We start from the raw sequence: 82,999 nt of genomic DNA on the forward strand, positions 1-82,999 counted from the left end.
AGACTCATTTATAAAGCTATTTCAGGCTGAATTTAAACATTATTACGCTTTATATAAAATAGAATGCTTTGCCTTTCTTATGGTTTCCACACTAGATAAAAAGTGTGAACATACATGGTTTGATGTACTCAAACGATGTGATGATGACCTGTCTCTAGGTACGCTCCGTAGGTAGGTCTTAAAGCTGTTATCGAATGGCGTAAAATGAGATATTTTTTAGAGAGAAGGTTAAAGTGACAGACTATTTCTTCTTTGTAAGGCCGACAAAATCATGCACTCAGGCTAAATTGATCATAAAAGATGAGATCATTTGTAACAGGGTCGTGAATCAACCGATCTGTACAAAAAAGACTGCAACTGCAGTCTTTTTAATTGAATATTATTGATCTACTGAACTTCAGCTAAAAGTGCCTGAGCAGCCATTTTCCCCAAAGTATTAGAAGCCAAAGGACTGTCTCCCGTAATTAACTTACGATCTTGAATACACTGTCCTGACATCTCTTTATTGACGACATCTACACCCAATTGCTCAAGTCGTTCTGCCAACAACCAAGGTAACTCTCCTGGCATATAACCAATCTCTAAATTGGCTCCCTGATCAAGGGCATCCGGGAAGACACACATTTTATAGCCCTTGAAAAGGTAGTTTTCTGGCGCTTCCTTAACCGCAGCAGCCAATAAGCCTGCTGGTCCATGACACAAAGAAATAACGAATTTATCTTTGGCTACCGCCCACTTCAGTAAAGTTTTTAGGTCTTCACTTTCAGGCAGCCCAATTAAAGCCCCATGCCCACCGGGAATAAGAATAGCCAAATAAGGCGAGTCGTCACCTAAACTGCTTTTCAATACCTCTGCAAGTTTTAAAGGCTTCTTAAACTGAGCAAGATACTTCTTAAAAGTTGCTGGAACAACGGGGTCTTCGTGTGGCATTGCCCACATTTCCAATTTGACAGGATTACCCGATAAAGTGGCGATATCAATTTCAAAACCAGCACGGTCTAAATGATACATCGGTAGCAATGTTTCCACAGGATGATTCCCTGTAGAGAAGAACTTACCGTTCTTCATCAGTAAATAACGCTCATCACTGGCAACCATCAGGATTTTTTTATGCCCGATATAAGGATTGGGATAATCTGTGCCATCAAAGTCAGTTTTACTGGCGGTATACTGGGAAAGTGAATAAGGTGAAGGGAAAAAAGCATTGTCTTCAGCTAAATCAGGGGTTGGATTACGATCTTGATGTGTCTGGGCCATTCTATTTCTCCTTGTTATTACTTTTTCATTTTCGATTTTTCTCAGTCTCAAACCCTGTATTTCAGGTCATTTATTCAGCATAGCAAAGTTTACACAGGTCTCTGTTTTTAACATGTAAATATTCATTTTCATGGCAAGTATATAAAATTAAAGCAATAAAAAACCCCGGTATCCTGTCGGGGTTTTTCGTATTAATTGCTGAGGCATGACTCCTGTCTTACCTTCGTCCCTGTGCTGATCTTTATTGTTATTCTATTGGAGCATCCTGCTCTCTATGGTTCTATAGTAGAAAAATCACATGCAGACGTATAGGCGCAAAAAGCGGGAATAGATGTAAGCCAATTCGTACAAAATAATGAACATATTTCCACATAGAAGCAGTGATCATTTTTGATGAAAGGAACTCAAAGAAACAACTCATGTGAATATGTGAAAAATAACGTTCACTAAACTCATGATTGTTTGATATCTTCAAAACTCGGATTTTAGCGAGTATAGATGATGATTGACCTATCTCAGATGATTGCTTTTGCAGGTGTCGCGCTGCTCATGGTACTCACGCCCGGTCCAAATATGATTTACTTGATTTCTCGCTCCATTTCTCAAGGAAAATCGGCAGGCTTAATTTCATTGGCCGGTATCATTTTAGGCTTTATTTTCTATATGGCTTGTGCCTCACTCGGCATTACTGCCTTCTTATTTGCCGTGCCTTTTGCCTATGACACCATCAAAATATTAGGTGCGTTGTACTTACTTTGGCTGGCGTGGAATGCAGTGAAACCCAATAGGGTTTCTGCCTTTCAAACGGTGGATTTAAAACCCGATCGTCCGATGAAACTTTTTATGATGGGATTTCTCACCAATCTGTTAAATCCTAAAATTGCGATTATGTATCTATCCTTACTTCCTCAGTTTATTCAGCCCAATCACGGCAGTGTTTTTGTACAGTCGATGACTTTAGGCCTAATTCAAATTGTGGTCAGCGTTTTTGTGAATGTATTGATTGTCTACTCTGCGGGTTCATTAGCAGCCTTAATGAACCGCAAGCCGATTTGGGCACAAGTTCAAAAGTGGATGATGGGGACGGTTTTATCGGTCTTAGCTGTTCGTCTTTTGATGGATGAGCGAAAATAAGCATGTCGATTCAGAGATTTGGCCTGTATTGTAATGAAGCTTTATGATGCGAAAGAAACGCTAGATAAGAAGTTTCTTTTTGAGTAAAGCATCCAACCAATCCACAAAGTCCTGAAAATACTTTGGCCGATACTGCCTGTCAGTCAACAAAATATTGATGGGCAATTCAAGACTTGGAATATCTAGAAATAAACGCTTTAACTGACTTTGTTCTACATATTGCACAGCATCAAATTCAGGTATTTGGATTATTCCCATACCTGCAAGGCTGGCTTGAATATATGCTTCAGTATTGTCAATGAGTAAACGATAAGGCATCTTCATTCGATGATCACGAAAGACTAATTCACTCCATTCCCGATAATATTTCCCAACATGATAATCAACGGCAAAATGTTGATTCAACTCAGCCAAGGTTTTAGGTTCTCCAAACTGTGCTAAATACTCAGGTGAAGCTAATGTCCAAATTTTTGTTTGGCAAATTGGTTTCATGAGCAAATATTTATCCTGCACCTCTCCCACACGCACCACACAATCTAATTGTTGCTCAATCAAATTAGAAAAATCATCACTGCCGTTCACCAACACTTTTACTTTTGGAAACTGCGCATAGAACTCTGCCAAATGAGGGATCAGGATTTGTGTTGCTAATCGTTTCGACATGCCAATACTAATTGTTCCCTCTTGGCTTCTTACATGGGTTTTAAAGCGATTAAGCTCTTTTAACTGTGCAACCAGACGGACTGCTTCGTCATAAAACAGAATGCCTTCATTGGTCAAAGAGACTTTGCGAGTGGTTCTATAAAACAATAGCACTTCATATTCTTTTTCAAGAGATTGAATCGCATAAGTTACATTCGATCGAGGCAAACCTAATTGTACAGCAGCCTGCGCAAAAGACTTCTTCTCTGCCACTAAACAAAAAATTCTTAGTCGATCAATCTTATCCATTTTATTGTGCAACTTTTTCAGACAATCAGTGCAATTTTAACAACTATTTCATACAAATAAATTCTTTTAAGATCACTTCAAACAACTACATACAAACCGAGGCTAGGCCCATGTCACAACACGACCTGAAAGGAAAAACTGTATTAATTACTGGCGGTGCTAAGAATTTAGGTGGATTGATTTCACGTAAGTTTGCAGAACACGGCGCAAATTTAGTCATTCATTATAATAGTACAGCAACACAAGCAGATGCCGAAGACACATTCAATCTAGTGCAAGCATTTGGTGTCAACGCCATCTTGGTACAAGCTGATTTAACAAATATTCAAAACATTGAAGCACTATTCGTTCAAGCTAAAACTGAGTTTGGTGGAATTGATATCGCAATTAATACCGTTGGTCGCGTCCTTAAAAAGCCCTATCTAGATACGACTGAACAAGAGTTTGATGACATGAATGACATCAACAATAAAATTGCATATTTCTTTATTCAATCAGCAGGACGTCATCTGAATGAAGGTGGGAAAATATGCAATATCGTAACGAGTTTACTCGCAGCATATACGGGTCTTTATTCAACGTATGAAGGACTAAAAGCACCAGTAGAACACTATACACGTGCAGCATCTAAGGAATTTGGAAGTCGTGGTATTTCTGTTACTGCTGTTGCACCAGGTCCAATGGATACGCCTTTTTTCTATGCTCAGGAAGCCCCCGAAGCAGTTGCATATCATCAATCTGCCTCAGCACTGGGCGGACTCACCAAAATTGAAGATATAGAGCCATTGGTACGCTTCTTGGTTACAGATGGCTGGTGGATTACAGGACAAACTATTTTTGCCAATGGCGGGTATACAACACGTTAATCGTGTAAGCAAAATGAACAGCTGTTTTGATTCCATCATGCACAGCCGATATCCCCTTTCGTTTAAATTTAGAACCATGATTGCCCACGCAATCATGGTTCTAAAACTCAGAGAAATGATTCCAGCACTGAATTTAAAAACACATGCCCCTGCTCGGTACACGCTAAACGCGTCGCATCATCCACCATTAATTTTCGACTGCGTAATGAGTCCAAAGTTTCAGCCAAACTCTCCAGATTCAAACCTGTACGCTGTGCATAATATTCAACTGCAACCCCATCATTTAAACGCAAAGCATTCATCATAAACTCAAATGGAAGTTCGTCGGCTTCAATCCGCTTAAACTGTACATGCTCCGCAGGGACTTTAGCCAAATAATCTTTCGGTAAACGAGTTTTCTGGAAACGATAGACCCCATCTAGCTGGGTCACTTTGGCATGTGCACCTGCCCCAATCGCCAAATAGTCGCCAAACTGCCAGTAATTCAGATTATGTGCAGAAGATAATTCCTTACGCCATGCCGAAACTTCATAGTTGATAAATCCCTGCGCTTTTAAATAAGCTTCTCCCTGCGCCTGAATCTCTTCAAGCACATCATCCACTGGTAAAATCGGCTGGGTTCTAAAAAACACCGTATTCGGCTCAATGGTCAGTTGATACCATGAAATATGCGTGGCACCATTTTCCACAGCGAGTTTTAAATCCAATAAGGCTTGTTCCAAAGTCTGCTCAGGTAAGCCATGCATCAGGTCGACATTAATGCGTTTAAAACCTGCATCACGTGCCAAACCAATGGCTGAAATAGCATCACTATTGCTATGAATACGCCCCAGTTTTTTTAGATGTTCCGTGTTAAAACTTTGCACCCCAATCGAAAGCCGATTAATGCCTGCTGCCAAATAATCGGCAAAAGGGTCATGTTCCACTGTACCCGGATTGGCTTCTAAGGTAATTTCACAGTTCGTCTCAAACGGTAGTAATGCTTTGAGCTGAGCAAATAACCATTGATATCCCTGCGCTGAAATGAGGGACGGTGTTCCACCGCCAATGAACACACTATGAATGTGACGCCCTTGAGCAAACTCAAGCTGAGTTTTAAAGTCCTCAACCAAAGCATGTAAATATTCTTGCTCTAAATCTAGGGACAGTTTGCCATCTGGCACTGCGTGCGAGTTAAAGTCGCAATAAGGACACTTACGCACACACCACGGCATGTGGATATATAAAGACAACGGAATATTTGCAGGATGTAAATCGGTCAAGGACGAGACTCTAAAGCACAGCGATAATCTTGCACATTTTAACATGACTGCATCAAGACACTTATGAAATCTGTGGCTATTTGGATTAGACTGATAAAAAGACAAGAAGAATGAATGGTTTAAAATGATGAAAATATCGAGCCAATTGCTGTTTATGTTACCGCTTGCTTTCGGTATTGGTATTGCTATGACCTTTCAAACTGCCCTGAATACACAACTCCGAGAATATCTATACTCACCCCTGCAAGCTGCACTGTTATCCTTTTTCGTTGGAACCTGTGTGTTAGCGCTTTTAGTTTTGTTTCAGCCTGTCGACAAACCACAGTTACATGCTTTTTCCAATATTCCGTGGTACTTATGGCTCGGCGGATGCCTAGGGGTTTATGCCATCAGTATAAGCATCTATACTGCGCCTCAATTAGGCTTTCTCACGTTTTCAGGTTTGGTTATTTTTGGACAAATCCTGACTTCGATGATTTTTGACCACTATGGTCTATTGGGTACCGAAAAAACACCTGTCAATTGGCAGCGTTTGCTTGGTGGCGTCGTAATTTTTATTGGTGTGCTTCTCACTTTACAACGCTGAATTTATTTAGACCAAGCACATGATGAATATGAGTAATTTTTGTGTCGACTACAAATAAAATCACCTCCCATCGTTTCGAATTAAAAAAGTTATTGGTGTTAATGCTCCCCATCCTGATCACGCAGTTTTCTCAAGCGGGTCTTGGGTTGATTGATACCATCATGGCGGGACATTTATCTCCGACCGATTTAGCCTCAATTGCTGTCGGGGTCGGTTTATGGATCCCTGTGATGTTGCTGTTTAGCGGCATCATGATTGCCACCACACCATTGGTGGCCGAAGCGAATGGTGCACGTACCCCTGAAAAAATCGCCACCATTGCTCGTCAATCCCTTTGGGTCGCCTTTATTTTAGGCAGTATTGCGGGTTTAATTTTACAAGCCATGCCACTGTTATTGCCCCTCATGGGTGTACCTGCAAACTTACTGCCTAAAGCCAGTTTATTTTTACATGCGATTGGCTTTGGTATGCCTGCGGTAACGATGTATGCAGCACTGCGTGGATATTCAGAAGCGCTCGGCCACCCACGTCCTGTTACCGTGATTAGCTTAGCCGCCTTGGTCCTTTTGGTTCCCCTAAACTTTGTCTTTATGTATGGTTTCGGCCCGATTCCAGCGCTGGGTTCGGCAGGCTGTGGATTTGCCACTGCAATTTTACAGTGGATCATGTTTGTCACTTTGGCCACTTATATTTTTAAAGCCTCGGCGTATCAAAAAACTCAAGTATTTGGTACTTGGGAGAAGATGGATCGCTATTGGATCGAGCGTATTTTAAAACTTGGTCTACCCATTGGTTTAGCTATTTTCTTTGAAGTCAGTATTTTTAGTACCGCTGCAATTATTCTCAGTCCACTGGGGGAAACCATTGTGGCAGCACATCAGATTGCAATGTCGGTCACCTCTCAGTTATTTATGATTCCGATGTCCCTTGCTATCGCCCTCACCATTCGTGTTGGGACTTACTATGGCGAGAAAAACTGGATCGCAATGCGAAAGGTGCAAAAACTCGGACTCGCTACGGGTACGGTTTTGGCGCTGATGACCATGTTACTGATTGCGCTGTTCCGTCCTGAAATTGTGGCAATTTATACCTCTGATCATGAAGTATCAGAAGTTGCGATGTATTTACTATTGTTTGCACTCGCCTACCAACTGATGGACGCTTGGCAAATTAGTGCTGCAGGTTGTTTGCGTGGTATGCAAGACACCAAAGGTCCAATGTGGATCACCATGATTGCCTATTGGATTGTGGCTTTTCCAGTCAGCATTTATTTGGCACGTTATACCAACATAGGTGCAGCAGGCGTGTGGATTGGGTTGATTGTTGGTTTAAGCGTAGCATGTGCCCTACTCTTGCTTCGACTTTATAACAACAATAAACGTCTCAGTCAGGACTATCACTAAAACTTTGCGGTGAATAGGAGGGTTAAATACTCTCCTATTTCTCTCTTACAGTTGTGCCAAAGCATCTTTCAGACCCTGTGGTACTTCGCTTTCATCCTCAACTTCTTTGACCACCACCTGCCCTACGATCACTTCATTGCCATTAAAGGTCATGGTCGGTGAACCATACAGGCTATAGCCTTCATTCAGTGCTTTGGTAACACGTGCACAAAACTGCACATCATCCTTGCCTGTAAAATAACGATAAACTTTCATTTATTTCATACTCAAAATTTTTCGCACAGTGTAACGCGATTTTTAAATGCAGCGACATCCAGCGTGCAATTCACTCAATTGACCACTATTATTTAAATAGAAACATCAGCTTAACAATTTAAAGTAGGCAGTCTTGCATTTGTCGCCTATGATCAAATCTGAGATGTAACAAAAATGCCCCGAGGAATATCGCATGGCAAATACGACTCGTACGCCCGGTCGTCGCTTTATGAAACTTGCCAGTATGACGGCAAGTATCGCAACCAAGACTGTGACCAATTCAATTAGAAACTTCAATGCCGATGAAGATAAAAAAAATGCGGCGCGCAGTCAGCTTTTTCAGGACATTGGAGTTCAAATTGCAGATACCTTAGGTGAAATGAAAGGTGCTGTAATGAAAGTTGGGCAAATTGCATCTCAGTACAAAGACATTTTCCCACCTGAAGTGGCACGCGCGATTAGTAAATTACAACGCCAAGCGCCAGCGATGCCATTTAGCGAAATCAAAGCGCAGGTAGAAAAAGAACTGGGTAAACCGCTTAATCAAATTTTTACAGCCTTTGAAGAACAACCCTTTGCCGCAGCCTCCATTGGCCAAGTGCATAAAGCCACTTTACCGAGTGGCGAGCAAGTCGTAGTTAAAGTTCAATATCCGGGTGTAGAAGAAGCCTGTGAAAGCGACTTAAAACAAGTCCGTTTAGCGCTCCGCTTAATGGGTGTGCTCAAAATTGACCGTAAGTTACAAGATCAACTCTTTAAAGAAATTCAGGACAGTTTGGATAACGAGCTGAACTATCAAATAGAAGCGCAAAACTTAGAGGTCGCACGAACCTTTCATCAGGCCCTAGACCCTAAAATTATTATTCCTCAAGTCTACAAAGACTATTCAAGCCGTCATATTTTGACCTTAAGCTTGGAGCACGGCGAAAGCATTGAAACTGCCAGTACGTGGTCACAAGACACGCGCAATGAACTGGGACGTCGTTTATTCCGTGCCATTGGTCGTGAAATTTTCTTTTTAAAGCGCTTTCACTGCGACCCCCATCCAGGCAACTTTGCCTTTCGTGAAGATGGCAGCGTGATCGTGTATGACTACGGCGGTGTCAAAACCCTATCGACTGAAATCGTGATGCATTTTAAGCAACTGATTCAAGCAGCGCGCGACAGTAATATCTTGGCCATGGAGCAACAACTGACTGCTTTGCACTCCATGTCTGAACAAGGAAAATTTCCTGCCGAACTGTATGAAGCATGGTTAGAGGTGCTGATGCGCCCCCTTACGACCATGTATGACTTTGCTGAGAACTCTGCGCATCATGATGGCATTGAACTGGTCAAACCATCGCTGAAATATTGGGATGTGTTTAAACCCTCCCCCGATACGCTGATGGTCAATCGCACGGTGTCTGGACATTACTGGAACCTGATTCATCTCAAAGTCCACGACAACCTTAATGATCTGTTTGAAGAGTTGGTACCGCCCACAGCTTAAATAATGACGATAGCTGAGAACAAAACCAATTCAACTCCAATAAACCCAGTTACATAAAGTCACTGGGTTTATTTTGACTTTAATATTGTTATATTATAACATTTCAAAAATAATAGATTTAAGGAGATGCCGTATGCGTGCCAATATTCATCCAGAGTATCGCGAAGTGCTATTTCACGACACCAATGCCGATGCATTTTTCATTATCGGTAGTACATTACAAAGTAACCAGACCCGTGAGCATGAAGGTAAAACGTATCCTTATGTCAGTTTGGATATTTCAAGTGCGTCACATCCGTTTTATACGGGTGAGCAACGTCAAACCAGTAATGAAGGTCGTGTTGCAAGTTTCAACAAACGTTTCGCGCGTTTCAAACGCTCACAATAATTTCATTTTTCTTTAAGCTATACGCGTTATAGTAAAGATATCAAGAAGCCTAAGACCTCCTCCAGCTTAGGCTTCTTTTTTTATGTCTTCAATTGCGACAATGACGCTCTAAAATATTTAAGGCTTAAAAAGGCTGTCGAGTAAATAGAATCCTATTCCAAGTACAATCACACCCACCACTAAACTTGATAATGCATAACTCAAAGCGAGTAGCATTTGCCCCTGTCTCAGTAATTGAAACGTTTCGAGACCAAAACTTGAGAAAGTGGTAAAACCGCCCAATACACCCACCATTAAAAATAAACGTGCTTCTTGTTGAAGTACTGGATATTTTTGACTGAGCGCAAAAAATAGTCCCGCAGTAAAACAACCGATAATATTGATCCACCACGTCGGCCATGGAAAGCTCATATTCGGTTTGAAGAGCAATAAGCCTGCACCATAGCGTAAACAGGCCCCTATTCCACCGCCCAAAGCCACCAAGATCCAATTCATTTAATTGCCCTATTTTTCGCAAAAGCTGTATGGATAAGTCCAAAGTTATCCACAGTTCATCAATACTGGACCTATTAAACCCGAATCAATCTACCGACATCAAGGCTTTTCAAGCTTGAGCCGATTCTTAAAATAAGCTCAAAAGTTTTCTCAAATGCAAAACTCACAAACCTACACTTTTTGGGTATGATGTGAGCATAAATTTAATCGGACATATACACATGGCACAGGTCTTATTGGCTCAGCTTGCAACGGGCGAAGCAAAATTTTCAGATGTACTGGCTTTTATTGAAGCGGCTTATACACATACGCCAACTGCGTTTAAAAATGGTTTACAACACAATGCGGCAACTGAAAACCAAGGCAGTGCCAAAGTGTTTTCGTTTGCACAGCTTCAAGGTCTCGATCAAGCACAAACCTTAAGCTTATTTGCAGAACACTATGCCTCTGTTTTAGCGACACCTGATGCAACAGATCATCAAAATATTCGTCAGTTCATGTTGAATGGTTGGGATGGTATTGCGTTTGATGGTACGGCATTAACCGCAAAATAAAGATAAAAAACCACGTTCAAACAATTTGAACGTGGTTTATCAATAAAATAGTTTAAAATTACGTATCTATAAGCATTTAAAGCATATATTAAATAGGTTTCACGTGGAGCAAGACGATATGGTTTGTTCTGTCCTACAATACTGTCGAACAGCATAGTCTAAAGAACTCGTTTAACCTGATTTATCGCTTATCCCTTCACCCGTTCAATCCATTGGATTGAGCTGACACGAAAGACTTCACAAGCGCCATCGCCAGTATCGGTTGGGGTTAAAGAAGACGTCCAGACTAGATCTTTATCTTTGATTTCAACCAAATCACCTTTTAAACGAACCAAGTCACCACGTTTTACATGTTTAATTTGTTTCGCAATTTCAGGGTTAGCTGGAATGATGTGCATATTCGAAACCATCTGCATCGCTTGCTCAGCAGGTACAGGCAGACGATCAATTTTCCAATTGAGATAACGGTCATATTGATTCACAGTAATATGTCGTGCAATTTCAGGCTCAGCAAATAACCCCCAACTCACTGCATAGTCTATCGGTGAAAATTTGGCTTGCTCATCTTCCGAATAGGTCTTTGAACCCAAAATTCGAAAATCCCCTTTAAACGGTTTCAACACAGAAATAGATTGATCCTTTGAAGCTGGTGCAAGACCTTTAGCAATGTTGTAATCTACAGTGGCACTGGCACTAATCGGCAACAGTAAACTTGAGAGTAAACTGAGTAAGATAAATTTAGATTTCATTGCAAACCTCATTCCCATCAACCTAGGAAAATATGAATCAATTTTCATCTTAGTCCAGTTTCCTGAAAAAAAGCTTATGAACTTAGTAACATTGTGAACGAATTATGCAGTCTACTTTTAGCTAGAGCATTTTTCAGTTAGGCTAATCAACAATAAAAAAAGATCCATTCGCTCATGCTTTATAAATATTATCAACAACACATTTTTCCACATGTATTAAATCAGGTCATGCAAGTGCCCAGTTTAATGGACAAGCGCCGTGAACTACTTTTACCGATTCAGGGAGATGTATTGGAAATTGGTTTTGGTACAGGGCTGAATCTGCCTTTTTATCAAAATGTCGATACGCTCTATGCCCTTGAACCCAGTCCTGAAATTTATCATTTGGCTGTAGAGCGGGTACAAGCAGCAGCATTTGAAGTGCATCATGTACAAGCCCGTGCGGAAAAGTTGCCTTTTGCCGACCACAGCCTTGAACATGTAGTCAGTACGTGGACGCTGTGTAGTATTGCAGAGCTAGAACAGGCTTTGCTAGAAATATTACGCGTGCTCAAACCCGGTGGTACCTTACATGTGGTGGAGCATGTGTTAAACACCAATAATCTGTATATTCAGCGCCTACAACACTTACTCACGCCTGTGCAAAAGCGTTTAGCGGATGGCTGCCATCTCAATCGAAATATTGAACAGTCCTTAAAAACAGCAGGATTTAATGTGATAGAACAACACTACTTTTATGCTGAGGGAATCCCGAAACTCGGACAACTGATGTACTTTGCTCGTGCGCAAAAACCCAATTAAGATAATCGCAATATTCATATCATGCTGTATTTGAAGTTGTTCGATTGAATGGATATGTTTGTTGCTACTTGGCTTATTCCGCCGTATCAAAGTCGATGCGTACCGTTTCAAAACGTACCCGCCCTGCTTGAATCGCTTGCGCAATGGCCACTTGTCCTTTGGTCAGCCTTGCCCCACCGCTTTTAATATCAATAAGCACAATTTCAATATCTTCCGCTTTCCCCTCACCATCACGCAGGTCGGTATAACCATCAAACACCACATAGTCGACAGGATCTCCCAAAAATTTAGCATCACTGGGTAAGTATTCAAACTGCGGCATAATCGGTGCCAGTTGCTCTGCCATTTTGCCTTTCAACACTGCACGACTGGTATTGACACTGCGCTTTTGTGCTTGAGCCAAAGCCTGCTGATGCTCTAATTCTAATTCGGCAATGTAGCGCTCATATTCTGCTTTGATGCGTCCATTTCGGCTGTGACTTAAAATAAGGGTGGTCAAGACCACACCGATTACTGCACCGATCAACATTGCCATCCATATGGACATGGTTTTTTCCTAATTTTGTGCTACTGCTAGCAAGATTTAAGCTTATAACTTTGGTCATGTGTCATATCCAGCACACAAAAGAATGATATGCTAGGGATGAGCAGAATAAAATCATTTAAGGTCATGAAAACGATATTAATTGCAAACCAAAAAGGTGGCTGTGGCAAAACGATAACCGCAATTAATTTAGCGTCAGCACTTGCACAGAAAGGTTATAAGGTCGCATTGGCCGATGCTGATAATCAAAAGTCTGCCCGTCAGTGGTTAAAACAACGCCCTGACCACGTAGCACATATTGAAAGTTTGGATTGGCGTCATGAAAAATCAATTGGTGAAGTCCCTAAAAATATTGAATATTTAATTATTGATGCACCAGGCGCACTGTCTGGTGAACATGCGGAACAACTGGTGAGTGAAGCACATGCAATTGTGACCCCACTGCAACCCTCATTTTTTGATATTGACAGTACACGACGTTTTTTAAAACACTTGCAAGAGATTAAACGTATCCGTAAAGGTAAAGTTCAAATTCTCCTTTTAGCCAATCGGGTCAAAGCCAACAGCGCCAGTGCCAAAGACATTCAAGACTTTTTTGAAAAGATTGAACAGCAACCGATCGCATGGATTTCTGAGCGTACCGCGTATGGTCAATTGGCAATGCAAGGCTTAAGCATATTTGATAAAACACAAAAAAATTATTTAACCATCCAAAGCCAATGGCAACCTTTGCTCAATGCAATTGTCGATGATCCAAGTGCATGGTTCTAAGGCATTGAAGATAAAGATAAGCCAATGAACTCTGCTTTTATGTTCTGTAATTCACGAGAACTTACCAAGGGTACATTCTCGTTCGCATTTTTTTCAGTTAATATGACTTTGACCTTAGAGATATAGCAGTGAATACCGTGCAACGATACGCACCAGCCTTACAAAAAGTATTGTTATTTGGACTGATTTTTATTCTGTTCTATTTGAGCTTTCAAGTCCTGAAATACTTTATTGTACCTGTGCTTTGGGCTGCGATTATTGCCTATATCACATGGCCTTTATATCACTCCGTGCAGAAGCTCTGTGGACCGCGTCCGACTTTAAGTGCAACCATTATGATCAGCATGGTTATATTGGTGGTCGGAATTCCATTGACCTTTGCAATCTTTATGCTGCAACACGAAGGTCGGAGCTTATTTTACGAATTACAAAAACAGGTCTTTTCTGGTCACTTAGATGTGCCTCAATTTATCCGTGACTTACCTTTTATCGGTAAGGAAGTCACACGGACCTTAAAAGAAATCAATACTGACCCCAATAGCATCGTACAAAATGTTTCAGGTTGGTTCCAAAGCCACTTAAGCTATGGTCGTTTAGTTCTCAGTGAAATCAGTAAAAATATTTTCAAACTCTGCTTTGCAGTCATGTCTTTATTCTTTTTCTACCGTGATGGACAAACCATTTTAAGTCAGGTTAGTAAGGCACTTGAAATGGTGATTGGACCACGTATTCATCACTATTTAGATACCATTTCTGAAACAACACGCGCCGTGCTGTATGGTGTAGGGCTTACAGCTGTTGCTCAAGCACTCTTGGCAGGCATTAGTTACTTTGTTGCAGGTGTTCCAAATCCAATGGTACTCACCATTGTTACCTTCTTATTTGCGTTGATTCCATTTGGTCCTCCTGTCGCTTATAGTGCCGTATCACTGTGGTTGTTCTCACAAGGTCAAACCATTGAGGCTATAGGTGTGATGGCTTGGGGTGTTTGTGTCGTGAGTACAGCGGACAATGTGATTCGCCCATTGGTGATCTCAGGTGCAACTCAAATTCCATTCTTGCTCATCATGTTTGGTGTGCTAGGTGGTTTAGCCAGCTTTGGTATGATCGGTTTATTTATTGGCCCTGTGATCCTAGCCGTGCTGTTAGCTATTTGGCGTGAATGGTTGCATGAGCAGGTCAATGAACCCTTGATGATGCCGAAAGCGACATTAGCTTATGATCCACCTGAAGAGCCATTGGACACGCCAAAAAAATAACTTTAGTGAAATAACTTAAACGCATGCTTTCACCGAGAGCATGCGTTTTTTTATGTCAGATACAAAAACACTGTACGGAGAACATTGAACCCAAGCCTTGCCTTTGTTTGAATGGTTCTGAATTTTAAGGAAAAAGGATCTAATATGTTGTCTTCTACTTTAAAACTAAGTGCGCTCATGGCGTTGATTGGTTTAGGGACTGTGGCATGTAGCACGACCCCAACTGAAAGTAACACGATGGTCAAAAATGTCGATGTTCATGCGGTTTCAACTGCAGGTGTGGGACAAAAAATTGGTACCATTCGTTTTACTGACAGCCCTGCTGGCCTAGTTATTCAAACCAATTTAAGCCAGCTTCCGCCGGGCCCACATGGTTTTCACATCCATGAAAAAGGCTCATGTGATGTGGCTGAAAAAGAAGGGAAACCAGTTGCAGCTTTAGCTGCTGGCGGACATTTTAACCCCGAAAAAGCACCCAACCACGGTACACCGCTCAACGGTCATCTGGGTGATTTACCCATCTTGAATGTCGACTCAGCAGGTAATGCGAAAGTCAATTTACTTGCACCTCGTTTGAGTTTAGCAAACATACAAGGTTTAGCGGTGATGGTGCATGCAGGTGGCGACAACTACTCAGATAGTCCTAAACCACTCGGCGGTGGTGGCGATCGTATCGCCTGTGGTGTAATTCAATAAATCTATCGCATCCTTAGCATGTAAAAAAAAGTGCTTCATATTCGTTTCTGTGGATAAGTTCTGACTTATACACATAGCACAGCGGATGAATTTTCTGCTGTGTTTTTATCGCTTTTTACTCTCTTTTTCATGTGATGTTCAATCGCATTAAATTGACAGTATGCTAAAAAACGTTCAGGCTAAAAGCAAAATAAAATCAAGCCTAGACAATGACATCGTGAATAATTTTCGCCAGTGGTTTCAATCTTTTCAGTCCAATGCAATTTTTATGTATTGCCTGCAAATTTTTATCGTGCTGAGTGGTACAACCTTAGGGCTCTACTTTTTAGGACTAGAACAACTGATCGTACCGACGACGTTAGGTGCGATTGCAACTGCCTTAACAGACTTCGATGACCGACTTAGTATTCGTCTCAGAAACCTAGTCTATGTCTGCGTGCTGTTCTTTAGTGTCAGCAGTATTTTAGATTTCCTGCATCCCTATAAATTCATATTCATCATTTACTTATCGCTTTCTAGTGCCTGTTTTATCTTACTGGGGGCACTTGGACAACGCTATGCAGCGATGAGCTTTGGCACCATTTTACTCTCCTTATACAGCATGTTTGGCTTAGGAGAATATTCGGTTTGGTACTTTCAACCTAGTTGTTTTGTCTTGGGCGCATTGTGGTATGGCTGTACCGCTATTGTGTTTTATCTGCTAAAACCAACTTTGGCCGTTCAGGACAATCTAGCACGCTGTTTTAAGCAAATTGCAGATTTACTCAATGCCAAAGCACGTTTGTTTGATCCTGATAATCAAAACAATGTTGAAGCATTACTCTACGACTTATCCTTACAAAACAGCACAATTATTCAAAGCTTTAATAGCACCAAAAGTTCGCTGCTCACTCGACTAAAGGCCTCACGCGCCAACCAAAAGACGATTTATTGGCTGAATTTATACTTTCTGGCTCAAGACATTCATGAGCAAGCCAGCTCTAATTATTTACACTATGAACAGCTACATCAGAACTTCAGCCGTACAGATCTTATTTTCCGTATTCAAAAAAATATTCGGCTGCAGGCCCTTGCCTGTCAGGCATTGGCACGCTGTATTCTCAGCAATCAAATCTATGTGTCAGATCCCAATACGAATCAAGCATTGCTGAATTTACACAGTTCCATGCAAGACTGGGTCCGAGACAATCCACATAATATTGAAGTCAAAAATCTACAACTGATTTTAAATAACTTAGACAATGTGCATGAACGCTTTCAACACTTAAATGAACTGCAATTACGCCAAGAGCAACGCTATCAAGAACACATCGACAACCTCAACTTATACGATGATGATATTCATGGTTGGCACGATCTGTGGCTCAAACTCAGCCAACATCTCACCCCGCAGTCGGCACTGTTTCGACATGCGGTACGTATCGCCTTTGTCTTTGCTGTGGGTTATGGCATTTCTCTTCTGCCTTTTGCCCAACATGGCTACTGGATTTTATTGACAGGGTTATTTGTCTGCCAAATGCGTTATTTCGCCACCAAAAGTCGCTTAAAAATGCGAACCTTGGGCACCATTTTAGGGGTGATGTTAGGTATTCCTCTGCTGTATTTCGTCCCAAGTATTGAAGGGCAATTACTGCTGACCATCATTTTTGGGGTGTGCTTTTTCTATCTCAGCTCTAAAAAATATGCCATGGCAACTCTAATGGCAACACTCATGGTACTGCTGATTTTTAATTTAAAAGGTGCAGGCTATGCCATTATTTTACCGAGGATCATGGATACTCTAATGGGTTGCGCCATTGCGTGGTTCGCGGTCAGTTTCATCTGGCCTGATTGGGACTTTCGTAATATTTCCAACACCATAAAAAAAGCTTCTGATAGCACCCTCAACTATTTTGATGCCATTTGTGAACAGTACCAGCAGGGCAAAAACAATAGCATGGCTTATCGCGGAGCACGGCGTGCTGCACACAATGCCCAAACTGAACTTGCAAGCATGATTTCTAGTCTCAGTACTGAACCAAATCCAAACCCAGAACTGATACACCATGCTTTTCGCTACTTGGTATATAGCCACAGTCAACTCAGCTATATTTCTGCTTTGGGCAGCCATCGTGAACTGGTACAAGACAACCAAGTACTGGAACTCATGCTCTGGTGTAAAAGCACGCTGAATGACGTACTACTTCAGCATAAGACCTTACCCGAGCGAGAGATTCAACAGAAACTGGCAGAGATCAAATACTTAAACACACAAGAAACAATGAGTCAGCACTTGCACTTGGTCCTCAAACAAATCAGCCTACTACTGGAAACCCTACCAGAATTGCTCAAATTGAAAACCGAACTACTCACCCGAGATATTAAATAAGTCATTAAATAATCCATGTCATCCGAAGCCCTCAAAGTGTTTCAATTTGGCCCAAATGGCTCAGCTTGGCTATGTATCTTAAATAGTTCATTTTTCTTTCATTCTTGAGTACACTCGAGCTTCATTCTCATAGATTTTTGACCATGAACATTCAGACATTACGTGTTGTAGGATTTTTAGAAGGGATTTCTTTTTTACTGTTGTTATTTATTGCGATGCCAATGAAATACATCTTTGATAACCCGATCCTAGTCAAATATGTCGGTATGGGGCATGGCGTATTATTTATCCTGTTTCTCATCTTGCTGTTTGTGGTATGTGAAAAGCAAAAATGGTCTTTGAAGATGTTTATTCTAGGTTTGATCGCGTCCATTCTACCCTTTGGGCCTTTTGTATTTGATGCCAAAATTAAAAAACTAGAACCTGAGCAAGCGGAAGCCTGAGTTTTAATACCATTTTTAAATACTGGCTTTAAAAGGATTATTTAAAGCCATAATAAAAAAGCGCCTATTCATCTGAATGGGCGCTTTTTTGATGAGAACTTCGCTAAATTCAGCGAATAAAATCTTAGTAGACACCGCTCTCAAGACGGCTTTGTATCACCTTCTTCACGGTCGCACGTGGAAAACTAAACCACAGGGTAATTAAACTGAGGCAGACCAAACTATAAGCCCAAAGACCAAATTCCACATACGCCATACGCACCAGTTCAATCAGGAAGAAAAACGTAAACATCATCAGGACCGAAACGGCTGCGGCAACTGTCCCTTTAGATACTTCAGATGACATCAACGCAAAGCGGTATAACACTGAAAAACTAATACCTTCACCAAAGCTCACCAAAGTCATCCCCACAATCAGTAACGGTAAGAAATAGCTTTGGAAAATCGTGCCGAGCACCACCAACAGCGTACCGATGAACATCAAGGGCAAACCGAGTAACACAGTTTTACCCAGTGCCATTTTGTCGATGACTTTAATCAGCACAATATTACCTAGAATGAGACCACCCAAGACAGGGAACTGCGCCAAGCCGTATTGCATACTGCTCAGGCCAAGTTCCTCGACCAAGATTACGGGTGACAGTGCAATCCACAACATCAATGGCATGGCCACCATAGGCAAACCAAAGGTGAGCGCCAAAAAAGTCTTATTTTTATAGACCGTTTTATAATCATCCCATATATAACGTAGTGGCTTTTTAGGAATACTGTGCTGTGTCGCAGGCATTTTGGCTTTTAAACCAAACCAACTTAAAAAAGCCAAAAAGGCGATGCCAATAAAACCCCAATGCCATGACACATGGTCAATCATAAATGCCCCGACCACAGGACCAAGTAACGGTGCTAGCAAAGAAATATTCGCCATAAGAGCCATGACCTTAATAGCATCACGCTCTTCAAAACTTTCCTGTACTGCGGCATAACCCACCGCAGAAATCATCGACAGCCCCACACCTTGTAAAAAGCGGAGTGCCAAAAAAGACTCAATATTTTGAGTGAGTAAAATTGCAAGGCAGGTCAGCACAAAAAATGCCACACCCGAGAGCAGCACTTTTTTGCGGCCTAAACGGTCTGAAAGTGGCCCAAGCAGCCATGCGACACAGGCACCTCCCAATAAATAAAAAGACATGGACGATGGTGCCCATGCACTACTGACCCCAAAATCTTGGGTAATGGCGAGCATGGCAGGTTGGACTAAATCATTACCGATATAGACCGAAAATTCGAATAAAACCAATGCCAAAGGAAACATCAATGTGGCACGGCTTAACTTTAAAGTTTGTACGTTTTGCATTGTTATCTACATATAAAATGCGTACAAGCCTGAGCGAAGTCCGTTGGAGGGAGAGACGACTAAGCCCAATGGCAAGCACTGTAAAATTGAATAAAAAATGTAATGGGTGCGAGAAATGCACACTGGTTTTACGCTGTATTCACAAAGCGTTTTTAGAAAAGGTGTTATTAAAATAGACTGAGCGGTGACACCAACAAAGCTCATTTAAGCTATTTTAGCAGTGTTGCATCTGTTTGTATTGTTACTTTTTTAAGTTTCATCTGTCACATTGGATTTTATACGAGGTGCGATAAAATGCCCTTGTTTTAAGTCCTCATACGCTTGTAAAACTTCGGCGAAAGTGTTCATGACAAAATAGCCACGTCCATAAATCGGTTCATTTAAAGGTTGCCCACTGAGTAATAAAAAAGCGCTGTCTTGTACCGCTTGTATTTCAAGGTGCTCGCCATGATTAGACATGACCGCCATCTGCTGTGCTTCAACAGTTTCGCCACTATAAAGCTGAATGCGACCACTACGGATATACAGTAGTGTCGTTTCGCCTTCCAATGCGGGTAAAACCGTTTTCATCCCTGCTGTGAGTTGCACATCCAACACGGTCATAGGGCTATGTGTTTGAGCAGGTCCTGTCTGGTTTTCATACGTCCCTGCAATCACCCTGACCTTTCCTTGAGCTTGCACGAATTCCAGTTCTGGAATCATGGTACGACTCAAGTGCTGATAACGTGCAGGATTTATTTTGTCTTTTGCAGGCAAATTGACCCACAGTTGGATCATTTCAAATGCCCCGCCTGTTTTAGAAAATGCCTCACTAAATATTTCTTCGTGCAGTACTCCAGCCCCTGCTGTCATCCACTGTACATCCCCTGCGCCAATCACACCGCCACCGCCTGTAGAGTCCTGATGGGTAAGCTCACCTTGATAAACGATGGTCACCGTTTCAAATCCACGATGCGGATGTTCACTCACGCCTTTTTTTAACTGGGTCGGCTGTAAATAACTCGGGCCTATATGATCCAGCAATAGAAAAGGTGAAACCGAGTTCCCTAGTTCATAGTGTGAAAACACGGAGATGACTGGGGCAAAGTCGCCTACAGCCGTACGTGTACTTTCTGAGTGAATAAAGGCAAGGGTTTTCATTTTATTCTGCTTATCATTTGAATAATTTGATCATAGCCTAGCAAACAGCCTTGTTCGATAGGCTAGTTGGGTTGCAGTGTTTTAAAATTAGGATGCTTGATCTACATCTGAGCTCTCTTGAGCGAGAAATTTAATTTCTGGATTAGGCTTAAAGCAAAGCCATTTATTTTTCATCCATTGCTCAACTTTGTCTTTACTCAAGATAGCCAACAAATTATTGAGTAATGAAAATTTTGCAGTTTTATCAAAGTAATAGACTGTAACACGAACATTTCGATCTATATCGTCATTTAAACTAAATAAATCGAGAATGTAATCTTGATCAGAAACATCTAGGGAATGTCCCCAAATACTGATATTCAAATTAAGTTTACCTTCAACTTCCATTATTTTTTGTCGTTCAAACTTCTTTGCTGTTGGGTCGTTGTCTCCAAAATCTTTCTCAAAATATTCAATCTTTCTTTTATGAATCTTAACTTTCTCCTTAAAAACATCTAAGAATAAATAATCCGTATCTTTAAAAAGCTTTTGGTGGTATTTAGTAAATCCATACGCTTTTATCATTTTTAAAGAATCACTTTTTAAATCAGCCACCCCTAAAACGATATTTTGATTTTCACCATGAAAACCATGTAAATATTCTACTCCTATAGAGCCATAAATCCTTTGGTAGGTATTAGTATAATTAAATGAATAAATTAAATCTGGCTTAATCCAATCATTTTCATTTTTCTCAAAAAAGGAATTAGATTTTACTAAAATCTCAAACGTAGTCCTATGTTCAAGTTTCTTAACAACCAACTCCAAATAAAAATTAAATATCTTTATAAAGTCTTCTAATTGTTTATTTAAAAAATCTAAAAATTTACTAGGATTAAAACCATTTTGTAAATCATCTCCAATACAAAACCTCTTATTAAGACTTATAAAGGACCCAGTACTAGTTTGAAATGGTTTACCATCTCGTGTTCTTGATAAAACTCTGCACATATTTTCTTTAACTGTTAATTCAAAAAAATTAAGAGCCTTTAGTTCAATTGTGCTGATACAAGCCATCGAATCGTTGGTTCCATTAAAATAATTAATTATTGTCTCTTTTGAATCTAAAGTTTCTATTTCAACAACTTTCCTTCCAAATACCTTAAGGACATCCTCAATCTTTTGCTCAAAATCAATCCAAGTTTTTATTTCCTCAACATGATTTTTAAAATATTGATACCAACAATTTAACTCTAAACGGTATTGAAGTTCTAAAACATCTTTTGCACAAATTTCAACACTTTCAGTTAAATAAAACTCTTTTGTCTTTTCTATAAACTTTGAATCGCGTGTTTTATAGAACAACTCATCAAATGTCATATCGTGTGGTGGCGATGCTATACCCTCACGTTTCTGAAAAGTTTTTTCTAATAAATTAAGCCATTCATCAATACTCTTTTCTGCTAAATTTTTGGGCAGGCCACCTGTATCCTTTTCTGCAATTACTCCCATTACATCCATAAAATGATCGTACTTCGTCGGCAAATAATGCGACAAATCAAAACCGTTCCCAACAATCAAAATATTCATTTTTATAAAACCCCAAAAAGCAAAAAAGCGCATCAACCGATACGCTTTTTATGAGGCAGACTCGCCTAAAGTTCAACCATAAATCAAAGATTTATTATGAGCATTTTGCTGTTTGGAAGTTCTTGGTGTTTTTACCGCGCGCACATTGGTAAGAGGTTTTCGTCGCAGTTTTTTCCCAGTCGCCACCAACCAATTTAAAGTTATACACGGTACGCACCGACTTTACCGAATCATCTAACAACCCTGTTTCTGTCACTTTGACTTCTGCCGCAGTCGGGGACTCAACTGTATTAAAGTATTGACGGATCTCAACCGTAGCTAGCTCATTACGCAAATCTGGACGCTCTTTGAGTACCTGAGCCAACGGTGTATCTGACGAACCGACTTTATTTACTAACTCTTTCGTCGTCGCACAGCCTGACAATAATCCCACACATACGGCTGAAGCTAAAATAAGACGCAACATAAATCCCACCCAAAATTCATTATTTATCAGTCCATCATGCCTTTTTTGTGACCATTACACTATTTAGCAAATGTAATTCAGTCCCATCAACCATAAAAAAAGCGCATCACGATGAATGCGCTTTTGAAACCCAATTCGAACTTAAAGGTCGAATAATTTACCTGGGTTCATAATGCCGTTTGGATCGAAAACTTGCTTCAATGCCTTCATATATTCAATCTCTTCCGCCGAACGGGTGTAATCAAGATATGGCTTTTTGGTCATACCGACACCGTGCTCAGCAGAAATTGAACCGTCGTATTTTTTCACGGTTTCAAAGACATATTTATTCACCACCTGACATTTGGCAAAGAACTCATCCTTGCTTAAGTCCGCAGGTTTTAAAATATTTAAGTGTAAGTTCCCGTCACCAATATGGCCAAACCAACAGATTTCAAAGTCTGGGTAGTTGCTTGCCACAATCGCATCAATTTCTTTAATAAATGCAGGTACATGCGTAATCAGAACTGAAATATCGTTTTTGTACGGTGTAAATGGTGCAATTGACTCAGAAATGTCTTCACGTAAACGCCATAAGCTTTCCACTTGATCGAGGCTTTGGCTCAACACGCCATCTAGTACCCAACCTTGTTCCATACAGTGCTCAAAAATTTCCATCGCCTTGTCCATAATTGGCTCAAATGGCGCTTCAAATTCTAACAATACATAGAATGGACATTCGGTTTCGAATGGACGTTGCACATGACCATTTGCCAACACTTTTTGCATTGCCAGTTCACCAAAGAACTCAAATGCAGTCAGGTCAATTTTGGCTTGGAAAGCATGCAATACAGGCATTACAGCATCAAAATCAGGTACACCCAATACCATTACTTGAAGGTCTTGCGGTTGGCGTTCCAGTTTGATTTCTGCTTCAGTCACTAAGCCCAGTGTGCCTTCACCACCAATGAACAAATGTTGTAGTGCATAACCCGTTGCGTTTTTGATCATGCCTTTGTTTAGACGCAGCACATCACCCTTACCTGTGACTACAGTTAAACCGAGTACCCAGTTACGCGTCATGCCGTATTTAATGACTTTGATACCGCCAGCATTGGTGCCAATGTTTCCACCAATTTGACTCGAACCCGCAGAAGCAAAATCCACTGGGTAATACATGCCTTGCTCTTCAGCATAGTTTTGCAGCTGTTCAGTCACCACGCCTGCTTGGACGCGAACCATACGATCTGCTGGGAAGAATTCCAAGATTTGGTTCATCTTGTCCATGCTCACCACAATTTCACCGTTGGCAGCGACTGCACCGGCAGATAAGCCAGTACGACCACCCGATGGTGTAATTGCAACATTAAACTCATTTGCAAGTTTTACAACCGCTTGCACTTGTTCTGTGCTTGATGGAAAAACGATGACTGACGGGTTTGGATCAAAATGTTTGGTATGATCGCGTCCCCAATTTTCAAGGCTATCCGCATCGGTTTTAATGCGGTTTTCACCTACAATTGCTGTCAATTGGGTCAATAACTCTGGGGTTAAAGCGACTGGAGCATTCATCGTTTTCAGACCTTGCAAGAAGTAAACAAGTTGTTTGTGGCGCTAGGGTTCTATGCTGGGAAAGTGTTTGATTTCAGTCTTTGCATACCCTAAAGCTTAGGCAGTTCGTGAGGATTTCAGTAGCAGTGCGCAACTGAGTTATTTTCACGGAGTCATATTATAAGGCATTTTTTCTGTTTCCCGCAGAAAAAGCTGTTTTATTCAGGATACCTTTGAAATGATTAATTTAATTAGACCAAAAAGCCTTTTTTACGCACTATAGCGACTAAAAATACCCAATAGAGTCTGTATAAAGGAAATGTATATCGAGCGCGGTACGTGCTATTATATCGCCACTAAATTTGGCCTTTGTAGCGGAGCCGTAATGAGCCAACATCTTTCACTTCCTAAAGATAAAATTCGTTTCTTGTTGTTAGAAGGCGTTCACCAAAACGCAATCGACACACTAAATGCTGCCGGATACACCAACATCGACTATCGTAAAACTGCGCTTGAGGGTGAAGCGTTGAAAGAAGCGGTTAAAGATGCACATTTCATTGGTATTCGTTCCCGTACACAACTCACTGAAGAAGTGTTTGAAGCTGCGAATAAATTGATCGCGGTCGGTTGTTTCTGTATTGGTACCAACCAAGTGAACTTAAATGCTGCGATGGTTCGTGGTATTCCAGTATTTAACGCACCTTACTCAAATACACGTTCAGTGGCTGAACTTGTACTTGCTGAAGCAATTCTTCTTCTTCGTCGTGTACCTGAAAAGTCAACAGATACACATGCAGGCGGTTGGAACAAATCAGCTGTTGGTTCGTTTGAAACGCGTGGTAAAACTTTAGGGATCGTCGGTTACGGTTCAATCGGTTCACAACTTTCTGTGCTTGCTGAAAGCATGGGTATGAAAGTGATCTATTTCGACACAGTGACCAAGTTGCCTTTGGGTAATGCACGTCAAGTCGGTTCTATGGGTGAACTTCTTGCAAATGCTGACGTGGTTTCTTTACACGTACCAGACGTTCCGTCTACACGCAACTTCTTCGGTAAAGACCAATTTGCACAAATGAAAGAAGGTTCAATCTTCATCAATGCTGCACGTGGTACATGCGTACTTATCGAAGATTTAGCAGATGCCTTGAAATCAGGACATGTTGCTGGTGCTGCGGTTGACGTATTCCCGAAAGAACCAAAAGCCAATGGTGAAGAGTTCGTTTCTCCACTACGTAACATTCCAAACGTGATCTTAACCCCTCACGTGGGTGGTTCAACCATGGAAGCGCAAGCGAACATTGGTTTAGAAGTGGCTGAGAAATTTGTTTCTTATTCAGATAAAGGCATGACTTTATCTGCAGTAAACTTCCCAGAAATCGCTTTACCATTGACTGAAGGCAAACACCGTTTACTTCACATCCATAAAAACGTGCCAGGCGTGTTGTCAAAAATCAACAACTTGTTTGCTGAGCACGGCATCAACATCTCAGGTCAGTCTCTCATGACCAAAGGTGATGTCGGTTACTTGGTGATGGATGTAGACGCAACTGCATCTCAAGAAGCGTTAGATACTCTACAAGACGTTGAAGGCACAATCCGCGTTCGCGTATTGTTCTAATTCAACTGTATTTAAAAACCACAGCTGCCAAGCTGTGGTTTTTTTATTTTTGAATACTTGTTAAAATTTTATGTGCGTTCCACGTACATTCTCCGCTCATTTTTTCAAGTATTCATACATCTACTTAGTCTTCTAATAATGCCAAATCTAAAAAAATCCCCACCATTACAAGCGATTCTACTGTTACTCATCGCAATGCTGAGCTTACAAAGTAGTGGTTCATTGGCCAAAGTCTTGTTCGATCAATTTCCCATTTTAACTGTTTCCGCCATGCGCTTGCTGTTGGGCTCCATCATTTTGGCCGTACTGTTTAAAATTTGGCAGATTGACTTTAAGCAAGTTAAATACAAGGCCATCATCAGCTATGGTTTTGCTTTGGCAGGCATGAACCTATTGTTTTATTTATCCATTGCTCGCCTGCCGCTCGGCATTGCAGTGTCGTTTGAATTTATTGGCCCACTCAGTGTCGCTCTGTTTTATGCCAAACAACGCTTTGACTTTGTTTGGGTCGGGCTAGCTATTTTAGGCTTGGTTTTACTGTTTCCTTTCGACCAAGCAGCTCAACCTTTAGACCCTCTTGGGATTGTATTTGCACTAGGTGCAGGTGCATGTTGGGCCTTGTATATCGTGGCGGGACAGCGCCCATCGGGTATTTCAGGCAACCATACCGTATGCTTAGGCATGTTTGTCGGTATGCTGATATTAATGCCGCTCGCTCTGTTCAGTGGTTTACCTACAAATGTCTTTGAACCCTCAAATCTAATTTATTTTATTGCCTTAGCTGTTTTAGCCAGTGCCTTACCGTTTAGTCTGGAAATGATTGCACTGCGCAATTTAACCGCTTTAAGCTTCGGTACGCTCATGAGCCTAGAGCCTGCGATTGCAGCACTATCTGGTTTTGTATTTTTAGGTGAGAAACTACTGTGGTCTCAGTGGCTTGCCTTGAGTGTCATTATCATGGCATCCATTGGTTGTACTTATACCGCGCAAAAAGCACGTCAAATCACACAGTGAAGGTCTTTAGTGATATTTAAATTTAAAAATTAGCATCATGCCTGCGTAGACATTATTTTTAAATTCATGTTGTTGCATTTAAAAAATTCAGCTGATTTCGCATCCCCATGCAGAGCGAAATCGCTATACTAATCCACCTTCTAAAAATAACAGGTCACCATGACCTGATGCATGCATGATGCCTAATTCTCAACTGATGGCAGTGATGTTCATGGTCTTGTCCATGCTGTCCTATCAAATCAGTGCTTCTTTTGCCAAGCAGTTGATTGCAGTGCTGGATCCCCTCACCGTGGTGACCCTTAGACTGTGCTTTGCCGCAATTTTAATTGTGCTGATGTTCCGCTCATGGAACATTATCAAACGCCTACCGCATTTAAAATGGAAAGATTTACTCAGCTATACAGCAGCTTTATGCCTCATGAATATTTTATTTTACGCTTCGCTAGGTAGACTTCCTCAAGGTATTGCCGTCGGTTTAGAGTTCTTAGGTCCTCTGACTTTGGCACTACTGTCGATCAAGCAACAACGTGATTATATTTGGGTCGGATTGGCCATTTTAGGCATTGCACTCATGGTGCCGTGGCATCAGGCCAACGCCAGTAATTTTTCTTTCTTAGGTGCAGTATTTGCAGTGTCGGCAGGAGCCTGCTGGGCACTGTATATCTATTTTGGGCAAAAAGTCGTCCGTCAAAATATCGGCATGCATGCTCTCAGTATTGCAATTGTGATGTCAGCTTTATTGCTGTTACCCATCAGTGCCTCACATAATCCAACAGCCTTGATGCAAACCGAATATTGGCCCAAAGCCTTATTGATTGCCCTATTGGCAACTGCGATTCCCTACGCCCTAGACCTCATGGCCTTAAAACGCTTGAGTAAACTCAGCTACGGTACTCTTTCCAGTTTATCCCCGGCCTTAGCCGCTTTGGCTGGTTGGTTGTTACTCAAAGAACAAATTAGCCTGTGGCAAACCTTAGCGTTGCTTTGCATTATAGTGGCCTCTGTCGGCGTGACATTTAGAGCTAAATCTGACACAGATGAAAGCGTCTGAATCAGCAAAGATCACAATCGTACTTTATTTGAAAACAACCTTAGACCAAGCTGTCTTTGTCGATTTTTTTATATTTTCTATATTCACGCCGATATTGCTCCGCAAGTGTTATCTTCTGCGTGTCAGCTAAAATTTTTCCGGCTTGCTGAAAGAAACCATGTTCCTCTTCTTGTAAGTGATGATGTACAGTTTCCGATAGTTTTTTTGCAATTGCCAACCAACCTGGATTTGAGAACGCTGTCTCGGTCAGTTGCTCCAATAGCTCATCCATTTTATGGTGCTCTGCCAAAGCATGATGGGTAATGTTGAGGCCTGAATCGGTCATCATTAAAGGAATATAAAAATAACGATCTTCTGCAACAGCATGAGCAAATAATTCATTTTTAAGGCGCTCAAATAGCTCACGGCGCTCTGGCGCATCGCCCGAGGTGCTTAACAATTGTTCTGCCAAATTACGTTGTATGACATGACTTTCTCTTAAAGCTTCAAATATATTCATTCTATGCTCCAGTCCAATTCAAGCTAAAACATCTCTTTTTTTTGCAAAGAATCTCTACACAGCGTTAAGCACGCTCTATTGATCTTAAACAAAAAAGATGAAAAGTCAGGTCATGGTCTGCACGCTTTTTGTAATAAAAGTTTGAATGAATCTGCTGTGTCTTTACATAAAGAACATTTGATAGCTGAGCCTTAAAATCAGAATCGTAACTAAGATGAGAAATAAAATACGGATAAAGCCACTACCATATTTCAGCGCCATTTTTACACCACAAATGGATCCGATCATATTCGCCACCGCCATGAAGCCACCAACGACAAAGAGCACATGACCCGAGGGAATAAAGAAGCTCAAAGCAGCTAAATTGGTCATTACGTTACCAATTTTAGCCAGTGCTGCTGCATGTAAAAAGTCGACCCGTAAATATCGGATAAAATAGAAAATAAAGAAGCTACCTGTACCAGGGCCAAACAGGCCATCATAAAAACCGATGGCTAGGCTACCAACACCTGCTAAAAGCAAAATTTTCGGTGTAACCTGTTGTGCCATATGGACTTGTCCAAATTGCTTTTTCATGAGGGTATATACCGCCATCACAATCAGCATGACCAAGACAAAAGGCTGTAAAATTTCTTTCGGAATCATCGCAACACTGGCAGCACCACCAAATGAGCTGATCGCTGCACAAACTGCGACTACTGCTAAAAGTTTCCATTCAAAGCGGACTTTACGTGCAAAAGAGACTGCGGAAGTCGCTGTTCCCACGACTGCCGCCAATTTGTTAGTACCAAATAAAGTTGCAGGCGCCATAGAAGGAAAAGCATTCATCAGGGCTGGAATTTGGATCAGCCCGCCACCACCAACAGCAGCATCAATTGCCCCTGCACAAAAGGCAAAAAAGATCAGACTGATAATAATGTCAATATCCACACCCTTTCCTTTTTACCAAGTGATATATTTTAATTATAGATTTAAAACACGTTTAGGAACCAATCTTTTCTTCTCGGTAATTTCAGCCAAACCTAAGCATTTTTCTCCATCGAAAACCAAGACCTGTGCTTCTGCTGTATGCTCAATATTACTTTCCATACCGCGACTGAAGTATTCACTGCGCCCTTCTGGAACTTGTACTTTCGGAAAATGATCTACAGGAGCATACACAGGTAACAACAGTGCTTCACGCTCTTGTTCAGACAAACTTTCTAAATACTCGATGCTATAGCTTGGAATCAGATCAAAATGACCCGTTTTAATGCGGTGTAAATAAGTCAAATGACCATAAGTACCCAATGCTTTCGCAATATCTTCGCCTAAAACACGAATATATGTGCCTTTGGAACAAGTAATATCAAGGGTTAAGCTTTCTGCTGTGAATGAAAGCAACTCAATCGCATAAATCGTAATCGGGCGTGACTCACGCTCAATCTCAATTCCTTTACGAGCTAACTCATATAAAGGACGCCCATCTTTCTTCAAAGCGGAATACATCGGTGGTACTTGCTGAATATCGCCCATAAATTGAGCCAAAATGGCTTCAATCAGCTCTTCGCTTAACTCAGGTACAACCTGCTCTAACAGCCGTTCGCCCTCCACATCACCTGTGGTGGTACTGTGACCTAGTTGGATTGTAGTTTGATAGCGCTTCACAGAGTCCAACAAAAAGTGCGAAAACTTGGTTGCTTCACCCAAACAAATCGGCAACAGTCCCGACGCTAATGGATCAAGTGCTCCTGTATGCCCTGCCTTTTGCGCACGGTACAACCAACGTACTTTTTGCAGTGCCGCATTTGAACTCAGCCCCAGAGGTTTATTCAATAAAAATACCCCATTGACTGCACGGCGCTGGATTTTTGAAGTAGATGATTTCATAACATACACATGTCTTAAAGCTGTCGTCATACTATCAACCGTTCATCAGTTTTTACAACTTTTCTGTTGTTTATTTGCATTCTCATTGCAAAATAAAACATGTTCAGTCATATGAACATCATAAAAAATACAATATGGACGTTTAGGCATAGGATATGCAAAAAAAGAAATTATGGTTGCTCTTCGCAGTCATCGTTATTGTCGTGCTTGGCTTTTTAATTTGGCTTGCGCCAAATGCTACAGATGGCTCAAGCAACGAGCAAAGCACCATGCGCTCATCAGGACATGATATGAGTGCAGCATTGACCAAATCAGGATTACAATCCTCCACAGCACTCCCTTTTGTAAGCAATAGCCAGCAAGACACTGAAGTGAATTGCCAACTTGCACTCGATCCAAGTAATCATTTGATTGTGAATGAGCAAACACGAAATTGCTTTGAATATTTTATTACCCAGTACGGTGAAAAAAATATTGACCAAATTAAACAAGATTTTAAAGCCTATATAGAGCAAGGCTATAAAGAACCTGCTTTAAAACAGATCTTAGACCTTTGGAACCGCTATCTAGACTACCGTGTGCAACTGGGTAGCTTAAAAGAACCAAGTCTAAGTAAAGAAGACCCTGAATATTACCGTAAGATTTTTGGTCTCATGAAAAACTTGCGTAGCCAGTTTTTTTCAGACTATGAAATTGAAGGCTTATTTGGTGCTGAAAATATCTACCATGAGTATACCTTAAATCGCATGAGCATCATGGCAGATAAATCATTAAACGAAGTACAAAAAGCACAAAAACTGAAGGAATTATTTGCTCAGCTGCCAGAAGATTGGAAAGAGAATTTAGAACAACTTTCTAAACTCGAAGATTTGCGCAAACTCACTTCAGAGATTAAAGCCCGTGGCGGGTCTGTAGAAGAGCTACGTCAAATGCGCATCAATCTGGTCGGTGTAGAAGCTACAGGACGGCTCGAGCAACTTGACCAAGATCGCGGTAACTGGAAATCTCGGGTCAATAGTTACTTAGAAAAACGTGATGGTATTTTAAAAAGTAACATGAGCCAAAGTGCTCAACAGCAAGCCATCCAACAACTTCGAGATCAACAATTTAGCAATTCCCAAGAACAACTTCGACTAGGAGCATTTGAAACCACTCATGATTCAGGGGGAAAACTCCCTTACGCAGAATAAATCTGTACGGCACGACTTTTTTCAGGATGAAAAAAAATGTTTAAAACGAAAATAATGAAACAAACAATGACACTACTCAGCTTGGTTGCAGGTATTGGACTCGGCTCAACAACAGCAAACGCAGGTCTACAAACGGTAACGGCAACCGTAAAAAGTACCTATGCACAAACAAAATATCCCCTCCTCTTTACTCACGGGATGTTTGGTTTTAGTCGTGTGGGCGTTGCAGAATTTGGGCTTGATTATTGGTATCAAATTTTACCCGATTTAGCTCGAAATGGCGCAACGACTTTTGCTGCACAAATTTCACCGCTTGAATCGACTGAAGTACGTGGTGAACAACTGCTACAACAAGTTGAAGAAGTGATTGCCATTACTGGAAAAGACAAGGTTAATTTGATTGGGCATAGTCATGGTGGGCCTACCATCCGCTATGTTGAGGCAGTCAAACCGCAATATGTAGCATCTCTTACAGGTGTTGGAGCAACTTTCCGTGGTTCGAAAGTAGCAGATAAACTTCTTGCCAATGAAGGTGGAACACAACTGCTCAGTCTTGCTGCGGATTATATTATTGGCCCATTAATTGCCTATGGTCAAAACAATCCATCATTAAAAAGCAACTTAACCGCATCACTGACATCTATTAGTGAACAAGGGTCTAGTACTTTTAATCAAACATACCCAACCACAGCGCTTGCCTCAGACTGTAATAAGAGTGGTGCAACTTCAAGTAATGGCGTGTATTACTACTCTTGGACTGGTACTTCACAAGTCACCAATATTTTAGATGTCGCAGATAGTGCAATCTCACTATTAGGACCTTTAGCATATGGTAATTTAGACAATGATGGGCTGGTATCCCGTTGTAATACACACTTTGGTAAAGTCATTCGTGATGATTATGATTGGAATCATTTAGATGAAGTCAACCAAGTGATGGGTTTACGCGGTCTATTTAGCTCCGACCCTGTCGATGTTTACCGTCAACATGCCAATCGTTTAAAACTTCAAGGTCTTTAATTATATGCTTCTCTTCAAACCCCATGCGTTTTGAAGAGAAGCGCTTTATGAATTATCCAGTTACAAATTGTACTTAATTTAATCGGATTTCTTCCCGCTGTGACAGCGCACATTTTATACTCATCTTGACAACTTAAATTGTCGCCAAAAAAATAAAAAATGAGGATGATCAATGAAATATGGACTATTGATAGCTGGACTGCTATCGACCTACGCACTGACCGCAACACAAACTCATGCGGCTGCTTCGCAAATTAAATCAAGCTATGTTGCCTCTAGCTACGCAAAGACCAAATATCCTTTAGTCTTTGCACATGGCATGGGAGGTTGGATTCGTGCAGGTACGGATGAGCTGGGTGTGGATTATTGGTATCAAATCTTGCCTGACCTAGCCCGTAACGGTGCAAATGTATGGGCAACACGGGTTTCTCCATTTAACACGTCTGAGGTTCGTGGCGAGCAACTACTACAACAAGTTGATGAAGTTTTAGCCATTACAGGCGCCGCTAAAGTTAATTTGCTTGGTCATAGCCATGGTGGGCATAGCATTGCCTATGTCTCCAATGTTGCTTCCAATAAAATTGCTTCAGCAACGGCTATTTCCAGCCCTTTAAAAGGCTCTCCTGTTGCAGATCTGATTATTTCTGCACAAGGAACCCCATTGGAACAGCCATTGGTGGCGCTGATTAATTTTGGATCTAAGGCGATTGTATGGGCACAGCAGCAAGACCCTAACTCTCTACCACATGACGCACTTGGTGCAGGAAAAAGTTTAAGTCAAGCAGGATCAAAAGCATTTTCACAAAAATATGCTTTAGGTATGCCAAAAACAAGCTGTGGCGAAGGTACGGCCATGGAGAAAGGAATTTACTTCTATTCTTTCTCGGGGAACTCAACATTAACCAACATTCTTGATCCAGACTCATTATTAGGTGCAACAGGTTTACTCATGCAAGCACCAAATGATAACGATGGCTTGGTCTCACGCTGTAGTGCAAAGTATGGCAAAACAGTTCGCGATAACTATAACTGGAACCATTTAGATGTCATTAACCAGTTCTTTGGTTTACGTTCTATTTTTGCTCCAGATCCTGTTGATGTCTATCGTCAACATGCTAATCGCTTAAAACTTCAAGGGCTGTAAAACTTAAACATAAAAAATGCGCCTAATGGCGCATTTTTTAGCAAATAAGCAAAGTTAAAATTAACCTTGTTTACGTGCTGGCAACTTTTCACGAATACGTGCAGCTTTACCAGACAACTCACGTAGGTAGTAAAGTTTAGCACGGCGAACGTCACCACGACGTTTCACTTCGATTTTAGCAACGATTGGAGAGTGAGTTTGGAATACACGCTCAACACCAACACCGCTTGAAATTTTACGTACTGTGAACGCAGAGTTCAAACCACGATTTTTCTTCGCAATTACAACACCTTCAAATGCCTGAAGACGCTCACGGTCACCCTCTTTTACTTTAACCTGAACGATTACTGTATCGCCTGGTGCAAAAGCTGGGATGTCTTGTTTAAGCTGTGCATTTTCTACAGCTTGTACTAAAGGATGCTTACCGCTCATGGGGTATCTCCAATATGTGTGGGTCAGAAGAGGTCTGAGATCCACTGGGTATAGAGGCTAAAACGCATAGACCCGATTAGCTTTCTCTTTATGCCTGACCACTTCAATGCATAAAGAGCCTATTAAAAGGATACTTTTATTGAGTATCCAAATCTTTTAGCCATTTCTTTTGCTGCTTGCTCAACTCAACATTCTCCACCAACTCAGGTCGGCGTGCTTTGGTTCGTTGATAACGCTGCAAAAACCGCCATTTCTCAATATTGGCATGATGTCCCGACTTTAAGACTTCAGGGACATCCAAACCTTCAAAATGGTCTGGCTTGGTATATTGTGGGCAATCCAAAAGACCATCCACAAATGAGTCTTGCACATGAGACTGTTCATCAGACATTGCACCCGGAAGTCTCCGAATAATACTGTCCAATAAAACCATCGCAGGAAGCTCTCCACCTGACAAAACGTAATCCCCTATGGACCATTCCTGATCTACATATTTTTGGATCAGACGCTCATCAACCCCTTCGTAACGACCACACAACACAATCAATCCATCATAGTCGACGAACTGTTGTACCGCATGCTCATTTAAGGTGTTTCCTTGCGGTGACATATACACCACAGGAACATGAACTGCACCTGCTTGCACTGCAAGCTCTTTGGCATGTTGAATCGCTTTCGCCAAAGGCTCAGCCATCATCACCATACCTGGACCACCACCAAAGGGACGTTCATCCACTCGTTTGTAGTTGCCCTCAGCATAATCACGAGGATTAATACAAGTCACTTGTACTAAATCACTTTTTGCTGCACGCCCGCTAATACCGTAGGCTGTAATCGCTTCAAACATTTCAGGAAAAAGCGTAATGACTGCAAAAAACATCGCAGACCCCCGTATTTCCAAAAATAGTTAGTAATCCACGCCCCAATTAACGTAGATACGACCAGCTTCGAGATCAACGCGTTGTACCACATCTTTATGCCATGGGATCATGCGCTCTTCGCGATCAATGCTGTCTGGTGTTGCGTGAACCACCATGACATCATTCGCTCCAGTCTCAAACAGCTCATGGATTTTACCGAGATTTACTTCTTGTTCCTCATCATCCAAACCTAACACTGTTAGGCCTTTCAAATCAGACCAGTAAAACTCATCCACACCCGCTTGAGGTAATTGCGCTTTTGGAATCCATACATTTGCACCAACTAGGTTATCTGCTGCAGTGCGATCAATCACACCTTTCAACGCAACAACCAAGCCTTTGCCATGTGGTTTCCAACGTTTTACATCAACTGTTTGCCAACCTTCTTTGGTCTCAATATACCAAGGAAGATAGTCAAAAATGTTGCTCATAGGTTCTGTATTGGAATAGATCCAGAGCCACCCATTTAATCCATATGCTGAACGCAACTGTCCAATCTGAATACGATCTTCAGGAACATTCTGTGTTGGTGTCATGGGCTACCTACTACTTAATCAAAAATTATGCAGTAGCTGCAGCTTTCTTAGCTTGAGCAGCTAAAGAAGCAACACGTTCAGATGGTTGAGCACCTTGAGCAACCCAGTGCGCAAAACGGTCAGCATCTAAACGAAGTTTTTCTGCTTTACCTTGAGCTGTTGGGTTGAAGAAACCAATACGTTCGATGAAACGACCGTCACGTGCATTACGGCTATCAGTTACAATAACTTGATAGAACGGACGTTTTTTAGCACCACCGCGTGCTAGGCGAATAACTACCATGATACAACCTTATAGTTTTTACGGATTATCCCTGTATCGACCACCGATACATTTCAAACCCCTTTCATAGAGGGCAGTATTTTACGTTATCTTTAGAGCGAAAGAAAGATCAAAATTTGTTTATCCACAATTTTGAATTTGGATTTTATCTACCGTCCCAACTTGACGTTGAGGATAATGCACAAGCCGTCGCACCTTTCTCCCAGTATTTTTGGGTTTCTTGATTTAAACAAAGAACACCATTATCTGCTTGAATTGATGTTGCAATAGGAGTTGCGGTCAAAACGTAACCTAAATTATCACCATCTATTGCTAAATCAATCGCATATACTGCATCATCTGTAACTGGGTAAGTAGATGAACCGCCGATACCCGCTAAAGTTGCACCAGAATAAGTGTGATTGACCAATTGATATGCTTGCAAACGTTGTGCTATACGAATCAACTCTACTTGCAAATCTGCACGATTAGTCCGAATTTTATACTGTGTATAGGAAGGATAAGCTATCGCAGCTAATATAGCTATAATAGCAACCACAATCATGAGTTCGATTAAAGTAAAACCCTTATACTTTTGAATTACCATTCTTCAGATCCATTGTCTGTTGTGCTACAAGAATCAAATGTAACGACTGCTGATGTTTTGTTCTTACATTTAAGTCCAGTACTTGTCTGCAAGAAAGTATAATTTTTCGGGTCAGAAGTCTCAGCTTTAATCGCCCATCCTTGTCCTATTGCGGAGTTAGCATTCAATGCAGGATTACTCGTAGAATTATCAACTATTGAAATGGTATATGGAAAACTAGAATCCTGAGCCACTGTTGTCGATGATATCGAAAAACCTCTGTAATTAAAATTACGCGCCTTATGACGATCTAATAGCACAGCTAATCGCTGAATTTCTTGTTGTGCCTGAGACGCTGTCGCACGGCGCGCATACTCTAGATATGAAGGAATTGCGATTGCTGCAAAAATTGCAACAATCACAACAACAACCATAACCTCAATCAAAGTAAAACCTTGACTACTTTTTATTTTAGAAGAGTATTTCATTATTTATCCCGTCTATTTTCCGGTCTCATACCAACGAATTGGAACAAGGGATAGCGGAGTTGAATAATCTTTTGATGCACCACCAGCTAAAGAACCTGTAGTTGAGATCAGTGCACGGTTTGAGCCATTGTTATTATTTGACCCTACCGCTGGTGAAACAATACCAGCACCTAAACCAGAACCATTTAAGAATGTTGATGCAGTAATTTGTGCTGCCGTACATACACCATAAGGCATACAGAATTGATACACATAACTTTCGCCTTTCACACCCGCTCCACAATCTCCCGACAAACCATCTTTACTACCATCAAAAGTTGTCACGTACATGTCTGAATCTAGAACAATTGGCGTACTTAATACTTTTGCATCCTGAATCAGTTGTGAGGTGAAGTAATAGTACCAACCATTTGTTGTACTATATGGCGCGACTGCAGTCGTATTTGCATTTGTTGTGAGCTGACCAAGGGTTGAGAGTGTTGCATTTTGAGTATTAAGAGCTGCCCCCTTACAATCAACAGTAGAGCCAGTATTCTGAGCTGCACAAACCTGATAGGTCGCATTAGTCATACTGTACAAATCTGAACGCGCTACATCTTTGTCATAAATATTATAAATAGCATCATTTTTATAACTTGTAGATGATGAATTAAAACGAGGTAAACTTCTATTACCACTACCAATAGAGGCTACACCAAAAGTGGTCCCGCTATTACTATAGGTTGAAAATGCTGGCATTTCATAAAAACGAGGACTATATATACCATTATGCAAATTCAGTAGACGAACTGGAGTTTTAGAAAATAAATCCTTATCAAAAGATGACAGGTTATTGTTTAAATCTACTCGCCAAAATTGCCCACCTAAATCACCAAAGTAAAGATGATCAATTAAACCATCAGAGTTTCTATCTATTCCCTTAATTTGACTAGAGATACTAAATTGCATATTTGACGCTGTACTATAGCCTACACCACTTGTCGTATTTGCATTCGTCGCATTTGCACCGGTCCACCATAGCAAAGCACCTGTTTCAGCATTAAACATATATACGCCGGCCCCAATATTATTGGTTTGTGTATAACTGCTTCCTTCATAGCCACTAAAACCAGTTCTTTCGCCTGTTGTACTATCAAATGATCCGTCGCCATTAGTGCCACCAGCATCATAACCACCACCAACAAACATCACTCGCGTTTTTTTACCATTCCATTTAACAAAGCCAATCGTCGGTTTAGACCAACTTTGCCCCATATAGGATAATTCATTGTATGATGTAGAACTGCCATTATAGTAAACAGCACTTGTGTTTGGGTCGATACGGAATGCTAACTTAGGATCGTTCATGTCTTGTAGATTCAAGGCATAATAACTCCGCCCCCCCATACGCAAACCACCATAGGCCATTTGCACACCCGTAGATGTTCCAATCCCAGAACCAACAGTCATAGTCCCATCAGATTGCACTACATATTCCGAGTATTGTGTCCAAGGTGCATCAACACCATAGTAGAAGGGTTGATATGTTGAGGTACTAAAACCACTTGTAGTCGTGTATTCAAGAAAAGCCTTTTTCTGCGAAGCAACCATTTCATTTGGTACAAAAGCAAATTTCTCTTTCCCCGTCGTAGCATCTACTACAGATAAAACCCCTTGAGTCGTACCAAACAAGATATAGTCATCGCGATTCGATGTCGTCACAGTACCATCAGAACTTCCAATCGTTCCCGATTGTGTCAACAATACTGGACTTGAATGCATCACTGCACCAACTTGCCTTAATTCGTTTAATTGACCCAATGCTGTAGTTGTAGTCGGTAAACTTGTTGTATCTGCAGGCGTATTAATAATATAACCAAGTAAAGACAATAAGTAGCCACGACTACTATCAGTTGTATTCGTCACATAACTAGAACTAATTTGGTTTAATTGAGTGGCTGTTGCTGCCCCGCTAGTGTCTCGATTCATCAACAGCTTACGATTCGCAACAAATGCTGTCGTCATTCCCATTGGTAAATTTGCTTTTACACCACCCACTAACTTTAAAGCAGCACTATTCGTTGCGCTACTTGAAACATACTGTGACCAATAATCATAATTATCTACAATTTTACCGCTAGAGTTGGTAATAGCATCACCGTTCACATCTTTAATATAACCATCTAAAACTTGATATTTTTTAAGGTTACCCGCCCACAGTTGATATGTCGCATCTGGTGTTGGCTGGAATTGTGATGAATAGGTATAATTTTGTACTACAGTCGGATTTAGTTGGTCATCAGGAATATAAGATGAACCCGTTGTGACAGAAGGAATATCTGTTGCCAGTGAACTAATAAAACTGTTCACACTCTCAACGACATCTGCAGAGCTTGAACCCGAGTACCAACCGCCTTGTCCATATACGCCCCACTTCGCAGCATTTTTAACATCGACACTTGCAGAAGATGAATTAATATTGGCTAAGTTTTGTGCCTGAGACAATGCGCTGTTATATGAAGTCAATCCATTAAAATCACTACCAAACCCAACCACTGCTGTTTTAATGACTAAATTTTTAGGATTCAGCTGTGAGGTTGACGTCGTCCCATCAATACTTCTGTTAAGCAATAATTGAGAAAGATCACTAATACAGTCCCAAGCATTTCCAGTATAGGCAGCACCTGTGCCGTTAAATAGAGTGCCTGAACAAGTCAAATTACTACTATAACTACTCGTCAGCGCATTCTGCATCAAGGTTTGCACAACGGAATTACTCGCACCATTTGGCTCACCATCCGTTAAAAGATAGATGCCTTGCCCGCTACATTCAGCATTATCTGTCGTTAAAGGAGATGTATAGGCTGTTTGACTATCATTTTTGGAGGTACTTACCGAATAAGAAAAACCACTGCCTGATGGTGTAATCGTTACCGTTTTCGGTTCATATACACATGCACCACTTGTACCACTAACCGTACATGAAGTTGAATAGCTGGATGTGGTCGGATTGGTTGTACTTGCTGTTCCCCATGTTGTACAGCCACTTGAATCATAAGCCGTACAAGTTTGATAGTTTGGTGTGCCAGATGTTTCAACCTTATAATAATATAAATTATTATTACTACCTGTTGTTCCCCACGTACCAGAACTAATGGCATTTGCTACAACAGATGACGTCGTACTAGTGCTACAATTTGAAGATGATGCTGTACTTGAGCCACTAGATCCGCAACTATAATAGTAATAATTCCCGCCACTTCTTAATCTATAATAATAATATTTAGTTGTAGTCGGATAGTATCTAAAATACATCGGGATATCTACGGTAGCCGTGCTTGTGGTACTTGTTCCCAGCATATAAGCAGCAACTTCTGCATAGGCTTCACCTGTCGGGGTACGCCAGCTCCCTGTCCATGTGCTCATCTCTTTCAGCAACAACGTCCGTTGGTCAGTAACGCTAATGGTAGCGTTGTTATAATATAGTCTACATGCACGACCATTTACATAAGGACAGGCTTCATAAGAACTTGCACTACTTGACGGTTTTGTTGTTGTTGCGGCGCCCCATGTCGTACAAGTTCCATAGCTAGTCCAAGCCGTACAAGAACTGTAGGATAAAGTACTGGTCGTACTATTCGCATAATAATATTTATAGACTGGTTTCTTAGCTGTGTAAGTCCCACCACCCGTAATCCCTGTACTTAATGCTCGAGCAGGCACCAGAACATAACCAGATGAGCTGTTATAAAAAGAGGATAAACCAATGATTTTATCATCACTGAGCGCAGAAACACCGCTACCACCAGCCAAAACATCAATCATCCCACTACGAACTCGCTCAAGTCGACTGACACCTGTGCTATCCGTACTTCCCATACTGCCCGAGTTATCTAACATAAACATCAGGGTAATATTTCCAGTCTGTGCAGCACGATAAATACTAATATCACTGGCTTGAGTCACACTGGTACAAACTAGATTTGTCATCAGCAGGGAAGCTAAAAATACCAATTTTTGTGTTGTATTTCTTTTCATCACTTTATCCTCTATTTTTAGCTACCAACAACCGATTGCGTCAAGTTGTAAACGGTGACATAGGTTGTATAAGGCACATTTAGGCTAGATAAGCACTCAGACACACTTGCTCTGAAAGATGTACTCGTAACACTATCCGTTGCAACTGTTACACCTGTTGGAATTGAAGCCGTTGGATTTGTCATGTGCGTTGATAAACATGAATTAATTTGTGCATTCGAAGCTGTTGATAATGTTGGCATTAACGACACAGCCGTAATAATTGCCATCTCAGGGCTAATGACTTTTGCCGCATCAACATCTGTACCTGTAACATAACCAACAAAAGCCTCATCACTACTAGAGGACGACTCGACAAACTGGACTGTAACTTGGGTCATCACAGCACTTCGCCCACTGGTATAATCATTGCTATTACTCAAAGAACAATACCCTGCGGTCCCTAACTCATTATTTGTAGGTTTCGTTTTACTATCTTCCCAGGTTGAAACACTTGCATTGTTTAAACTAAAGAAACTGGTATTCGTTCCTCTATAGCAAAAAACCAACTCTTTGCCTTTATTATTAGCGGTTCGAATATAACCAAACATACCATTTGCTGCTAACTGCACTGCAAGCTGATCCGCATCCTCTGCATTAAAGATTGCCGCATCAGAATTCTGATTCATTAACTGTTGTGCCTGAGCATTTGTTGCAATATTTAAAGACAAGACACCTTGACGTATAGCTAGAGTACTAATAACAATAAGTAGCAATATGACTACCAGAACAACGATTAAGGTTGCACCTTGTTGTGATTGTTTATTTATCATGATGCGCGATCTCCAAGTGCATTACGAATCGCAACAGTTTGGGTAATCACTTCTCTCAGATTTCTTGATGAGGCACTTTGAATTGAACTTTTTAAAGAAACAGTTTTATCTAAAACATCAAATTCTCTTGAATTATCAATAATAGATTCTGGACCAACCGTTTGACTAGAACGAGCTAAAACCCCAATTTTAACACCCAATATTCTCGGCTCAGTTCCCGATGCTAAATAGTTGGCTATCGTCATATCTCGAAAATTCCCCGCACTATTCTCTGTCACTAACAAGACATGAAAATAGTCAACGCGTTTCATAATGATTTGACCATCATCGCCAAAATTAGTTGCCGTATCGCCACTATATCTACCCGCATCACAAGCCAATGCCAATGCCGTATTAGCGGTCTCTGAATCATTAAAGTTAGTATCTTTTCTCACAAAATACCGCTGTATCACATATTCAGAGGTACTGTTGATGGTATTCCCTTCACAATCAAAACCGCCTGTCGCTATGGGTAAATACTGAATAACCAATTGGTCACTCTCTATATCAACATTCGAACTTCCATCTACAGCACTTCTCGAAAAGTATTTTGTCTCAGTGCTATCTGTTGCCGATAGGTTAGTACTTGTAAGTACAATCCCACCATGTACAACACTGCCAGTCATAGCAGCCGTCGCATTTCCTAAATGGGCAAAGCGAATGTCTTTGGTAATATAATTGAGAGCAAAATTAGAATTATCCTGTAAATCTGATGCGCCTTGTTGTATAGCAACACTCTTTTGCCCCGCAAGGAATAATACGAGTGCTGCCGCAACAATAATCAAACCGATTACTAAGGAAATCATCAACTCGATTAAGGTAAAACCTGCTTGTTGAGAACTTTTCATATTAAAATGCCTCCATCACTACACATGTGGAATTATCTTGATATGAAAAAGTCGAATTTTGGCTTTCAGTACATGCAATTTGTCCATCTTTAGACGTAGTATTATCTGTTGCATCAGTCTTATTCCAAGCAACATAAATACACGTCCTACCATTTGCTGTACCTGGGCAGTCCATCATATTCAGAACCATACCTACACTTTGAGCCTTTAAATAAGCTTCATTTACATCAAAGGCAGCTTTAGTTGCAGGAGTACACGTACCACTATAACAACTTGAAACACTCGCTGACTGTTTATCTTCATCTGCCAAATTTGCTTGGTATACACTTAATGCTGCATTGCTACTGTTCATTCTTATTTTTTCTGCCAAATCTCTGGCAATATTCATCGCTTGAATACGATTTCCACCTTCTGCCGTTGCTTCAACAGCACGTAATTGCAAAGCTGCAAAACCTAAGACAGCAAGAGACAGTAAAAGTAACGCGACTAATACTTCCATCATACCAACACCAGTTTGATTCCTTATTCTCATGAACAATCCCCATCATTTTGTGGTGTTACATAGGTATTTCCAACAACCGAAAGTGAAAATGTTTTCGTGGTAAGCGAACTAGAACTACAAACAACAAATGATGTGTCGCTTGCAATACTACTCGTTGTCCCATCACTCCTAAAATTAATAGAACTGAGACTGGTCGGACTTGTCAAAGTCGTGTTTTCCGCAGGAGACCAGAAGTAAACAATTGAAGTATTCGTACCCGTTGTATTTAGATTGACTGTTGTTGTTGTTCTCAATAACACTGCCTGATTTCTAGCTTTCGTTAGGGTTTCCATTAATTCTTTTGTCGTAGAGTTTAATCTTTGTTTCGCAAGCATATCCGCAAAAGAAGGTGCAGCCATCATCGCGATAATTACCATAATCGCAATTGTCACCATCAACTCAATTAAGGTGAACCCTCTATATCTCTTTTGCATACTCCCTCCCCAAGGCAACAAAACTTTACCCTATTTAAAATCATATTCTAATTCTTTACACAACCAACACAATACAGGATAAAAGGCATAAAAAAACAGATGATTGCCAATTTACAATCATCTGTCAATTTTTCAATAAAATTAGAATGTTAACCAATACACTTTTTAGGCTTGAGTTACCGCAATACGTAACTCTTTTGGCAAACTAAAGGTAATATTTTCTTCACGTCCAGCCAACTCTTGCGGTGGGGTTGCACCCCAATCCTGTAACCTTTGGATGACTTGTTTAATTAAAATCTCAGGTGCAGATGCGCCCGCCGTAACCCCAACTTTAGCAATATTTTCAAACCATGCTTGTTGGAGTTCCTCTGCATTATCAACCAAATAAGCCGATTTACCCATACGCTCTGCAAGCTCACGCAGGCGGTTCGAGTTTGACGAATTTGGTGAGCCAACCACGAGCACCACATCACATTGGGTCGCTAAATCACGCACCGCATCTTGACGATTTTGAGTCGCATAACAAATATCATCTTTACGTGGTCCTTGAATCTCAGGAAATTTTTTACGCAAAGCATCAATCACTTTAGCAGTATCATCAATCGACAGCGTGGTTTGTGTCACAAAAGCCACATGCTCAGGGTGTTTAACTTGAAGCTCAGCGACATCCTCTTCATCTTCCACCAAATAAATTGCACCACCATTTTTTAGGTCGTATTGACCCATGGTTCCCTCAACTTCGGGATGACCTTCATGGCCGATTAAAATGGCCTCCACTCCCTCACGAGCATATTTGGTCACCTCAATATGAACCTTGGTCACCAATGGGCACGTTGCATCAAAAACTTTTAAACCCCGGCGCTCAGCTTCAATCTGTACTGCTTTCGAAACACCATGCGCACTAAAAATCACAATATTGTCGTCTGGTACTTCATCTAGTTCATCAACAAAAATTGCACCACGTTGACGTAAATCATCCACAACGAATTTGTTGTGAACCACTTCATGACGGACATAAATGGGCGGATTAAAGCATTCAAGTGCACGATTGACGATGGCAATCGCACGGTCAACACCTGCACAAAAACCACGTGGATTGGCCAATACAATTTCCATATGTTCCTCGATACCACTTTTCAATCAGCGGAAACTAATAAAATAAATGCAAACAAAGTGACGCCTAGCTATTTCGTTTAAACCTTGTCTGCTCTAAAATAGAGAAGATATTTTATCATATCAGGAAAAATATCATGTCGGGTCTCTTGTTTGTCGTTTCTGCAGCTTCAGGAACAGGCAAAACATCCCTCGTAAAAGCCCTCCTTGACCGTGTAACGAATCTTCACGTTTCTGTTTCTCATACTACACGTGGGCAACGTCCCGGCGAACTTGATGGTGTTCACTACCACTTTACCGAAAAAGACAACTTTTTAGCATTGGTTGGACAAGGTGGATTTATTGAATACGCTGAAGTCTTTGGTAATTACTACGGCACAGCACAAGCCACTGTGAAAGAACAATTGGCCAAAGGTCATGACGTCCTACTGGAAATTGACTGGCAAGGTGCACAGCAAGTTCGTAAACTTTTTCCTGAATCTAAACAAATTTTCATTTTACCACCAAGCCAATTTGACTTACGTCAACGCCTATCGAACCGTGGCACAGACTCGGTTGAAGTGATTGAGCGTCGTTTAGGCTGTGCGGTTGAAGATATGCAACAATATGTCAACTTCGACTATGTGATTATTAATGATGACTTTAATAAAGCCTTGCACGATCTTGAGTCTGTGATTATTGCCAATCGTCTTGTTCTTTCTCAGCAAGCCAATCGTCATCAAAAAATGATTTCTGAACTGATCACCCCTGTAGAGAAGTGATTAAAACTTGAGTCTACAGACAAAGCGCCTTATACTGCACAGTCTGTTTTATTTTCCCATTCATAACGAGAACTCTTATGGCACGCGTAACCGTTGAAGATTGTTTAGACCATGTAGACAACCGCTTTGAGCTTGTACTAGTGGCAAGCAAACGCGCGCGTCAATTGGCACGTCAAGGCATTGAACCTACTGTTGAGTGGGACAATGACAAACCGACTGTTGTTGCATTACGTGAAATCGCAGTAGGTCATGTTTCTAAAGATATTTTGAAACAACGTGAGCAAGACTACCAAACTTCGAGTCTTGATCTTGCCCTTTCTGCAAACAATTTGAATTTAGATGGTTTTTCTTTCCAATAAGAAAAATTTATCGTTTAAAAGCCTAGTTTTTAACTAGGCTTTTTTATTGGATAACTTTTATATTTCTGCAATACACGTTATAACTAGAAGATAAGATTCATCGTGGTTTAGGTGTATCTTTTTTGCTTTTATTCCAATGAAAAAATTGACAACTCATGCAATATGTTTTTCATTAGATGATCAGTAAAATTTTCTTGTAATTGCTACGTCTTAAAGGTGTTTTATGCCAGGCCCAATGGTCAGCCAAGCTAAACAACAGCTCAAAACTATTATCGATGCTTACTTAACTGAAAGCGATGTCGAGCGTGTGCTTGCGGCCTGTGATTATGCGGATATTGCCCATGATGGTATTACCCGTAAAAGTGGCGAACCGTATATTTTACATCCGATAGCCGTAAGTTGTATTTTAGCGCATATGCGTCTAGACGCAGAAACACTCATGGCTGCACTTTTGCATGATGTCATTGAAGACACTGATTTTAGCAAAGAAGATATTGCTGAGAAATTCGGCAAAACCGTCTCAGAGCTTGTCGATGGCGTCACCAAGCTCAGCCAGTCGAGCGATAAAGAATATAATAAAGCGGCTTCATTCCGTAAAATTCTGCAAGCAACACTACAAGATCCTCGTGTCATTATTATTAAACTGGCTGACCGTTATCATAACATGACCACCTTGGATGCACTGCGCCCCGACAAACGCGCACGTATTGCCCAAGAAACCTTTGATATTTTTGTTCCAATGGCACGTATTGTTGGTATGAATGAGATGGGCGATAACCTCGAACATTTGTGTTATCAAAACCTCGATCTCGATATGTATAACAATGTCCAAGAGGCTTTATTACAAACCAAACCCAAACGCTGTGAATATCAAAGTAAATGGGAACATAATCTAACCGAATTACTGAAAACCCATCAAATTTCAGGTCGCATTAAAAAGAAAAATAACAATATTGAACTACTGCGCCACTTTGTCAAAAATGACATTGATCTACATGAACTCACCCACAGCCATGCCTTTGAAATCATTTTAAATAGTATTGCAGACTGCGACCGCTTAGCCGAGGTGTTGCGTGAGAGTTTTCAAGTTTTGCATTTTGCAGACCATATTCGCAAACCGCTCCCAGGTGGTAACCAATCGTTACTACTACGTTTGAAAGGTGAAAATACGACACTATCAGTAACCATTCAAACAGAACTGATGCGTAAAGCTGCGCGTTTTGGCGTGGTGCTTGGTGACAGTGCACCACAAGCTTGCCGCTCTGCAATTCAAGCCTCAATGCAGAACTTAAATGTCTTAATTGATGGTGCCTGTGCCAAGACCACCTTTAGTGAATTACTCGACTATCTACATCAAGAGAAAATATGGGTCTACACTCCACAAGGTCATTTACATGAATTACCGCAAGGAGCAACAGTAGTCGATTTTGCTTACTCTGCCAGCTTATTTTTAGGTAACCATGCAGTAGGTGCAAAAATTAATGGGGAAACCAAGCCCCTTTCTACACCATTGCATAGTGGCCAGGTGATTGAAGTTATCACCGATGTCTTAGCCACCCCCAATCCGGATTGGCTCAGCTTCGTCAACACGCAAAAAGCCCGTCGTGCTTTGCAAAATATTTTGCGCGATCAAGATATCGAAGAACAACGCTTGGTGGGTCAACAAGCTTTAAATCGTGCCTTAAAGCTATTTAATGTCTCCATCAAAGACTTAACTGAAGCCGACTGGTTAGAGCTTCTACAATGGCGTCATATCGAAACTAAAGACCAACTGTTTGAGCAAATTGCCGTAGGTGATTTATTACCACAACTGGTTGCGAATCATTTATTTGCACATGATCAAGGGCAACAAGAGTCTGATCGACTGATCCAAGGTACTGAGGGAGTCGATGTTAAATATGCACATTGCTGCAATCCTGTACTCGGTGACCCAATTCAAGGACACCTATCCCGTCGTGGTCTGATTGTCCATCGAGCACGTTGCCACAACCTCTTACATGAACAACATCTGCACCCTGAAAACATCATGCCATTACAATGGACAAATGAGAACGAAGAAGAAATTAGTTTCACTGCATATTTACTCATTAATATGGCAATGGATGATGAGCAAATTTCCGATCTAATCTACCAATGTCGTAAAGAAAAAATCGGGGTAGAGATGGTTCGCAACCAAGATGATAAAACCTATGTCAATGTGGTCGTGCATAACCGCAAGCAAATTGCCAAAATTATCCGCGATTTACGCATGCATTTTGGCTTCCCACGCATCAGCCGACTGGCTCAACCTGTCAGCCTTTCTGAAACCTCAGTTGCGAGTTAATTATTTAAATCTGCACATTTTAATGCCAATCTAAGCTATGATTGATGGTGAATGATAATAGGAGAACACGATGTCCCGCCAAGTAATTCATACTGAAAATGCCCCTGCTGCAATCGGCACTTACTCACAAGCGATTCTAGTCGGCAATACACTTTATCTTTCTGGTCAGATTGGTTTAGATCCGTATAGTATGGAATTGGTTGAAGGCATTGAAGCGCAAATTCGTCGTGTTTTTGACAACCTAAAAGCCGTATGTGAAGCAGCAGGTGGAACTCTGGCTGATATCGCTAAATTAAATATTTTTTTAACAGATCTCTCTAACTTCCAACTCGTTAACCAAATTATGGGCGAATATTTTGCACAGCCCTATCCTGCACGTGCTGCACTCGGCGTGGCGAGCTTACCTAAAAATGCACTCGTTGAAATGGATGGCATTGTAATTATTAATCAATAAGTTATGATTTCAAAAAAAAGCCACCGATCAAGTGGCTTTTTTTTATCCAAAATCTCAATAAAAACGAATAGAATTCCAAATGATTTTTATTGACAAACGATAACAATTATCAATAATATCACTTATCTTATTTATTTCATGTGGCTTGCTGAAATGTACGTGTGCTTATGCCGTGGTATTACAGATCAAGATATTAAAGATGCCGTTGAAAATGGTGCGGGAAGCTATCGTGAAGTCCGCGAGATGCTAGACCTCGGCACATGCTGTGGGCGCTGTGCACCAGAAGCACGTTCGATCATTAGCGCTGAAGTATCTGCGATTGCCTCACGTTTGGCGATTGCGGCATAAATAAGTATTTGTTTCATATTTTAGAATAATCATAATTATAAAATTACTCTTTATGAGTAACTCCTCCCCCGCTTATGACTCTAGGCGGGTTTTCTTTTCTTAAAGTAACCAGAAAATTCAACTCTCATTCCGCATGCTTTTGATTGCGATTTTCATTTGCTGTTCTATAAATTACTCGCCAAAGATCGCATTGTTGTTTAAGATATTTCTCATAAGTTATTGATATTATTTTTTTAGCAGCAGTTTGAATGGAGCTTCCTCATGAAAGGCAATCGTGATGTAATTAATCAGTTAAATCAGGTGCTTTATCATCATTTAACTGCAATTAACCAGTATTTTCTTCACTCGCGCATGTTTAATGACTGGGGTATTGAGCAACTTGGCTCTGCCGAATATAAAGAATCCATTCGTCAAATGAAACATGCCGATAAAATCATTGAGCGTATTCTTTTTTTAGAAGGCTTACCAAACCTACAACACTTAGGCAAACTTTATATCGGTCAACACACGATTGAAGTACTGAACTGTGATGTACGTAAGGTCAATGAGAACATTGAAGCCATTCAAGCTGCTGTGAAGCTCGCTGAAGAGCAGCTCGACTATGTCACTCGTGATCTTGTGCAAGAAATCTTAGAAAAAGAAGAAGAATGGTTAGACTGGACAACCACACAGCTTGATTTGGTTGAAACTGTGGGTATTGAGAATTATATTCAGAGCCAGATGTAAATTTTTATCAATAAAAAACCTGCTTCACGCAGGTTTTTTATTATTTTCAAAATTTATTTCCAAGGGCGGAGATCAACAATTTTAACCACCTCACCTTTCTCTTTATTAATTAAAACAACCATATCAACAGCATTGGCTTTAAGCGGAACAAAACCCGTTGCTTCAGGATACTGAGCCAATATTTGCGTTACATCCATTTTTGCATTGTATTTATCCAATTCTTTTAACGCAATAACATGACTTTGTATCTGCTTTTTTGCTTGCCCTAAGTCCACATAAAGCTCAGGCCTTTGCGCAACATCCACACCTGAAAAAACAGCCTCAAAAGTAATCACATTTCTTTCATGCACATTTTTAGGCGGAACTGCTGCAACCCAATTAGGAAATAAAAAACTTACATTTTGGTACTCAGGAAGAGCCTTTTCAACCTTACGCAAATCTATCTCATTAATACGCACAAGGTCAAAGCGATCCGCATTATAAACCAACCATGCAGGCTTTCCTTGATAGACTGTAAAAAGTCCATAAGTTAATGCGGCTAACTGTAATAAGCAAATAATTGTTAAATCAAGCTTTAGGGTTTTTTTACCTGTTTTATAAACGAGTAATGTTAAAAGTGGACCTATTACCACATCTATACAGAGCATCAGAAGAAAGATATGCATTACACCTGTGGCCACCGCCAAAGGTGCTGGATACCAAATGAAATAAACCAAGCCCATAGATAATAAAGCAATAATGATTGAGACCAAACCATGAACCAAAAATGCTTTTATACGTGCTGACATATGTATATCCCGCCCCCAATTAAGAGCGCCTATTTTATGCTTTAAAGCATATAACGGCAATTGCTAGGTATGTACTTATAGGCTGCAGTTGATCTTACCCCACACCCCCACACTATAGGCTGTCCAGGAATTATGGCAGCACTTGGACGGGCTGAACTTACATCCCCAGAACCCGGTGTTAGAACAATATTAGATTCCAATACTGTATTAATTACACCATCATACTCAATTTCAATTTGCCCCTCATCCATAACTGGCGTAGCTAAATTCGCAATACCAGTAATACTCATACTGCTGACATTTTCAGTTGGGGTAAATTGAAAAGAATACGAACCAGCAACATTGGGACCTGTACCGCTATATGGTGTAATAGTTCCACTGATCATATAACCAAGCATTTCGACTACTGCCAACTTTGCTTCACTTGATAGAACGAGCCCTTCTGAAACCTTGCTTCGTATTGTGTAATTTTGATATGCAGGGATAGCAATGGCGGCTAAAACCCCAATGATTGCAACAACAATCATTAATTCAATCAAAGTAAAACCTTGCATTCTACGCATGATATTTCTCCCTTAGCTTCATATTCTTATTCTATTACTACAATTTTAATGCCAACTATATTTTTACATATATAACAATAACTTGAAATAAAACATAAAGTTTTAACTAACACTTTTTGTCAACAATTCACAATTTATTGACTCAGCTTACAAAGCAGCAAGAAATAAAAAACGCATCCAAAGATGCGTTTTTTATAATTGAACTATATATTAGTCATTAGCATAACGGCAGTTTGAAGGTACATATTTAAATGCAGCTTCTTTATCTGCTTCTAAAGTACAACCCCAAACCACTGGTGCACCTTGAGCTAAAGCTGTATCAGGTAAGCCAGTTGTGTCACTTAAAACTTTACCACTACCTGGCACTAAACGAAGCGTTGAATCTAGTGAAGTTGCTAACTGTCCAGCATAAGTAATTGTAATCACACCATCAGTGTTTTTTGCTGGAGCGGTTACATCAGTAATTTCAGAAATTGCAATAGATGCTACATTTTCACCTTCTGTGTATTCATAACCATACGAACCAGCTACTGAATCGCCTGTACCATCATATTTAACAATCTTACCATTATTACGTGTAGAGAAAGTTTCCGCTACCGCTGTTTTTGCAGCATTGGCAAGTGTTAAACCTTCAGTAATTTTAGTACGTACTGTATAGCTTTGATACGCAGGAATCGCGATCGCAGCAAGAATACCGATAATCGCAACTACGATCATTAATTCGATAAGGGTGAAACCCTTTTGAACTGATTTCATAACATTCTCCACAAATGTTTTGTTAATTTCTTATAAGCTTTTAAGGCTACTTTGTAATTAGCATGTATTATGCCAACTTTTATTATATTTATTTTCAAATAAAAAACAGCACTTTATTTCACTATTTAAAAAATTATTTTTTGTGCTTTGTTTTTTTATGTGACAAAGTGACAAAGAATGTCAACTTTATCACATTTTAGTTCAGCATGATTGGGGCGTTCTCAAGTTCATCGTTTTGGTCCTGTATTTTGTTGGCATAAAACCGATCCAAAATTATCCCAATTTGAATTACACCATCAAGCAAAGCCTGTCGATACTGCTGTTGTGCCATTTTCGCAATAATGGACTGACAAACCTCATCCCATACCAGCTGTGTCGTGGCTTGTTGTATGCCACGATCTATAACAATTTCAACCTTACGCTCACACAAATTAAGGTATAACAAAATCCCACTGTTAAACTCAGTATCCCACACCCCAAGCTCAGCAAAAAGCTGTTTGGCACGTCCACGTGTGTCTAGATAATAAGCCTCTCGAGCAGGCATGTGCCCTTCGATCACCACTTGGATCTCCCCAACATGGCCCTGTTCAGCATTTACCACGGCTTGCGCAATTGCATGTTGATCTTGCTGATTAAAAAAACGTTTACTCGCAGGCATATGCAATAAATGCTTTAACCACCGTTTAAAACTGGGTTGTATTGCTTCATCTAACTTTGGTTCAGTGACGATTTCCGTCGTTACTGTTGTTGTTACCATGACCCTGATGCTCCTCCACCGCCGAAGCCGCCGCCCCCGCCACTATATCCACCTCCGCCAAAACCACCGCCACCACGACCTCCACGCCCACCTCCACCGCCAGAGGAGAGAAAAAGCTGAAAAATCGTTTGGGCTAAGGTGGTGATGAGTAGAAAGAAAATCCCTCCACCAATCAGTAAGCTGGTGATTAAGCCTGCTCCATTCAACAAACCTGCAACTATTCCTGCAACTGCAGCAGTTGACGCACTTAAACGCTTCCCCACCACCAAAGATCCAATTGCCCCTGCAATGAGAATAAATAAAGCAGTACTCAACGTTTTACTTTTAGCTTCTTGTTCCCGATTGGCTTGGTCTTGACGTTGTTGTAGCTCTTGCGCTGCTTGAGCCGCAACTTCAGGGTCAAGATTTAAAATACGTTCAATTTCAGTCAGTCCTGCGTTAATCCCTTGGGCATACTGACCTTGTTTAAAATAGGGGGTGATTTGTTGGTTAATAATACGGTTCGCAATAATGTCAGGAATGACCCCTTCCAAGCCATAGCCTGTAAGAATCTGAATGCGCCGATCATTAATAGCAATTGCAATCAATAAACCATTGTCCTGCTTAGCCGAACCAAGTTGCCATTGGTCTGCAATACGCATGGCAAAACTGAAAATATCCTCTTGCCCTGTGCTCGGAACTATCACCACGCCTATTTGTGCCTTTCCTGTATCATGTAAAGCACGAATTTTTTGACCAATCGCTTGTTGTTCTTCAACACTGAGGACGTGAGCTTGGTCGATTACTGGCGCATTTAAAGTCGGTAAGGCCCGTATCGACTCGCCCTCTGCCATATCATTCGCAACAAGCGGTTGAGATACAGCATCAGCGCTTTTAGAAGTCACGTTATTGGAGGTCTCTGCTTGCTGATCTTGGATCATCTTTCCAGCGATGACTGTTTCAGTCGCACTATCTGTTGCAGTCGCAACCTCCGCCCACGTTAATGAACTTAGACACAACAGTCCTGATAAAATGAATGCAACCATCCATTGATACGGAAACCGTTTCCCCTGTTGTGCTCCCTTCATTCATTCACCCTCTATTCATAACGACAAGAAACCCGACTTAGTTAAATGATACCGTTGGTGCTTTTTGTGCACTTTGCTCCGCACTAAAGTTCGGTTTGGTGTCCATACCAATCACCTTGGCGGTCATGACTTGTGGGAACTGGCGTGAATAGGAGTTAAAGTCTTGCACCGTAGTAATATAGCGATTACGCGCGACAGCAATACGGTTTTCGGTACCTTCGAGTTGAACCTGTAAATCACGGAATTGCTCATTGGCTTTTAAGTCAGGATAGTTTTCTGAGACTGCAATTAAACGTGACAATGCTCCTGTCATTTGCGCCTGCGCTTCTTGATATTTTTGGAATAATGCAGGGTCTTCTAATACCTCTTTATCGACTTTTAAACCTGCAACATTGGCACGAGCCTGTGTGACTTCGGTTAGGACTTGTTCTTCATGTTTGGCATAGCCCTTTACCACATTCACCAAGTTCGGCACCAAATCTGCACGGCGTTGATATTGGTTTTGTACTTCTGACCATGCTGCTGTAACTGCCTCATCTTTGACCTGCAAGGTATTATAACCACAGCCCGATAGGGTTAAGGTGCTCGCAAGGGCAACAACGACAGCAGTTTTTTTCATAAAATTCATTCAGCTATCCTCTTTCTTTTGTATTTATTGCAATAACTTGATTGTAAACACATTTGATTATCCTTTTGTTGCTTTTAGTTAAAGCTTTTAAAAATGAAAAACCGAGTGATCTTGACTCGGTTTTGATTATTCGTTTTTTATGCTTAAACTAAGCAACCGTGTGCAATTCCTGCTGAAAACCTTCTAGTTGATAGTCTTCTGCCAAACGGGTTTTCCAGTATTTCAACAGTTGGGTGTAATCAATCTCTGAGGGATGAAAGTTGCTTTTGTAATAGGACAGATATTCAGGCAGCAATTGCACAAACATCTTGGCCAGTAAATACAATCCAAAGAGATTCCCACCCAATTTCGGTACACTCTTTTTAAGGTCTTGTAAAAATAAACGGCTGGCTGAATAAAAAGTTAAACTGGCGAAACCTGTCGTTACACTGCGCATAATTAAACGACGAATCTTGTCATCACCATAGATATCCTGATAAACATCAAACGCCACCGAGCGATGCTCAATTTCTTCAATAGCATGCCAGACCCAAAGTTTAACGGCATCATCATCCAAGGTACTCAATACCTCAGGATGCCTTAAAATATAGCCACCTAAAAGTGCGGTAAAATGCTCAAAAGCGCAGGTGATTGCGAGCTGAATTTTAGGATGCAGGTTTTTCACATAATCATCTTTACGTGCTAACCATGCCTGAAAACGGTCAAGATTATAATCATCACGGCGCCATGCAGCATTAAAAGCCGTATGTGCTTGAGAATGCATCGCCTCTTGACCAATAAATGCCGCAATCTGCGCTTGCAAATTTTCATCCTTCACCTGCTCACGAACATTGCGCACACTATGCACAAAGAACTGCTCACCGATGGGAAAGGTCGAAGACAATGCTGTCAGCAAATGCGACATGACTGGTGAATTGGCAAAATAATGTCGGCGAATGGCTTTGGGGTTGAATTGCAAACGTCGAATTGTAATACCCTGAGCTTTTGGACGATGTTGATATAATTTTTCTGTCGTCACTTGAGTCATGTCTCTTTCCTAACATTTAACCGAGCGATCTTCAGTATCTGAATTTATCAATGCGACACATATGGCAAAAATGCTTAGTGCGTTTGCAAATTCATCCATTTTTATCGGACTCTCTGCCAGATCTTTTTCGATTTATCCCGAACCACCTCATTCATATCATCTCAGGCAACTAGTAATAATAAAAAAACCCGCCGTAGCGGGTTTTTATGTTGAACGATTTAGATTAAACGTCTAAATAATCCAAAATACCTTCAGCCGCTTGACGACCTTCCCAAATCGCTGTGACAACAAGGTCTGAACCGCGAACCATATCACCACCTGCAAAGATTTTCGGGTTTGAGGTTTGGAATTTATAGGTTTGCTGTTCAGCCGCAACTACACGACCCGAACCATCAAGGTTAATATTCACATTTGTAAACCAATCCGCAGGGCTGGTACGGAAACCAAATGCCAATAAAACCGCATCTGCAGGTAAAATTTCTTCTGAACCCGGAATTGGTTCTGGGCTGCGACGACCACGGCTATCAGGCTCGCCAAGTTGAGTCGTAACCACCTTAACACCTGTAACTTTACCGTTTTCACCTACCACCTCAATCGGTTGGCGGTTAAACAAGAAGTTCACACCTTCTTCTTTGGCATTTTGCACTTCACGACGTGAACCTGGCATATTTTCTTCATCACGACGGTACGCACAGCTCACCACTTCTGCACCCTGACGGATCGAAGTACGGTTACAGTCCATTGCAGTGTCACCACCACCAAGAACAATCACCTTTTTACCTTCAACACTGATGTACTCGCTTGGGTCTTTTTCCCAACCTTGAGTACGGTTGACATTGGCAATCAAGAAATCGAGTGCATCGTAAACACCATCAAGGTCCTCACCTGCGAAGCCACCTTTCATGTAGGTATAAGTACCCATACCCATGAACACCGCATCATATTCTGCAAGCAGTTGATCAATAGTGACATCTGTACCAATTTCAGTATTTAAGCGGAATTCCACGCCCATACCTGTGAAAATTTCACGGCGACGCTTCATTACATCTTTTTCCATTTTAAATTCTGGAATACCAAAGGTTAATAGACCACCAATTTCAGGACGTTTGTCGAATACAACAGGTTTCACCCCGTTACGCACCAAAATATCAGCACAGCCTAGACCTGCGGGGCCCGCGCCAATGATCGCGACTTTTTTATCAGTCCACTTTACATTTGACATATCTGGACGCCAGCCGAGTGCAAAAGCGGTGTCATTGATGTATTTTTCAGCATTACCAATCGTTACTGCGCCAAAACCATCATTTAAGGTACAAGCCCCTTCACATAAACGGTCTTGCGGGCATACGCGACCACACACTTCTGGTAACGTGTTGGTTTGGTGACACAATTCTGCAGCTTGGAAAATACGACCTTCCGCAATTAACTTTAACCAGTTTGGAATGTAGTTATGTACTGGGCATTTCCATTCACAATACGGGTTACCACACCCTAAACAACGGTGGGTTTGGTTTGCTGCCACTTCCGCTGTAAAAGGTTTATAAATTTCCACAAACTCTGCTTTGCGGACCTGAATCTCTTTTTTCTCTGGATCTTGGCGTGCTACATCCAGAAATTGAAAGTCATTGTTTAGGCGCTCTGCCATGTCTCTCTCCGTGGGTAGGTGCAGCCCGTTTATCTCTCGTCTGCACCTGCCTATGTATCAGCAGTAGTGGAATTATTGTGGATCAGCTTGAGTCGTTTTCAACAACGTCTGTAAGTTGGCAGCTTTTGGTTTCACCAACCAGAATTTACGACTGTAGAAATCAAACTCGTTACGGATCTTGTACGCCCAAGCACTACCAGTCTCAGCAATGTGTTCATCTAAGATACGACTTAAGAACTCTTTATGTTCTTCCATCGACTCAGTCGAAATACGATTCAGCTCAATCAGCTCGTGGTTGTAATGATCAACGAAGTCATTATCAAGGTCAAGAACGTAAGCAAAACCGCCTGTCATACCTGCACCGAAGTTGTGACCCACTTTACCGAGTACAGTCACGATACCGCCCGTCATATATTCACAACAGTGATCGCCCGCACCTTCAATTACGGCAAAAGCACCCGAGTTACGTACCGCAAAACGCTCACCTGCTGTACCTGCTGCGAATAATTTACCGCCCGTTGCACCGTATAAACAAGTGTTACCAATAATCGCAGTTTCTTGGGTTTGGAAAGGCGAACCTTTTGGCGGGAAGATCGACACACGACCACCTGCCATACCTTTACCTACGTAGTCGTTCGCATCACCCTCTAAACGAATGTGCAAACCACCTGCGTTCCAAACGCCAAGAGATTGACCAGCAGTACCCACTAAATTCAGCTTAACAGGATGTGCTTCCATGCTGAGGTTGCCATAACGACGCGCAATCTCACCTGAAATACGTGCTCCAATTGAACGATCACAGTTACCAATGCTGAAGTGATATTCACCTGTGGTTCCAGCTTCAATGGCTGGCAACATTTCAGCAATCATTTGCTCAGCCAGTAAACCTTTGTCAAACGGTGCATTACCTTCAACTTCACAGTACTGCGCCTTACCTTGTGCAGAAGGATGTGACTCCAGTAATGCGCTCAAATCAAGGTGTGCATGCTTTTCAGTTTCACCTGGAAGCATTTCAAGCAAATCTGTACGACCAATCAAGTCTTTAAGGCTTGAAACACCCAACGCTGCCAACCACTCACGTGTTTCTTCAGCAATAAACGTGAAGAAATTAATGAGCATTTGTGGCTCACCAATATAATGTTCTTGGCGTAAATGATCTTGTTGAGTCGCCACACCCGTTGCACAGTTATTCAGGTGACAAATACGCAGGTATTTACAACCTAAAGCAATCATTGGCGTTGAACCAAAACCAAAGCTTTCTGCACCTAAAATAGCTGCTTTCACCACATCTAGACCGGTTTTCAAACCACCATCCGTTTGAACGCGGACTTTACCACGTAGGTCATTGACACGAAGTGCTTGATGCGCTTCAGAAAGACCCAACTCCCAAGGAGAACCCGCATGGTGAATTGAAGACAATGGCGATGCTGCTGTACCACCGTCATAACCTGAAATAGTAATGAAGTCGGCATAAGCTTTTGCTACACCTGCCGCAATAGTACCCACACCCGGCTCAGATACTAATTTCACTGAGACCATCGCTTGAGGATTGACTTGTTTTAAGTCAAAGATCAATTGCGACAAATCTTCAATTGAATAAATATCATGGTGCGGCGGAGGAGAAATTAAGGTCACACCCGGTACCGAATAACGTAAACGTGCAATTAAGCCATTCACTTTACCCCCTGGTAATTGACCACCTTCGCCCGGTTTCGCCCCTTGCGCTACTTTAATCTGCAAGACTTCAGCAGAGGTTAAATACGCAGGCGTTACACCAAAACGACCTGAAGCAATCTGTTTGATTTTCGAGTTACGAATGGTGCCATAACGCGCTGGATCTTCACCGCCCTCACCAGAGTTTGAACGACCACCAATGGTGTTCATCGCTATCGCTATCGCTTCGTGTGCTTCTGGAGACAATGCCCCCAAAGACATGCCAGCAGAGTCAAAGCGCGGTAAAATCGCTTCTACAGACTCGACTTGATCGAGAGCAATCGAGTTGTCTGTTTTTAACTTTAACAAATCGCGAATTGTCGCCACTGGGCGGTTATTCACCAGTTCAGCATATTCTTTAAAATCTGCATATTGACCAGAACGCACTGATTTATGCAGAGCATTGATCACGTCTGGGTTGAATGCATGATATTCCTTGTCAAAGACAAATTTCAGCAAACCACCTTGATCAATTGGTTTCCGTGTTTTCCATGCAGTTTCAGCCAATTTCTTCTGATCATTTTCCAGATCAACAAAGGTTGCACCTTTGATACGGCTCGGTACACCTGTGAAGCATTTTGAAACCACTTCTTCAGACAGACCCACCGCTTCAAATAGTTGACCACCACGGTAAGAGGCAACCGTAGAAATCCCCATTTTTGAAAGCACTTTTAACAAGCCCTTTTCAATGCCTTTACGGAAATTCACTTGTGCTTGGATTGGGTCACCCAATAGCTCACCTTTTGCAACCAAGTCATTGATCACATCATAAGCAAGGTAAGGATAAATTGCTGTCGCACCAAAGCCTAGAATAACCGCAAATTGATGCGGATCACGTGCCAATGCTGTTTCAACAATAATATTGGCATCCGTACGCAAACCGACATTAATTAAGTAGTGATGCACAGCACCTGTTGCCATTAACGCATTTGCAGGTAAGAAACCTTGGCGGATTTTCTTGTCAGACAACACCAATAAGGTTTTGCCGTCACGAATTGCCTGTGCTGCTTCTTCACAGATACGCGCAATCGCTGCTTCTAGACCTTCAGATTCAGCATAATTTAAATCAATATCTGCAATTTCATAGCCTGTACGACCTAACGTACGGATTTGATGCATTTTTGAATTTGACAACACTGGACTTGAAATAATCAAACGATCTGCATGCTCAGGACCTTGTTCAAAGACGTTCTGTTCACGCCCCAAACAAGTTTCCAATGACATCACAATTGATTCACGCAATGGGTCGATTGGTGGGTTGGTGACCTGAGCAAACTGTTGACGGAAGTAGTCCGACACATGACGTACTTGGCGAGACAAAACTGCCATTGGCGTATCATCACCCATTGAACCCACTGCTTCCTGACCGCTTTCAGCGATTGGACGAAGCAATTGGTCACGCTCTTCAAAGGTCACCATAAACATTTTTTGTGATGCTTTCAGGTCATCACCTTTTAAGCCTTGATCACATAAATATTCTTCTAGCTCTGGACTACCTTGTACACGAACTGAGTTTTCACGTAACCATTCACGATATGGACGCATTTTTTTCAAATGCGTGCTGACATCTTTAGTATCGAGCATTTTACCTGTGAAGGTATCAATCACTAAGATTTGACCTGGACCAACACGACCTTTAGAAATCACATCTTCAGGCTCGTAACCCCATACACCAATTTCAGATGCCAGTGTGATGTAACCATTTTTGGTAATCACCCAACGTGCTGGACGTAAACCATTACGGTCCAACATACAAATTGCATGACGACCATCTTGGATCACGAGACCAGCAGGACCATCCCACGCTTCCATGTGCTTCGAGTTAAACTCATAGAATGCACGTAAATCGGCATCTAAAGTTTCAACGTTCTGCCATGCTGGCGGAACCAACATACGCAATGCACGGAACAAGTCCATACCGCCACCCACAAGAATTTCAAGCATGTTATCTAAGCTTGAAGAATCTGAACCAGTACGGTTCACAATTGGGTTGAGTTCAGTTAAACCTGGCAATAATGGGTTTTCAAACTTCGGCGTACGCGCCATCGCCCAGTTACGGTTCGCAGTAATGGTATTAATTTCACCATTATGCGCCAGATAACGGAATGGCTGAGCCAGAGGCCAACGCGGTAAAGTATTGGTCGAGAAACGTTGGTGGAACACCACAATATGCGACTCAAGACGTGGATCTGCCAAATCTGTATAGAAGTCAGCAATCGCTTCAGGCATCATCAAGCCTTTATAGCTAATCACTGTTGAACATAATGTAGTCACATAAAATGATGAGTCATTGCTGAGCTGCTGTTCTGCACGGCGACGTGCCAAGAAGAGTTTACGGTTAAACTCAACTTCAGAGACACCCATTGGGCAGTTCACAATAATTTGTTCAAATGCAGGAAGTGACTGCATCGCAATCGAACCCAAAGCATCGTTATTGGTCGGGACTACACGCCACGCCAAGACTCGACAGCCTTCAGATTCAATTTCTTTATTTAGAATTTGTTTCGCATGTGCTGCAATTGCTGGATCGAGGCTTAAAAACACCGTACCGACAGCAAAAACTTCACTGAGTGTAATATCACTGAGTTTTTTCGCTTCTTCGCGGAAAAACTGTTTTGGCATTGCTAAGAGTAAACCGCAACCATCCCCTGTCTTACCATCTGCAGCAATACCACCACGGTGGGTCATACAGCTCAGACTATGCATAGCAGTCTTCACAAGGTCATGGCTTGCATCACCCTGCATATGGGCAATTAAACCAAAACCACAGTTATCTTTAAACTCATCCGGTTGGTATAAACCTTGAGCGGGAGCTACAGTATTAGGCGATGGCATGTGCATAGCGTACCCTTCTTTCTACAGGCCCTGTCGGGCGTCTAACAATCTAATTACTTCTTGCCGATTCGTTCAATTGACTCATATTCAGATTCTGATTGAAGTACAGCATTTTTTCCTCATACCCAAGATAGACTGATTTTCATCTTTATGCATGTCTTAATTGAAAAAATGTATGCAACAGTCACGCACTTTTTTAAGGCGCTTGATCGCTACTATTTCGCTCATAAATCGAATCTTTTTTGCGCCAAAACAGTGACATCAACTCAATTCATGCACCATTAAAGCAAATTTTATGCCAATAATTTAATACAAGCATTAAACACCTTAGTTTTCTTAGGTTTATGTTTTTTACTGTAAATTAAGCTCAAGATTTGGCTAATTAATCGCACCAAATTAATGCAATATAAGGGTTGCGAAACTTTTTTGCTCCATAATGACCCAATTTTAATTAAATGGATCGGTCACTTCTGGCTCAATTATTTTATTTTGCGACGCACCATCCACCGCACTTTGCGACTTCTGCACATCAACCACATTGCCTTCTGCATCTCGACGAGTAACCGTCGTTGTGGTAGTAGACTGGTTATTTTGCGTAGCAACACGTGCTGCCTGTTGACGTGCTGCTATGGTTGCTTCATCAATTACAGGTACAGCGGCTGGTTTCAATTGTACTGCATAGAGTTTATTACTCAATCCAAGCTCATCAGCCCCCATGTCATTGACATACCCTGCATAGCTTTCAATTTTTTCGACTTTGGGTTGTACCGATTTTGGTAAAATTAGCTTTAATTCACTCAGCGCATTTTTCGCTTCGCTCACATTTTTATAAACCCCATAGAGCAGAACATATTGTTCGATCTGGTTTTCACCCGTCAACCTTAAGTAACTAAAAGCTTGACGATCAGATTGCCTTTGCAAAAAACGCTTAATAATCGCTTCTTCTGATACTCGAAACAGTTCAATTGTGCTGTTCTTTTTATTTTCCTGAATGAATTTGCTGCCACGAAATTCAGCCTCATGTTGTGCAACTACGGCTACACGGGTGGTCATATCCAAAGGCTTTACTTCATCAATGAATGAGCCTAAATGTGCGGTTGTCGCGACTTTCTCTGGTTGAATTTGCAGCTCAACTTCTGATTCTGCTTTCTTCTCCACCTCAACCACAGTTTTTTGATCTGTGATTGCCCAAAAAACCAAAGCGCCAAACAAGCACGCTCCTCCGAATGCAAGCCAAATATAATTTTGCTTTGTCTGCCACTTGGTTCGAAGGGTTGTTGCCATAGTAAGGTTATGCCTGTTCTTGGTTGGCTAAAATCGCCTGTTTCATCAATTCTACATCAAACGCTCTCGTAATGATGGCCTGTCCAACAGCTTGCATCAAGACTAAGCGAAGTTGCCCATTAAGTACTTTTTTGTCATGTGCCATATATGCCAAGAAGTCATCAAGGGGAATCTGCGGACATACTATCGGTAAATTTGCACGTTGAATGATATTTTTTGTACGTAGTACATCTTCGGCACTGATCCAACCCATACGCTGAGAGAGATCCGCCGCCATCACCATACCTGTCGCAACCGCCTCACCATGTAACCATTCACCATAGCCCAGATAAGATTCAATCGCATGACCAAAGGTGTGCCCTAGGTTCAATAAAGCTCTTTCGCCTTGCTCTTTTTCATCATTTGCAACGATACGGGCTTTATGTGCGCAAGAACGATACACAGCTTCTGCCAGTGCAGCTTCATCGCCCTGCACCAACGCATCCATATGCTGTTCTAGCCAGATGAGAAAATCAGCATCCCCTAAAAGCGCATACTTAATGACTTCAGCCAAACCCGCAGATAGCTCACGTGGTGGTAATGTTTTAAGCTGAGACATATCTGCCAAAACCACTTGGGGCTGTTGGAAAGCCCCAATCATGTTTTTACCGAGTGGATGATTAATCCCTGTTTTTCCACCTACACTGGAATCGACTTGCGAAAGAAGTGTGGTTGGCACCTGAATAAAGTAAACTCCGCGCTGAAAACATGCCGACGCAAAACCAGCCATATCCCCGATCACACCGCCACCCAAAGCTAAAACCGTACAATCACGATTAAAGCCTGACTCTAGTAATGCATCAAAAATCAGGTTCAAGTGCTCAATGTTCTTATATTTTTCACCATCAGGCAAAATACAGGTTGCTACTGTTTTTCCCAACGCTTCAATCGCTGTAACATAACGGTCTAAATATAACGGCGCAACAGTCTCATTACTCACAATCATCACTTGTCGACCGTGAATATAAGGCTCAAGCAAGGCTTTCGGATCTAGATCACTACCAATAAAAATCGGATAACGGCGTTCGCCAAGTTCAACATATAAGGTTTGCATGGATCAAATCACTTCAAAACTGAATCAAAATTACTTTACAAGAATCAAGCTTAAAATACGCTGCGCAAGATCACGAGCAGCCCCTTGATTAGTCTCTATAATATAGTGTGCAACTTCACGGTATAAAGGATCACGAACGTTCAACAAGTCACGTAACTTTTGTTCTGGATTCTCCACTTGAAGCAGTGGGCGATTTTTATCACGATAGGTTCGCTGCAGTTGAATTTCTACAGGAGTATAAAGATAAACAACAATACCACGTTGTTTTAAAAATGCGCGATTGGAAGCCTGAGTTACTGCCCCACCCCCTGTGGCCAAGACCAAATTAGGTCGAGACGTTAACTCATCTATAACAACTGTTTCACGACTACGAAAACCCAGTTCACCTTCTTTTTCAAAGATCCATGGAATCGTTGCCCCTGTTTTGCGTTCAATCTCATGATCACTATCAAGAAACTCTCGCCCTAACAGTTCAGCTAAATGTCGTCCTACAGTTGTTTTTCCTGCCCCCATAGGCCCTACCAAATAAATATTTGGTAGGGTTTCAAACTCTTTGCTTGGCAAGGAGTCACCTTTTAGATTTGTTCAAATTGAAAATATATTAATGATTTCTTGAAACAGTGTCATTAACAATTCGTGGTGTCACAAAAATCAATAGCTCAGTTTGTATCGTGGTTTTAGTACTACTCTTGAATAAATTACCCACTACTGGTAAATCCCCAAAGAATGGCACTTTTTGATAGTCACTACGCTTTGTGTCATCAAAAATACCACCAAGCACCACAGTTTCGCCATCATCTACAAGTACGTTAGTTTGCAATTCACTGGTGTCAATTGCAAGACCGTCGTTGGTAATATCACCAACCGAGTCTTTTTCCACCAACAATGCCATCTGAACTTTACCATCAGGGGTAATACTTGGCGTAACTTCTAATTTTAAATTAGCTGCGCGGAACTCAGTTACCAATCCTTCCGTTGCACTCCACGTTTGATATGGAATTTCTGTACCCCTTAAAATATAGGCTTTTTGTTTATCCCCTGTCAGTACTTTCGGTGCAGACAAAACCTCACCATGTCCATCTGCCTGTAGTGCCGTTAATTCGAGATTCAACATATAATCAGAAATTTTTAATAGACCAAAGCTAAAAGTTCCAGCTGTTGATGTTGTTAAATCTACACCTAAATCAAAACTTGGCTGATAATCTCCGCCCCAAGTTGTAGTACCAAGCTTCTCTGCACTCCACTTAATCCCCAACTCACGAGAAAAATCTGTAGTCGCAGTCACAATACGGGCTTCCACCATCACCTGCTTTACCGCCACATCAAGCAAATCAATCATACGGCGAATTTTATCAATATTCTGTTGCGTATCATTGATAATTAAAGTGTTGGTACGAGAATCAGAAACAGCACTACCACGAGCACTTAACAAACTTTCCAACGCCAAAGAATCTGTACCTGCCGTACGGTTTGCTACGCTTCCTTTGCCATCACGAGAATCTTCTAACAGTTTCAACACATCTGCTGCTTTTGCATAGCTTAGTTGAATATAATCTGTTTGAATCGGTGCAAGTTTAAGGTTCTGTGCAATGGCTTTCGCTTCATCTTCCTCAGATTTAATCAATTCGGCTACAGGCGCAATCCAAATTACATTACCATTACGTCGCTTATCCAAATTCTTGGTTTTCATAATGATGTCAAGTGCCTGATCCCATGGTACATCCTTCAGGCGTAAGGTAATATTGCCTTGTACCGTATCCGAGGCCACCATATTAATGCCCGTAAAATCAGCCAATAGCTGTAGCACACGTCGCACTTCAATATCTTGAAAATCTAAAGAGATCTTTTTACCTGTATATGCACTTGGCGCTTTCGGTTTCAGAGGGTTCTTATCTTCAGGACGCTTCAAACTAATCGTAAGCTTATCTTCTGCTTGATAAGCCATATATTCAAAACTGCCATTAGATTGAATCGTAATCAATCCATTTGAACCATCATTTTGAGCATCAATCGTTGAGACAGGCGTTGCAAAATCGTTCACATTCAAACGACGTGATAAATGCGCAGGAATTTTATTCCCCAAAACGCGCACCACAATTTTACTGCCTTGTTGCTTCACATCGACAGGAGTGTTATTACCTTTTAAATCAATAACAACTTGACCTTCACCGTCTGAACCGCGTTGAAAGCCAATATTTGAAATCCCTTGTTCATAGCGTGGTGCTGCTATAGGCGTTGCTGCAGTCGGATTTGCCGAATTAATCTTTAAAATAAAAGTATTACCTTCAACTCGTGTCGTAAATGCACCCGCATCTGCCAAGTTCACTGTTAAACGCGAACGTTGCGCATCTGAAGTTACATCTACTGAACTTGCCTCAGTCGTTGCAACTGCAATGCTACCTTGCTTCAAATTTTGTTGTGCTTTATCAAAGTCTAATACCAGTCGAGATGGCTGTTCTAGTTGATATGCTTGTGGTTGGGGTGGCAATCCGTTAAACATGACACGAATTTCGGTTCCCTGTCCTGGAATTTGCATCGGGACAATATTGGTAATACTCACTTGCGCATTTGCAACCTGCATGACCGCTATTGCAATTGCACCCATTGAAAACTGACGGAACATATGGTTCATCGTATTGCCATCCCCAAATATAGAATCTCTAACACTATTTTTCATTTTTATTCCTTTTCCTTTTTTAAGGCGTCGGCCCAATTAACACTAGGCTTCTTGGGCGCTCGACATAACCCTCACGCCCATCTGGAATAATTTCAACCAAATCAATCTGCGTTGCGGTGATATTGATCACGCGACCATGATTCATCCCCAAATAACTTCCACGTTGTACACGCTCAATTTCCCCATCTGGCGTTTGAATCAGCGCCAAAATTTGTCCATTTTGACCACGCATACTTCCCTTCATATTGAGCGTTTCAATCGCATAACTTTCTAAAGGCTGTAATTGACGAGACAAATTTGGATAAACCCGCTTTCCAGCCATAATTTTCAATTCAGCAGCCAAAGAGCTTGGCATAAATGGACTCTTTAATTGATGTGCAGCATAATTAAACGTAGGCACTGGAGGAAAGCTTGGCGCAGGATCAATCGCTAAAGGAGGTTGATTGCGAATTTCTGCCATTTGCATATTGACCGCATCGATACGTGAGTCACAACCAACAACAAATAGCCCTATGCAGAGACTCAGGAAGAGTTTTTGATATTTCATTACTTAGTACCTCCTGCGTCAGCTTTCGCATCATTCTTTGCTACTTTCTTATCATTTTTTTTAGCCTTTACATCTACATCTGTAGTTTCTGTCGCTCCTACATAACGATAGGTTTTAGCTTTTACACTATATGAAATTTGCGGAATATCGGTCTTTTTATCATTAACACTTGATGCCGAGATATCAAAATCATGCAAAGTCACAATACGAGGTAAAGCAGCGATCCCACTAACAAATGAGCCAAAGGAATGATAATCACCCGTCGCTTCAATTGAGATCGGTTGTTCTATAAAGAATTCTTGGCGAACTTCAGGCTCTAAACGAATATTTTTAAATTTAAGACCTGAATTTACACCACTGACATTAATATCTTCGACCAAACCTGGGATTTCGGTTTCTTTCGGCAGTTGTTCTAACTGCTGATTGAAATTCGCTTCCATCTCCTGAAGCTGTGCTTGATATTGTTGTAAATTACGTAATTTTGAATCTTTTTCGCGAAATTCATTCAGTAAATTTTGCTCTTGTGCTCGCGCATTAGATATTGCATCAAGTTTAGGCTTGATCGCAACAAAATAACCAAAAGCACAAATCAGTAAAATAATAAAAATCCAGCAAGTCAGCTTGACTGAGAATGGCCAACTTCCATAATTATTCGGATCCAGCGTGTTAAACTGCTGAAAAAACTTATCAACAGTCATCTTTTTCTTTGGCGCAGCATGGCTTTCTGGTGTTAATTCTTCAAATTCATCGCGACTCATTGTGCTGCCCCCGCTGTTGAATTATTCACTGCATTTGCCTGTTCTGGTGCGGTTTCATCGGTTGCAACTGGCTGAGCAATCTCACCCAAATCTGCTGTAACCACAAATGTGCCATACCCCTCTTCCACACGTGGCACAATTGAACTTGGCGCCTTATCTTTCTTCTCATCAACAGCCAAGAACGAATTCATGAATGCATTTCGATACCAAGCAGACGCCTCTAGGTTACGTAAGAATTCAGCCACCGTATTTGGACTTTCAGCCTTGCCCTCAATGGTGAATTTATCCCCAGTACGAGAAAATTTAGTAATATACATATTACTTGGGGTGACACGTACCATTTCATCGACTAAGCGAACTGCTACAGGGCGTTGACCTTGTAAACCTTGAATCAACTTCATTCGCTCTACAATTGCATTACGCTGTTCTTGTAGACCTTCCAATGACTTTAATTGCACATCTAAGTTTTGATTAGTACTCATCACCAACTGATTGGCTTGCTCTTGGTCTTCAAGTTTTTGACCATAATAAAACCAAGCTAAGGCAACGGCTAAAACCCCAACAAATGCGGCCCCAATACAGTAAGCAATAAATTCTTTTTTTCGTTTCTCTCTTAACGCATCACGCCAAGGGAGTAAATTTATTTTTGCCATTAATCAAAACTCCTCAATGCCAATCCACATGCCACCATGAGTGATGAAGCATCATTTTCAATTTTTTTAATGTCGATTTGTGGAGAAAAGCCCATCTGTAAAAATGGGTTGGCAATGGTGACCCGATAACCTAATTTTTGTTGTAATAATTTCGCCAGTCCTGGGATATTGGCATTCCCCCCTGCCAATAAAATATGGTCGATCTCATTGAATTGAGAAGATGAAAAGAAGAACTGTAAAGAACGTGCAGCTTGCTGTACCACAGCCTCAAGAAAAGGCTCAAGTACTTCAATGTCATAATCATCAGGTAATGTACGACTTTTTTTGGCGCGCCCAGCTTCTTCAAAAGACAAACCATAACGGTTTTGAATTTCTTGGGTCAATTGTTTCCCCCCGAAGACCTGCTCACGCGTATAAATCACTTTATTGTTTCGCATGACAGAGAGAGTGGTCATGGTATGACCAATATCTAAAATACCAACTGTATTCACACCCATCGGTAGAGTGTCAGAAAAGACCTTAAATGCATTTTCTATGGCAAAACTTTCAACATCGGCAATCTTCGGTGTCAAACCCGCAAGCTCTAATGCTTCAGCACGTGCTTCAACATTCTCAATGCGTGTTGCAACAAGGAGTACATTGACACGATTGGGATTGGCCAAACGGTCTGGAAGGACTTCAAAGTCCAAACTCGCTTCATCTAATGGGAATGGAATATATTGCTCAGCATCATCACGAATCTGAATTTCACGTTCGTCATCGTTCATATCGGCATCCATTTCAATGATTTTAGTAATCACCATGGAAGTCGGAACTGCCAGTGCTACATCTGTCGATTGAACATTGGCCAAATTTACCGCACGCTCAAGGGCATCACCAACTGCTTCTGGATTCAATATATTTTTTTCGACCACACTTCCTTCTGGTAAAGGGACAAGTGCATAGCTCTCCACCCAATACCGATTGTTCTTAACAGAAAGTTCCAATACCTTAACAGAAGTCGAACTAATATCTACTCCTATTAACCCCTTACTTGGCTTACGATATAACCTGAGCACAGTATCATTCCTATTATTTTTTTATCCCCAAAAAAAGTAACCCACTAATTAGTCTGCGTCTATAATTTTATACGGATACAATAACTCATCTAACATTCCGTATGTGTACAGGATATACTGACCGCTAATTAGTTTGCCATTAGCTCTTATTAAAACTTACTTGTTATGAAAAAGCTATCTTGTTCGGGCCGTGTTCATCCATTTTTTTTGATCATTATTATAATGTTGGTCTCAATTCCAATGGGTTTTTATGGCATGTATCTCTATATTGCCCCATCTTTGCCGCAAATGACAACTCTAAAAAAGGCGCCATTACTAAAACCTTTACAAGTTTATAGTGCGGATAACCAACTCATTTCGGAATACGGTGGCAAGCTCTCTGTACCCGTAGATTACGATCAGATCCCGCAAAGTTTTATTCATGCCTTTTTAGCGGCGGAAGATTCTTCTTTTTTTGAGCATAGTGGTATCAGTTTTAAAGGTTTAGGACGTGCAGTCAGTGAAAGTATTACTGGCTCAAACGTCCAAACGGGTGGCTCGACCATCACCATGCAAGTGGCCAAAAACTATTATCTCAGTCCCGAGCGTACATTAAAACGTAAATTGACTGAGGTTTTTCTAGCCCGAAAAATTGAACAAAATTTGACGAAAGAGGAAATCTTAACCCTCTATGTCAACAAGATTTTCTTGGGTAAAAATGCCTACGGTATCGCTGCCGCAGCTAAAATTTACTACAACAAAAGCTTAGACCAACTCAGCATTGCACAAATGGCGATGATTGCAGGCCTGCCTAAAGCGCCCTCGAAATACAATCCAGTGGTCAACCCCGAACGTGCGTTAGAACGTCGTAACTGGATTTTGGGTCGCATGCTCCAGCTCGGCTACATCAATCAAAGCCAATATGAAAAAGGCATTGCAGAACCGATTAACCTCGATATGCCTGATCGTGGGGTAAGCAATCGATTTCCCTACATCGGTGAAATGGTCCGCAGCGAACTGATTGAAAAGTTCGGCGAGCATGCCATTGACTCTGGTTATAAGGTCTACACCACCATCAACAGTGAACGCCAAGCCTATGCTGAACAAGCGGTACAAGATGGTTTAGAAGCCTATGACCGTCGTCATGGCTGGCGTGGTGCAGAAGCTCATGACAAACCCTTAAGTAGTTTTAGTGCGTTTGCCAACACCTTCCCTGCTGAAGTCACCCGTGTCAATCAAAATAGTTTTGATGCCTTAATGCAAGATGGCTCAACGGTGACCGTGCCATGGTCTGGCATGTCTTGGACACGCCCTTATCGCAATGCGAATGCGGTAGGCGGTGCACCATCAAGAGCATCCCAAATTGTTAAAGTGAAAGACATTGTACGTCTGCGCCCCAATGACAACAAAACCTCATGGGCTTTGGTACAACTACCTAAAGTTCAGGGCCAGCTGATTGCACTTAATCCAAATAATGGTGCTGTAGAAGCACTGGTTGGTGGTTATAATTTTTATCAATCTAAATTTAATCGAACCACACAAGGTTGGCGCCAACCAGGTTCAATTATTAAACCCTTTGTTTACGCACTCGCTTTAGAACGCGGTATGACACCGTATAGCATGGTCAATGACAGTCCGATCACTATCGGGAAATGGTCACCGCGCAATGCCGATGGTCGCTATTTAGGCATGATTCCACTGCGTCGTGCACTATATTTATCGCGTAACACTGTGTCTGTTCGACTCCTGCAAACTGTGGGCATTGAAAGAACACGCCAATTGTTCATGGACTTCGGCTTAACCGATGAACAGATTCCGCGTAACTACACCATTGCGCTCGGAACACCTCAAGTTTTACCAATTCAAATGGCCACTGGATACTCTGCCTTTGCCAATGGCGGCTATCGCATTCAACCACACTTTATCAACCGTATTGAAGATGCGTATGGCAACATCATTTATCAGAACAATCCTGAATATGCATGTATCAGTTGTATTTCTCAACAAGAATCAAAGCCTCAATCTGCTGACACCATCACACCTGATGATGAAGTGATTGAAGTCACCAACCAAGAGCTGAACCCTGTTGAAAAATCAGCGAATCCAGTGGAGATCAATAGTGACTATCGCCAAGCACAACGTATTTTAAAATCCAGCTCTGCTTATGATATGGCCAATATTTTAAAAGACGTGATTCAACATGGTACAGGTCGTGCTGCTCTACGCATTGGGCGGGATGATTTAGGGGGGAAAACAGGAACCACCAATGATGCGAAAGATGCTTGGTTTGCAGGCTTTAATAGTAAATTGGTAACTGTGGCATGGGTCGGTTTCGATCAACCGACGACTTTAGGACGCCGTGAATACGGTGGTGTAGCTGCCTTGCCAATTTGGACAGACTTTATGGCTAAAGCCTTACAAGGTACACCTTCTTCTTGGGTTCAACTGGACGCCAAAGCCAAAGCACCAGTTCAGCGCCATCAAAAAGGAGCTGTTCAAAGTAATTTAGGCCCGACCCCGCCTTTAGCACAGCCCTTGTATCGACCTGCACCAGTGGTGGTGCCGCGTTCTCCTGAACGAGACTTTGATGATTTACCGGGTGAAGAGGAAACACTGGTTCCACAGAACAGTGCTCCGCCAACCATGCAAACGCCACCCAAAGAACAACCCAAACCGAAAGCCGATGCACTCGATCATTTGATTGATCAAGTCCAATAATAAAAATGCCCGCAGATTAGATTGCGGGCATTTTTATACTCATGCTTTTTTCTGAAACAGTAAAATTTGATACTGGGCGTGTAACTCAAAAGCTGTTTGCGCCTCCAAAGCTTCACGGCGCTCTGATTTTGCCTTATAGGCATAAGGCGTCATCGCAATCAGGTTTTTTAAGTCCTGCTGATTAAGCTTAAATTCAGCATCAACCACATCATCACTCACCAAGTCAAACACATCACTCAACTGTTCTACAAATTTGCTTGGTTCATGCGGCTTGACCTCTTCAAACAAGGCCTCACGCATTGCATATAGATGCTGAGACGCAGGCGTCACCACCAACAAGTATCCTTGTGGCTTGAGCACCCTTAAAATTTCCTGTTTTGGAATCGGACTAAATAAACTGCTACATAAATCAATTGACTGATCCAGTACAGGTAAGGTCGCCCCAGTACCCACCACCCACGTGATATTTTTATTGATTTTCGCAGCCACTTGCACTGCATTTTTCGCAATATCAACACCAACACATTGCAGCACTTCTGCCTGCATCGCGTCTGTGTAATAACCTTCACCACAACCAATATCCAGTAAGTTTTCAATCCGAAGCTCGCGTACTTTGTTCACCACGGCTTGCTGTAAAGGTGCATAATACCCTGCACTTAAAAATGCACGGCGTGCTTGTACAGACGCTGGTGTATCCCCCGGGTTCTTACTGTGCTTGTGTTGTACGACATGCAGATTGACGTAGCCTTGTTTTGCCACATCATAACTATGTGAATTCGCACAGCGCCATGTTCTTTCGTTTAAAGTTAAAGCCTCACGACACACAGGACACATGAGCAGATTCATTATTTTCTCCAAGACATTACCTCAGGCATAAAAAAAGCCGGCAAATGCCGACTGTTTTCATCCTTTTGCTTAGCGCAATTTTAAGGTCATTAGCCCTAAAACTACCAGCATAATTGTGATAATCCAGAAGCGAATCACCACTTGAGTTTCACGCCAGCCTTTTTTCTCATAATGATGGTGTAAAGGTGCCATCAGAAATACCCGCTTATTGCGCATTCTGAGTGAACCAATTTGTAAGAAGACTGAAATGGCTTCCACCAAGAACACACCAGCCATAATGGCAAAGACAATTTCCTGACGAACCATTACAGCGATTGTACCGAGCATTGCACCCAATGATAATGCACCCACATCACCCATGAAGACCTGTGCAGGATGTGCATTAAACCAAAGGAAAGCTAAACCTGCACCAATCATCGCAGCACAAATCACTACCAACTCTGAAGCAAAGCGCACATAAGGAATATGTAAATAATTGGCAAACCGCACATCGCCAGCCAAATAAGCAAATACCCCCAGACCCGCAGCAACCAACACCACGGGCATAATTGCTAAACCGTCCAAACCATCAGTGAGGTTTACAGCATTAGAAGCACCATTAATCACCAAATAGGTGAAAATGATGAAACCAATCCCCAGTGGAATCACCGACAAAGGAATACTTAAATCTTTAAAAAACGGGATCAGCAAATCCAGCATATTTGCAGTATGCACAGGATTGGTCTGTTGCTGTGCAATCACATACAGTGCAATACCTGCCCCTAATGACGCAACTGATGTCCAAAAGAATTTTTTACGTGCAGGTAAACCCGCATTGTCTTTATAGCGAATCTTGATCCAGTCATCAGCCCAACCCACGGCACCAAAAATCACCATCACTGCCAAGACGATCCACACATACGGATTGGATAAATCTGCCCATAACAGTGTTGAAATACCAATCGACATTAAAATCAACACACCACCCATAGTTGGTGTGCCCATTTTTTTGGCATGATTTTCAGGAGCATATGAACTCACGGCTTGACCATATTTGAGCGCTTGCAACTTGCGAATCATCACAGGACCGAGCACTAGACCAATGGTCAGTGCGGTTAAAACACTGAGCAAAGAACGCAATGTCAAATAACGAACCACCTGAAACGAGCTATGGTAGCCCGCCAGTTGTTCAAATAACCATAACAACATTTAGAGTTTCTCCATCAAATCAGCCATCAACGTTTCCATATGGGTATAACGAGAACCTTTAAAGAGGAAACTCATTGACTGGGGTTGATGTGTTTCAATTAAACTATGTAAAAAAGGCAATGCCTGCTCTTGAGTTAAAAAAGCCTGCATTTTTTTGCCATATTGAGTGCTGCGTGCACCTTCTTGTGCAGCAGGTGCAAACTCACCTACAGCAACGACGAAATTCAGCCCTTTCACCGAAACCAAATCACGTCCCAACATATAGTGTTGCTGTGCCGCAGCACTGCCTAGCTCACCGATATCACCCGTCACCATCACACGAATACCATCTTGCTGTGCAAGTACTTCGGCAGCAGCACGCATAGAGGTTGGATTGGCATTATAGGTATCATCAATAAACAGATGCGCACCCTGTTGAATAAAGTTTAAACGCCCCTTCGCCCCGACCGCTTGCTCTAAACCCAGTACAATATCATCTAAAGCAATACCAATTGCCAAGGCAAAAGCGGCCGCAGCAGTTGCATTTTGAACATTATGTTCCCCAGCAAACGGCAAATCCACCTGACGCACCCCTTGAGGTGTGTTTAGGCTAAAGGTTGCCGATTGTGCATGTAATTCAATCTCAGTGGCAAAAATGTCACCACCTTGACCAAAACTAAGCACCTGTTCAGTTTGTACAGCTTGGCGAATGCTATCGGCAAAGTCATCGGCCGCAGGAACAATCGCTGTACCATTTGCAGTAATATGCGCATAAATCTCAGACTTGGCACGGCAGATACCATCGCGTCCACCGAATTCACCCAAGTGTGCTGTACCAATATTGATAATGCCTGCAACCAAAGGTTGGACCAAGTTCGAAGTATAATCAATTTCACCTTGATGACTTGCCCCTAGCTCCATCACCGCATATTGATGTTCAGGGCGAAGCTCAAGCAACATGACTGGTACACCCAAGTCATTATTCAGATTGCCTCGTGTCACCAAGGTGGGCGCTATACGTGACAAAATACTGCCTAGCATTTCTTTGGTGGTGGTCTTACCACTACTGCCCGTCAGCGCAATCACTTTTAACTGTGGATACTGTGCACGGCGGTAAGCTCCTAGCTGCCCCAGTGCCAAACGCGTATCAGGTACCACCAACTGGCAAATCTCTGCATCAATAGGCTGGCTCACAATGGCAACTTGGCAACCTTGTTCAGTAACTTGTGCAATAAAAGTATGCGCATCAAAACGCTCACCTTTGAGTGCCAAAAATGCATCACCCGCTTCTGCATGACGTGAATCCGTCAAAATACGCTTAATCTCCGTATTGGGTGCTTTGTCGTTCAACCAATAACCTTGGGTTGCTTCGACCAATTGTGCTGCTGTCCATGGCATTAAAGGCACTGTGCTTGTTGTAGAGGTATGCATACGACTTCCTTAGTGTGCAGGGTAAGCAGAATCTGTAGTGTGGGTTTGGGTATCAATGGCTGACTGGACTTCAACGACATCATCAAACCAATGCCGAACACCCTCTATTTCTTGATAATTTTCATGACCCTTGCCTGCAATAACCACAATATCCCCCGCTTTGGCATGCTGAACGGCAAATTTAATTGCCTCACGACGATCACGGATTTCATGCACCACGCAATCTGCAAAATCAATGCCTGCTTTCATATCTGAAAAAATTTGCTCAGGATCTTCGGTACGTGGATTATCTGAAGTTAACATCACCACATCTGCCCCATTTAATGCAGCTTGGGTCATGAGTGGGCGTTTACCGCGATCACGGTCTCCACCACAGCCAAATACTGCCCAAAGCTGGTGTTCTACATGACGCTTCAACGTGCTTAAAACTTGCACCAGAGCATCAGGCGTATGTGCATAATCAACCACAAACAAACGCGCATCATCTCGAATCACTTGCATACGGCCTGGTGCACCTTTGAGCTGTGCTGTTGTTTCAACAACAGTGGTCAGATCGAACCCTGCTTGTTCCACCACAATTAAACTTGCGACCAAATTTTCAATATTAAAATGACCGAGTAATGGGTTTTGTATGTGATATTCAGCATGTTCCGTACACAAGCTAAAATTTGCACCTGTCAGGCTATATTGAATATTCTTCACCTGATAATCGGCAGGCTGGGTAGTTGAGTAAGTCAATATTTTGGGTTGAGCTGGATTATTTTGTGCGGCTTGCATCATGACCCCAGCGTGCTCATCATCCAGATTGATCACAGCGACCTTCAATGACGGAAATTGAAACAAGCGAGATTTGGCTTCGGCATAAGCCTCAAGTGTGCCGTGATAGTCCAAATGGTCACGACTTAAATTGCTATAGGCTGCAATTTCAATTTCACAACCCGCTAAACGGCCTTGCTCTAAACCATGTGAAGAAGCCTCAATAGAAGCAAATTCCGCACCTTGGGTCGCATAGGTATATAGCGCATTTTGTAAATGCACAGCATCTAATGTGGTATGTGAAGAGGCTTCTAGATTCGGCAAAATACCATTGCCTGTGGTTCCCATCACCGCACATGATTTACCTTGGAGCATCAACAGTTCTGCAACCAAACGAGCAATCGTGGTTTTACCATTGGTTCCCGTGACCGCTAAAATCCGCGCAGGCGTAAAAGGATGACACGTCAACAAATATCGTTTCTGCCACTCTCCCATGAGGTGACGCACATTCGGCACTACAATGCTGTTTTCAAGCCCGAGTTCAATTTCACTCACCACCGCCAAGGCACCTTTGTCTAAGGCCGTTTGTGCAAATTGAGCTGTCTTTTCAGGTTGTGAGAACGAGGTCAGGGCAATAAAGATTTGTCCTGCCTGTACTTTACGACTATCAAGAACAAAACCCTGAAATGGCTGTGTCATCCATTCAGCAGTTGAGTTAACGGTGTAGAGTTGTTGAAATGTAATAGACATTCATCACCTATCTCTTGATTTCGGGAGAATCTAAGGGTTTATCTAAAGGAACGTTCATTAAACGCAAGGATTCTTGCATAACACGGGCAAACACAGGTGCCGATACAGTACCACCATAGTAAGTGCCTTGTGGGTTTTCAACCACGACCACCATCGCCAAACGCGGATCACTCACAGGTGCAACGCCAGCAAAAAGCGCACGATATTCGTTGGTTGAGTAACCTTTACGGTCAGCACGTAATTTATGTGCTGTACCTGTTTTACCACCTACACGGTAGCCCGGAATGGTCGCACGAGTCGCTGTACCACCTGGCAAGGTTGCAGTTTCCATCATCAGCAAGACTTGATCCGCAATTTTTGGATCAATCATTTGCTCACCTTGAGGTGGTGCATCCAACTTATACAAACTCAAAGGCATTTTTACCCCTTTGTTTGCCAACATGGCATAAGCATCCACCATTTGCAGCACAGTGGCATTCAAGCCATAGCCATAAGCCATTGTTGCAACTTCGGAAACATTCCATTTACTTGGTGGTAAGATTAGACCACCACTTTCACCCGGAAATTTCACTGCCGAACGTTGACCAAAGCCCAAACGCTTATAAAACGTTGGCAAAGTTGAATAAGGGAGTGAAAGCGCAATTTTTGCCACACCGACGTTCGAGGACTTTTGAATAATGCCACCCAAAGTCAATGGGCCATAGTTATGCGTATCACGAATGGTATGGTTGCCGACCCGCATCGAACCTGGAGTAGTATTCACCACGGTATTAGGTTGATATTTTCCACTTTCCAAAGCCATAGAAATGGTTAAAGGTTTCATGGTTGAACCTGGTTCAAAAGAGTCAACCGCTCCACGGTTACGCATGGCATCTTTATTCGATAAACTATTTTTATCATTCGGGTTATACGATGGCCATGACGTCATCGCTAAAATTTCACCCGTTTTTACATCCACCGCGATGGCTGTTGCAGAACGGGCATTGTTCGCTACACCCGCAGCAGTCAACTCACGGTACATGATGTACTGCAAACGCGAATCTATACTGAGGGTAATATTTTCCCCTGGCTCAACTTCTTTGATTACTTCTGGATCTTTAAAGCGATTGCCTTTTTTGTCACGAACGACTTGCTGTTCACCATCAATACCTGAAAGACGTTGATTGAGCTGCATTTCCAGACCTTCAATGCCTGAACCTTCACTGTTGGTCAAACCAATAATCTGTGCATTCGGCTGGGGCTGAGGATAATAGCGCTTGTAGTTCTTTTCGGTGTACACCCCTTGGAACCCTCGCTTCATAATCAGCTCTGCCTGCTGTGGCGGGACTTCTTTTTGCAAAACCAAATACCGTGAACGAGGGCGCTCGTTCAACTTTTGCTTTAATTCGGCCCGATCCATGCCAACAGCATCAGCCAACTCATCTAAATTTAAATTTTTATCAGGCAATTGACGTTTCAATTTACGATTATGCGGATCATTGGCTAATTCAGCGGTGATTTCATCAAATAACTTTTTATTATCAAAATAATCACGAGGATCAATCACCACTTTCATAATTGGTGTACTGATCGCCAAAGGTACACCATGACGGTCATAAATTACGCCACGCATGGCCTTAATTTTTTCAGTTCTTAAAATATTGGCATTGGCTTTGTTTTGTAAAAATTCAGTATTAATCACCTGAACATAAAAAGCACGTCCGACCAAAGCAAAGAAGCAGGCTAAAACCACTGCCCACATCAGATAAAAACGCCACATCTCAACCTGTAACGCTGATTTTTCAGTCACCGCTTGCTGTTTTTTACGGGTGGGTTTACGCTTTTCTACCATGTTGCAGCGGCCTTATTTTTTATTTTCTGAAGTCGTGGGTAAAGAAATTACTACGGTTTGTGCCGCAGGAGGTGAATACATTCGAAGTTGTGTCACTGCGCGCGTTCCAATTTGTGCAGTTGCGCCAAAGGTTTGCTGTTCAATCAACAAACGCCCCCATTCTGCATTCAGGTCATCGCGCTCTCGCATAAAAGAGCTCATTTCACGATAGTCATGTCGATATTCAAAAACTTGTAAGACCACCATCATGGCACTGATAAACACCAGCACCAATAAAATGGCATAAGCAATGAACTTCTTAAACTTTAACTTTGTTGGAGTTTTTTCAACGACTTCAGTTTTCATTATTCGCCTTTTGCTACTAAGCGTTCTGCAACTCTAAGCCATGCACTACGTGAACGTGGGTTGGCTTTCACTTCGGCATCACTTGCTTTCACACGTGATACTTTCTTTAAACGACGCGTATCTACGCGTTGTTGTGGCATGCCCCAGCCCAAATCTTCTTCAAGTGTCGACTCTTTTTGAATAAATTGTTTAATTAAGCGATCTTCTAGTGAATGGAAGCTAATGACCGCCAAACGACCATTCGGCTTTAACACATCTACCGCCTGCGGTAGAAAAACTTCAATATCTTCTAATTCTTTATTAATGGCAATACGAATGGCCTGAAAAGTTCGGGTTGCAGCATGTTTATTTTTTTCCCATTTCGGGTGTGCCACTTTCACAATCTCGGCCAGTTGAGCTGTGGTTTCAATCAACCCTGCAGCCTTGATAGCTTTCGCAATACGTCGGCTATAACGCTCTTCGCCATATTGGAAAATAACATTGGCTAAGGCTTCTTCTTCAATATTCACCAACCACTGCGCTGCCGTTGGACCTTGCGAGTTGTCCATACGCATATCAAGCGGACCATCTTTCATAAAACTAAAGCCACGCTCCGCCTGATCAAGCTGCGGTGAAGACACACCCAAATCTGCCATGACTCCATCAACCAAGCCAATCCCACGTGCTTCGAGCTCATATTTCAGGTCAGCAAAGCTGGCATGAATAATTTTAAAACGTGGATCTTCTTGTTCTAAAATAGCCGCTGTTTCCAGTGCTTGTGGGTCTTTATCAAAGCCATAGACACGCGCATTTTCATCCAGTTTAGATAACAATAAACGGGTATGTCCGCCACGACCAAACGTGCCATCAATGAAAATTCCTGTATTGCGATCTGCTACCAAAGCATCAACAGTTTCGTGAAGTAATACAGAAATATGCGACATAAAGACTCAATACGATCGGAAGGAAAAATGTAACTGCACATTATTACCTTGTTTTAACAAAGCTCCAAACGACTTTTTGTACGGAAATATTACTTTTCATAGACAAAACCGTTTCAAAACAGCCACTGTCATAAAAAAAGCCTCCCGTAGGAGACTTTTTAAACAGCATCAGCAAAGCGAGCCTAACTCATTTACGGTTATTTGAGATCTGATCGTAAATTGCCCCATTCACAAAGTGAGTCTGTTGCGCTTTCGCCCAGCCCCCAAAAACCTCATCAATGGTGAAAGTTTGTAAGGGTGGAAATTGCGCTTTATATTTTTCTAAAATCGCAGCATTACGCGGACGGTAAAAATATTTCGCAGCCATTTCCTGACCGATCGGTGAATATAAATAGTTAATATAACCTTTGGCTAACCACTTATTGCCATTTTTTTCAACGGTCTTATCTACGATTGCGACAGAAGGCTCAGTTAAAATCGAGATCGAAGGATAAATAATCTCGAATTGGTCTTTACCTAATGTTTTTTGTGTCACTAAGGCTTCATTTTCCCACGTCAATAACACATCACCTATGCGACGTTCCGCAAATGTCGTCATTGAAGCACGTGCTGCAGAATCCATGACTTTTACATTACGGTACATTTTACTGACAAACTCTTTCGCTTTGGTGTCATTACCACCAGGTTGTTTCAATGCATAACCCCAAGCGGACAAATACACCCACCGTGGCAATCCGCCTGTTTTTGGATTTGGCGTAATAATTTGTACACCAGGCTTGGTTAAATCCGACCAGTCTTTAATTTTTTTCGGGTTACCTTTACGCACCATAAATACAATGGTCGATGTATAAGGTGCCGAGTTATTTGGAAACTCTTTTTGCCAGCCTGGTTGAATTTGACCAGACTTCACGATTTCATCAATATCATTGGCCAAAGCCAAAGTCACTACATCGCCTTTTAAACCATCCACCACCGAACGTGCTTGCTTACCTGAACCACCATGTGACTGTTTAAACTCGACCGTTTGTCCTGTACGACTTTGCCAGTAAGCAGCAAAAGACTGATTAAATTCATCATAAAACTCACGTGTTGCATCATAAGATACATTGAGCATAGTACGATCCGCAGCTTGTGCTGAAGTAACACTCAATGTCAGGCCTGATGCAAATAAAGCAGCAGTCAGAATAAATTTTAAATGGGTTTTCATAGCAACATTAAATTAAATATCTAAAATTATGCTAAATATATGAAACAAAATCACAAACCACAATTCGTGTTTCATGATTAAATTGTTGCGACCTTTAATTTAAACAGGATTAATCCACTGTTTTTATTCAAAATAATAATCCGCTCTTTATTTCTTCCAATTAAATAGATTTTTATGCTTTAAATATGCAGAAAGTGAATATATAACTATTCACTTTCACTGATCAAACATTCATTTATTAAGCTAAGCTACTTATTTTTCAGTATAAATTTGATCAAAAATCGCACCATTCACAAAATGGGTCTTTTGCGCTTTAGCCCATCCGCCAAAGACATCATTAATATTAAATGTTTTTTGTTTTGGAAATTGTGCAATATATTTATTCGCGACCTGTTTATTCCGCGGGCGGAAGAAATGCTTTGCAGCCAACTCTTGCCCTTTAGGCGAATACAAATAATTTAAATAGCCTTTAGCCAAATTCCGATTGCCATTTTTGTCGACGGTTTTGTCCACAATCGCAACTGATGGCTCAGCAAGAATCGAAATAGACGGATAAACAATATCGTATTTGTCTTTACCCAAACCTTGCGTTGCCAGTAAAGCCTCATTTTCCCAAGACAAAAGCACATCGCCAATCCCCCGCTCAGCGAATGTGGTTAATGAACCGCGTGCGCCTGAATCCAGTACTTTGACATTTTGATACAGTTTTTTGACCAACTCTTTGGCTTTGGCATCATTTCCACCAGGCTGTTTCAATGCATAACCCCAAGCTGATAAATAAATCCAGCGTGGAGCCCCTCCTGTTTTGGGATTAGGGGTAATAATTTCAACATCTGGCTTGGTTAAATCATTCCAATCTTTAATGTGCTTTGGATTACCTTTACGTACCAAAAACACAATGGTTGAAGTATAAGGAGCAGAGTTATTTGGAAATTCTTTTTGCCAGTTTTTATCAATTTGTCCCGTATTGACGATTTCATCAATATCATTGGCCAATGCTAAAGTCACTACATCAGCTTGTAGCCCGGTTGCAACTGCCCGTGCTTGCTTGCCAGAACCACCATGCGACTGCTTAAAGTTTACCTCCTGACCTGTTCGGGTTTTCCAATATTGCCCAAAAGCTTGGTTATATTCTTGATAAAACTCACGAGTCGGATCATAAGACACATTTAAGAAATCTTTTGCTGCATACGTCGTTGCAGCCCAGCTCCCCAGTAACACAAAAACAGATGTCGCTAATATTTTTTTCATTGCTTTATACTCTTAGTGAATTTTCCCACTATATAAACAACAAAAAATCAGCACAATCATCTAGTTATAATTAATTATGACTTCAAAATCGAATAAAAAGATATCTTTTGAATGACTAAGCTCTATACTTTTTCTCATAATCATCGCGGAGCAAACACTGATTTACGCATTTAAAATTTGAAATCTTCATGTTATCTCCACACTTGTTT

General features: G+C 41.6%; 79 protein-coding genes. 26 read left to right on the forward strand and 53 right to left on the reverse strand.

The window, feature by feature from the left end:
• Nucleotides 1-387: 387 nt before the first annotated feature.
• Complete coding sequence (hchA, locus tag GBI16_RS04895) at nucleotides 388-1,257, reverse strand: glyoxalase III HchA (RefSeq protein ID WP_086208991.1); 870 nt, start codon at nucleotides 1,255-1,257, stop codon at nucleotides 388-390.
• Between the two features lie 501 nt (nucleotides 1,258-1,758).
• Between hchA and GBI16_RS04900 the strand changes: the two genes are divergently transcribed.
• A complete protein-coding gene (locus tag GBI16_RS04900) occupies nucleotides 1,759-2,391 on the forward strand; it encodes a LysE family translocator (protein ID WP_151706657.1) in 633 nt (210 codons plus the stop codon).
• A gap of 60 nt (nucleotides 2,392-2,451) precedes the next feature.
• Here GBI16_RS04900 and GBI16_RS04905 read toward each other — a convergent pair whose 3' ends face one another.
• The gene (locus GBI16_RS04905) at nucleotides 2,452-3,342 is read right to left on the reverse strand and encodes a LysR family transcriptional regulator (protein WP_086208992.1); all 891 of its coding nucleotides are present in this window, start codon (nucleotides 3,340-3,342) and stop codon (nucleotides 2,452-2,454) included.
• Between the two features lie 110 nt (nucleotides 3,343-3,452).
• On the opposite strand from GBI16_RS04905, the gene GBI16_RS04910 reads away from it, so the two are divergent.
• Entirely contained in the window at nucleotides 3,453-4,208 is a 756-nt protein-coding gene (locus tag GBI16_RS04910; RefSeq protein WP_086208993.1) for an SDR family oxidoreductase, read from the forward strand.
• Nucleotides 4,209-4,315: 107 nt separating this feature from the next.
• Here GBI16_RS04910 and hemW read toward each other — a convergent pair whose 3' ends face one another.
• A complete protein-coding gene (hemW, locus tag GBI16_RS04915) occupies nucleotides 4,316-5,470 on the reverse strand; it encodes a radical SAM family heme chaperone HemW (protein ID WP_086208994.1) in 1,155 nt (384 codons plus the stop codon).
• Nucleotides 5,471-5,594: 124 nt separating this feature from the next.
• Between hemW and GBI16_RS04920 the strand changes: the two genes are divergently transcribed.
• On the forward strand, nucleotides 5,595-6,056 hold the full coding sequence (locus GBI16_RS04920) for a DMT family transporter (RefSeq protein WP_086208995.1): 462 nt from the start codon (nucleotides 5,595-5,597) through the stop codon (nucleotides 6,054-6,056).
• A gap of 101 nt (nucleotides 6,057-6,157) precedes the next feature.
• A complete protein-coding gene (locus GBI16_RS04925; protein WP_086209188.1) occupies nucleotides 6,158-7,459 on the forward strand; it encodes an MATE family efflux transporter in 1,302 nt (433 codons plus the stop codon).
• A gap of 45 nt (nucleotides 7,460-7,504) precedes the next feature.
• Here GBI16_RS04925 and GBI16_RS04930 read toward each other — a convergent pair whose 3' ends face one another.
• Entirely contained in the window at nucleotides 7,505-7,714 is a 210-nt protein-coding gene (locus GBI16_RS04930; protein WP_086208996.1) for a DUF1737 domain-containing protein, read from the reverse strand.
• 193 nt (nucleotides 7,715-7,907) lie between these two features.
• Between GBI16_RS04930 and GBI16_RS04935 the strand changes: the two genes are divergently transcribed.
• The gene (locus GBI16_RS04935) at nucleotides 7,908-9,206 is read left to right on the forward strand and encodes an AarF/ABC1/UbiB kinase family protein (protein ID WP_086208997.1); all 1,299 of its coding nucleotides are present in this window, start codon (nucleotides 7,908-7,910) and stop codon (nucleotides 9,204-9,206) included.
• Nucleotides 9,207-9,339: 133 nt separating this feature from the next.
• The gene (locus GBI16_RS04940) at nucleotides 9,340-9,594 is read left to right on the forward strand and encodes a type B 50S ribosomal protein L31 (RefSeq protein WP_086208998.1); all 255 of its coding nucleotides are present in this window, start codon (nucleotides 9,340-9,342) and stop codon (nucleotides 9,592-9,594) included.
• 117 nt (nucleotides 9,595-9,711) lie between these two features.
• Here the strand turns inward: GBI16_RS04940 and crcB are convergent, their stop codons facing one another.
• Nucleotides 9,712-10,089 (reverse strand): fluoride efflux transporter CrcB, encoded by a 378-nt coding sequence (gene crcB / locus GBI16_RS04945; protein ID WP_086208999.1) that lies wholly within the window; start codon nucleotides 10,087-10,089, stop codon nucleotides 9,712-9,714.
• A 221-nt stretch (nucleotides 10,090-10,310) separates the two neighbouring features.
• Between crcB and GBI16_RS04950 the strand changes: the two genes are divergently transcribed.
• On the forward strand, nucleotides 10,311-10,643 hold the full coding sequence (locus GBI16_RS04950; protein WP_086209000.1) for a HopJ type III effector protein: 333 nt from the start codon (nucleotides 10,311-10,313) through the stop codon (nucleotides 10,641-10,643).
• Between the two features lie 188 nt (nucleotides 10,644-10,831).
• Here GBI16_RS04950 and GBI16_RS04955 read toward each other — a convergent pair whose 3' ends face one another.
• Nucleotides 10,832-11,392 carry a hypothetical protein gene (locus tag GBI16_RS04955; protein WP_086209001.1) on the reverse strand — a complete coding sequence of 187 codons (561 nt, stop codon included), beginning with the start codon at nucleotides 11,390-11,392 and terminating at the stop codon, nucleotides 10,832-10,834.
• A 174-nt stretch (nucleotides 11,393-11,566) separates the two neighbouring features.
• Here GBI16_RS04955 and GBI16_RS04960 point away from each other — a divergent pair, with 174 nt between their 5' ends.
• Nucleotides 11,567-12,193, forward strand: coding sequence for a class I SAM-dependent methyltransferase (locus GBI16_RS04960; RefSeq protein ID WP_086209002.1), 627 nt, complete (start codon nucleotides 11,567-11,569; stop codon nucleotides 12,191-12,193).
• 73 nt (nucleotides 12,194-12,266) lie between these two features.
• Here GBI16_RS04960 and GBI16_RS04965 read toward each other — a convergent pair whose 3' ends face one another.
• Nucleotides 12,267-12,740 carry a Holliday junction resolvase-like protein gene (locus GBI16_RS04965; protein WP_086209003.1) on the reverse strand — a complete coding sequence of 158 codons (474 nt, stop codon included), beginning with the start codon at nucleotides 12,738-12,740 and terminating at the stop codon, nucleotides 12,267-12,269.
• A 123-nt stretch (nucleotides 12,741-12,863) separates the two neighbouring features.
• Here GBI16_RS04965 and GBI16_RS04970 point away from each other — a divergent pair, with 123 nt between their 5' ends.
• The 5 genes from GBI16_RS04970 to GBI16_RS04990 all read left to right on the forward strand — a co-directional run bounded on the left by GBI16_RS04970 (nucleotide 12,864) and on the right by GBI16_RS04990 (nucleotide 18,274).
• On the forward strand, nucleotides 12,864-13,508 hold the full coding sequence (locus GBI16_RS04970; protein ID WP_086209004.1) for a ParA family protein: 645 nt from the start codon (nucleotides 12,864-12,866) through the stop codon (nucleotides 13,506-13,508).
• A 137-nt stretch (nucleotides 13,509-13,645) separates the two neighbouring features.
• Nucleotides 13,646-14,767: an AI-2E family transporter gene (locus GBI16_RS04975; RefSeq protein ID WP_162900251.1), complete on the forward strand. Its 1,122-nt coding sequence runs from the start codon at nucleotides 13,646-13,648 to the stop codon at nucleotides 14,765-14,767.
• Between the two features lie 144 nt (nucleotides 14,768-14,911).
• Entirely contained in the window at nucleotides 14,912-15,463 is a 552-nt protein-coding gene (gene sodC, locus GBI16_RS04980) for a superoxide dismutase family protein (RefSeq protein ID WP_086209006.1), read from the forward strand.
• Between the two features lie 217 nt (nucleotides 15,464-15,680).
• A complete protein-coding gene (gene yccS / locus GBI16_RS04985; protein WP_151706636.1) occupies nucleotides 15,681-17,831 on the forward strand; it encodes a YccS family putative transporter in 2,151 nt (716 codons plus the stop codon).
• A gap of 143 nt (nucleotides 17,832-17,974) precedes the next feature.
• Nucleotides 17,975-18,274, forward strand: coding sequence for a DUF3817 domain-containing protein (locus GBI16_RS04990; protein ID WP_151706637.1), 300 nt, complete (start codon nucleotides 17,975-17,977; stop codon nucleotides 18,272-18,274).
• 124 nt (nucleotides 18,275-18,398) lie between these two features.
• On the opposite strand, the gene GBI16_RS04995 is transcribed toward GBI16_RS04990, so the two are convergent.
• The 5 genes from GBI16_RS04995 to GBI16_RS05015 all read right to left on the reverse strand — a co-directional run bounded on the left by GBI16_RS04995 (nucleotide 18,399) and on the right by GBI16_RS05015 (nucleotide 24,354).
• Nucleotides 18,399-19,628, reverse strand: a complete 1,230-nt coding sequence (locus GBI16_RS04995; RefSeq protein ID WP_151706638.1) for an MFS transporter — start codon at nucleotides 19,626-19,628, stop codon at nucleotides 18,399-18,401.
• A gap of 249 nt (nucleotides 19,629-19,877) precedes the next feature.
• On the reverse strand, nucleotides 19,878-20,768 hold the full coding sequence (locus GBI16_RS05000; protein ID WP_151706639.1) for a pirin family protein: 891 nt from the start codon (nucleotides 20,766-20,768) through the stop codon (nucleotides 19,878-19,880).
• 87 nt (nucleotides 20,769-20,855) lie between these two features.
• On the reverse strand, nucleotides 20,856-22,337 hold the full coding sequence (locus GBI16_RS05005; protein ID WP_151706640.1) for an AbiH family protein: 1,482 nt from the start codon (nucleotides 22,335-22,337) through the stop codon (nucleotides 20,856-20,858).
• A gap of 94 nt (nucleotides 22,338-22,431) precedes the next feature.
• Entirely contained in the window at nucleotides 22,432-22,803 is a 372-nt protein-coding gene (locus GBI16_RS05010) for a hypothetical protein (RefSeq protein WP_087527330.1), read from the reverse strand.
• A gap of 141 nt (nucleotides 22,804-22,944) precedes the next feature.
• Complete coding sequence (locus GBI16_RS05015) at nucleotides 22,945-24,354, reverse strand: FAD-binding oxidoreductase (protein WP_086209010.1); 1,410 nt, start codon at nucleotides 24,352-24,354, stop codon at nucleotides 22,945-22,947.
• Nucleotides 24,355-24,718: 364 nt separating this feature from the next.
• Between GBI16_RS05015 and serA the strand changes: the two genes are divergently transcribed.
• From serA to GBI16_RS05030, 3 genes are all read left to right on the forward strand, one after another.
• The gene (serA, locus tag GBI16_RS05020) at nucleotides 24,719-25,951 is read left to right on the forward strand and encodes a phosphoglycerate dehydrogenase (RefSeq protein WP_086209011.1); all 1,233 of its coding nucleotides are present in this window, start codon (nucleotides 24,719-24,721) and stop codon (nucleotides 25,949-25,951) included.
• Between the two features lie 138 nt (nucleotides 25,952-26,089).
• Nucleotides 26,090-26,965, forward strand: a complete 876-nt coding sequence (locus GBI16_RS05025) for an EamA family transporter (RefSeq protein WP_151706641.1) — start codon at nucleotides 26,090-26,092, stop codon at nucleotides 26,963-26,965.
• Between the two features lie 178 nt (nucleotides 26,966-27,143).
• Nucleotides 27,144-28,016 (forward strand): DMT family transporter, encoded by an 873-nt coding sequence (locus GBI16_RS05030; RefSeq protein ID WP_151706658.1) that lies wholly within the window; start codon nucleotides 27,144-27,146, stop codon nucleotides 28,014-28,016.
• Between the two features lie 40 nt (nucleotides 28,017-28,056).
• On the opposite strand, the gene GBI16_RS05035 is transcribed toward GBI16_RS05030, so the two are convergent.
• The 3 genes from GBI16_RS05035 to truB form a co-directional block, all read right to left on the reverse strand.
• Nucleotides 28,057-28,515 carry a hemerythrin domain-containing protein gene (locus GBI16_RS05035; RefSeq protein WP_151706642.1) on the reverse strand — a complete coding sequence of 153 codons (459 nt, stop codon included), beginning with the start codon at nucleotides 28,513-28,515 and terminating at the stop codon, nucleotides 28,057-28,059.
• 162 nt (nucleotides 28,516-28,677) lie between these two features.
• On the reverse strand, nucleotides 28,678-29,445 hold the full coding sequence (locus tag GBI16_RS05040; protein ID WP_086209015.1) for a TSUP family transporter: 768 nt from the start codon (nucleotides 29,443-29,445) through the stop codon (nucleotides 28,678-28,680).
• 33 nt (nucleotides 29,446-29,478) lie between these two features.
• A complete protein-coding gene (truB, locus tag GBI16_RS05045; RefSeq protein ID WP_086209016.1) occupies nucleotides 29,479-30,384 on the reverse strand; it encodes a tRNA pseudouridine(55) synthase TruB in 906 nt (301 codons plus the stop codon).
• Between the two features lie 155 nt (nucleotides 30,385-30,539).
• Between truB and GBI16_RS05050 the strand changes: the two genes are divergently transcribed.
• The 3 genes from GBI16_RS05050 (at nucleotide 30,540) to GBI16_RS05060 (ending at nucleotide 33,738) form a co-directional block, all read left to right on the forward strand.
• A complete protein-coding gene (locus GBI16_RS05050) occupies nucleotides 30,540-31,574 on the forward strand; it encodes a lipase secretion chaperone (RefSeq protein ID WP_086209017.1) in 1,035 nt (344 codons plus the stop codon).
• A 36-nt stretch (nucleotides 31,575-31,610) separates the two neighbouring features.
• Complete coding sequence (locus GBI16_RS05055) at nucleotides 31,611-32,594, forward strand: esterase/lipase family protein (protein ID WP_404814577.1); 984 nt, start codon at nucleotides 31,611-31,613, stop codon at nucleotides 32,592-32,594.
• 172 nt (nucleotides 32,595-32,766) lie between these two features.
• Nucleotides 32,767-33,738 carry a triacylglycerol lipase gene (locus GBI16_RS05060; protein ID WP_086209018.1) on the forward strand — a complete coding sequence of 324 codons (972 nt, stop codon included), beginning with the start codon at nucleotides 32,767-32,769 and terminating at the stop codon, nucleotides 33,736-33,738.
• A 60-nt stretch (nucleotides 33,739-33,798) separates the two neighbouring features.
• Here GBI16_RS05060 and rplS read toward each other — a convergent pair whose 3' ends face one another.
• The 12 genes from rplS to ispH all read right to left on the reverse strand — a co-directional run bounded on the left by rplS (nucleotide 33,799) and on the right by ispH (nucleotide 44,769).
• Nucleotides 33,799-34,170: a 50S ribosomal protein L19 gene (gene rplS, locus GBI16_RS05065; protein ID WP_004974529.1), complete on the reverse strand. Its 372-nt coding sequence runs from the start codon at nucleotides 34,168-34,170 to the stop codon at nucleotides 33,799-33,801.
• A 136-nt stretch (nucleotides 34,171-34,306) separates the two neighbouring features.
• Nucleotides 34,307-35,050: a tRNA (guanosine(37)-N1)-methyltransferase TrmD gene (gene trmD, locus GBI16_RS05070; RefSeq protein WP_086209019.1), complete on the reverse strand. Its 744-nt coding sequence runs from the start codon at nucleotides 35,048-35,050 to the stop codon at nucleotides 34,307-34,309.
• Between the two features lie 27 nt (nucleotides 35,051-35,077).
• Nucleotides 35,078-35,626, reverse strand: coding sequence for a ribosome maturation factor RimM (gene rimM / locus GBI16_RS05075; protein WP_151706643.1), 549 nt, complete (start codon nucleotides 35,624-35,626; stop codon nucleotides 35,078-35,080).
• 25 nt (nucleotides 35,627-35,651) lie between these two features.
• Nucleotides 35,652-35,909 carry a 30S ribosomal protein S16 gene (rpsP, locus tag GBI16_RS05080; RefSeq protein WP_004718284.1) on the reverse strand — a complete coding sequence of 86 codons (258 nt, stop codon included), beginning with the start codon at nucleotides 35,907-35,909 and terminating at the stop codon, nucleotides 35,652-35,654.
• A gap of 145 nt (nucleotides 35,910-36,054) precedes the next feature.
• Complete coding sequence (locus GBI16_RS05085; RefSeq protein ID WP_162900245.1) at nucleotides 36,055-36,495, reverse strand: type IV pilin protein; 441 nt, start codon at nucleotides 36,493-36,495, stop codon at nucleotides 36,055-36,057.
• Nucleotides 36,489-36,962: a type IV pilin protein gene (locus tag GBI16_RS05090; protein ID WP_086209021.1), complete on the reverse strand. Its 474-nt coding sequence runs from the start codon at nucleotides 36,960-36,962 to the stop codon at nucleotides 36,489-36,491. The genes GBI16_RS05085 and GBI16_RS05090 overlap by 7 nt, the downstream gene beginning before the upstream one ends.
• A gap of 12 nt (nucleotides 36,963-36,974) precedes the next feature.
• Nucleotides 36,975-40,979 carry a pilus assembly protein PilY gene (locus GBI16_RS05095; RefSeq protein ID WP_151706644.1) on the reverse strand — a complete coding sequence of 1,335 codons (4,005 nt, stop codon included), beginning with the start codon at nucleotides 40,977-40,979 and terminating at the stop codon, nucleotides 36,975-36,977.
• Nucleotides 40,980-40,996: 17 nt separating this feature from the next.
• On the reverse strand, nucleotides 40,997-41,791 hold the full coding sequence (locus GBI16_RS05100) for a pilus assembly protein PilX (protein ID WP_151706645.1): 795 nt from the start codon (nucleotides 41,789-41,791) through the stop codon (nucleotides 40,997-40,999).
• Nucleotides 41,788-42,678, reverse strand: coding sequence for a prepilin-type N-terminal cleavage/methylation domain-containing protein (locus GBI16_RS05105; protein WP_086209024.1), 891 nt, complete (start codon nucleotides 42,676-42,678; stop codon nucleotides 41,788-41,790). The genes GBI16_RS05100 and GBI16_RS05105 overlap by 4 nt, the downstream gene beginning before the upstream one ends.
• Nucleotide 42,679: 1 nt before the next feature.
• Nucleotides 42,680-43,210 carry a type IV pilus modification protein PilV gene (pilV, locus tag GBI16_RS05110; protein WP_086209025.1) on the reverse strand — a complete coding sequence of 177 codons (531 nt, stop codon included), beginning with the start codon at nucleotides 43,208-43,210 and terminating at the stop codon, nucleotides 42,680-42,682.
• Nucleotides 43,207-43,653: a prepilin-type N-terminal cleavage/methylation domain-containing protein gene (locus GBI16_RS05115; RefSeq protein WP_151706646.1), complete on the reverse strand. Its 447-nt coding sequence runs from the start codon at nucleotides 43,651-43,653 to the stop codon at nucleotides 43,207-43,209. The genes pilV and GBI16_RS05115 overlap by 4 nt, the downstream gene beginning before the upstream one ends.
• Nucleotides 43,654-43,818: 165 nt before the next feature.
• Nucleotides 43,819-44,769: a 4-hydroxy-3-methylbut-2-enyl diphosphate reductase gene (ispH, locus tag GBI16_RS05120; RefSeq protein WP_151706647.1), complete on the reverse strand. Its 951-nt coding sequence runs from the start codon at nucleotides 44,767-44,769 to the stop codon at nucleotides 43,819-43,821.
• 134 nt (nucleotides 44,770-44,903) lie between these two features.
• Between ispH and gmk the strand changes: the two genes are divergently transcribed.
• From gmk to bfr, 6 genes are all read left to right on the forward strand, one after another.
• Nucleotides 44,904-45,527: a guanylate kinase gene (gene gmk / locus GBI16_RS05125; RefSeq protein WP_151706648.1), complete on the forward strand. Its 624-nt coding sequence runs from the start codon at nucleotides 44,904-44,906 to the stop codon at nucleotides 45,525-45,527.
• A 77-nt stretch (nucleotides 45,528-45,604) separates the two neighbouring features.
• Nucleotides 45,605-45,886 (forward strand): DNA-directed RNA polymerase subunit omega, encoded by a 282-nt coding sequence (gene rpoZ, locus GBI16_RS05130; RefSeq protein WP_086209029.1) that lies wholly within the window; start codon nucleotides 45,605-45,607, stop codon nucleotides 45,884-45,886.
• A gap of 223 nt (nucleotides 45,887-46,109) precedes the next feature.
• A complete protein-coding gene (locus GBI16_RS05135) occupies nucleotides 46,110-48,209 on the forward strand; it encodes a bifunctional (p)ppGpp synthetase/guanosine-3',5'-bis(diphosphate) 3'-pyrophosphohydrolase (RefSeq protein WP_086209030.1) in 2,100 nt (699 codons plus the stop codon).
• Between the two features lie 70 nt (nucleotides 48,210-48,279).
• A complete protein-coding gene (locus GBI16_RS05140; RefSeq protein WP_004691470.1) occupies nucleotides 48,280-48,663 on the forward strand; it encodes a RidA family protein in 384 nt (127 codons plus the stop codon).
• 153 nt (nucleotides 48,664-48,816) lie between these two features.
• Entirely contained in the window at nucleotides 48,817-49,011 is a 195-nt protein-coding gene (locus tag GBI16_RS05145; RefSeq protein ID WP_010327639.1) for a bacterioferritin-associated ferredoxin, read from the forward strand.
• A 261-nt stretch (nucleotides 49,012-49,272) separates the two neighbouring features.
• Entirely contained in the window at nucleotides 49,273-49,737 is a 465-nt protein-coding gene (gene bfr / locus GBI16_RS05150; protein WP_086209031.1) for a bacterioferritin, read from the forward strand.
• A 53-nt stretch (nucleotides 49,738-49,790) separates the two neighbouring features.
• Here the strand turns inward: bfr and tfpZ are convergent, their stop codons facing one another.
• From tfpZ to GBI16_RS05235, 17 genes are all read right to left on the reverse strand, one after another.
• Nucleotides 49,791-50,525, reverse strand: coding sequence for a TfpX/TfpZ family type IV pilin accessory protein (gene tfpZ, locus GBI16_RS05155; RefSeq protein WP_151706659.1), 735 nt, complete (start codon nucleotides 50,523-50,525; stop codon nucleotides 49,791-49,793).
• A 41-nt stretch (nucleotides 50,526-50,566) separates the two neighbouring features.
• Nucleotides 50,567-51,088, reverse strand: a complete 522-nt coding sequence (locus GBI16_RS05160; protein ID WP_151706649.1) for a pilin — start codon at nucleotides 51,086-51,088, stop codon at nucleotides 50,567-50,569.
• Between the two features lie 210 nt (nucleotides 51,089-51,298).
• A complete protein-coding gene (locus GBI16_RS05165) occupies nucleotides 51,299-51,844 on the reverse strand; it encodes a pilin (RefSeq protein ID WP_151706650.1) in 546 nt (181 codons plus the stop codon).
• Between the two features lie 196 nt (nucleotides 51,845-52,040).
• Nucleotides 52,041-52,601 carry a TPM domain-containing protein gene (locus tag GBI16_RS05170; protein ID WP_151706651.1) on the reverse strand — a complete coding sequence of 187 codons (561 nt, stop codon included), beginning with the start codon at nucleotides 52,599-52,601 and terminating at the stop codon, nucleotides 52,041-52,043.
• Nucleotides 52,595-53,668 (reverse strand): YgcG family protein, encoded by a 1,074-nt coding sequence (locus tag GBI16_RS05175; protein ID WP_151706652.1) that lies wholly within the window; start codon nucleotides 53,666-53,668, stop codon nucleotides 52,595-52,597. The genes GBI16_RS05170 and GBI16_RS05175 overlap by 7 nt, the downstream gene beginning before the upstream one ends.
• Before the next feature lie 37 nt (nucleotides 53,669-53,705).
• Complete coding sequence (locus tag GBI16_RS05180; protein WP_058870410.1) at nucleotides 53,706-54,296, reverse strand: LemA family protein; 591 nt, start codon at nucleotides 54,294-54,296, stop codon at nucleotides 53,706-53,708.
• A gap of 148 nt (nucleotides 54,297-54,444) precedes the next feature.
• The gene (locus GBI16_RS05185; RefSeq protein WP_151706653.1) at nucleotides 54,445-55,323 is read right to left on the reverse strand and encodes a metal-dependent hydrolase; all 879 of its coding nucleotides are present in this window, start codon (nucleotides 55,321-55,323) and stop codon (nucleotides 54,445-54,447) included.
• A 223-nt stretch (nucleotides 55,324-55,546) separates the two neighbouring features.
• Nucleotides 55,547-56,968, reverse strand: a complete 1,422-nt coding sequence (locus tag GBI16_RS05190; protein ID WP_119063241.1) for an FAD-dependent oxidoreductase — start codon at nucleotides 56,966-56,968, stop codon at nucleotides 55,547-55,549.
• Nucleotides 56,969-57,040: 72 nt separating this feature from the next.
• The gene (gene gltB / locus GBI16_RS05195) at nucleotides 57,041-61,516 is read right to left on the reverse strand and encodes a glutamate synthase large subunit (RefSeq protein ID WP_171264439.1); all 4,476 of its coding nucleotides are present in this window, start codon (nucleotides 61,514-61,516) and stop codon (nucleotides 57,041-57,043) included.
• A gap of 447 nt (nucleotides 61,517-61,963) precedes the next feature.
• Nucleotides 61,964-62,800, reverse strand: a complete 837-nt coding sequence (locus GBI16_RS05200; RefSeq protein WP_086209040.1) for a hypothetical protein — start codon at nucleotides 62,798-62,800, stop codon at nucleotides 61,964-61,966.
• Between the two features lie 7 nt (nucleotides 62,801-62,807).
• Complete coding sequence (gene aroB / locus GBI16_RS05205; RefSeq protein ID WP_086209041.1) at nucleotides 62,808-63,893, reverse strand: 3-dehydroquinate synthase; 1,086 nt, start codon at nucleotides 63,891-63,893, stop codon at nucleotides 62,808-62,810.
• Between the two features lie 30 nt (nucleotides 63,894-63,923).
• Nucleotides 63,924-64,457, reverse strand: coding sequence for a shikimate kinase AroK (aroK, locus tag GBI16_RS18895; protein WP_086209042.1), 534 nt, complete (start codon nucleotides 64,455-64,457; stop codon nucleotides 63,924-63,926).
• 37 nt (nucleotides 64,458-64,494) lie between these two features.
• The gene (pilQ, locus tag GBI16_RS05215; RefSeq protein ID WP_086209043.1) at nucleotides 64,495-66,570 is read right to left on the reverse strand and encodes a type IV pilus secretin PilQ; all 2,076 of its coding nucleotides are present in this window, start codon (nucleotides 66,568-66,570) and stop codon (nucleotides 64,495-64,497) included.
• 19 nt (nucleotides 66,571-66,589) lie between these two features.
• Nucleotides 66,590-67,117, reverse strand: coding sequence for a pilus assembly protein PilP (locus GBI16_RS05220; RefSeq protein ID WP_086209044.1), 528 nt, complete (start codon nucleotides 67,115-67,117; stop codon nucleotides 66,590-66,592).
• On the reverse strand, nucleotides 67,117-67,875 hold the full coding sequence (locus tag GBI16_RS05225) for a type 4a pilus biogenesis protein PilO (protein ID WP_086209045.1): 759 nt from the start codon (nucleotides 67,873-67,875) through the stop codon (nucleotides 67,117-67,119). The genes GBI16_RS05220 and GBI16_RS05225 overlap by 1 nt, the downstream gene beginning before the upstream one ends.
• Nucleotides 67,872-68,528, reverse strand: coding sequence for a PilN domain-containing protein (locus tag GBI16_RS05230; RefSeq protein ID WP_086209046.1), 657 nt, complete (start codon nucleotides 68,526-68,528; stop codon nucleotides 67,872-67,874). Before GBI16_RS05230 ends, GBI16_RS05225 begins: the two co-directional genes overlap by 4 nt.
• A complete protein-coding gene (locus tag GBI16_RS05235) occupies nucleotides 68,528-69,586 on the reverse strand; it encodes a pilus assembly protein PilM (protein ID WP_086209047.1) in 1,059 nt (352 codons plus the stop codon). Before GBI16_RS05235 ends, GBI16_RS05230 begins: the two co-directional genes overlap by 1 nt.
• A gap of 165 nt (nucleotides 69,587-69,751) precedes the next feature.
• Here GBI16_RS05235 and ponA point away from each other — a divergent pair, with 165 nt between their 5' ends.
• A complete protein-coding gene (gene ponA / locus GBI16_RS05240) occupies nucleotides 69,752-72,283 on the forward strand; it encodes a penicillin-binding protein PBP1a (protein WP_086209048.1) in 2,532 nt (843 codons plus the stop codon).
• Between the two features lie 39 nt (nucleotides 72,284-72,322).
• Here ponA and GBI16_RS05245 read toward each other — a convergent pair whose 3' ends face one another.
• The 9 genes from GBI16_RS05245 to GBI16_RS05285 form a co-directional block, all read right to left on the reverse strand.
• Nucleotides 72,323-73,129: a putative RNA methyltransferase gene (locus GBI16_RS05245; protein ID WP_086209049.1), complete on the reverse strand. Its 807-nt coding sequence runs from the start codon at nucleotides 73,127-73,129 to the stop codon at nucleotides 72,323-72,325.
• Nucleotides 73,130-73,198: 69 nt separating this feature from the next.
• Nucleotides 73,199-74,317, reverse strand: a complete 1,119-nt coding sequence (mraY, locus tag GBI16_RS05250; RefSeq protein ID WP_058870423.1) for a phospho-N-acetylmuramoyl-pentapeptide-transferase — start codon at nucleotides 74,315-74,317, stop codon at nucleotides 73,199-73,201.
• On the reverse strand, nucleotides 74,318-75,727 hold the full coding sequence (murF, locus tag GBI16_RS05255; RefSeq protein ID WP_151706654.1) for a UDP-N-acetylmuramoyl-tripeptide--D-alanyl-D-alanine ligase: 1,410 nt from the start codon (nucleotides 75,725-75,727) through the stop codon (nucleotides 74,318-74,320). It lies immediately after the preceding gene.
• Nucleotides 75,728-75,736: 9 nt separating this feature from the next.
• Nucleotides 75,737-77,233: a UDP-N-acetylmuramoyl-L-alanyl-D-glutamate--2,6-diaminopimelate ligase gene (locus GBI16_RS05260; RefSeq protein WP_151706655.1), complete on the reverse strand. Its 1,497-nt coding sequence runs from the start codon at nucleotides 77,231-77,233 to the stop codon at nucleotides 75,737-75,739.
• Between the two features lie 7 nt (nucleotides 77,234-77,240).
• Nucleotides 77,241-79,064: a penicillin-binding protein PBP3 gene (gene ftsI, locus GBI16_RS05265; protein WP_086209052.1), complete on the reverse strand. Its 1,824-nt coding sequence runs from the start codon at nucleotides 79,062-79,064 to the stop codon at nucleotides 77,241-77,243.
• A 12-nt stretch (nucleotides 79,065-79,076) separates the two neighbouring features.
• Nucleotides 79,077-79,409 (reverse strand): cell division protein FtsL, encoded by a 333-nt coding sequence (ftsL, locus tag GBI16_RS05270; protein WP_086209053.1) that lies wholly within the window; start codon nucleotides 79,407-79,409, stop codon nucleotides 79,077-79,079.
• Entirely contained in the window at nucleotides 79,409-80,332 is a 924-nt protein-coding gene (gene rsmH / locus GBI16_RS05275) for a 16S rRNA (cytosine(1402)-N(4))-methyltransferase RsmH (RefSeq protein ID WP_086209054.1), read from the reverse strand. The genes ftsL and rsmH overlap by 1 nt, the downstream gene beginning before the upstream one ends.
• 187 nt (nucleotides 80,333-80,519) lie before the next feature.
• A complete protein-coding gene (locus GBI16_RS05280) occupies nucleotides 80,520-81,539 on the reverse strand; it encodes a sulfate ABC transporter substrate-binding protein (protein WP_086209055.1) in 1,020 nt (339 codons plus the stop codon).
• Nucleotides 81,540-81,791: 252 nt separating this feature from the next.
• Nucleotides 81,792-82,790 carry a sulfate ABC transporter substrate-binding protein gene (locus GBI16_RS05285; protein ID WP_151706656.1) on the reverse strand — a complete coding sequence of 333 codons (999 nt, stop codon included), beginning with the start codon at nucleotides 82,788-82,790 and terminating at the stop codon, nucleotides 81,792-81,794.
• Nucleotides 82,791-82,999 lie beyond the last annotated feature (209 nt).

The sequence above is a fragment of the Acinetobacter sp. TUM15064 genome, from assembly GCF_008980265.1.
GTDB lineage: Bacteria > Pseudomonadota > Gammaproteobacteria > Pseudomonadales > Moraxellaceae > Acinetobacter.

Excerpts from the sequence above, each read along its gene's own strand:
- GBI16_RS05185 (WP_151706653.1), bottom strand. The coding sequence starts at position 55,323 with ATGACTCAAGTGACGACAGAAAAATTATATCAACATCGTCCAAAAGCT.
- GBI16_RS05180 (WP_058870410.1), bottom strand. The coding sequence starts at position 54,296 with ATGAATTTTATGAAAAAAACTGCTGTCGTTGTTGCCCTTGCGAGCACC.
- sodC (WP_086209006.1), top strand. The coding sequence starts at position 14,912 with ATGTTGTCTTCTACTTTAAAACTAAGTGCGCTCATGGCGTTGATTGGT.
- GBI16_RS05085 (WP_162900245.1), bottom strand. The coding sequence starts at position 36,495 with ATGGTAATTCAAAAGTATAAGGGTTTTACTTTAATCGAACTCATGATT.
- tfpZ (WP_151706659.1), bottom strand. The coding sequence starts at position 50,525 with ATGTCAGCACGTATAAAAGCATTTTTGGTTCATGGTTTGGTCTCAATC.
- GBI16_RS04965 (WP_086209003.1), bottom strand. The coding sequence starts at position 12,740 with ATGTCCATATGGATGGCAATGTTGATCGGTGCAGTAATCGGTGTGGTC.
- GBI16_RS05165 (WP_151706650.1), bottom strand. The coding sequence starts at position 51,844 with ATGAAATCAGTTCAAAAGGGTTTCACCCTTATCGAATTAATGATCGTA.
- GBI16_RS05025 (WP_151706641.1), top strand. The coding sequence starts at position 26,090 with ATGCCAAATCTAAAAAAATCCCCACCATTACAAGCGATTCTACTGTTA.
- GBI16_RS05055 (WP_404814577.1), top strand. The coding sequence starts at position 31,611 with ATGTTTAAAACGAAAATAATGAAACAAACAATGACACTACTCAGCTTG.
- GBI16_RS05245 (WP_086209049.1), bottom strand. The coding sequence starts at position 73,129 with ATGAATCTGCTCATGTGTCCTGTGTGTCGTGAGGCTTTAACTTTAAAC.
- rpoZ (WP_086209029.1), top strand. The coding sequence starts at position 45,605 with ATGGCACGCGTAACCGTTGAAGATTGTTTAGACCATGTAGACAACCGC.
- crcB (WP_086208999.1), bottom strand. The coding sequence starts at position 10,089 with ATGAATTGGATCTTGGTGGCTTTGGGCGGTGGAATAGGGGCCTGTTTA.
- GBI16_RS04920 (WP_086208995.1), top strand. The coding sequence starts at position 5,595 with ATGATGAAAATATCGAGCCAATTGCTGTTTATGTTACCGCTTGCTTTC.
- GBI16_RS05230 (WP_086209046.1), bottom strand. The coding sequence starts at position 68,528 with ATGGCAAAAATAAATTTACTCCCTTGGCGTGATGCGTTAAGAGAGAAA.
- rpsP (WP_004718284.1), bottom strand. The coding sequence starts at position 35,909 with ATGGTAGTTATTCGCCTAGCACGCGGTGGTGCTAAAAAACGTCCGTTC.
- ponA (WP_086209048.1), top strand. The coding sequence starts at position 69,752 with ATGAAAAAGCTATCTTGTTCGGGCCGTGTTCATCCATTTTTTTTGATC.
- GBI16_RS05115 (WP_151706646.1), bottom strand. The coding sequence starts at position 43,653 with ATGCAAAAGAGATATAGAGGGTTCACCTTAATTGAGTTGATGGTGACA.
- GBI16_RS04970 (WP_086209004.1), top strand. The coding sequence starts at position 12,864 with ATGAAAACGATATTAATTGCAAACCAAAAAGGTGGCTGTGGCAAAACG.
- GBI16_RS05060 (WP_086209018.1), top strand. The coding sequence starts at position 32,767 with ATGAAATATGGACTATTGATAGCTGGACTGCTATCGACCTACGCACTG.
- GBI16_RS05160 (WP_151706649.1), bottom strand. The coding sequence starts at position 51,088 with ATGCGTAGAATGCAAGGTTTTACTTTGATTGAATTAATGATTGTTGTT.
- GBI16_RS05050 (WP_086209017.1), top strand. The coding sequence starts at position 30,540 with ATGCAAAAAAAGAAATTATGGTTGCTCTTCGCAGTCATCGTTATTGTC.
- GBI16_RS05035 (WP_151706642.1), bottom strand. The coding sequence starts at position 28,515 with ATGAATATATTTGAAGCTTTAAGAGAAAGTCATGTCATACAACGTAAT.
- GBI16_RS05140 (WP_004691470.1), top strand. The coding sequence starts at position 48,280 with ATGTCCCGCCAAGTAATTCATACTGAAAATGCCCCTGCTGCAATCGGC.
- GBI16_RS05105 (WP_086209024.1), bottom strand. The coding sequence starts at position 42,678 with ATGAAAAGTTCTCAACAAGCAGGTTTTACCTTAATCGAGTTGATGATT.
- GBI16_RS05090 (WP_086209021.1), bottom strand. The coding sequence starts at position 36,962 with ATGAAATACTCTTCTAAAATAAAAAGTAGTCAAGGTTTTACTTTGATT.
- GBI16_RS05190 (WP_119063241.1), bottom strand. The coding sequence starts at position 56,968 with ATGGCAGAGCGCCTAAACAATGACTTTCAATTTCTGGATGTAGCACGC.
- GBI16_RS05005 (WP_151706640.1), bottom strand. The coding sequence starts at position 22,337 with ATGAATATTTTGATTGTTGGGAACGGTTTTGATTTGTCGCATTATTTG.
- GBI16_RS04950 (WP_086209000.1), top strand. The coding sequence starts at position 10,311 with ATGGCACAGGTCTTATTGGCTCAGCTTGCAACGGGCGAAGCAAAATTT.
- GBI16_RS05000 (WP_151706639.1), bottom strand. The coding sequence starts at position 20,768 with ATGAAAACCCTTGCCTTTATTCACTCAGAAAGTACACGTACGGCTGTA.
- rimM (WP_151706643.1), bottom strand. The coding sequence starts at position 35,626 with ATGACACCAACACAGAATGTTCCTGAAGATCGTATTCAGATTGGACAG.
- ftsL (WP_086209053.1), bottom strand. The coding sequence starts at position 79,409 with ATGAAAACTGAAGTCGTTGAAAAAACTCCAACAAAGTTAAAGTTTAAG.
- GBI16_RS05095 (WP_151706644.1), bottom strand. The coding sequence starts at position 40,979 with ATGAAAAGAAATACAACACAAAAATTGGTATTTTTAGCTTCCCTGCTG.
- GBI16_RS05220 (WP_086209044.1), bottom strand. The coding sequence starts at position 67,117 with ATGAAATATCAAAAACTCTTCCTGAGTCTCTGCATAGGGCTATTTGTT.
- GBI16_RS04940 (WP_086208998.1), top strand. The coding sequence starts at position 9,340 with ATGCGTGCCAATATTCATCCAGAGTATCGCGAAGTGCTATTTCACGAC.
- GBI16_RS04955 (WP_086209001.1), bottom strand. The coding sequence starts at position 11,392 with ATGAAATCTAAATTTATCTTACTCAGTTTACTCTCAAGTTTACTGTTG.
- GBI16_RS05280 (WP_086209055.1), bottom strand. The coding sequence starts at position 81,539 with ATGAAAACCCATTTAAAATTTATTCTGACTGCTGCTTTATTTGCATCA.
- GBI16_RS04990 (WP_151706637.1), top strand. The coding sequence starts at position 17,975 with ATGAACATTCAGACATTACGTGTTGTAGGATTTTTAGAAGGGATTTCT.
- rsmH (WP_086209054.1), bottom strand. The coding sequence starts at position 80,332 with ATGTCGCATATTTCTGTATTACTTCACGAAACTGTTGATGCTTTGGTA.
- gltB (WP_171264439.1), bottom strand. The coding sequence starts at position 61,516 with ATGCCATCGCCTAATACTGTAGCTCCCGCTCAAGGTTTATACCAACCG.
- GBI16_RS04900 (WP_151706657.1), top strand. The coding sequence starts at position 1,759 with ATGATTGACCTATCTCAGATGATTGCTTTTGCAGGTGTCGCGCTGCTC.
- GBI16_RS04995 (WP_151706638.1), bottom strand. The coding sequence starts at position 19,628 with ATGCAAAACGTACAAACTTTAAAGTTAAGCCGTGCCACATTGATGTTT.
- GBI16_RS04930 (WP_086208996.1), bottom strand. The coding sequence starts at position 7,714 with ATGAAAGTTTATCGTTATTTTACAGGCAAGGATGATGTGCAGTTTTGT.
- hchA (WP_086208991.1), bottom strand. The coding sequence starts at position 1,257 with ATGGCCCAGACACATCAAGATCGTAATCCAACCCCTGATTTAGCTGAA.
- bfr (WP_086209031.1), top strand. The coding sequence starts at position 49,273 with ATGAAAGGCAATCGTGATGTAATTAATCAGTTAAATCAGGTGCTTTAT.
- GBI16_RS04910 (WP_086208993.1), top strand. The coding sequence starts at position 3,453 with ATGTCACAACACGACCTGAAAGGAAAAACTGTATTAATTACTGGCGGT.
- GBI16_RS05145 (WP_010327639.1), top strand. The coding sequence starts at position 48,817 with ATGTACGTGTGCTTATGCCGTGGTATTACAGATCAAGATATTAAAGAT.
- GBI16_RS05225 (WP_086209045.1), bottom strand. The coding sequence starts at position 67,875 with ATGAGTCGCGATGAATTTGAAGAATTAACACCAGAAAGCCATGCTGCG.
- serA (WP_086209011.1), top strand. The coding sequence starts at position 24,719 with ATGAGCCAACATCTTTCACTTCCTAAAGATAAAATTCGTTTCTTGTTG.
- GBI16_RS05285 (WP_151706656.1), bottom strand. The coding sequence starts at position 82,790 with ATGAAAAAAATATTAGCGACATCTGTTTTTGTGTTACTGGGGAGCTGG.
- GBI16_RS05135 (WP_086209030.1), top strand. The coding sequence starts at position 46,110 with ATGCCAGGCCCAATGGTCAGCCAAGCTAAACAACAGCTCAAAACTATT.
- GBI16_RS05030 (WP_151706658.1), top strand. The coding sequence starts at position 27,144 with ATGCCTAATTCTCAACTGATGGCAGTGATGTTCATGGTCTTGTCCATG.
- GBI16_RS04935 (WP_086208997.1), top strand. The coding sequence starts at position 7,908 with ATGGCAAATACGACTCGTACGCCCGGTCGTCGCTTTATGAAACTTGCC.
- GBI16_RS05100 (WP_151706645.1), bottom strand. The coding sequence starts at position 41,791 with ATGATAAATAAACAATCACAACAAGGTGCAACCTTAATCGTTGTTCTG.
- ispH (WP_151706647.1), bottom strand. The coding sequence starts at position 44,769 with ATGGAAATTGTATTGGCCAATCCACGTGGTTTTTGTGCAGGTGTTGAC.
- pilQ (WP_086209043.1), bottom strand. The coding sequence starts at position 66,570 with ATGAAAAATAGTGTTAGAGATTCTATATTTGGGGATGGCAATACGATG.
- GBI16_RS05010 (WP_087527330.1), bottom strand. The coding sequence starts at position 22,803 with ATGTTGCGTCTTATTTTAGCTTCAGCCGTATGTGTGGGATTATTGTCA.
- murF (WP_151706654.1), bottom strand. The coding sequence starts at position 75,727 with ATGCATACCTCTACAACAAGCACAGTGCCTTTAATGCCATGGACAGCA.
- GBI16_RS05175 (WP_151706652.1), bottom strand. The coding sequence starts at position 53,668 with ATGAAGGGAGCACAACAGGGGAAACGGTTTCCGTATCAATGGATGGTT.
- GBI16_RS05260 (WP_151706655.1), bottom strand. The coding sequence starts at position 77,233 with ATGTCTATTACATTTCAACAACTCTACACCGTTAACTCAACTGCTGAA.
- rplS (WP_004974529.1), bottom strand. The coding sequence starts at position 34,170 with ATGAGCGGTAAGCATCCTTTAGTACAAGCTGTAGAAAATGCACAGCTT.
- gmk (WP_151706648.1), top strand. The coding sequence starts at position 44,904 with ATGTCGGGTCTCTTGTTTGTCGTTTCTGCAGCTTCAGGAACAGGCAAA.
- GBI16_RS04905 (WP_086208992.1), bottom strand. The coding sequence starts at position 3,342 with ATGGATAAGATTGATCGACTAAGAATTTTTTGTTTAGTGGCAGAGAAG.
- ftsI (WP_086209052.1), bottom strand. The coding sequence starts at position 79,064 with ATGGTAGAAAAGCGTAAACCCACCCGTAAAAAACAGCAAGCGGTGACT.
- GBI16_RS04925 (WP_086209188.1), top strand. The coding sequence starts at position 6,158 with ATGCTCCCCATCCTGATCACGCAGTTTTCTCAAGCGGGTCTTGGGTTG.
- truB (WP_086209016.1), bottom strand. The coding sequence starts at position 30,384 with ATGAAATCATCTACTTCAAAAATCCAGCGCCGTGCAGTCAATGGGGTA.
- GBI16_RS05200 (WP_086209040.1), bottom strand. The coding sequence starts at position 62,800 with ATGGCAACAACCCTTCGAACCAAGTGGCAGACAAAGCAAAATTATATT.
- mraY (WP_058870423.1), bottom strand. The coding sequence starts at position 74,317 with ATGTTGTTATGGTTATTTGAACAACTGGCGGGCTACCATAGCTCGTTT.
- pilV (WP_086209025.1), bottom strand. The coding sequence starts at position 43,210 with ATGAGAATAAGGAATCAAACTGGTGTTGGTATGATGGAAGTATTAGTC.
- trmD (WP_086209019.1), bottom strand. The coding sequence starts at position 35,050 with ATGTTTTTTGCAGTCATTACGCTTTTTCCTGAAATGTTTGAAGCGATT.
- GBI16_RS05015 (WP_086209010.1), bottom strand. The coding sequence starts at position 24,354 with ATGAATGCTCCAGTCGCTTTAACCCCAGAGTTATTGACCCAATTGACA.
- GBI16_RS04960 (WP_086209002.1), top strand. The coding sequence starts at position 11,567 with ATGCTTTATAAATATTATCAACAACACATTTTTCCACATGTATTAAAT.
- aroB (WP_086209041.1), bottom strand. The coding sequence starts at position 63,893 with ATGCAAACCTTATATGTTGAACTTGGCGAACGCCGTTATCCGATTTTT.
- GBI16_RS05170 (WP_151706651.1), bottom strand. The coding sequence starts at position 52,601 with ATGGTAACAACAACAGTAACGACGGAAATCGTCACTGAACCAAAGTTA.